Here is a 115,343-nt window from a genome sequence, read left to right as displayed (position 1 = left end):
AACCGCCTTCCGCTGGCAGCTGACCGGAACCGGGGCGGTTATTTACCGCCCAGCACTTTTTGCATCTGTTGTTCGTCGAGTTCACCGACCCGTTTGGCAACAAACAGGGTAGCAACACCGTTCCCGACCAGATTGGTCAGTGCCCGGGCTTCTGACATAAAGCGGTCGATACCGAGGATCAGTGCCAGACCGGTGACCGGCAGGGTACCGACTGCCGACAGGGTTGCGGCCAGCACAATAAAGCCACTGCCGGTGACGCCTGCGGCACCTTTGGAAGAGAGTAATAACACCACCAGCAGGGTGATTTGATGAACAATATCCATCTGGCTGTTAGTAGCCTGGGCAATAAATACGGCAGCCATCGTCAGATAGATAGAGGTACCGTCGAGGTTAAAAGAGTAGCCGGTCGGGATCACTAATCCGACCACGGATTTCTTACAGCCGGCTTCTTCCATTTTTTTCAGCATCCGTGGCAGAACAGATTCTGATGAGGAGGTACCGAGTACAATCAGTAATTCTTCTTTGATGTAGCCGATAAATTTAAAGATATTGAACCCGATATAGCGTGAAATCAGTCCCAGCACGATCACCACAAACAGAATGCAGGTCAGATAGAAACAGACAATCAGCTGGCCCAGCTGTAACAGGGAACCTACCCCGTACTTACCGATAGTAAATGCCATTGCGCCAAAAGCACCGATCGGGGCCAGACGCATGATCATATTAATAATGCCGAAAATAACCTGTGAAAAGTTATCAATCACATTAAAAATCAGGGTTCCGGTTTTACCCAGGCGATGCAGGGCGAAGCCAAACAGGATAGCGAACAGCAGAACCTGCAGGATATTTCCGCTGGCGAAGGCACCGATAACGCTGTTCGGGATAATATCCATAATAAACGACACAATACCCTGCTGCTTCGCCTGGTCGGCATAGGTGGTAATGGCAGACGCATCCAGGCTGGCCGGGTTAATATTCATTCCGGCACCAGGCTGAGCAATATTTACCACAATAAGGCCGATAATCAGTGCCAGGGTGCTGACAATCTCAAAGTACAGCAGAGCAATGGCACCGGTACGCCCCACCGCTTTCATGCTCTCCATTCCGGCGATCCCCGTCACCACGGTGCAGAAAATAACCGGCGCGATAATCATTTTTATCAGCTTAATAAAACCGTCCCCGAGCGGTTTCATCTGGGTGGCAATATCCGGATAAAAATGTCCCAGAAACACACCGATAGCGATGGCAATGAGTACCTGGATGTAGAGGCTGTGGAACAGCGTTTTTTTCATAATGATTCCAGTCAGATAAATATTACGATTATTTTTATAGTTTCAGTCAACTACCTGCTAAAAAGTAACAGCATGTTAATTAAAATCAAATAACATCACAGAGTTGAATGGGGAATTGACGTTTTTATGAACTGACTCGCTTCAGTGAGCCGATAATATTCAGTTATTTAGAGATTATCATTCTTCCGCTTAGCAGTATCAGGCTAAAAATAGCCGGAAATAACGGGTCACAGATGAATGAACACTGTGTGCCATGTTACTAAAAACGGGTTGAAGCGTGATAAACACCCTTTAAGCTGGCAGCCGTCACCCGGGGCGGTGATTTACCGGTTATCCTCCGGTATGTATTATTTTTATTTTATCAACGTTGATTTCTGTTTATCAGATCAGGAGAAACCATGAGCCAGTTCCAATCGAAAAAAATTATTTATCGTTCAGGCAGTACTGAACTGGAAGGCGTTCTGGTATTTGATGCCAGCCTTACCGCACCGGCAGCCGGTTTAGTGATGGCACCGAACTGGATGGGGGTGACTGAGGCATCGGTCAGTCTGGCAGAAAAAGCCGCAGCCCGTGGTTATGTGGTACTGATTGCTGATCTTTACGGTAAAGGAGTACGCCCTGGTTCGGCAGAAGAAGCCGGTACGGTCATGATGTCAGTAAAAAACACGGATGAAGAAGTCGGTCGTATGGCCGCGGCTATGCAGGCATTAACGTCTCAGACCGATGCGCCGGTGACTGCCGATAAAGTGGCCGTGTTTGGTTTTTGTTTTGGCGGACATTGTGCGCTGGAACTGGCCCGCAGTGGTGCGTCGCTAAAGGCCGCAATTTCTTTTCACGGCGGACTTGATACCTGTGGCAGCTATGATGCTAAAAACATTAAAGGTTCAGTTCTGGTGCTGGATGGTGCGGGGGATCCGCTGGTGCCACGGGAACAGTTACCGGCATTTGCTCAGGAAATGACCACCGCCAGCGTCGACTGGAAACTGCACAGCTATAAAGGTGCAGTGCATTCGTTTACTGATGTACAGGCTAACGTTAAAGGCGTTGCTGAATATAATGCAGATGTCAGTGCCCGTGCTTTTGCGGCAATGTTTGGTTTATTAGACGAAGTCTTCTGATACCCGGTGTATTACCGGTAACCCCCCTCTGGCATAACGATGCCAGAGGGGGGAAAGGTTACATTTTTATCGATGCCTGCATATAGAAGGTCCGTGGCTGACCGGCATACAGCCCTTTATTATTATCATCGTAAGAACGAATATAGTAAGGCTGATCAAACATATTCTTCACTCCCACGCCGACTTTCAGGTGTGAATACTGCGGACCAAAGTCGTAACCCACCCTTGCGCCCCACAACATATAACCGGCAATTCGGCCGGTACTGCCGTCAGCACTGGCCGCGACGGTATTGGCATTGTCTGCATACTGCCGTGACTGATATTCCCCGTTCAGAGTAAATGACCACTGGCCGGGTGTGTAATCAATACCGACCACGCCTTTATGTTTCGGTGAAAAAGGCACCTGATTACCGTAAGTACTGCCGTGCTCGAGGATCACGGCATTCACATAGGCATAGCTGGCATAAACAGCGATATCTTCCAGTCGCGGAGACAAGGCGGACAAATCATAACGGGCGCTGGTTTCCAGGCCGCTGTGGCGGGTTTTGCCACGGGCAGTGACCGAATCATCCGTCTGATTTGAGTCATACTGATTATTAAAGTTGATCAGGAAAATACCGGCTTCTGCATTAAGATATCCGTCATCGTAACGGGTTCCGGCCTCCCAGGTTCTGGCTTTTTCCGGCTCAATACTGCCGCTGCTGACAGCTTTACCGATTTGGCTGTACTGGACAGTACCAAACGACCCTTCTGTATTGGCATACAGATTCCAGCTGTCTGTCAGATGATAAAGCACGCTGAGCGCCGGCAGAGGAGCATTGTAGCTGATCTTCTGGCGGGTATTTTTTAGCGTATTATTCTGATAAGACTCAATATGCTCAAAACGGATACCCGGTGTAAAAGTCCAGTTGCCGATATCGATCCGGTTATCGGCATAGAATGCATGGGCTTCGGTCCCTGAGCGGGTATCCCTGTCATACGGGCTGGATGCAGAGGGCAGTATGCCCTGAGCAACCGGAGTGTAATAGCGCATTTCATGGCTGGACTCACTGATATAACGGTAGCCCACACTGACTTCCTGCGCCGAAGAACCCAGCAGGAAACTCTGGCTGTAACGGGGTTCTATGCCGCGAACCCAGTATTCCCGCGGGGAGAGTGTAATTTTGCTGCCCTGTTGCAGATAGCCGCTGCGCAGGGTGTGAGTGAAGAAGCCTTGCAGCGTAAATTTATGCTGCATATCGGGCTGGTATTGGTAGCCGACACCGGCCAGTTCTCTGCGTCCCCAGAACTGGTCATAAGGGCGGGTTGATTGCCAGCGATTGGCCTGATAATCCGCCTGGTTCAGGCCGCCGGGCATATCGGCACGGCCATCATAATATTGCAGCAGGCTGGTGAAGGTATTTACCCCGTCAGGCGCATAACGGCTTTTGAGCATAACATCGTCAATGCGGGTTGCACTATGTTCACGCCAGTCGCTGCCGCGGGTACCTGAATAGAGCAGGGCACTGCCAAATCCGTTATCTGCGGTGCCGCCCACCATCAGGTGATGAGTTTCTTTCGGGCTGTTCTGTGACGATGACGGGCTCAGCATCCCTTCGGTTCCCGCGTCAATACCAAAATCTTTCGGTATTGCACGGGTAACGTAGTTAACCACGCCGCCGACATTTTGTGGTCCGTAACGTACCGCACCACCATCGCGAACCACGTCAACCGCATCCATATTCCCCAGAGATACAGGGGCCAGTGACAGCTGTGGCTGCCCGTACGGGGCAAAAGGAACCGGGATCCCATCCATCAGAATGGTCGAGCGGGTTGCCAGCCGCGGGTTTAATCCGCGGATACCAAAATTCATCGCCAGGTCATCACTGCCGGTACCGTTATTTTCCGGTGCATTGACCCCGGGGATACGGTTCATTACTTCACGCAGTGTGGTGGCACCTGTTTTGGCAAAGTCTGCACGGCGGATAACATCCCTGGCCCCGGGGTGTTCAAAGACATCATTTTCACGGGCATCGCCCAGCCAGTCGCCGACCACTGTCATGGAGGTTTCTGCGGTGGTGGTGTCAGGGAGCGGAACCAGGGTCCAGCTGTCGGGCCCGAGGGCTTTTGCCTGTAACTGACTGTCGCGAAGTAATGCCTGTAAGGCATTGATTGCCGTATAATCTCCCTGCAGCCCCTGGCTTTGCTTACCGCGCGTCAGGCTGGCATCAATGGATAATGTGATTCCGCTTTGTGCGGCATACTGGTTCAGAACGTTATCCAGGGTTCCTGCCGGTAACTGATAGTGGCGGATGGCCGGGGGTGTCTCTGCATAACTGCCGGCGCTGAAAATACCTGTCCCTGTCAGCAGACAAATGCGCAGCCACAGAGCCAGAGAATGTGACTGCCTGGTACGGTTCCCGGAAGTGGTATCTGAAGTTTTCATGCTATCTCCGTCATTATTTTTATATCGTCACTGATGGAGTCGAATGAAAAACTAAAAAGGACAACAATAAATACGAATTTTTATGAGAATTATTCAGTTTATTGCACTTATAACGATAATGTATTTTGTAATATATTGAATTTTAACCGGAAGGGCAGAGGCGATGGCTTTAAGCGCGGCATCTGTATTAAACGCCGGAAAAGTACCGCTTAACCTCAGGTCTGCTGCTGATGCGGTACAATGTAATAATCCGGAATGATAGCCGGATAAGGCGGTGATAACACGACTCAGCGGCTGGTCACTGAAACTGATCATACCTTTGACCCAGTCATTGTCATGCGGGTCCGCAGGCCGGAGAGCAGAAAACCCGTCACGCTGAATCAGTAAACTTTCCCCCTGCTGAACCCGTTGCCGTTGGCGGGGATCTTTCTGTAATACGGCTTCTACGGCATGTTCACTGACGCTCAGCACAACGCCATTATCGCGCTGTTGTACCGAAAAGCGTGTGCCGAGTGCGGTCAGTAATGCTGGCCGGGTCAGTACCCGAAATGGCCGGCCAGCCGGGTCTTTACCGGTGCTGATGGCAATATCACCATATAACAATTCAACCAGCCGCTGCTGACGATCAAAGCGGACATTGGCGGCACTGTCGCTATTCAGAGCAAACAGGGTGCCGTCGGTCAGGGACTGCTGAAGCATCTGACCTTTAGCCGTGTGATAATCGGCCCGCATAGCTTCTGCCAGTTCAGAATGCCATAACGGCCAGCCGGCAGTGGCTGCACCGGCCAGCATGACAATCCCTTTCAGTACCGAACGCCGTGTTGCCGGGGGATCCTGCAGTAAGCAGCCGGCGGTATGGGCCGGAATGATGTTCAGTTGCTGGCGCAGGGATTCAACCTGTTGCCAGGCCCATTGATTATCCGCATGACCTGAATACCACTGTTGCCACTTTGCCGTTTGTTGTGCTGTGACCTGCGGATCATTTAATTGTGCGTACCAGTATGACGCTGAACGCAGGGCTGTTTTTCGGGCATCAGAAAGGGATGTCTGCATTACAGGCCATGCTCCAGTCTGAAGATCAGACAATGCTCTGTCGCTTTCGCGATATATTTTTTGACGGCGCTGACAGAAACCCCCAGCCGTAAGGCGATATCGCGATACTGTAATCCTTCCAGTTGTGATAACAGAAAAGCCCGGCGTGCTTTGTCACTCAGGGTATCCAGCATCTGATCCAGCAGTTGCAGGGTTTGCAACTGTATCTGCCGGCATTCCGCGGAAGGAAGCTGGTCATCGGGTAAGTTAGCCAGCATGTCGAGATAGTTTTTTTCCAGCGCCTGGCGACGGAACAGATCCACCATGACGCGTTTTGCAACGGTACACAGAAACGAACGCGGGTCACGAATAGTGTCGCGCTGCCGGGAACCCAGAATCCGGACAAAGGTATCCTGTGCAATATCTTCTGCGTCAAAAACCGAGTGCATTTTTCGGGTCAGCCATAACGTCAGCCAGCCATAATGTGTATGGTAGAGTGTATCAACGGTCAGGCCGGACGGTGGTATGGCAGAATCGGTCATCACAATAAACATCGCAGCTAAATATCAGACGGCATATTAATATGCGAATAGTTATCATTTCAATGATATTACCGAAGTTTCTTACTCCCGGACAAGCCTGGCCACGCGGGTACTGATGATCATAAAAGTGTCATCTCTGGTACCTACTATGTCTGCCATCTTTCACTGAGAGCGAATCCGAACCCGATGAAAAACCTGTTAAAAGCACTGCCGCTGATCGTATTACCGCTGGTCACTGTAACGTCTTATGCGGCAGAAGCACCTGCCCTGTATACCCCGAAAGCGTATGAAATGGCGCTGCGTTATCAGCAAAAATCGGCAGAGATAATGGCTCTGCAGTTACAAACCTATAAATTTGCCCGTCAGGATTTCCTGCAGAAAGCCGCGCACTTAGCGTCTCCGGAAAAAGCAGCGGTGGTGATGGATCTCGATGAAACTGTGCTGGATAATTCGCCGCTGCTGGTCAGAGATATGGAAAATTGTCATGACTATACCCGGTGGGATACCTGGGATGCGTGGGAGAAATCAGGGCACCCGGGCCTGATTCCGGGGGCGAAGGAATTTTTGCAGACAGTCAGCGATAAAAAAGTCCGTATTTTTTATGTCTCGGACCGCTCTCAGGCAAATAAAAATCAGACCCTCGCGACCCTGAGGGCCTTAGGTCTGCCTCAGGTCTCTGATGATAGTGTGCAGCTGGACACTGCCTCTAAACAGGTGCGCAGAGAGGCCATCCGTCAGCATTACCAGATCATTATGCTGTTCGGGGACAGTCTGCCGGACTTTTCTGCACAATTTAAAAATAAAAAAACCACCGAACAGCAACGTCAGCTAGTGCGTGATAATGAAGCACATTTCGCTGATGACTGGATCATACTGCCTAATGCGGCCTATGGTTCGTGGTCACAGGCTTCCCTGAATGCCTGGAAACAGTAAGCTGCATTATTTTTGTGCACTGTGGCGGGATATTGATCAAACCCGCCAGCGACGAGCACTGAAAACAGGCCCTCAGACACCTGGCGTAACTTTTGCATCATTCCTTACAGGCTTCTTTCTGTAAGGTAATTGATATCGTGTCTGAATCATCCGGTGAGTATGAACACGAGGCAGTCCCTGCGGCTGCCCGCAAAAGTCTGTTTTCTGTCGCAGTCGTGTGGGCCGGTTTCCCGATGGTGATGGTGGGTGCTTTTGTCGGAGCACAAATTGTCACCAGTCTCGGCTTTATCCGCGGTATGCAGGCGATCATCACCGGCAATATTATACTTGCAGTGTATGTTGCCTGCCTGAGTGCTCTGGCGGCAAAGCAGGGGAAAACCTTTGCCTTAAGTTGCCGGGAAATCTTCAGTCCTGTGGGGGCGAAACTGATTGCGGTATTTCTTTCCGGGCTGGTGGTCGGCTGGTTTGCAGTGCAGACCGGGCTGGCAGGCCACGGACTGAATAGTCTGCTCGGATGGCCTTCAGGCTGGTCAGTGGTGGCGGCAGGTGCAGTATTTACGCTGCTGTCAATGGCCGGTATGCAAATGCTGAAACCGGTCAGTATTATCTCTATCGTGCTGTTTATTATTACCGGTGCTGTGAGTGTGGGACTTAATTTCCGGCACCATAGCTGGCAGCAGGTGCTGGACTATACTCCGCCTTCCGGCCATAGCCTGGCTCTGGGTATTGGCGTTACGATGGCTATTTCGGTGTTTGTTGACTCGGGAACGCTGACCGCAGATTTTACCCGCTGGTCAAAAACACCTTTCCAGGCGGTTATTGCGTCTCTGGCAGCTTTTCCTGTGGCGAATATCCTGCCGATGTTACTGGGCGGGGTGGTTGCCGCCACCGGTGAGGCGACTGATGGTGATTTTGCCCATTTACTGGCCCGGTCCGGTTCCTTATTTGCGGTATTTGCCGCAGTATTCTTCGTGATTAACTGTGCTTCGGTCGCGACGCATGGCTTATATAATGCCGCCTCTGGCTGGAGTTCGGTGATCCCACTGAGTTTCCGCCAATTAGTTGTCCTTTTAGGGATCACGGGGACTGGCCTGGCACTGGCCGGGATCAGTAACTGGCTGGTGAACTGGTTAAGTTTACTGGGTATTGTGGTGCCGGGGATCGGTGGCGCGATCATTGGCTGGATGATTGCCGGACAGGGACGTTATGCGCCGGGTTGCTTGCTCAGTAGCTGGCTGTTTTCTGTTATCTGCAGTACGGTGTGTTATCTGAAAGCAGCGCAATATTCTGTCGCGATGGTTTCTATTCTGTCCGCCGTTCTGTTCTGCGTGTGTGCCTTAGGAGTTCACACCCGCACAGCCCGTCAGCGTAGTTTCTGAGGCCGACAGCACCGGTCCCGCTTTCCGGGAACGGTGCTGTCGGGAGATCAGCGAAGCTCGTAATCATTAAATATCATCGTGCTGTCGCCTCCATCGGTCATCCCGGTCTCTCCCGGATAAGTCAGAAACGCATCCCCCTTATGTACCCATAACTCTCTGTCATGATTAGGTTTTCCTGGTTCACTGATCAGAACACGTCCTTCGGTGAAGAACACCCGAACCCCCGGTCCGTGTTGCCGGTAAGGCGTGGTACTCTCTCCCGGCTGCAGGGTGACTTTCCAGCCCCTGACCGTTGGTTTATCCAGGACCTGGCTGAATTGCGGTAGAGCGGGGCGGCGTGCTTCAGCAAAATGCAACGGGCCGTGCTGGCGGATTTCAAACGCCACCTGCTGGTTGACTGTCTGACCGGTATTGGTGACTTTATCAATATCCTGTTTTCCCTGATGAGCACCAAACTTCACGTTACCACTTGCCATTACGCTGCTGACCGGCGGCTTATCGGGATAAGCAATCGTGACCGGACTGCCATCAATGTGGGTATTCACATAATCAAGGTGTTGCTGGTGGAAAAGGGTGGAGACCCCCGGCGGGATCATCACCCGCATCACCGTGAGATACTGATTTTCCAGGATCACATGGTGCAGAGGTTCGAGGTGAGTCGGGACGACTTTTTCTGCCGCCTGACTGATTAGCGGCATACTTAAGGTGGCAAGCAGCAGACCCGGCAGGCATCGCGTTTTTTTCGGCATCTTAACACCCTCATGAATAATCACTTTTAATACCGTTGGTTAACCTTCTACCACTGTGACCCAGTTGGCACCTTCAGCGGACGGATAACGCGAGAGCAGTGTCAGTTCACCGGAGTGCTGATCAATGTGGTACAGAGAAAAGTGGTCAGACTGCAGGCCGGTTTCAATCAGGAAACGGCCACTGTTATCAATGGCAAAACCGCGCGGGAGTTTTTCGGTATGAATACTGCGGATTAAATGCAGGCTTCCGTCCCGCGGGGAGACTGAGAACGCTGTCAGCAGGCTATTGGTGCGTTCAGTGGAGTAGAGGAACTTCCCGTCAGGAGTCATATGGATATCGGCCTGCCAGATGCGTGGTTTCGGGGTATCGGGCAGGTCAAAATCGCCGGTCAGTGGCCTGGCTTCGCCTTTCTGCATCGTGGCGGCGATTTCCGGTGCAATAGAAGGCGTGGCTTCCTGTGGTGTCACGGTACCATCCCTGTTCAGTTTCAGCTTCTGAATATTACCGGCCATCTCTGTGAGCAGATAAATATAATGGTTACCGTCGTCCGCCGGCCGGGGGGCAAAGATAAAGTGACGCGGACCGGTGGCAGCTTCATGCTGAATATTGACGGCGGGTGGTGTTGCCGGAGTGACTTTGCCGCTGTACGGATCAAAACGATATTGTAAGAACTGGTCAGCACCCAGCAGTGATACATATAAAAACTGGTTCGTCGGGTCAGTCTGAATACAGTGAGCGCGTTTACCCGTATGGACAATCTGTACCGGAGGTGCTTCGGGCTGTCCTTTGTCATTGATGCGATTTACCGTAAACAGGTCCCCGCCGTACGAAGCTGATAACAGGTAATGCCCGCTGCGATCCAGTGATATATAGGCCATGCTGTCCTGCAGAGGCGTTTCGCCGGCAGGTGTCAGTGTTCCGTTATCCGCAATGTGCCAGCTCATTACCCGATAAGGCTTGCTGCGGATAGCTGCGTACAGAGTTTTTTTATCGGGTGATACCACGGATGACATCACTTGTTTTGCCGCAGGATAGGTAGCGACAGGCTGCATCGTCTGACTGTGCTTATCCAGCGCCCAGGCAGAGATTGTCCCGCTTGCGGCATTGGAAATATAGACAAAGGTCTGTGGTGTTGCGGCGGCACTGGCAGCCACAGAACATAAGCCGACCAGGGCCGCAGTGAATAATATCTTTTTCATTCGGAACCTCATTGATGGGGTAAATGGCGTGATCCGCTGACAACAATATCAGTAAGTACTTCCCGGCCGGGCAACAGGCTGGGGGGACTGCGGGTCTCCGCCACCGAGATCCAGTGGCTCAACTTTGCCCATAATGAACATAAAAGTGATGGCACCAAACAGACAGATACCACCCGCCACCACCAGCGGAACCACAAAAGAACCATGGCTGATACTCAGCATCACCCCCGTAAAGGAGGCGGTCACAATCCCCGCGAGGTTACCGGCAAAGTTCTGGATCCCGCCCAGTGTGGCGACATAACCGGAGCCCGGAGCCACGTCAGCTGGCAGAGTCCAGATATTAGCGGCGGTAAAGGCCAGTCCGGCGTAGGTCAGGGAAAATAACGTCAGGATCAGGGTGATGCTTGAGGTGAATGCGGCAAAGGCGATCACCGAAGAGAGTAGCATACCGGCAATTAAACAGGTCTTACGGGCAGCCGTCAGGCTGAAGCCTTTATTATATAACCAGTCAGAAGTCAGCCCGCCCAGCAGACTGCCGGGGATCCCCATCAGCGCAGGGATAGCACCGAGGGTACCCAGTTCTTTCAGGGAGAAGCCCTGTGACATTGTCAGGTAAGTGGGAAACCAGGTGACGAAGAAATAGGTGGCAAAGTTCATACAAAAGAAGCCAATCATCATGCCCCACACGGTACGATGGCGGAACAGTGTCCTGAGTTTTATTTTTTCATCGGGGCTGGAAATGACCATCTTACGGTCTTCGAGCAAATTCTGGCGTTCTGTTTCATCCAGTCCCTGTTTTTCTTCGGGGTCACGATAAAACATCAGCCAGATAACGACCCAGACTAATCCCAGCGCCCCGGTAACCACAAAAGAGGTTTCCCAGTCCCGGGCACTGATCAGCCAGGCGACCAGAGGCAATGCCAGCGCACTGCCTGCCCGCGGACCGGCATCAAAGATACCACTGGCGGTGGCCCGCTCTTTTTTGGCAAACCAGCAGGCGACAACCTTAGCACAACCGGGATTACCGCCGGATTCACCGACCCCCAGTAACAACCGGGAAATAAAAAGTGAAGTAAAACCGCGGCCAAAGGCGGTGAATACGGTGAAAAGTGACCACCAGCCGACGGCGACCGCCAGGCCGATACGGGTACCCAGCCGGTCAATAATGCGCCCGGCAGGAATTTGCATCAGTGCGTAGGTCCAGAAAAAGGCACCGAGGATCAGCCCCATCGAGGTATCATCCAGCCCGAGATCTTTTTTGATATGCGGTGCCGCAATCGCCAGATTTATCCGGTCGATATAGTTGATTGCGATGGCAAAAAAGCAGAAAAGTATCATCATCCAGCGTATTTTTGGGTACTTGCGCATGAGATTTTCCTTTACAATTATCACCCGTCAGTTATGTCTGCTCTGGTGTGACTTGTTATATGCAGGGTAGGCAGAGAGATGATTTGGCATCATCAGTTTGTTAATGAATGGTAAATTTTGTATCTCTGTTATATTTAATTAACCCAACTCATTAACATTACGTAAAGTAAGCGATTACAAATACCAGTCAAGGTCAAAGTAAGCGCTTTCATTGCACTGGCCGGTTTCTGTATAAAATTTGTGGAGAGCATCACTTTTTAGGAGATGGATGATGGCTGATAAAATCACCCCGGCACGAGTTTCTCTGGAAGATGTCGCCCGGTTGTCCGGTGTATCAACGGCGACCGTCTCCCGGGTACTTAATGGCAGTGCTATTGTCCGGGAGTCAAGAAAAACAGCGGTCGAAAAGGCCTGTAAAGAGCTGGGCTATGTGATTAATCGCGCCGCCAGAACGCTGGCTTCACGTAAAAGTATGACCATCGGGGCGGTGGTCCCGACCCTGGCAATTGAAACCTTCTCCCGGCCGATTGATGCTTTCCAGAAAATTATTCATCAGCAGGGCTATACCCTGCTGCTGGCAAACTCAGATTTCGATATGGATACTGAGCTGAATGAAGTTAATAAATTGCTGGAATATGGTGTTGATGCACTGATGCTGGTGGGGCATACCCACCACCCGCAGCTATGGAAGCGCCTGCAACAGCACCCGATCCCCTGTATTCAGACCTTTTCTATCGATCCGCAGCGACCGGCAGTGGGTTATGACAGTATTCTGGCCTCACAGCAATTGCTGCAACACCTTCTGGCGCTGAAACACCGGCATTTTGCGGTGATATTCGGCAGTCCGCCGTCAAATGATCGCCTGTCAGAGCGGCTGGAAGGGATCCGTCAGGGGCTGCAGCATGCCGGTTTATCTCTGGCTGCAGAGAATTGTATCGAAAATGCTTTCACGATGAATGATGCCCGCCAGGCAATGTTCCGTCTGCTGGACGGACCACAGCCACCGACGGCGGTGATTTGCGGTAATGATTTACTGGCATTTGGCGCAATGCGTGCAGCAAAAGAACGGTATTTACGTATTCCGAATGATATCTCGATCACCGGATTTAATGATTACGAATTCGCTGAGCATCTGGAGCATCCGTTAACCACCATGCGGGTGGATTTGGCAGGTATAGGCCGTTTAGCTGCCAGTTACCTGCTGGCCACCCTGAACGGTCATCCTGCAGAGTCCCTGTCCTGTGTTACCCCGCAGCTGATTATTCGCGGCAGTACCGGTTCGGCTCCGCAATAGTCGGCTGGTCAGAAAACCGGCCTGCAGGCCGGTTACAGGTCCTTATCAAACCAGGGACCGCGACGCAGATAACTTTTATTCAGCGCCGCCGGGGTTGTTACGCCCACCAGCGCCATATCCCGGTCAATTTCATCTCTCAGGATATGCATGGCATGTTCGATGCCGGCTGTCGCTCCGACAACACTGGCATACAGAAACGGGCGTCCCAGAAATACGAAGTCAGCACCCAGCGCCATTGCTTTCAGTACATCCGTACCACGGCGGATCCCGCTGTCAATAATGACTTTCATTGTCCCTTTACCGGCAGCTATTTCCGGCAGGGTATGCAGCGGCGGCACCGTATAGTCCAGTTGCCGGCCGCCGTGATTAGACAGGATCACCGCATCGGCGCCACAGTCACGGGCGATAAAGGCATCGGCCGGGGTCATCAGGCCCTTAATTACCAGGTTACCTTTCCAGCGGCGGCGTATAGCTTCAACATGTGTCCAGTTCAGTTTGTCCCTGGCGTGGGTGTTACGTACTTTGTTCGACATCATCGGCGGGCCGCGCTCAGCATCTGTGTTTTCAAAATGCGGAGCCCCGTGACGCAAATAGGTTTTTGCCACTGTCCCCAGCAGCCAGCGGGGGCTGGTCGCACTCTGCCACATCACTTTGGGAGTGATCCGGATCGGCATACTGAAACCGCTGCGCGTATTGTGTTCACGGTTACCAAGCATAGGGGTATCTCCGGTAACCACCAGTGTCTGGTAACCCGCCTGTTCCACCCGCCCGATCAGCCGGTCAATCCGCGGCTGATCACCTGCCAGATAGGCCTGAAACCAGGCATCCGGATTTTCTGCAATCACATCTTCCAGCCGGATAAGGGATGATGCACTGAGGATCATCGGGACATCCATAAGTCTGGCGGCCCGCGCCAGATGCATATCTGCCCGGTAAGAAACAAAAGATGCCCCGCCCAGCGGGGCGATACCAAAGGGATGCCGCCAGTGCTTACCGAACAACCCGGTACTCTGGTCTCTTCCTGAAATATCACGGAACATCCGTGGAAGAAAAGCATATTGCTGATAGGCCTCAAAATTCCCGCTAATCCCGCGGCCGGTTTCGACACCGCCTGCGACATACTGATAAATCATCTCTGGCAGGCGTTTTCTGGCATGACGTTCAAAATCGTCGAGCGCCAGTAAATCGCGAAACTGATGCGCAACGGTGTTTGCCGGGCGGGACTGGCTCACAGGCGTTGCTGACGATTTTTCCCGGGGGGCGGGAGTAAGAGATACGGTCATGAAGTAGTCATCCTTAGGGCCGATAACAGACCGGCGCTGATGTTGAATGTAAGCGATTACAAAAATACCAGTAACACTCTGTGCTGCCGGAATGTAAATTAACATCCTGTTCATATTTTTTTGTGACACCCGTCACCATAATAACTTTTTTGTAAGCCATTACATTTGATATCTGCAGTAGAATCTCCAGTGAAATGAGCAGATTTTTTTCTGATTCACCCTGACCCGGAGGACCGGATGACACAACGGATAGCCTTACTGCATGCCACTCCTGTAGCAATGGCGCCTGTTCACCGTGCTTTTGAACAGCGATGGCCTGAGGCATTACTGGTTAATTTACTTGATGACAGCCTGACGACTGACCGTGCCAAAGAAAAAGCACTCTCTGCTTCATTATGTGATAGGTTTGTTAAATTCGGTCACTATGCATATGCTTCCGGTGCGTCGGCGATATTAGTCACCTGTTCGGCCTTTGGCCCGGCGATAGAACTGCTGGCCGAACAGCTGCCAGTTCCGGTACTTAAACCGAATGAAGCCATGTTTGCCGAAGCGTTAAATGCCGGAAAACGTATTGGTATGCTGGCAACCTTTGCCCCCGCAGTTGTCACTATGGAAGCAGAATTTGCGGACTATGCCAGACAACAAAACAGTGATGCCACCCTGAAAACCCTGGTGGTGGAGGATGCAATAGATCTGTTACGCCGCGGCAATGCGCACCAGCATAATCAGCTGGTGGCTGACAGGGCCCCGGAACTGGCCGACTGTGATGTCATTATGCTGGCGCATTTTTCCACCTCCGGGGCATTAACGGCGGTGCAGGAAAAAGTCAGCACTCCGGTGCTGACGGCTCCCCATGCTGCAGTACAGGCTTTAAAACAACGAATATCAGGCTGATTTTTCTCTGATTGTGTCGGACAGATCGATAACAGGGTGGAGGACAGTGATGGCGGGAAAACACCATGAATAGTTTACTTCCCTGCCTGTTGTTGCTGCTGATCGGAGCACTGGGCATGATTGGCCACAATATGGCGGTGGTTTATGCAGCAGTAATTCTGCTGGTCATCAGGATCACTCCGCTGGCCCGCTTTTTTCCGTTTATCGAAACTCAGGGTGTGAATATCGGCATTATTATTCTGACGGTGGGTGTAATAGCCCCGCTGGCTAATGGCGATATGACACTGCGGGCCCTGGTCCGTACCCTGGCTGACTGGAAATCTGTCGCTGCAATTGTGATTGGTATTTTCGTGTCCTGGCTTGGCGGGCGGGGGGTTTCTTTTCTGTCCCTGCAACCGGGCATTGTTGGCGGTTTACTGGTTGGCACAATTATCGGTGTGGCTTTTTTTAAAGGTGTTCCGGTTGGCCCGCTGATTGCGGCAGGGCTGGTCTCGTTACTGTTTTTTAAATAATAACTCAAAAATCCAGTTAATTTTATTAGATAACAATACCTTAAATTTTTTTAATTTTCTGTTTGTGGTGTCCGGCAGTGTGCGGAAACCCCGGGCAGGTGTGGTGATAAATAACTGAAGCAATGAGCAGGAGTATAAAAGTGAGACCAACCAGTCTGGCTTTAATTATCGGGCTCTCGGTGTTTTCGGGGGCAGGGGTGCAGGCCGCTGACCATCCTCCGGCATCGTCGATAATTGAGCAGGGAAAATATTTATCCGTGGCCGCTGATTGCGGAGCCTGCCATAACTCACCCCATGACGGAGCACCGATGGCCGGAGGCTATGCGATTGCCTCGCCGATGGGGAACATTATTGCCAGTAATATTACCCCTTCAGTAACCGACGGGATCGGCCATTATACGGAAGCCCAGTTTGCCAGGGCGGTGCGTCAGGGGATTAACGCCCGCGGTGACCACCTCTATCCGGCAATGCCCTATACCGCCTACAGTAAACTGACGAATAGTGATATTCATGCGCTGTATCAGTACTTTATGCATGATGTTCCTGCGGTGAATATTGCCGTACCGGCAACAAAACTGCCTTTCCCGTTTTCCATCCGCAGCAGTATGGCCATATGGAATATGCTGTTTGCCGGTGGCCAGCCTTTTACACCGGACAGCCGGCAATCAGCACAGCTGAATCGCGGTAATTATCTGGTCAACGGGCTGGCGCACTGTGATGCCTGCCATACACCACGTAACTTCCTGATGGGGCAGAAAAATGATCAGGCCTTATCCGGCGGACAGGTGGGCAGCTGGTATGCGCCGAATATCACCTCTGATAAGACCGCCGGTATCGGCAGCTGGACCGATGACGAACTGGTTCAGTATCTGAAAACCGGACATGTCGCGGGTAAAGCACAGGCCGCCGGGCCAATGGCGGAAGCTATTGAAAACAGCCTGCAGTATCTGAGTGATGAGGATTTACGGGCGATAGTTCTCTGGCTGCGTCAGGTGCCGCCTTCCACGGCAACTGCTCTCACGTCTCGCTTTACTCAGGGGGCAGCTTCTGACAGTGAAGCGGCACTGCGTGCTACTGAGCATCCGGATGCCGGGTGGCAGATATTCAGCAACAGCTGTGCTAACTGTCACCAGGCGAATGGTGAAGGCAGCCAGTTTTACCCGTCGTTATTTCATAACAGTGCGACCGGAGCGGCACAGCCGGACAACCTGGTTGCCACCATATTGTTCGGTGTCCGCCGTCATACGGGTGATCAGTATGTGGCAATGCCTGCCTTTGGCCCCGCCGCCTCTTTTGCCGACCGGCTGACTGATCAGCAGATCGCTGCGGTGGCCAATTACGTTCTGAAAAATTACGGTAACGCGGCACTGACAGTCACTGCTGACCAGGTGAAAACCCTGCGTGAAGGCGGCCCAACACCGGCGATTGCTTACCTGTCTCATCCGGCGATACTGACGGCGGGGGCCGTTATTCTGGTGCTGATTCTGCTGCTGATCGTGAGTGCATTACGCAGAAGGGGGAAACATGTCCGTAAATAATCATCCATCGGCTATCTCCCGCCGCCGCCTGCTACAGGGAATGGGGATTTTGTCGGTGGCGGGGTTGTGTGGTTCGTTATTTCCTGCGGTACGCGCTGCCGCGGCTGAGTTACATGACAGCGGATTTATTCCGCTGTCCGAATTTCTGGTTAACCGCCGGGTAAACCCGCTACTGGCTGCGCGTTATTACGATGCGCTACATCGCCATGATGATCAGTTTCCCCGGAAGCTGGCACTGTTGCAGCAGGATATCCGGCCGGGAAAATACCGGAATATTGACCCGTTTTTGCAGCATAATCCCGTCGGGTCGGATCTGCGGCAGGCGGCAGCGCAGATCATTTCTGCCTGGTATACCGGGGTGGTCGGAAGTAACGACAAACCGGAGCTTATCGCGTATGCAGAAGCGATGATGTATCTGCCTGCCCGCGGCATTCTTGTGGTGCCAACCTATGGCAGTGGCCCGCTTTCCTGGGCCGCTGTTGATAATAAACCCGCATACCAGGGGCCGGCCGTATGAGTCAGAATAAAAAAGATGCAGATGTCATTATTATTGGTTCCGGTGTGATGGGAGGGCTGCTGGCGACGCAGCTGTCTGGTGCCGGAAAATCGGTGATTATTGTTGAAGCCGGTCCGCGGGTGACCCGCCAGCAGATTGTCGACCGGTTCCGGAATTCGCCGTTTAAAATGTCTCTGACCAATATGAAGCTGCAGGGGGTCGGGTCGCCGTATCCCGATTTGCCTTATGTCCCATCGACTTACGGAGACTACTTACAGCAGATGGGGCCGGTAAAATACCCGACTAAATATCTGCGGGTGGTGGGCGGCACCACCTGGCATTTTGGCTCGGCATTATGGCGGATGATCCCGAACGATTTTAAATTACAGAGCCTGTATGGTCACGGCCGGGACTGGCCACTCGACTATGATGAACTGGAACCGTGGTATTGTGCAGCCGAATATGCACTGGGTGTTTCCGGGGTCGACGGGCAGGATGAAAGTGGCCATGGCGGGCATGCCTGGCCACCGCGTTCCAGGCCTTTCCCGATGCCAGGTCTGCCAACCAGTTATATGTTTGACCGGCTGAGTGAGCTATTAGGTAAGGGCGGCTATCACCCGGTACTGGAGCCTAATGGCCGGGCAACCCGGCCGTGGGGCAACCGCCCGGTATGTGCCGGGAACAACAACTGTAATCCGGTCTGTCCGATCGGGGCCAAATATGACGGGTCTATGCATATTGACCAGGCGGAACGGCTGGGGGCAACCCTGCTGGATAACTCGGTGGTCTATAAAATAGAGGCCGATGAGCAGGGCAGAATTACCCGTATCTGGTATAAAAAACCCGATGCTTCTGAGCATTCTCTGAGCGCAGACCTGTTTATTGTGGCAGCTTATGGCATTGAATCGCCTAAATTATTACTGATGTCGACCTCAGAAAAATACCCCAATGGTATTGCTAACTCTTCCGATCAGGTGGGGCGTAATCTGATGGGGCATACGGGTATCAGTATGAACTTTATGATGGCAGAGGATGTGTGGCCGGGTCAGGGGCCGACTGAGCTGCTGGTCTACCTGAACCATCGGGATGGCGAGTTCAGGAAAAAATTCCCGAGTTACAAAATCAAAGTCCGTAATACCGTACCGACGGCTGATTATGCCTCAGAGTTGCTCAGTAAAGGCGTACTGGGGAGTGAACTGGATGAACAGCTACGTACCCTGTCAGCCCGCTCGCTGAACTTTGCGATAGATTTTGAGACACTGCCACTGGCGCAAAACCGGGTGGTCCCGAGTAAGAGCAAAACGGATGCCATCGGTATCCCGTTACCTGAAATATCCTACAGTGTTACGGATTACTGGCAGGCGGGTAAGGAAGAAGGACTGAAAGACTTTGCCAATTTTGCACAGTTACTTGGCGGGAAGATACTGAAAATTGATACGGGTTATCAGGACCGTCAGCACATAATGGGCACCACTATTATGGGCGATGACCCGGCAACTTCGGTGGTTAATGCCGATTGCCGGACGCATGACCACCCGAATCTCTATATTGCCGGGACCAGTGTTATGCCTTCAGCATCCTGTATGAACCCGACCCTGACCGGGGCCGCGTTAACCTTACGGCTGGCTGATCATTTGCTGAAAACAGTGCTGGTGTAACCGCGGGCTTTCTGACTGCCGGCAATGATTCTTCCGGCAGTCAGAAGTAGTTACATCAGTTTGTTCAGGGCCGCATATTGCAGCAGCATAATTGTTTTAGCGTCATTAATTGACCCGCACTGCATTGCGGCTAATGCGTCGCTGAAAGACATTTCCAGCACTTCAAGGTCTTCGCCTTCCTCAGGCAGTCCGCCTCCGTCACTGACCTGATCTCCGGGATGATATTCCGCGATAAACAGGTGTAATTTTTCGGTGACCGATCCCGGGCTCATCCATGCTTCAAACACTTTTTCGATATTGTTGATCCGGTAGCCGGTTTCTTCTTCGGCTTCTTTACGGACCCGCTCTTCGGGATGTTCACCTTCCAGCAGTCCTGCCGCGACTTCAATTAACATACCATCGCTGCCGTTGATAAAGGCCGGAAGCCTGAACTGCCGGGTCAGGATCACGGATTTCCGCTGACGGTTATATAACAGCAGCGCTGCACCGTCACCGTGATCGTAAGCTTCGCGATGTAACCGCTGCCAGGAACCATCATGACGTTGAAAATCAAAAGTATATTTTTTCAGTAAGTACCAGTCATCAGATAGTGTCTGGGCATCCACTATCCGGACTCTGTGATTGGCTGAGTTCACTACCGGGCCTCCATCGGGTCATTCTGACGTCTGATCATCATGTTTATCGGTCAGCACAACGGCTCTGCCTGATACAACAGGATAGTTTATCGGAAAGTCAGTGTAATGGGGGACGGGAAAATATCATAAGGAAAGGCTGCGCAGGCAGCCTTTCGCGGGGCAGGATCAGAAGTTAATATTCGCGCTCAGACCGCCAACAAAGGCATTTTTCACCCGGCTGACGGCGCCGGGCGCGGTGACGAGCTGCAGATTCGGACGAACCTGTAACCAGCGGGTGGCCTGGACGTTGTAATAGACTTCATAGTCATATTCCGCACCGCTTTGTACCGGCAGATAGGTCGGGCTGTTATAGCTGTTTACACCATAAAAGTGGTTTTCATCGCGTAACATCCGGGTGTAGCTGGAGTTGACATGAATACGCGCCGCACCGACACCAATTTCATCTTCCGGACGGGCATCAAACGGCCCTTTCCAGGTTAACGCAATCGCCTGGTAATTATCTGTTTTAGACGTTTTATGGTCATTCATCACGGCCTGAACCGTCAGGGTAAGGCCACGGTTAACGCTGCCGTGCCAGCTGGTCAGTTGTTGTTGCGCCACCAGATAGCCGCCATAGGCATGTGCCGTATCATGGTAGCCTGCGTTACGCCATGAACCATAGACATTGTCATTGGCTGAAGAGTAGTAATAACCCAGACGGTAATTACCCGGCAGGTTATCTGCGCCCAGTTTCGGGGTCCAGCCGAGTTCCACCGGCACGAGATTACCCACCGTCGGGCTGAATTCCAGGCGGAAGCCATCTCCGCGATCATAGTTATACGGGTTCTGGTTGTAGAAACCGACCTGCATAAATACCTCAGGGGTGATATTCAGTTTAACGCGGCCACCCCACTGTGATACGGGCCAGTTATACCAGTGGTCACCGCGCCAGTTACCTGCCTGGCCATTGCCGAATGCCAGGTTCTGGAACTTACTGTCAATAGTGTCGAAGTCTTCAGCCACGGTCAGACGACCTGCTTTGACATCCAGCATATGATCAAAAAATCCTTTACGTAACCAGAACTGAGTAAGGCGCCACGTCTGTCCGCGGCCATAGACTTCCTGAACGGAAGACAACATACCAGTGCGCGGATCGCCTATCTGGTCTGACAGATTTTTACCGTCACGATTGGTGATGGTCATCTGGAATTCTGCATCATTCCAGTTAAGCAGTTTCTGCAGGTCGAGGTTAACGCCAAAACCCCATTGGTCACTGTAACGGGCAGTGGTTGCCGTGTGATAGCCACCTGCCAGATTAGATGCCGATTCCATGGTGTAGTTGACCTGGAAATCCACACCTTCCTGCTTCAGTTGCGAGCGGGTTCCGCCCCAGTCACCAAACATCCATGGTGATGCCGCACTGAAGGCATCAGCGGCAGAACTGATTGCCGGATAAGCCGATGCACCCAGAATAATCAGGCTTAATAGCATGTTTTTTTTCAGGGGGCTGCGCACTGCGTTATATTTGGTCATGATAGTTATTCTTATTAAATATCGGGAGTTTTACTGTATGAGTCAGGCCGTTAATTGTTTTGGAATATCGTGCTGAGAATAATTGAATTATTCAAATTTTAGATATGGTCCACAAAAAATCTGATGACAACAGCCTGCGGGCATAGAGCAGATAACCCCGTACTATAGGATTTTAATAATATTTTTCTGTTCCGGAGCCGCTGTGCAGAGACTGTTTCTGTGCCGGAAACGGGCTGCACTATACAGTAAAAATGACAGTAATAAACAATAAAGTTAATTTATTGTTACTTTTTTTACTGTTTAATGTTTATGAACCTCAGGTGTTTAATTCCCCGAGAAACCGAAAATTTACTCTGTACTGATAAATTTGTGGCTAACGGATTTTTTACCCGATCATTTGAAATAATTCGTTTTTTTTCATTGTGTTATAAATTTACCATTCACACTCATCTATAGATATTGAGTGCTGTCAGCGGGCAAAAAAAAGATAAAGTATTATTTTTTAAAGTTTTTTAATCTGAATTACCGGAAAGTATTGTTTTTATAACAGGCATGCATTAATTCTGAATAGTTACAAGTGTCTTAATGTTTTTTTGTGATTTACCTTGAAATAAAACACCGAAATCACCGAGAAAATGCTTTCTTGGTCTGAAAAAATCAGGTACATTTTCTGATGTAGGGTACAGAGGTAAGATGTTCTATCTTTCAGACCTTTTACTTCACGTAATCGGATTTGGCTGAATATTAGCCGTCCCGTTCACTCAGGTGAACGGGGCGTTTTTTATTGGAATAATTATTGCGGAAATATCCGGATAATACCGTCAGGGAAAGATTAACTTTCTTCAAAACCTTCGGCAGTAATAGAATACGTACTGAACCAGTTATCCAGTTTCTGAGTTAATTTATCGACGCCTAATTTCTTCAGCGAGGAGAATAACTCAATCTGTACATCCCCATCGAATTTCTGGCTCAGTTCGCGTACCAGGTTCAGTTGTTTTTTTCTGGCACCCGATGCCAGCTTATCGGCTTTGGTCAGTAACACCAGTACCGGAATATGGCTGGTGACCGCCCACTGTACCATTTGCTGATCGAGCTCTTTCATCGGATGACGAATATCCATTAAAACCACCAGCCCTTTCAGGGAATCACGTTTTTGCAGATACTCGGCTAAAGCGCGCTGCCATTTGAGTTTCATCTCTTCCGGAACTTCGGCGTAACCATAGCCGGGCAGGTCGACCAGCCGGATGCCGTCGGCAACTTCAAACAGGTTGATTAACTGGGTCCGGCCCGGTGTTTTACTGGTACGTGCCAGCGATTTCTGGTTAGTTAAGGTGTTTAATGCGCTTGATTTTCCGGCATTTGAACGTCCGGCAAAAGCCACTTCCACACCACTGTCGGTGGGTAAGTGGCGGATATCAGGGGCACTGGTAACAAAATGGGTAACGTGATAATTCCATCCAGACAAGGTCGAACTCCGCATCATTAATTCAGGATAATAACCGCAGTATACCTGTTATAGCAGGAAAGTGCCTGTACCCTGAACCGGGTACAGTCGGCAACAGATCGGCGGTTAGCTGTGTCAGTCATTACTGAAATCATCACAGGGATAGGTGAATTTATTTTAAAGATCATCAGGGAAATATGATCTGACAGACAGAATTATAGTTTGCTGATTGCAGAATTTCAGAGATCGACTACATTACTTCTCACTCAGGACGAGACTCAGGGACTTCATCGCTCAGGGAACGGATGACGGGCACAACCTGCCACGGAACAGGCAGCGGGACGAAATACCTCTGATGGATAAGATAAGTATCTTACCCGGACGTGAGATACACAGCTTTCTGTTATGCAGAAAGTCAGAAATGAGCGACAGCGATAGCTGTCGCTTTTTTCTTGTGCTGGTTTCTGCTAGATTTCGCCGCAATTCTATACTAAAGAAAAACAGTTGAGACTGAACACCATGAAACAACCCGCCAAATCCCCCCGGGGTAAGTCCGCCGATAAACGTAAAACACGTGCTGAACTGAATATGGAAGGCCGTGACCGCCAGCGTCAGAAAAAACGTAAAGGTCTGTCATCGGGTAACCGCAGCAACCCTGATGCGCAGCAGAGCGCAGGTAAACGCAGCGGTAAACAAGCCGCTGATCCGCGTCTGGGCAGTAAAACGCCGGTGCCGTTAGTGGCAGCAGGGCCGGTTGCTGCAAAGCCGGCACTCAAACCCCGTGAAGCTGCACCGGCACTGAGTGCCCGTGATGAGCTGGACGCTCTGGAAAATAACCCGCGCCTCGATGCGCTGCTCGACCGGCTGGAAAACGGTGAAAAGCTGGCGACAGACGATCAGGCATGGCTGGACAGTACTCTGGATCGCATCGAAGTATTGATGGAAAAACTGGGTATTGATCTGGACGATGGCAGCGCAGCAGAAGATCCGGAAGCGGAAGAAGATATGTACCGCTTACTTAAGGGCAACTAAGAGTGCTGACCGGACACAGGGCGTTACCTGTGTCCGAACCTGGAATATTTCATTATGTTTTGGCCGGGATCAATTTTTGCGCTGCTGTATGCGTGTTTTATCCTGTTGTTATTGGGTAAACTACGTCGCCTGTCCCGATTGAAATCGCGGTTAGGCCGCAGGCAACTTTCTCCGCTATCCGGCGCTACGCGAGCTTCTTTCAGACCCCGTCATCGAAAGGAGTGAATATGTCTTTACCACGCATTGAGTGGGATCAGTCACTCATCGAAAAATATAATTACTCCGGCCCTCGCTACACGTCTTATCCGACAGCACTGGAATTCGATCAGCACTTTACCGGACAACACTTTCTGCAGGCTGTTGAGCGTTATCCGCAACGCCCGCTGTCCTTGTATATCCATATTCCGTTCTGCCACCGGCTCTGTTATTTCTGTGGCTGTAATAAACAGGTAACCCGGCAGACGCATAAAGCTGACCAATACCTCGATAGTCTGGAAACAGAAATCCGCAGCAGGGCACCGTTGTTCAGAAACCGTCTTGTCACCCAGATGCACTGGGGCGGCGGAACACCGACATTTCTGACCCCCCGACAGATATCACGGCTGATGGCCGTGTTAAGGCAGCAGTTTACCTTTTCCCCTTCGGCTGAGATGTCGCTGGAACTGGACCCGCGGGAGATAGAGCTTGATGTCCTCGATCACCTTAAAGACGAAGGTTTTAACCGGCTGAGTATGGGGGTGCAGGATTTTAATAAACAGGTCCAGCGGCTGGTGAATCGTGAGCAGGATGAAGCCTTTATTTTTGCACTGATGGACCGGGCACGGGCTCTGGGGTTTGTGTCGGGAAATATTGACCTGATTTACGGGCTGCCTAAGCAAACCTCAGACAGTTTTGCGTTTACCTTACAGAAGGTACTGGAACTCCGTCCCGACCGCCTGAGCGTGTTTAATTACGCCCATATGCCGGAACTGTTTGCTGCTCAGCGTAAAATTCACCGTGCTGACCTGCCGGATGCAGCGCAGAAGCTGGCTATTCTGCAGGAAACTATCCACACCCTGACCACCGGCGGTTACCAGTTTATTGGTATGGACCATTTTGCATTACCGGAGGATGAACTGGCGGTAGCCCAGAGAAACGGGGTACTGCACCGGAATTTTCAGGGATACACCACCTGTGGTGATACAGATCTGCTGGGAATGGGGGTGTCTGCGATCAGTATGATCGGCGACAGTTATGCGCAGAACGAGAAAGTCCTGAACCAGTGGCACCAGCGTGTGGCCTCGCAGGGAAATGCCCTGTGGCGGGGTATCAGCCTCAGTAGCGATGATTGCCTGCGTCGTGACGTCATTAAGGCACTGATTTGCCAGTTCACCCTGAATTTCAGCCAGACAGAGCAGCAGTGGGGCATTGTATTTGAAGACTATTTCGCCGAAGACCTGCAATTACTGGCCCCGTTTATTGAGGACGGACTGGTTACTCTGTCGCAGCGCGAACTGCGGGTGACGGCCCGCGGACGTTTACTGATCCGCAATATTTGTATGTGTTTCGACCGTTATCTGCGCACCAGAGTCCGCCAGCAGCAATATTCGCGGGTGATTTAACCAAACAGCCTGCAGACAGTGCCTGCAGGCTCAGAGGGCGGACGCTATTCCATGCCCAGCTCTTTCAGTTTGCGGGTAAGGGTGTTCCTCCCCCAGCCCAGTAGTCTGGCTGCTTCCTGCTTATGTCCCTGGGTATAGCGCAGAGCTGTGGTCAGTAATGTCCGTTCCATTTCCGGCTGGGCTTCAGATAACAGGTTTTGATGACCGGAACGCAGCGCCCTGTCCGCCCACTGGGCCAGTAACGTTGCCCAACTGTCCGGAGAAGCCTGTAGCGGTGTATCCGGCGGGCTGGTTTCGAACAGCTCCGGCGGCAGGTCCTGTATCAGTACTTCCTGACCTGCGGCCATCACTGTCAGCCAGCGACAGGTATTCTCCAGCTGTCTGACGTTACCTGACCAGTGCAGCCGTGTCAGGGCTGCTTCCGTTTCCGGATGCAGGATTTTGGTTTCCACCCCGAGTTCCCGTGCTGCAACCTGCAGAAAGTAGTGTGCCAGCCGCGGAATATCTTCCCGGCGTTCACGGAGCGGGGGCAGGTGGATACGGATAACATTCAGACGGTGGAACAGGTCTTCACGGAATTTACCTTCCTGCACCCGCAGTTCCAGATTCTGGTGGGTTGCCGCAATAATCCGCACATCGACTTTTACCGGGGCGTAGCCACCGACACGGTAAAACTGTCCGTCGGCCAGCACCCGCAGTAAACGGGTCTGGACATCAAGGGGCATATCACCGATTTCATCTAAAAACAGAGTGCCGCCATCGGCCTGTTCGAAACGTCCCTGGCGCACGGCATTTGCCCCGGTAAAAGCGCCCTTTTCATGGCCGAACAGTTCAGATTCGATTAAGTCTTTGGGGATAGCGGCCATATTCAGCGCGATAAAGGGTGACTTTGCCCGCGGGCTGTGGCGGTGCAGGGCATGTGCCACCAGTTCTTTACCGGTCCCGGATTCTCCGTTAATCAGCACACTGATAGACGAACGGGACAGGCGGCCGATAATACGGAACACATCCTGCATTGCCGGTGCTTCACCGATAATATCCGTTGTCGGCCCGCTGACCGGCTGATTACGCGGCTGCTGCTGTTCCTGATAATGGCTGATGGCCCGTTCGACCAGAGCCACCGCTTCGTCGATATCAAAGGGTTTCGGCAGGTAATCGAAAGCCCCTTGCTGATAAGCGCTGACTGCCGCGTCCAGGTCCGAATGGGCGGTCATTATGATGACCGGCAGCATCGGATGGCGTTTTTTAATTTGTTTCAGTAACGCCAGCCCGTCCATACCCGGCATCCGGATATCGGACAGTAAGACATCCGGCGTTTTGGTGGCCAGCGCATCCAGTACTTCATCACCGTTTTCAAACGTTGTACAACTTAAACCGGCTCCAGTGAGCGCTCGTTCAAGCACCCAGCGGATGGAGCTATCGTCATCGACGATCCAGACTATCCCTCGTTGCATGGAAACCTCACTGGCGAATCGGCAGGAATATCGAAAATTCGGTATGTCCCGGCCAACTGTTAAATTCTATTTTTCCTGAGTGTTGATCTATCAGGCTGCGGGCAATGGATAATCCAAGACCGGTGCCTCCTTCACGTCCACTCACCATGGGGTAAAACAATGTGTCCTGCAGTTGCTGGGGGATCCCCGGCCCGTCATCTTCGATATCAATACGGGCTACCAGCCGGTAACGCACACCGTGCAGGGTCAGCTGAAACGCAGTACGGGTTCGCAGGGTAATAGTCCCGCCCTGTTCGCCTAAGGCCTGCAGGGCATTACGCACCACGTTCAGCAGCACCTGTTCAATCTGGTCCGGGTCATGGGCCAGCTCCGGTAAACTCGGATCATAGTCCCTGACCAGCGAAACGTTATCCGGTAACTCCATGGAGACCAGGTTAACAATACGCTCAGCAACCTGGTGTATGCTCTGGGTGACATGCATTCCCGGTTGCTGCGGGCCGAGCAGCCGGTCGACCAGATTACGTAACCGGTCGGCCTGTTCAATAATAACTTTGGTGTATTCGTTTAACGACGGGTCCGGCAGCGCCCGCGAGAGTAGCTGAGCGGCACCGCGCAATCCGCCAAGCGGATTTTTAATTTCATGGGCCAGTCCGCGCACCAGGTCACGGGCAGCAACCTGTTGTGCATGCTGTATTTGCTCTTGGCTAAGACGGCGCTGGTTATCCATCGGTGCCATTTCCAGCAGAATTTTCTCGCCCGGATACTGCTGGGCGGTCAGAGACATGATATGTGCCCGGCCATCAACCACAATCGTGACTTCGCTGTCCGTAAAACCGAGGCCTTGTTTCAGGCTGTCGAGCATCACCTCAATATTTAAGGAGAAGTAGCCGGTCAGGTCCGGCAGCGGAGTGCCGAACAGTTTACGGGAACTCTGCGCCAGCAACTGCTGGGCTGCCGGGTTCGCGTAATGGATCACCAGATGGCTATCGACCACTAACACACTGTTGATGAGAGAGTTGAGTATCTGCACGGCATCGGGCGGTGTGTTGGTTATCATGTGTTCTTCTCCGTATTCAGCCGCTAAAACCCTTTATTTTATCGTATTCTGACCTATAGTCTGGCGGGTATTAATGATTATTTCCGGACAATAAAAAGTGACTACAGCGGCGGTCACTGCCGCGGAGAGTGCGTTTACTGCTGAATTGGCGGAGAAAAAAGCCCATCCGGAGATGGGCTAATATTTTCCACGGCAACAACACTACAAGAGAGATTAAACGCTGTAGTAAAGTTCGAATTCTACCGGATGCGGCGTCATGCGTACGCGGTCATCATCTTCTTTGCGCAGTGCAATGTAAGCATCGATAGTGTCATCAGTGAAAACACCACCACGGGTCAGGAAGCTGCGGTCTTCGTTCAGTGCATTCAGTGCTTCTTCCAGAGAGCCGGCAACCTTTGGAATTTCAGCTTCTTCTTCCGGAGGCAGATCATACAGGTTCTTATCCATCGCATCGCCAGGATGGATTTTGTTGATGATTCCGTCCAGGCCGGCCATCAGCAGTGCGGAGAAGGCCAGGTATGGGTTTGCTGCCGGATCCGGGAAACGGGCTTCGATACGACGTGCTTTCGGGCTGGCAACCACAGGAATACGAATTGATGCAGAACGGTTACGGGCAGAGTATGCCAGCATGACCGGTGCTTCATAACCCGGAACCAGACGTTTGTACGAGTTGGTGGTCGGGTTGGTCAGGGCGTTAATTGCTTTCGCATGCTTGATGATACCGCCGATATAGAACAGGGCAGTTTCAGACAGGCCGCCGTATTTGTCGCCGGAGAACAGGTTGTTACCGTCTTTAGACAGTGACATATGGCAGTGCATACCTGAACCGTTATCACCAAACATTGGTTTTGGCATAAAGGTGGCAGTCTTGCCGTAAGCGTGCGCTACGTTATGTACCACATACTTATAAATCTGAATTTCGTCAGCTTTTTTCACCATGGTGTTGAAGCGGGTTGCCACTTCATTCTGGCCTGCGGTAGCCACTTCATGGTGATGAGCTTCGACAACCAGACCCATTTGTTCCATGGTCAGACACATGGCTGAACGGATATCCTGGGCTGAATCGACCGGAGGTACCGGGAAGTAGCCGCCTTTAACGCCCGGACGGTGACCTTTGTTACCGCCTTCGTAGGCTTTGCCGGTGTTCCATGCGGCTTCGATATCATCGATAGCCACGTGAGAACCGGACATGGTGGCACCGAAACGTACGTCATCAAACAGGAAAAACTCTGGCTCAGGTCCGAACAGTACGGTGTCGGCAATACCGGAAGAACGCAGGAAGTCTTCGGCGCGTTTAGCAATAGAGCGCGGGTCGCGATCGTAGCCTTGCAGAGTGCCGGGTTCCAGGATATCACAACGAATGATCAGGGTCGGATCTTCGAAGAACGGGTCCAGGACAGCGGTAGTCGCATCCGGCATCAGCACCATGTCTGATTCGTTAATCCCTTTCCAGCCGCCGATGGATGAACCATCGAACATTTTGCCTTCTTCAAAGAAGTCTTCGTTAACCTGATGAGCAGGGATGGTGACATGCTGCTCTTTGCCTTTACTGTCAGTAAAACGCAGATCAACAAACTTAACTTCGTGTTCGTTCATCAATGAGAGAACGTGTTCAACGGACATACTCAACTCTCCTGCAATATTCATTGTTGTCGTGGTAGAGAACCTGTCCCGGGAAGAGATCACGAGGCGCCGCGCTTTTCCTGAACAATGTTCCAGACAGTCGTTCCAGCTATTTTGAAATCGTTGTCTTTTGCCTGCGAAATACAAAGCGAAAACTGTGCCAACTTTATATTTTTTCGTAAAACGGTGTACTGGCGGGTTTCCTGTCCGGTTTCTGGGATGCACCGCGATGGCTCACTGCACCATTATGATCCATTGCCGGCCGCCAGTGCGCACTATTATAGTGCAATCTATAAAACACGGGCGACATTTGCACTAAAAATGAACGTTGTCCGCTTCGATAATCACCTATAACAAAAAGTCACTGAGAAAGTTTCAACGAATACTGTGAACATATTCAGTCTTTCGACTAATCCGTGTACAATAGCGCGCTATTTCTAATGCCTGAGGCAAAGCTGTGATCGAAAATTTGCGTAATATCGCCATCATCGCGCACGTTGACCATGGAAAAACGACCCTGGTTGACAAGCTGTTACAACAGTCTGGTACTTTTGATGCCCGTACTGAAGCAACTGAACGTGTGATGGACTCCAACGATTTGGAGAAAGAGCGTGGGATTACCATCCTCGCGAAAAACACTGCAATTAAGTGGAATGACTATCGGATCAACATCGTTGATACGCCGGGACACGCCGACTTCGGTGGAGAAGTTGAGCGCGTCATGTCGATGGTAGACTCTGTTCTGCTGGTAGTGGATGCGATTGATGGCCCGATGCCACAGACGCGCTTCGTGACCAAGAAAGCATTTGCTCACGGTCTGAAGCCCATTGTGGTTATTAACAAAATTGACCGTCCGGGCGCGCGTCCTGACTGGGTTGTTGACCAGGTCTTTGACCTGTTCGTTAACCTGGATGCGACCGACGAACAACTGGATTTCCCGATCATTTATGCATCGGCTATCCAGGGAATTGCTGGCGATGACCATGCAGAGATGGCTGAAGATATGACGCCACTGTATGAAGCTATCGTTAAGCATGTCCCTGCGCCAAACGTTGACCTGAATGGTTCGTTACAGATGCAGGTTTCTCAGCTGGATTATAACAATTACCTGGGTGTTATCGGGATTGGCCGTATCAAACGCGGTAAAGTCAAACCGAACCAGCAGGTGACGGTGATTGATGCTGAAGGTAAAACCCGTAACGGTAAAGTCGGTAAAGTTCTGGGCCACCTGGGTCTTGAGCGTATCGAAAGCACCGAAGCAGAAGCCGGTGACATTATTGCGATTACCGGTCTGGGCGAACTGAACATCTCCGACACTATCTGTGATCCACAGAATGTCGAAGCTCTGCCAGCACTGACTGTCGATGAACCTACCGTCAGCATGTTCTTCTGCGTAAATACCTCACCATTCTGTGGTAAAGAAGGTAAATACGTGACTTCACGTCAGATCCTTGATCGTCTGAAGAAAGAACTGGTTCACAACGTTGCGCTGCGCGTTGAAGAAACTGAAGATGCCGATGCTTTCCGTGTTTCCGGTCGTGGTGAACTGCACCTGTCAGTACTGATCGAAAACATGCGTCGTGAAGGTTTCGAACTGGCGGTATCTCGTCCGAAAGTTATCTTCCGTGAAATCGACGGACGTAAACAGGAACCTTACGAGAACGTGACCCTGGATATCGAAGAAACCCATCAGGGTTCGGTAATGCAGGCGATGGGTGAGCGTAAAGGCGACCTGAAAAACATGGACCCGGATGGTAAAGGTCGTGTGCGTCTGGACTATGAAATCCCAAGCCGTGGTCTGATTGGTTTCCGTAACGAATTCATGACCATGACTTCAGGTACCGGTCTGCTGTACTCAACGTTCAGCCACTACGGTGATCTGCGTCAGGGTGAAGTAGGTCAGCGCCAGAACGGTGTACTGATCTCTAACGGTCAGGGTAAAGCGGTTGCGTTCGCACTGTACAGCCTGCAGGACCGCGGTAAGCTGTTCCTGGGTCACGGTGCTGAAGTTTATGAAGGCCAGATCATCGGTATTCACTCACGTTCAAACGACCTGACCGTGAACTGCCTGACCGGTAAAAAACTGACCAACATGCGTGCTTCCGGTACTGATGAAGCCACTACCCTGGTACCGGCGATCAAAATGTCGCTGGAGCAGGCGCTGGAATTCATCGATGATGACGAACTGGTTGAAGTTACTCCGACTTCAGTACGTATCCGTAAACGTCATCTGACTGAGAACGATCGTAAACGTGCATCACGTGGCGGTAAAGAGTCTTAACCGGCCTGTGTCACAGTGATCCGTCTTACGGATAAAAGAGGCTGCAACCTGGTGTTGCAGCCTCTTTTTTTATGGGAGCCAAAAGAGTTATCAGCACCGCCGGCTGGCGGTTAGTGCCGGCGGGGCACTTTTTCCCTGCTGACTGCCCTGTTAACCCGGACGATTTGCCGCTACAGTGAATACACCACTCACGACCAGGGAGGCGACTATGCTCTATATCTTTGATTTGGGAAATGTCATCGTTGATATTGATTTTAATCGTGTTCTGGGCGTCTGGAGCCACTTAAGTGGCGTGCCATTAGCTCAGTTGCAACAGCGTTTTACCTTTGATCAGGCTTTTGAACAGCATGAGCGCGGTGAGATATCCGACCAGCAGTTTGCCGACGCGTTGTGCAAGACTCTGGGAGTCAATCTCAGCTATGCCCAGTTTACGGAAGGCTGGCAGGCGATTTTTGCCGGTGTCCGCGACGATACGCTGGCACAGATGCATGCCCTGCGGGCTGCCGGACACCGGGTGGTTATTTTATCCAATACCAATAACCTGCACTATACGTTCTGGCCGCAACAGTATCCGCAAATTGAGCAGGCTGCCGATGCAGTTTATCTTTCTCAGCAGCTAAAAATGCGTAAGCCGGAGGCGGCTATTTATCAGACGGTGCTGGAAAAAGAAGGTTTCGCGGCCATGGATGCAGTGTTCTTTGATGATAACCAGGCCAATATTGATGCGGCACGTCAGGCGGGGATCCACAGTGTACTGGTCAGCGGACCGGAGAGTATCCGCCAGTGGTTTGCTGCTCCTGGGGTGTAATGCTGAATGACCGCCACCGGCTGCTGTAGCGGTGTTGTGCAGGGAGCTGAAAACGATGAAACGATTTTTAAAATCAGCCATAAGCTGGCTGGCGGTGCTCTGGCGCAGAATCGATGAAGACAATATGACGGTACATGCCGGTAACCTGACATTTGTCTCACTGCTGGCGCTGGTCCCTTTAGCCACGGTAGTGTTTGCTTTATTTGCCGCCTTTCCGGTATTTTCAGAGATCAGCGTGCAGCTGAAACACTTTATTTTCAATAATTTTGTCCCGGCAGCGGGGACGGTTGTCGAAGACTATCTCGAACGCTTCGTTTCCAATGTCAACCGGATGACGGCAGTCGGCGCTATCGGGTTGATCGTAACGGCATTACTGTTAATACACTCGATTGACAGTGCACTGAATACTATCTGGCGCAGCCCGAAACAACGTCCGCTGGTCTTTTCTTTTGCAGTTTACTGGATGGTACTGACTCTGGGGCCGTTACTGGCCGGGGCCAGTCTGGCGATCAGTTCCCTGCTGTTTTCTGCCCGATGGCTGAATGACAGCGGTGTCACCCATTTTCTGGAACCGGCATTAAGGTTGTTCCCGTTATTACTGTCGGTGCTGGCTTTCTGGCTGCTGTACAGTATCGTTCCCACCCGACAGGTGGCATCACGGGATGCGCTGGCGGGGGCGGCGGTCGCCGGCATGTTATTTGAAGCCGGAAAAAAAGCGTTTTCGCTGTATGTCACCATGTTCCCGTCATATCAGATGATTTACGGGGTCCTGGCGGTGATACCTATCTTATTTCTCTGGGTCTACTGGACCTGGTGCATTGTATTGCTGGGCGCTGAGATTACTGTATCCATTGAACATTACCGGCAGCTTAAACATGCTCCGCAACAAGAGTCAGAGGTTTCATGATTGCGTTAATTCAGCGGGTTACCCGCGCCAGTGTCACCGTCGACGGTGAAATTACCGGACAAATAGCCGCAGGATTACTGGTCTTACTGGCCGTGGAGAAAGATGATGACCAGGCAAAAGCCCGGCGTTTAGCTGAACGGGTGCTGGGGTATCGGGTATTCAGTGATCCACAGGGAAAAATGAATCTTAACCTGCAACAGGCCGGCGGTAGTCTGCTGGTGGTATCGCAATTTACCCTGGCCGCAGATACCCGGAAAGGGATGCGGCCGTCATTCTCCGGAGGGGCGGCGCCGGATCAGGCCCGTGAGTTATATCATTATTTTAGTGACCACTGTCGCCAGCAGGGGGTGAATACTGAAAACGGCCGCTTTGCGGCAGATATGCAGGTCAGTCTGGTTAACGACGGGCCGGTGACATTCTGGCTACAGGTATAGGTGAGTTGCTGGCGACGGCAGCCTCGCTATCGTCGTCAGGCCACAGGGAGGATCGGTTGATGTATCATTTGCGTGTACCCCGGACAGCACTGGAACTGGAACGTTATTTCCGGTTTCGCTGGGAAATGCTGCGTAAGCCCCTGCAACAACCCGAAGGCTCAGAAAGAGAAGCCTGGGATGCTACTGCCCATCATCAGATGGTGGTGGATGAACAGAATAATCCGGTGGCCGTCGGACGGCTGTATATCAACGGGGATTATGAAGCATCAATACGCTTTATTGCGGTAGACCCGGCCCTCAGGGGAAAAGGACTCGGTACCTTGCTGATTATGACGCTGGAATCTGTCGCCCGCCAGGAGGGCGTAAAACGAGTGACCTGCAGTGCGCGGGAAGATGCCATCGAGTTTTTTGCCAAACTGGGGTATATCAATCAGGGCGAAATTATGGCGGCCCGCACCACACCGGTACGCCACTTTCTGATGATTAAACCGATGGTCTCCATGGATGATATTTTGCACCGGGCGGACTGGTGCGGACAGTTACAGCAGGCATGGTATGACCATATTCCCCTGAGCGACAAAATGGGGGTCAGGATCCAGCAGTATACAGGGCAGCGGTTTATGACCACGATGCCGGAAGCCGGCAACCAGAATCCCCACCATACCCTGTTTGCCGGTAGTCTGTTCTCGCTGGCGACTTTAACCGGCTGGGGGCTGATCTGGCTATTGCTGCGCGAGCGTCACCTGGGGGGAAATATTATTCTGGCAGATGCCCATATCCGCTATAAAAAACCGATTACCGGCCGTCCGGCGGCGGTGGCTGATTTAGGGTCGTTATGTGGCGATTTAGACCGGCTGGCCCGTGGCAGAAAAGCCAGGGTCAGGCTGGATGTCTTGTTACAGGGCGATGATGTTACCGGGGCGGTGTTTGAGGGAGTCTATATTGTATTACCGGCAGATCCGTTACTGACACTGGAGCAGGGTGGCTCAGGAAGTGAGTAACGCCCTCAGCCCGGTCACCGCAGGGCGGTAAGCGGGCTGAGGGAGGGGTTACTGATTTTTTCCTGCAGACATATCGTACTGCTGACTGCCGGTTGCGGTGGTTACCCGCAGTGAGCCGCTGACGGACGGACGCAACGGAAGATCAGCCTGTAAGCTGCCGCGGGCATTGAACGTAATATCACCTTTCCCCGGCTCGCCGGTTACCGGCCATCCCCAGTCAGTAAACATACTCACCGGTACCGCCTGACCCCGCAGGCTGAGGCTGAAATCACGTGAAGGCAGCTGAGAAATTTCAGCATTGCCGATCACCGGCCCCTTATCGGCCAGCATTTTGATATCGCTGACACTGATTTTCTGCCCGTCCGCATGCAGCTTCATCCAGGGGGCGCGGAGATCCCGGCGGTTAAAGGTCGCTTCTGCGGCCTGCCATTCACTGTCCCCTGACCAGATCCCCCACTGATGCTGACGCGCCAGCAGTAACTGATTTCCCGTGGCATGTAATGCCGTCATCTGAAACGGGAAAGCCGGATTGATATCAATGATCAGCGAGTTATCGATAGTCAGCTTATGCAGCATGACAGAGTCGAGCCATTCCGGCAGGGGAGACAACCAGAACTGACGCCAGTCCTGAGGCAGGGTGTATTCCAGCCCGTTAAATGACAGGTTATTCAGTGCCAGTTGCCGGGTATCCTTCAGCCATTCACCGTCAGCGGTCACTGTTCCGTTTACCCAATGGGTACTGAATTTATTGATCTTCAGCCCCTGCGGGGTCGCTTCCAGCTCAGCCTGTGGACGGGTCAGCGCGTAGTCCCGCCAGACGAACTCGTTTGCCTGCAGGGAGAGTGTGCCGTTTTCTGTCAGCAGATTATTTTGCGGTATCACCGGATTACTGAGTTGCAGAGTGAAATCGGTCACTGCCCAGTCAGGGCCGACAATAGTGGCGTGGTTCACCGAAATCTGCCGCGGGCGGATATTATGTTGTACCAGTGGTGCCAGAAAGTCAGGCAGTGTCTGCTGTGTCTGAAAGCGGGTATTCTCCAGGGACAGCTGCCGGATTTGCCAGTGGCCCTCTTCGCGGGTCATTGAACCGGAAAAGGTTCCGCGTTCTGCGCTGCCGCTTATCGTCTGCAGGTTAATTTGCTGCGGGGTAACGCTTCCCGTCGCATCAATGGCAGTCAGCTGCTGCTGCCCCAGTGTCAGCCGGCCGATACCTGCGCGAAAACGGTAATCACTGCCCAGCATATGGGCCGGGTCAGGTTTCCACGGCGTAATATCTGCAGAGGTCTGGCTGGCCTGAAAACCAGGGGTATCATCAGGCTGCACAATACTGATATTGTTCAGGGATAAGCGGTTGGCCTGCAACGGGAATGCTGTGCCGGGACGGATATTGGCCAGATCAATTTCACCGTCAGTCAGGGTCAGACTGTCAAAATGTGACGGATCGCTGAACTGCAGTAAAGAAAGGCCGAGCGTCACTTTCCCGGCGACCACCATGGCTGGCTGACCATCGTTCCCGAAGGTAAAATCGTCGAGGGTAACGACCAGTGGTGAACTGAGAGAGTGCCGTATTCTGCCGATAGACAGGTGATAAGCAGTATCGTCACTGATCCAGCGGCTCAGCGTACCTGCTCCCCAGGTACTTTTCAGGGCGAACCAGGCAGCAATCACTAACAGCAAAAGGATAAGCAGCAGTATCAGGAAAAATTTTCCAATAAATTTCATTATGTCAGTCCTGAGTCCTGAAAATAAGCTACTGCCTGTTATGCCTGAATTTCGCTCAGACCTCAATGTTGAAGATGCCGGTTACTGTCAAAAAAGCCGATAAATCGCCGGATAAGCGTTAAAAGAAATGAGCATTAAAAGAAAGCAGCCTGCCTCCCGGTGAGGGGGCAGGCCGGAAACTATGCATCCCGTCCGGTTTCCGGAAAAATCAGGTTAAGGATAATAGCGGTCAGGCCACCGGCGGCAATTCCGGAAGAAAGTAATGTTTTTAACCATTCCGGAGCAAATTGCAGAATTAACGGTTGCTGAGAGACACCGAGCCCGACGGCCAGGGAAATAGCAATGATCATAATCGCGCGACGGTCGATAGCCTGTCTTGCCACAATACGTACCCCGGAAGCGGCAATGGTGCCAAACATCACCAGAGTTGCTCCGCCGAGTACCGGTTCAGGAATATGTTGTACGATTCCGCTGACGGCCGGAAATAACCCCAGCAGGATCAGCAGCAGAGCGACTAAAAACCCGACATAGCGGCTGGCAACTCCGGTCAGCTGAATAACCCCGTTATTTTGTCCGAAACAGGAGTTCGGGAAGGTATTAAACAGGGCAGAGACACAGGAGTTCAGTCCGTTGGCCAGTACACCACCTTTCAGACGTTTCATATAGACCGGGCCGCTGACCGGCTGTTCTGAGACATCGGAAGTTGCTGTGATATCACCGATGGTTTCCAGCGAGGTCACCATAAAGACCAGCATTAAAGGCAGTAGCAGGTTCCAGTCAATGCCCAGCCCGTAATAGAAAGGTGTCGGCACCATAAGTAACGGCGCGTCGGCCTGCGGTGCGCTTGCCGGTAACATATTCAGGCACCAGGCCAGCAGATACCCTACTGCCATCGCGATCACCAGTGAGGCAATGCGCAGGTACGGGTTTTTCTGGCGGTTGAGCAAAATGATTGTCAGCAGGACTGCCCCGGCCAGTAACAGATTTTTCGGTGCCCCGAAGGTATGGTTATTCAGAGCGCTGAAACCACCTCCGATAGAGGTCAGCCCGACCTGAATCAGTGACAGCCCGATGATCATGACCACAATGCCCGAAACCAGCGGGGTGATCACCCGCCGGGCATAAGGCAGGATACGGGATAACAGCATTTCGGTGCAGGATGCCAGCATCAGGGTACCAAATAAGGCTGCCATCATACTGCTAATGTCTGCCCCGCCCTGTTTCAGGGCCAGCCCGCCCATGATCAACGGAGAAACAAAATTAAAGCTGGTGCCCTGAATAGATAACAGGCCTGAGCCTACCGGACCCCAGGTCTTGATCTGTAAGACAGAAGCAACGCCGGAAGCGAATAACGACATACTGATAATATGCCGGGTATCCTCAGGGGGCAGCCCCAGCGCCTGGCAAATTAATAATGCCGGGGTAATCACGGCGACAAACATCGCCAGCAGATGCTGGAGTGCCGCGAACAGTGCCTGAGGCAGAGGGGGGCGGTCATCAAGGCGATAAACCAGTTCACTGCGTGAAGATACGCTGGATTGACGGTAATGCGGAGCGTCGGCGGACATGAAACCTTTCCCGGTGGCAGAAAAAACAGCGATTTTAATTATCTGCCGCCTAAAAGCAAACGTTTGCCGGACGAAGGCAGAAAAAATCAGGCATGGCTAAAACGTTCGGTGGCCGGCAGCCAGCGTTCAATTAATGCGGCCGACTGTTGCGGATATTTCTGGTGAAGGTGACGGGCGATACGTTGTATCGCCGGAATCATCGCCTGATCACGCAGTAAATCGGCAACTTTAAACCCGGCATTACCGGTCTGGCGGGTACCCAGCAACTCACCGGGGCCGCGTATTTCCAGGTCATGCTGGGCAATCACGAAGCCGTCATTACTGTCACGTAATACCTGTAACCGTTTGCGGGCGGTTTTACTGAGGGGCGCTTTATACAACAGAACACAGTGTGATGCGACGGCACCACGGCCGACACGACCTCTTAGCTGGTGGAGCTGTGCCAGGCCCAGTCGTTCCGGGTTTTCGATAATCATCAGGCTGGCATTAGGTACATCGACACCCACCTCAATAACGGTGGTGGCAACCAGTAGCTGTAGCTGATTTTCTTTGAACTGCTGCATGACAGCCTGTTTTTCGGCAGGTTTCATTCGGCCGTGTACCAGGCCGATTTTCATCTCAGGCAGTGCCAGTTGCAGCTCCTGACAGGTTGCTTCGGCGGCCTGAGCTTCCAGTTGATCAGATTCTTCAATCAGCGTACATACCCAGTAGGCCTGACGTCCCTGCTGACATGCCTGTTCGACACGACGGATAATCTCTTCGCGGCGGGTATCCGGAATAGCCACTGTCGAGACCGGGGTACGGCCCGGAGGCAACTCATCAATGGTGGAGGTATCCAGGTCGGCATAGGCGGTCATTGCCAGGGTCCGCGGAATCGGGGTAGCGGTCATAATCAGCTGATGTGGGTGAAACCCCTGCTGTTCGCCTTTTTCGCGCAGTGCCAGCCGCTGATGAACGCCGAAGCGATGCTGTTCGTCAATAATAACCAGTGCCAGAGAACTGAAAATAACCTGTTCCTGAAACAGGGCATGGGTACCGACAATCATCGATACCTCGCCACGGGCGATGGCTTCCTGTTGTGCCTGACGGGCTTTGCCTTTTTGCTTTCCGGCCAGCCAGCCGACGTTAATCCCCAGCGGGGCCAGCCACTGGCGAAAGTTGGTGGCATGTTGTTCTGCCAGCAGCTCTGTCGGCGCCATCAGTGCAACCTGATGGCCACTGGCGATAACCTGCAGTGCCGCCAGTGCCGCAACCAGGGTTTTCCCTGATCCGACATCACCCTGTACCAGACGCAGCATGGGGTAATCCCGCGCCAGGTCCTGTTCAATTTCCTTGCTCACCCGCTGCTGGGCTGCCGTCGGGGTAAAGGGCAAGCTGGCGAGGAACTGGCGGGTTACAGGCTGACTGGCGGGAACCGGTAATGCATGATAGCGCTGAGCACCTGCCCGTACTGCCAGCATGCTCAGGTTATGGGCCAGCAGTTCTTCGGTGATCAGCCGTTGCTGAGCCGGGTGTTTGCCTTGTTCCAGCTCGGAGAGCTGCATCTCTGGCGGCGGACGGTGTAATACTTTTAATGCTGCGGGCAGAGACATCATGCCGCGGCTCAGTTCTGCGGGCAGTAATTCATTGATCGGGCAGCTGTCCAGCAGTTGCAAAGCCTGATCCGTCAGTTTACGCAGTGTTGCCTGGCGTATCCCTTCGGTGGCCGGGTATACCGGCGTCAGGGTTTCCTGTAATTCGGTGTGATGTTGTTGTCCGGTGATACGGTATTCCGGATGGATAATTTCCGCACCACGCTGCCCGCGCTTAATTTCTCCATAGGCCACTACATGGCTACCGCTGGCCAGATTATTTTTCATTCCGGCATTAAAATTGAAGAAACGCAGGGTCAGAATACCGCTGCCATCACTGATTTGGCAGACCAGCATACGACGGCGACCGAAGGAGACTTCGCTGGAAAGTACCTCGCCTTCGACGGTGGCATAAAGACCTGGCAGCAGGTCATTAATCCGGTAGAGACGGGTACGATCTTCATAGCGTACCGGCAGGTGGAGCAACAGATCCTGCAGATTATGCAAGCCGAGTTTTGCCAGCTTAGCAGCCTGGCTGGCACCGACGCCGGTCAGGGTATTCAGCGGGATAGCGTCGAGCAGACGGCCTTTCATCTTTTCATCTTTCGGCTGCGTTCGGTTTCCTGCATAGCAGACCACCAGTCATCATCAGCCTCAATCTGCCCTTGCGGGTTGATATGCGGGCAGGGCAGGCCTTTCTGTTTCGCCACCCGCGCCAGTACCGGATAACCGCCTTCAAACAGCAGCCGTTGTTGTTCCTGGTTATCGAGCAGGCAATGACTGCGCTGATACATCCCGGCGATTTGCCGTTGCCGCTGGGCCTCATAGAGGATCAATGCCGAGGCCACGGAAACATTCAGCGACTGAACCATGCCCAGCATAGGAATAATAATGTCCTGATCGGCCAGCGCCAGAGCTTCGCGGGTAATGCCGGTTTTTTCCTGACCCATCAGAATACACACAGGACGCGTATAATCGATATCGCGAAAATCGACAGCCGTGTCTGACAGGTGAGTGGCCAGTACCTGCATCCCCTGCGCCTTTACCGCGCCGACGGCCTCGCCGATAGTGCGATGAGTGATAACTTTCACCCAGCTGTTGCTGCCGGCAGACGCAGAAACCATGGTGCGCATCCGGTCTCCGGGCCAGACGGCATGGACGTGAGGGATCCCTACCGCATCTGCGGTACGGATCACCGCAGAGACATTGTGGGGTTTGTGTACCTGCTCCATGCAGACCGTCAGGTCATGCTGGCGGCGGGCCAGCATTTCCGAGATCCGGGCAAAACGTTGGCTATTCATGCAAACTAATTTCGGTTCCGGTGTACTTTTATAACATCCGGCATGACACGGATTTTCCGCATAATATCTGCCAGGTGAATACGGTCATGGACCGTGAGGCGCATATACGCACTGTAAACTCTGCCATCCCGTTCTTCCGTATTCAGGCTCTGAATATTTGACTGGCTGGCATTGATCGCTGCTGTCAGGTTGGCAAGCGCGCCCTGATGATTCAGCATATCGACTTTTATTTCTGTGACAAAGTCCTGACCTGCTCCGCTGTCGTCCCACTCCACCGGCATAAATTTCTCGGCTTCTTTCTGGTAACCACGGATATTCCTGCAGGAATCATGGTGAATAACCAGCCCTTTACCGGGGCTGACATGCGCCACAATCGGGTCTCCCGGGATTGGACGGCAGCATTTGGCGAAGGTAATCAGCACACCGTCTGCCCCTTTGATCGGCAGCTTATGTCTTTTCGCCGATGCCTGAGGCAGGGTATCGGTAGTTTCCCCCGGCAGCAGATTTTTAGCCACCACCACACTCATCGCATTGCCGAGCCCGATTTCTGCCAGCAGGTCATCGAGACTGGCCAGTTTCATCCGTTCCAGTTCCTGTCGGATATTTTCCTGCGGTACGTCAGCCAGTTTTTTACTGCCTCCCAGCGCATGGCTGAGCAGGCGACGACCGAGGCTTACGGACTCTTCCCGTTTCAGGTTTTTCAGTAACTGACGAATTTTCGCCCTGGCTTTGGAACTGACGACGAAATTCAGCCATGCGGCATTCGGTCGTGCGCCCGGAGCTGTGATAATTTCGATGGTCTGGCCGCTGCTCAGTGGCTGTGACAGGGGATAGGGCTGACGGTCGACCCTGGCACCAACACAGGCATTGCCGATATCTGTATGTACGGCATAAGCGAAATCGACGGGTGTGGCTCCGGCAGGCAATTCAACAATCCGGCCTTCCGGGGTAAAGACGTAAATTTCATCGGGAAACAGGTCCGATTTTACACTTTCGATAAATTCAAACGAGTTACCGGCACTTTGCTGCAATTCGAGCAGGCTTTGCAACCAGCGCTGGGCCCGCACCTGCGCAGTGGTGGTGCCGCTTTCCCCTTGCTGTTTATAAGCCCAGTGTGCCGCGACCCCCATTTCTGCCATCTGATCCATATCTTCGGTGCGGATCTGGACTTCTACCGGTACGCCGTGCGGGCCTATCATCGAGGTATGAAGCGACTGATATCCGTTGGCTTTGGGAATGGCAATATAGTCTTTAACACGGCCCGGACGGGGTTTGTACAGACTGTGCATTTGTCCGAGTACGCGATAGCAGGTATCCACATCTTTTACGATAACGCGGAAGGCGTAGATATCCATGATGGAATGAAAACGCTGCTCTTTGAGATGCATTTTCTGATAAATCGAGTAGAGATGTTTTTCCCGGCCACTGACGCGACACAGGATTCCGGCTTCCTGTAATCTGCCGTCTATTTCGGCGAGGATTTTCTGGATCATCTCTTTACGGTTACCGCGCGCCGCTTTTACCACTTCTTTGATAACGCGGAAACGGTTCGGGTACAGGGCTTCAAAGCCCAGCTCTTCCAGCTCGGTTTTCAGATGATGAATACCCAGCCGGTGAGCTAGCGGACTGTAAATCTCAAGTGTTTCTAAGGCGATACGCCGCCGTTTGTCCGGCCGCAGCGAACCAAGGGTTCGCATATTGTGGGTCCGGTCTGCCAGCTTGATTAATATGACCCGGATATCCTGCACCATGGCCATAATCATCTTGCGGAAGTTTTCTGCCTGGGCCTCTTTCTTATCGCGGAATTTCAGCTTATCCAGTTTGGATACGCCCTCGACTAATTCGGCGACACTGGAGCCAAACAGCTGTTCCATATCCTGGAAAGTTGCCGGGGTATCTTCAATGACATCATGTAACAACGCGGCCATCAGTGTTTCATGGTCGAGTTTCATTTCTGCCAGGATACAGGCAACCGCCACCGGATGGGTAATATAAGGTTCACCGCTGGAACGCGTCTGACCCTCATGAGCATCACGAGCGACAAGGTAAGCCTGCCTGAGTCGTTTAATCTGATCTTCAGGCAGATATTTTTCAATCAGTTGATTGAGGCTTTCAAACAGATACAAGGGCGGCCTGCAACAGTCAGATTAACGGTGACCTTCAGCAATCGCGGTGACAGCCTGAAGTTCGGCGGCTTCCTGCTCATGCTGTTCCTGACGATCACGGACATCCAGAATCTGGTTTGTGATCAGACCTTCTTCGATTTCGCGTAAAGCGATAACCGTTGGTTTGTCGTTTTCTTCCGGAACCAGGGCATCTTTACCGCCGGTCTGCATCTGACGCGCACGACGTGCAGCGACCAGTACCAGGTCAAAACGGTTTCCAACTTTTTCTACTGCGTCCTGAACGGTTACGCGTGCCATAAAAGTGCTACTCCACAGATGAGGAAATGACTGGGCATAATACTGAAAGCTGCTTCAGTGTGCCAATAGTTTGCTGATTAATGCATCATGCCGGGCCTGCTGACGGCCCATACGCAGACGTTCTGCGCGGATAATCGTTTTCAGGTCAGACAGGGCCAGATCAAAATCATCGTTTACGATCAGATAATCGTACTCTGCGTAATGACTCATTTCATCGACCGCTTTTTCCATCCGTTTTTCGATGACCGCTTCGCTGTCCTGACCACGGCCTCTCAGACGACGATCTAACTCATCCTTCGATGGCGGAAGCACGAAAATGGTTCGTGCCGCAGGCATCTGCCGGCGTATTTGCTGTGCCCCCTGCCAGTCGATATCCAGAAAGACATCGACGCCGGTAGCCAGCACTTGTTCAATCGCCTGGCGTGAGGTGCCGTAATAATTACCAAAGACTTCGGCGTACTCAAGAAATGCCCCGTCAGTAATCATTGCGCGGAACTCATCTTTCGTCACAAAGAAATAGTGGTCGCCCTGAACTTCACCGGGGCGCATATCCCGGGTGGTATGGGAAACAGAAACCTGAGTGTCATAAAGGGGCTGTGTTTTTAACAGCGCCTGAATCAGGCTGGACTTACCCGCACCACTGGGCGCGGAAACAATAAACAGTGTACCTTGAGCCATGATTATCTTGAATTGAGTAAAGAGCGGGGACAATATCCTGCCTATTATACACAGCCTCCGGCCCCGGCGCAGCGTTTGCATGCATTTAGCCGCAGATTTCTTTCTGTCAGTCGCCTGAACCGGCCGCTTCCCCGGCAGCAGTCTGTGGATGAACTCAGGAAATAATGGTGAAAACAACCGGCTGGATGAATATACCGGCCAAAAAGACGCTGACCGGTAATGATATTACGGGAATAATAATAACGGTCTTATTCTGCGTTCTCTCTGTAATAGCCAGAGTTTAAAATAATATGGCTGAAATGTTTATTTTTTTTAATGTTTTGTTTTATTTAATAATTGAAAATTTATTACTTATCAGTAAGTAAAAATATCCTCCTCCCGTTCGCACGAAAAAAACCATAATTTCCGGAAAAGAGACTATCTTTAAAGAGCGTTTTGTTCTGCATTGCATCAGCAGGTAGCTCCTTCTGTCTCTGTGGCTACCAGACCGCTGAAATAAGTGTTTTTCTGCCTGCAGATTCAGAAGGCACGGTGCCGCCTGTTATCCGGTGTTTCCTGACCTGTATATCAGACGACAAACTCCTCTTCAGAGAAATCATGAGGTTTACATGAGCAGCACGACCAAAGATTCCATCCGTGATCAGAACGATGATGTTTATGCTTCCGTTGATTTAGCCGCATCGTTACCTAAGTCCGAATTCCCTGAGCCAGAACGCAATCCGCGTAATGTTTTTAATGCGATCCGTGATGAGTTAATGCTGGATGGTAACTCTCGTCAGAACCTGGCAACCTTTTGTCAGACATGGGTTGATGATGAAATTCGCGAATTGATGGATCTGTCTATCGATAAGAACATGATCGATAAGGATGAGTATCCGCAGACGGCAGAGATTGAAGCCCGTTGTGTCAGAATGCTGGCAGACCTGTGGCACTCACCTTCTCCGGAGACGACCCTGGGATGTTCGACCATTGGTTCTTCTGAGGCTGCGATGCTGGGCGGCCTGGCCCTGAAATGGCAATGGCGTAAAAAAAGAGCGGCACAAGGTCTGCCTGCCGATAAGCCAAACCTGGTCTGTGGCCCGGTACAGATCTGCTGGCATAAATTTGCCCGTTATTTTGATGTCGAATTACGTGAGATCCCGATGGAAGGTGATCGCTTAATTATGTCGGCAGAAGAGGTCGTTAAACGGGTGGATGAAAATACCATCGGTGTTGTTCCGACCCTGGGGGTAACCTTTACCTGTCAGTATGAGCCGGTGAAGGAAGTGAGTGATGCGCTTGACCGTGTGCAAAAAGAGACCGGATTAGATATTCCTATTCATGTCGATGGTGCCAGTGGTGGTTTCCTGGCACCGTTCTGTGCGCCTGATTTGGCGTGGGATTTCAGTCTGCCACGGGTGAAATCGGTGAATGCCTCGGGGCATAAGTTTGGTCTGGCGCCACTGGGTGCCGGCTGGGTAGTGTGGCGTGAAGCCAGTGATCTGCCGGAAGAACTTATTTTTAATGTGAACTATCTCGGCGGTAATATGCCGACCTTTGCACTGAATTTTTCCCGTCCCGGCGGACAGATTGTGGCTCAGTATTATAACTTTCTGCGCTTAGGCAAGGAGGGTTACGCCAAAATCCACAATGCCTGCTACGCCACCGCACAATATCTGGCGGAAGAGATTGGTCGTCTGGGGCCGTTTGAAATTCTGTTTGACGGTGACAGCAGCAAAGGGATCCCTGCGCTGGCCTGGAAAGTCAAAGAGGGTCAGAATACCGGCGGTTATACACTGTATGACCTGGCGGATAAACTGCGCTCCCGTGGCTGGCAGGTACCTGCCTACTCGTTACCCGCCCACCGTGAAGACCTGGTGATCCAGCGCATTCTGGTACGTCACGGGGTTAGCTATGACTTAGCGACTCTGTTAATTGATGATATTAAACGTGCCTTAGAACACTTCAAACAGCATCCGATTGTTGCACCGCTTTCAGAACAAGAAGCCAGTGGCTTTAATCACGGCTGATTACCCTGTTATCTGAACCGGGGGGGGATAACCCCCCGGTAATTTCATCTGCATTATTATCGGACAGAATAATCAGCTGTCGGGAGAACCTTATGACTACGACTACGACTAACGCAAATATCAGCCCCAGAAAGTTAACGCTGTTAGGTTTTTTCGCTATCACTGCATCGATGGTCATGGCCGTTTATGAATATCCGACCTTTGCCACCTCAGGATTCTCGTTAATATTTTTCTTATTACTCGGAGGATTTCTGTGGTTTATCCCGGTGGGTCTGTGTGCGGCAGAAATGGCGACTGTCGAAGGATGGCAGGAGGGGGGGGTCTTTACCTGGGTTTCTAATACCCTGGGTAAAAAATGGGGCTTTGCGGCGATTTCATTTGGGTACTTACAGATAGCGGTTGGCTTTATTCCTATGCTGTATTTTGTGCTCGGGGCCCTTTCCTATATTTTGAAATGGCCGGAGCTGAATACCAATCCGTTACTGAAAACCGTCGCGGCACTGGTCATTTTATGGGGACTGGCGCTGACTCAGCTGGGAGGGACGAAAAATACGGCCAGGATTGCGAAAGCCGGTTTCTTTGCCGGCATCCTGTTACCGGCGCTGATTCTGGTCGTGCTGGCTATCTGTTATCTGGCATCGGGCGCACCGGTAGCCATCGAGATGAGCCGTAATACTTTCTTCCCTGATTTCACCCAAATAGGCACCTTAGTGGTGTTTGTGGCGTTTATCCTCAGTTATATGGGCGTTGAAGCTTCTGCCACCCATGTTAACGAAATGAGCAACCCCGGCCGCGATTATCCGCTGGCGATCCTGTTGCTGATGGTGGTGGCGATTATCCTGAGTTCGGTCGGCGGTATTTCGATTGCCTCTGTTATCCCGAAAGACCAGATCAACTTATCCGCCGGTGTTATGCAGACTTTCAGTATTCTGATTGGTCATTTTGGCCAGGGTCTGGAATGGATCGTCAGAGTTATTTCGGCACTGTTGCTGTTAGGCGTGCTGGCTGAGATAGCAGCGTGGATTGTCGGACCTTCGCGCGGTATGCTGGTTACCGCCCAGCAGGGTATTCTGCCGGCACGCTTCGCGAAAATGAACAAAAACGGTGTTCCTGTGGCTCTGGTGATTTCTCAGTTGCTGATCACATCGGTTGCGTTAATTATTCTGACCAATACCGGTGGCGGGAATAATATGTCATTTTTAATTGCCCTGGCTTTAACGGTGGTGATTTACCTGTGCAGCTATTTCATGCTGTTTGCCGGGTATCTGGTGCTGGTGTGTAAGAAAGGTGACCTTAAACGTTCTTTTAATATTCCCGGAGGCCGGGGCGTGAAAATGGTGGTTGCCATTATCGGCTTCTGTACGTCTGCGATTGCGTTTATTGTCTCGTTCTTTCCGCCGTCTGGTCTGCCGGACAGCCACGACAATAGTATTTATGTAACCCTGCTGGTGGTCTGTTTTCTGGTTGTGCTGGCGTTGCCGTTCATTGTTTATGCGATGGGTAAAAAAGGTGCTCCCGGTTCGAATGTCAGGCTGGAGCCGGTTAAAGCGCATACGGCAGATAAAGGCCATTTCTTTATCCACCCGCGTGCCCGTTCACCTCATCATATTTTTGTCGATGATAAGAAGTTACATTAATCCGACCCCGGGTGATCAGGGTCTGTGACTGGTGCTGCGGCGGGGAAACGTGCTCCCCGCCGTACGGTATAACATCCGGCAGATGCAAAAAAGGCAGCCTTGCGGCTGCCTCTCCCGGCAATTCCTTTTGCAACCATTCGGCTGGAGTATTTACAATATCGCGAATAAAATACCTGATAGTTCATATCGTTATCGCTGTACTGACAGGAATGTTAACAACCGTGACCCCGGGTAAAGTGGCAAAAAATGCGGTTGTTGATCTGCGTGGAGGTGGTCTGCTGGCATTGTGAGCGGTGGTTTTATTACCGGTTTTTATCCGCGGGTCGGCCGGACAGGTCTGTGGCTGTCATAAAACTGTCATATTTCTTACATATTAATGTCACCAAACTGTCCTATTTTCCCTCGTGCAGCATGACAAACTCATTTAAAAATGGCACTGAGCCTGAGATTAACTCCCCCGGAGGGAATATGACACTGATGCGTAATACGGTAGCCCGCGTACTGGCAGCGACACTGTCTGTTGGTGCTGTTTCTGCTTTTGCAGCGACAAACTTAACCGGAGCTGGCGGCACCTTTCCTGCGCCGGTCTATGCCCGTTGGGCAGCAGATTACCAGAAGGTCGATGGCAGCCAGGTGAACTACCAGGGTATTGGTTCTTCCGGTGGCGTAAAACAGATCATTGCCAAAACCGTTGACTTTGGTGCGTCAGATGCGCCCCTGAGTGATGCAGATCTGCAGAAAAACGGTCTGTTCCAGTTTCCGACGGTGATTGGCGGCGTGGTACTGGCAGTGAACCTGCCTGGCGTCAAATCCGGTGAGCTGACGCTGGACGGTAAAACTGTCGGGGATATCTACCTCGGTAACATTAAAAAGTGGAATGACCCGGCTATCGAGAAACTGAACCCGGGCGTTAAGTTGCCGTCGACGGCGATTAATGTCGTACGCCGTGCTGATGGTTCAGGCACATCATTCGTATTTACCAGCTACCTGTCAAAGGTGAATGATGAGTGGAAGGAGAAAATTGGTAAAGGGAATACGGTCAACTGGCCAACCGGTCTGGGCGGGAAAGGTAACGATGGTGTTGCTGCCTTTGTTCAGCGTCTGCCGGGATCTATCGGCTATGTTGAGTATGCTTATGCCAAACAGAATAATCTGACCTATACCAAACTGGTCGATGCCAGCGGTAAAGCGATTCTGCCGTCCGAAAAAAGCTTCAGTAACTCTGCGAAAGGTGCCGACTGGCAGCAAACCTTTGCTCAGGACCTGACCTACCAGAAAGGGGATGATGCGTGGCCGATTTCATCCACCACTTTTATCCTGGTGTATAAAAAACAGGCGGATGCAGAAAAAGGTGCGGCAGTGCTGAAATTCTTCGACTGGGCGTATAACAACGGCGGAAAAACCGCAGAAAGTCTGGATTATGCTGCTCTGCCGGAATCGGTAGTGACACAAATTCGCAGTGCCTGGAAAGCGAATATCACAGACAATAACGGCAAAGCACTGTATCAATAGGGTTATACTCCGTTACATCATGTGAACCCCATGGGCGGCTGATGCCGCCCTGTTAATAGTGAAGACTGAGACTCTTATGGCGGAAAGAAAGCCGACATTTAAAGCACCCGGAAAGCAGGGTGATATCATTTTCAGCGCATTGGTTAAACTCTCTGCGCTGGTGGTGCTATTACTGCTCGGTGGTATTATCGTTTCCCTGATTATTTCTTCCTGGCCCAGTATTCATAAATTCGGCTTTGCTTTCCTCTGGGATAAGACCTGGGACGCGCCGAATCAACAATTTGGCGCTTTAGTGCCGATTTACGGGACAGTTGTTACCTCAATCATTGCTCTGTTAATTGCGGTCCCTGTGAGCTTTGGTATTGCCCTGTTTCTGACCGAGCTGTCACCCGGCTGGCTGCGCCGCCCGCTTGGCACGGCTATTGAACTACTGGCGGCTATTCCCAGTATCGTTTACGGCATGTGGGGGCTGTTTATCTTTGCCCCGTTATTTGCCGAATATTTTCAGACGCCGGTCGGTGACCTGCTGTCATCGGTACCCTTTATAGGCCGGCTATTCTCGGGCCCTGCCTTTGGTATTGGTATTCTGGCGGCGGGTCTGATCCTCGCGATTATGATTATTCCCTATATTGCTTCGGTGATGCGTGATGTCTTCGAGCAGACACCGGTTATGATGAAAGAATCAGCTTACGGGCTGGGTTGCACCACCTGGGAAGTTATCTGGCATATTGTGCTACCGTTTACCCGTAACGGCGTTATTGGCGGAATCATGCTGGGCTTAGGCCGGGCACTGGGTGAAACCATGGCGGTGACCTTTATTATCGGGAATACCTACCAGCTGGATAGTGTCTCTCTGTATATGCCGGGCAATACCATTACCTCGGCGCTGGCGAATGAATTTGCTGAAGCCGAATCGGGACTGCATGTCTCTGCACTGATGGAGCTGGGGCTGATCCTGTTCTTTATCACTTTTGTGGTACTGGCTATCTCCAAACTGATGATCCTGCGTTTGGCGAAAAGTGAAGGAGCGCGCTCATGATTCCGGTGGATATAGAAAACCGTGCAGCGCTGGAAGCATCACGGCGCAAGATGCAGGCATGGCGTGGTTTTAAAAATAAAATCGCCTTATTACTCTCAATACTGACCATGGCGTTCGGTCTGTTCTGGCTGGTATGGATCCTCTGGACCACGGTATCTCGCGGGATTGGTGGCTTATCAGTTGATCTGTTTACCCAGATGACCCCGCCGCCAAATACGGATGGTGGCGGCCTGGCAAATGCCCTGGCAGGCAGCGGTTTACTGATCCTCTGGTCGACCCTGGCAGGCACACCTCTGGGCATTATGGCCGGTGTTTACCTGGCGGAATATGGCCGTAAATCTGTGCTGGCAGAAGTGATTCGTTTTATTAATGACATTTTACTGTCCGCCCCGTCGATCGTGATTGGCCTATTCGTTTACACCCTGGTGGTGGCGTATATGCATCACTTCTCTGGCTGGGCTGGTGCGCTGGCACTGGCACTGTTGCAGATCCCGATTGTTATCCGGACCACCGAAAATATGCTGAAGCTGGTCCCGGATACGATGCGTGAAGCTGCTTATGCCCTGGGAACGCCGAAATGGAAAATGATTCTGGTTATTACGCTGAAAGCCTCCGTCTCGGGCATCATTACCGGGGTACTGCTGGCGATTGCCCGCATTGCCGGTGAGACGGCACCATTACTGTTCACTGCGTTATCGAATCAGTTCTGGAGCACCGATATGATGCAGCCGCTGGCTAACCTGCCGGTGACGATTTATAAGTTTGCTATGAGTCCGTTTTCACAATGGCAAAACCTGGCCTGGGCAGGGGTGCTGATTATTACCCTCTGTGTGTTAGTGCTGAATATCGTGGCACGGATGATTTTTAGCAAACGTAAAAACTAATTTTTGCGGCGCGGCGAGAAGCGGTGCCGGAATAAGAGAGACGAACAATGAGTATGGCAAACATTAACCCGGCGTCGGCAAAAATCCAGGTACGTGATCTGAATTTCTTTTATAACCAGTTCCACGCACTGAAAAATATCAATCTGGATATTGCCCGTAATCAGGTGACTGCTTTTATCGGCCCGTCAGGGTGCGGTAAATCGACGCTGCTGCGTACCTTTAACCGGATGTTTCAGCTGTACCCTGAACAACGCGCAGAAGGACAGATTTTACTCGATGGCGATAATATCCTGGATAACGGACAGGATATTGCGTTACTGCGAGCCAGAGTCGGGATGGTGTTTCAGAAACCGACCCCGTTCCCGATGTCTATTTATGACAATATCGCTTTCGGCGTACGGTTATTCGAAAAATTATCCCGTGCCGAGATGGACGAACGTGTGCAGTGGGCGCTGACTAAAGCGGCGTTATGGACCGAAACCAAAGACAAGCTGAACCAGAGCGGTTACAGCCTGTCGGGTGGTCAGCAACAACGTCTGTGTATTGCCCGCGGGATTGCGATTCGTCCGGAAGTTCTGCTGCTTGATGAGCCCTGCTCTGCGCTGGATCCGATTTCTACCGGACGTATCGAAGAGCTGATCAGCGAATTAAAACAGGATTATACGGTGGTGATTGTGACCCACAATATGCAGCAGGCGGCGCGTTGCTCTGACCATACGGCCTTTATGTACCTCGGTGAACTGATTGAATTCAGTGATACGGATACCCTGTTTACTAAGCCGTCATGCAAGCAAACTGAAGACTATATTACCGGCCGTTATGGCTGATGCTCAGCCGGTATTCTGTAACGCTTAATTTTCGCCACCATTTTTCGCTGCCATACGGGTGCGACACTGGAGAACATGATGGACAGTCTTAATTTAAATAAACATATCTCCGGTCAGTTTAATGCTGAGCTGGAGCACATTCGTACCCAGGTAATGATTATGGGCGGACTGGTTGAGCAACAGCTGACGGATGCCATTAATGCGATGCAGAATATGGACCCGGAACTGGCCCAGCGGGTGATTGATGACGACCATAAAGTGAATATGATGGAAGTCGCGATTGACGAAGATTGCGTGCGTATTATTGCCAAACGGCAACCGGCAGCCAGTGATTTACGGATGGTGATGGCGATCATTAAAACCATCTCTGAACTGGAACGGATCGGTGACGTAGCGGAGAAAATCAGCCGGACGGCGCTGGAGAAATTTGGTCATAAACATCAGCCTTTACTGGTCAGCCTGGAGTCCCTTGGACGTCATGCGGTACAAATGCTGCATGAAGTGCTGGACGCCTTTACCCGTATGGATCTCGAGGCAGCAATACAGATTTACCGGGAAGATAAAAAAGTCGATAAAGAATATGAAGGTATTGTCCGCCAGTTAATGACTTATATGATGGAAGATCCGCGGACAATTCCCAGTGTGCTGACGGCATTATTCTGTGCCAGAGCTATCGAACGTATCGGCGACCGCTGCCAGAATATCTGCGAAATTATCTTCTACTTCGTCAAAGGTCATGATTTCCGGCATATGGGCGGTGATCAACTCGATCAGTGGCTGGCCGGAGATGACACCCCGGAATAACCCGGTGTTCCGCAGTCTGCCCGCCGCGTGGCAGGCTGCCCCTTTCTGTTTTTTTCCTTTCTTCCTGATATTGGTAGCGTGTTGGTATCCCTGTTTTTATACTTTGCAGGTTTATTTTTCCGACCAGTCAAGGAACCCGAGCGTGCAAAAAAAGAAAACTGTAACCCCGGCAAAAGCCATGCTGGCTGCTGTCAGCGGCTATGCTATGGATGGATTCGATCTGTTAATCCTCGGATTTATGTTACCGGCTATCAGTGTCTCCTTATCACTGGACCACTCACAGGCGGGCTCACTGGTTACCTGGACGCTGATTGGCGCCGTAGCCGGCGGAATTATTTTCGGTCACCTGAGTGACCGGTTTGGCCGGGTCAGGGTATTAACCCTGACAATTTTAATGTTCTCGGTATTTACCGGACTCTGTGCGACGGCCCGCGGCTACCATGACCTGCTGATTTACCGGACCCTGGCCGGGGTCGGTCTGGGGGGAGAGTTTGGTATAGGGATGGCGCTGATTGCCGAAGTCTGGCCGGCCAGCAAGCGTAACAGGGCCTCTGCCTGGGTAGGTATTGGCTGGCAGGCCGGGGTGCTGCTGGCGGCAGTAATTACGCCACTGTTGCTGACAGTGATTGGCTGGCGTGGCATGTTTCTGGTGGGGCTGGTCCCGGCGCTGTTTTCGTTTGCCATCCGTCACGGGCTGAGCGAACCGGAATCGTTTATTCGTCAGCCAAAGAAAGAACAACAGCGTTCATTTATGTCCCGCCTCAGATTGCTGGTAAAAGATCGTGCCACGGCAAAAGCCAGCCTGGGGATTTTTATTTTATGCTCGGTACAGAATTTCGGTTATTACGGACTGATGATTTGGATGCCCAGCTATTTGTCTTCATCGTTCGGTTTCAGCCTGACCAAATCGGGGTTATGGACCGCCGTGACGGTGGCAGGTATGACCCTGGGGATTGGGCTGTTCGGTATGCTGGCTGACCGTTTTTCCCGCTGGAAAATCTTTATTCTTTACCAGCTGGGTGCGGTGGTGATGGTGATTGTCTATGCCCGGCTGACCGACCCGTCCCTGATGCTGGTGGCCGGCGCGGTTATGGGGTTGTTTGTGAATGGTATGATAGGCGGTTACGGTGCATTAATTTCCGATACTTTTCCGGTCGCCTCGCGGGCCACTGCCCAGAATGTTCTGTTTAACCTTGGACGGGGCGTCGGCGGGTTTGGCCCGCTGGTAACAGGGATGCTGGCTTCAGAGTGGTCATTCAGTGCTGCGATTACGCTGCTGGCATTGATTTATGTGCTGGATATTGTGGCAACCCTGTTTCTGCTACCGCGCCACCAGGGCCAGGATGATGCGCTGGGTGCTATCGGCTAACCCCGCCAGCGGACAGACCGGCAATCAGGGTCTGTCCGCAGCGCAACTAATACAATTAAAAGAAATTTATTAATGAAACTTTCTGATAATCAGGTTTTATATTTTTACTGATCACGGTTATTTTCCCGGTTTCCGGAAATTACCGGCAACCCTGTTTTTTCTTTCTGCCTGTTTCAGATGAGTTTTTTTATTTAAAGTAAATTACCTGGCTATTTATTGTTAATTACCGGAAGGCATTGGCTGACCGGCGGATAAATGTATGATATTGAAAACAGGGAGGGCAGTGTATATTTTGTTCCGGTAGCAATAACCGGGATATCAGGCTGATGACTGGATTATTGCTACTTACAACACCGGGAATATTAAAAAAAGGAAATTTTTATGAAAGAATTAACACAAACTGAAGTACAGACTGTTTCTGGCGCCGGGACTCTTGCCAGTTCACTGGGCTCGCTGGGTTCTATGGTCGGCGGCGCAATGAAACTGATCGGTATGAAAAACTCTGTCGCGAATGCTGCTGCTATCGGTAACAATATCGGCATGATATTTGAATCGGTATATGGTGCGTTTTCATCGACAGTGAAATTTTTCTTTGATAAAAAATAATTCTCTCTGAATAAAAGGTGTCGCCTTGCGCGACACCTTTTCATATTTCCAAAGGGTGAATAACGGATGTTTATCCTGGTGGTTAATTATACATAGCAATTTACATGGTTATCTGTCATGGAAGGTAAATCTATTTTCAGAAAGGAAGCGCTGGATAATATTAAAAATCAATGGCTGGGGAAGGCATTGTTAATTTCGTCCTGTCCCTCATGGCTGGTCGCTATTTTATCCGGGTTGTTCTTTTTAATAATTATGGCCGGTATTATCTTCGGACAATATACCCGGCGAATTAACGTTGACGGGGAAATTATTTCCCTGCAACAGGCAATCACTATATATGCGCCGCAGCAGGGCGTGGTGACCAGGACATTTCTGCAGACCGGGCAACGGGTTAACAAAGGTGAGCCTCTGTATGAGATTGATGTCAGCCGTACCACCAGTAGCGGTAATGTCAGTGCTCGCGGGGCAGAAGCCATTAATTATCAGCTGACTCTGATAGAACAGATCATTGAAAAAACAGAACAAAATAAACAATCGTCATTAAACAGCCTGCAACAGCAACTGGCCCAATACCGGCAGGCCTATAAAAAGTCACAGGAATTGATCAGCAGTGCCGGACGCGGGCTACAGGATATGCAGAAAAGCATGGGTAATTATGACGATTACTTACGTAAAGGTCTGATTAATAAAGAGCAGTTTAATAATCAGCGTTATCTGTTTTATCAGCAGCAATCCTCGTGGCAAAGCCTGAATACTCAGCTGATCCAGGAAGGGCTGCAGGTTATCAGTCTGGAGACTGAGATTGCTACCCAGTCAGCCGACTTTGATAATAAAGCAGCAGAATATGCGTTAAAACGCAGTGAGTTACAGCGGGAGCTGGCTGAGGTGAATGCCAGTGGTACGCTGATTATTACCGCGCCTGAAGAGGGTAATATCGAAAATATGGTGTATACGGCCGGGCAGATGGTGGCCGCCGGCGATAGCCTGGCACAACTGATGCCGGGAGGGCGTCCACAGTTTTTGCTGGTGTTGTGGCTGCCGGACAGCAGTGTGCCTTATGTGTCCCCGGGAGATGCGGTTAACCTGCGCTATGACGCTTATCCTTTCCAGAAATTTGGTCAGTTTCCTGGCAGGATTAAATCTGTATCACGGATCCCCGCCAGTGCGAAAGAGCTGATGATGTACAGCAGCATTGCACCTGCGGTGAATAATGGTGCAGGCCAGGCTTACTATAAAACGATTATTGAACTGGCGGCCGACAGCTTCAGGTTCCGTGGAGAATCAATGAACTGGTCAAATGGTATGAAGGCTCAGGCCACCCTGTTTCTGGAACGCCGGCCCTTATACCAATGGATCCTGTCGCCTTATTACGATATCCGGCGTAGCCTCGGAGGGCCGGTCTGATGAATGCCTCTTTTTTTGAACAGATAAGCCGTCGGGTTAACTTTAGCCTGTGGCGGCGGGTGCCCGCCATCTTACAGACCGAAGCCGCGGAATGCGGGCTGGCCTGCCTGACGATGGTATGCCGTTATTTCGGGATGGATATTGACCTGCTAAACCTGCGTCGCCGTTTCGGTGTTTCATCTCATGGGGCGACACTGACCACCCTGATTCATATCGCCGGGCAACTGGCGATGAAGACACGCCCTTTGTCCCTGGATCTGGATGAAATAAATCAGCTGAAAAGGCCCTGTCTGCTGCACTGGGATATGAACCATTTTGTGGTACTGGTCGCAGTCCGGCGTTCACGGTTTATTATCCATGATCCGGCCCTTGGTCGCCGGATTATTGGGATGCGTGAAATGTCACAACACTTCTCGGGTATTGCCCTCGAAATCTGGCCGGATAACGAGTTTATCCCGCTGAAAGCCCGCTCCCGCCTCAGCCTGTGGTCAATGATGCGGAATATATCAGGCCTGCCGGGCTTTCTGATTAAAATCTTTTGTCTGTCGCTGGTCGTTGAGGCGGTTAACATTCTTATTCCGGTCGGTACCCAGCTGGTTATGGACCATGTGCTGATTGCCCGTGACCATGATCTGCTGAGCCTGATTTGTCTGGGACTGCTGACCTTTATTCTGTTCCGCACTTTTATCAGTATGCTGCGTTCCTGGACATCACTGGTGATGCAGTCACTGATTGATATTCAGTGGAAAACCGGCCTGATGGATCATCTGCTCCGCCTGCCGCTGGTCTATTTTGAAAAACGCAAAGCCGGTGATATTCAGTCCCGTTTTGCGTCACTGGATACTATCCGCGGTACCCTGACCAGCAGCCTGGTGAACGGCATTATTGATATTATTGTTTCTGTCAGCGTGCTGGTGATGATGTATCTGTATGGTGGCTGGCTGATTTTTGTCGTGCTGGGGTTCACCCTGTTGTATATGCTGCTGCGCTTAACGACTTACCAGCGCTACCGCCAGGCGCAGGAAGAGCATATTGTGAAAGGAGCCCGTGCCAGTTCTCATTTTATGGAAACCTTGTACGGTATCAGCACCCTGAAGGTGCTGGGCCTGTCAGGCACCCGTTCCCAGTACTGGCTTAACCTGAATATTGATACCACCAATGCCGGGATCCGTATGAGCCGGCTGGATATGTTGTTTGGCGGGGTTAACTCGCTGATCTCGACGGTCGATCAGGTCGTCATTCTGTGGCTGGGAGCTTCAATGGTGATTGACGGCAATATGACAGTCGGCATGTTCGTAGCTTTTAATGCTTACCGTGGTCAGTTCTCAGAACGGGCGTCATCGCTGATCGATATGCTATTACAACTGCGTATGCTGGCACTGCATAACGACAGGATTGCCGATATTGTATTGCATGAGCCGGAAGCATTTCAGCCCGCCAGAAGTCTCTGTCAGCCGGATAAAGCAGCCGGTTTACAGGTTCGCGACCTGAGTTATCAGTATGACAAACTCAGCCGGCCAATCTTTTCGGACATAAATATACGGGTCGATGCGGGGGAAAGTGTGGCCATTACCGGGCCTTCAGGGGCCGGGAAAACCACCTTAATGAAGGTGATGAGTGGCCTGTTAGCCCCGGACAGTGGTTCGATCCTGTGTAACGGCATTGATATTGCCGGGGCAGGAATTAATAACTACCGGCAGGGGATTGCCTGTGTGTTGCAGGAAGATAAATTGTTTGCCGGGTCGATCGCCGAAAATATTTCCGGATTCAGTGAACAAAAAGATATGCAGTGGGTGACTGACTGCGCCAGAAACAGTCATATTCATGACGAGATTATGCAGATGCCGATGGGTTACGAAACACTGGTTTCTGAACTGGGCGGCAGTTTATCCGGAGGGCAAAAACAGCGGCTGCTGATTGCCCGCGCGCTCTATCGTCGTCCCGCGATTCTGTTCCTGGATGAAGCCACCAGTCATCTGGATCTGGATAATGAAGCCAGGGTTAATGCCGCCATCAGCCAGCTTAAAATTACCCGAATTTTTATTGCCCACCGCCCTTCAACTATTGCCTCTGCCGACCGGGTCATCGAATTACGCTGACCGGCCGGTACACCTGACACTGTCGTCTCTGACGACAGTGTCTTTCCCTCAGCCCCGGAGACTGGCTATCCCGTACTGCTGGCGGGTGTTTTAATTTTTCATAATATGCTATTGGTTCTGTATTCTGTCTGAATTTCAGCCACAATGATGGCTGCCGGTAACATGATGAGTATTTCAGGGGAAATTAACCGGCAGTACTGATCGGACAAAGGAGCACCGATGGAAATTAGCGGAGTGTTTTGGTTCTGGATCGCGATTGCTGCTATTTTTGCGCTGGTTGAGATATTTACCACCACCTTTTTCGGCCTGTGGATGGCTATTGCTGCCCTGATTCCGGCCATGCTGGTCCTTTTTCTGCCGGACTTCCCGGTGGCAGGGCAGTTGCTGGTCTGGATAGTGGCGTCGGTTCTCTGTGCCTGGGTATGGGTGCGCTGGATACGCAGTAAACCTGAGCCCTGGCTCGCTGAACCACTGACCGGTCAGCAAGGTATACTGGCCTGCGCGCTGACCCCGGGACAGCAGGGTATTTTGTTGCTGAGTAAACCGGTACAGGGACGTCAGGAGTGGCCTTGTATCAGCGACAGGGCGTTACCCAGGCAGACACGGGTAAAAGTGATTGCGATGGCGGGTGACGGTGTAGTGAAAGTTGACCTTGTATAATTGTTCTGTTCACCTTTAAGGAGGAGACCTTATGTCACCGGGACTGATGGCGTTAGGCTTAGTAATTGTGTTACTGGCAGTGACGTTTTTTAAATGTGTGCGTATTGTTCCGCAGGCTGACCAGTGGATTGTCGAGCGACTGGGGAAATATCACAGTACCCTCAATCCGGGACTGAATATTTTAATCCCGTTTATTGATGTGGTGGCTTATAAAATGTCGGCCAAAGACCAGATGTTTGAGGTGAAAGGTATTGAAGGGATCACCAAAGACAATGCTACTGTCGGGGTCAATGCGATTTGCTTTGTCCGGATAGCCGATCCTAACAAGGCGGCTTACGGCGTGGATAGCTATAGTGCGGCGGTACAGAATCTGGTGATGACCACTATTCGTAATGCTGTCGGGGGGATGAACCTGGATGATACCCTGTCTAACCGTGACCAGTTGGCGATTACCCTGCGGGCCAACATGGAAGAGCAGATGAATGACTGGGGGCTGATCCTGAGAACGGTGGATATTCAGGATATCACGCCCTCTGATTCTATGCGTAAATCGATGGAGCAACAGGCAGCAGCAGAACGGGAACGTAAAGCGACTGAAACCCGTGCTGAGGGGAACAAGAATGCGGCGATCCGTGAAGCTGAAGGGAAAAAACAGGCGATGATCCTGGATGCGGAAGCCAGACTGGAGGCCTCCCGGCGTGAAGCGGAAGCGATAGAAACCCTCGCCAGCGGTCAGAAGAAAGCCACCGACCAGCTAGCGGCTGCACTGAATGCCAGCGGCGGACATCAGGCGATGTCATTTCAGCTGGCTAATAACTATGTACAGACCCTGAGTGAGTTATCAAAAAGTGATAATGCTAAAGTTATCGCCATGCCAGCCGATCTTGCTCAGGCCGTTGGCGGGCTGCTGAATGCAGGTGCACTGATGTCGGTGGGTGCGGAAGCCGGTGCGTCGGTTAAATCACCACGCACTCAGGGGTAATCTGTTTTCCCGGCCGCTAAGCAACGAGTAAGGTGGCTGAGCTACTTGCCGGTCAGGATTTACGGCGGGCCACTCCCAGCTGACTGGCGACCTGCAGATGACGATATAACAGGGCCGAAGCCTGTTGATTATCACCCTCTGCCAGGGCATCCAGTATTGCTAAATGCTCCTGACAGGACACTTTGACCCGCCGGAGATTATTAATAGTATGTGTCTCTGTCAGACGCCGCAGACGGTTTTGCTGCTGAATGCTATGCAGGATAAAACGGTTGCCTGACCAGGCGGCCAGTAATTCATGGAACCGTGCATTACTTTCAATAAAATGTTGACTGTCCGGTACGCCATTGAGCAGTGCCAGCTGATTATCACGGCATTGCCGGAGCTGCTCTGGAACCACACAAAATCCGGGTTCCATCAGGGCTGCCGGTTCCAGTAGCATACGAAACCGGTAACTTTCCAGCCGCTGCTCTGCGCTTGCCAGCGTCGGCATCATCACCCAGCCATGACCATGTTTTCGCTGTATAATTCCTTCTTCTGTCAGGCGCTGCAGGCAGCGCCGCAGGATACTCTTGCTGCACTGATAACGGCGCAGCAGGTCACTCTCATTTATTTGCCCGGGCAGTGTCTGATTCAGATGGTCGTCAATAATAAGACGGTAGAGATCGTCTTCTGCAACCCGCAGTCCGGCCAGCGTGTTCTGCAAAGCCTCACTACAGGCCGTTGCTACAGTAAAGCCACAGTGTTTCTCTGCCGTCAGGATCTGTTGACCGGCCAGATAAAACAGAGCCCCGCGGATCGGTGATCGGGACACACCGAAATGCTGCGCCAGTTCGATCTCTTTTATGTGGCTGCCTGGCGGGAAATCTCCGCAGGCGATCGACTCAAGGATCTGTCCGGCGACTTTTGTTTGCAGAGGGGTCAGCTTACTCATTTACGGAATACTCATGTCACGTTCTCTCCGGACCGTCCGGACCGTCCGGAGGGGCACAGATAAACACTTATACTACGGGTTTACCCGTCGTATGTCAGGTTATGGTCAGAGCAGGCTGGTTCTGTCGGGGCAGAGGCCCCTTTAATCGGTATACCGGACACCGGGGGGAACCCCCCCGGGAGATATTTGCGATGCAGGCAGGGCGGAAGCGCAGTCAGAACTGTGATATCACAGGTGTGTTCTGAACCGATGCGTTTTGCTGTTTTATTTGCCGATACAGAAGCTGGAGAAAATACGTCCCAGCAGATCATCGGCGGTGAACTCTCCGGTAATTTCGCTGAGTGACTGCTGCGCAAGACGTAATTCTTCTGCCAGCAGTTCGCCGGCCCGGGCACCGAGTAACTGGTACTGGCCCTGAAGCAGGTGACTGCTGGCAGCTTCCAGTGCTTCCAGGTGGCGGCGTCTGGCGATAAACCCGCCTTCAATATTTCCGGAAAAGCCCATACTCTGTTTCAGATGTTCGCGCAGCAGATCAATACCTGCGCCGGTGCGCGCCGACAGGCGGATCACGGTATTATCCCCTTGTTGTTCTGCCCCGAGAGCCTCACTGGTCACATCAGCCTTATTACGGATAACGGTTACCGGCAGGGCGGGTGGCAGCCGCGCGATAAAGTCCGGCCAGATTTGCTGCGGGTCTGTGGCGCGGGTGGTGGTGCCATCGACCATAAACAATACATGGTCGGCGGCGGAGATTTCCTGCCATGCGCGCTCAATCCCTATCCGCTCCACTTCGTCACTGGATTCACGTAACCCGGCAGTATCAATGATATGCAACGGCATGCCATCAATATGAATATGTTCGCGCAGGACATCACGGGTAGTACCGGCGATATCCGTGACGATAGCGGCTTCTCTTCCCGCCAGTGCATTGAGCAGACTGGATTTTCCGGCATTTGGCCGCCCGGCAATCACCACCTTCATTCCTTCGCGCAATAAGCTGCCTTGCCGCGCTTCGGTACGGACGTTTTCCAGATCCTGCATAACCTGATTAAGCTGCGCCTCAATTTTTCCGTCCGACAGGAAATCAATCTCTTCGTCAGGGAAGTCGATGGCAGCCTCGACGTAAATACGCAGATGAGTCAGGGCCTCCACCAGATGGCTGACCCGCTGAGAGAAAACACCCTGCAATGAGTTAACGGCAGAACGTGCGGCCTGCTCTGAACTGGCATCAATTAAATCGGCAATCGCTTCGGCCTGGGCAAGGTCCAGTTTATCATTGAGAAATGCGCGTTCCGAAAATTCGCCCGGCCTCGCAATCCGCAGTCCCGGTAAGGCAATAACCCGTTTCAGTAACAGGTCGAGGATCACCGGGCCGCCATGCCCCTGTAACTCGAGTACATCTTCTCCGGTAAAAGAGTTCGGGCCGGGGAACCACAGAGCAATCCCCTGATCCAGTACAGTGCCATTGGCGTCCATAAAGGGCAGGTAGTCGGCATAACGTGCTTTGGGCAGTTTGCCTAAAATCTGTTGTGCAACTTCTGCGGCTTTCGGCCCCGAAATACGTAATATACCGACTCCGCCGCGGCCAGGAGGCGTTGCCTGGGCGACGATAGTATCGCTGTGGCTCATAGCTGTTCTCTCTTTTACCAATAAAAAAAGGCGGTCAGAAGACCGCCTTATCATATCCTGAGTGCCGTTAATGATCACGCCGCCGGTGGCTGGCGTGACAGGTTATCAGGCTTTTTTCTTACGGCTGTGTAATCCGCGTTTTTCCAGGCCGCGATAAATCAGCTGCTGCTGAATAATCGTGACCAGGTTACTGACGATATAGTACAGCACCAGACCTGACGGGAACCACAGGAAGAAGACGGTAAAGATGACCGGCATAAAGGTCATAATCTTCTGCTGCATTGGGTCGGTCACCGTGGTCGGAGACATCTTCTGAATGAAGAACATGGTTACACCCATCAGTACCGGCAGGATGTAGTACGGGTCCTGTACTGACAGGTCGTGGATCCACAGGATAAACGGAGCCTGACGCAATTCAACCGAGCCCATCAGCATGTAGTACAGGGCCAGGAAGATTGGCATCTGGATAACCAGAGGCAGACAGCCGCCGAGCGGGTTCACTTTTTCTTCTTTATACAGCGCCATCATTTCCTGACTCATACGCTGCTTATCTTCACCCAGACGCTCACGCATTGCCTGGATTTTTGGTTGCAGCATGCGCATTTTCGCCATTGAGGTGTATTGCGCACGAGTCAGCGGGTACATGATACCGCGGACAATAAAGGTGATAACGATAATTGAGAAGCCCCAGTTACCGATAAAGCTGTGGATAAATTTCAGCAGCTTAAACAGTGGCTGAGAGATAAACCACAACCAGCCATAATCCACGGTTAAGTCGAGGTGCGGGGAAACGGCAGCCATCTGATCCTGAATTTCCGGGCCAACCCACAGGGTCGCATTCAGGTCCTGTTGTGCACCGGCGGCAATAGTGACCGGCGATGATTTGTAACCGATAGCCGCCAGACCGTTACCCAGATTACTGGTATACAGGGTGTTGCTGCCAGATGTCCGCGGAACCCATGCGGTAGCGAAATACTGCTGCAGCATAGCCACCCAGCCATTATCGGTACTGGTATTCAGGTTCTCATTATCAGCAATAGTATCAAATTTATATTTTTCATACTTTTCATTGCTGGTGGAGTAGGCCGCACCACGGAAAGTATGTAGTGCAAAGTTATTGCTGCCGGTATCGCGGGCTTTAGGCAGGGTGATTGTCTGCTTCAGCTGGCCAAACATTGAAACTTCCAGCGGCTGTGCCGAGCTGTTATCAATATGGTAGTCAACATCAACCGCATAACCACCCCGTTTGAAGACAAACGTCTTGGTGTATACCACACCGTTCTCACCGGTCCAGGTCAGGGGAACACGAAGTTCGGTCTGACCGTCAGCCATCTGGTAGCTGTCCTGAGTGGTGGTATACAGCGGGCGGGCACCATTGGCAGGGTTATCCGGACCGTTACGGCCGGTTAAACCACTTTGCGCCTGGTACATAAAGTCAGGTGAGGTTTCCAGCAGCTGGAAAGGCTGGGTTGACCCGAGCGTTTTCGGGTAAGTGAGTAACTGGGCCTGCTCTACATCACCGCCACGGGTATTAATTTCAACAGACAAGACGTCTGTTTTAACAGTAATCGTTTTGCCCTGACCACTGGCCGGAACGCCCTGGTTTGCGGCATCGCTTGCGGTATTGTTCGTATTCTGAGTGGTCCGGGTTTGCTGTGGCTGTGGATTGTGGTCCGTCTGCCAGGCTTGCCAGATCATAAAAGACACGAACAGAAAAGCGATGAAAAAAAGATTGCGTTGCGAATCCATCGTTAGTTTTCTCTGGTATCAGTGTTTTTTGGCGGCACAGGATCGTCACCACCCGCGTGTAACGGATGGCATTTTAATACGCGTTTCACCGTCAACCAACACCCTTTTATCACCCCGAAACGACGTAAGGCTTCGATCCCGTAATGGGAACAGGTTGGATTGAAACGGCAATGAGGCCCCAGCAGGGGACTTATTGCCCGTTGGTAAACGCGGATCAGAACAATCAGGAGCCGCGTGCCAGGCGACAATGACGACGCCATAGTTTCTCCAACACTTCCGTCAAAGTATGGTTATCCAGGTCGGCAATCCCTTTTTTTGCAACGATGACAAAATCCATCGCCGGAAGCTCGTGCTGGCGCAAACGAAAACTTTCCCGGGTTAAACGTTTAATCCGGTTACGTTCATGGGCGCGTTTTACGTGTTTCTTAGCGACAGTAAGACCGATGCGGGGATGCCCCAGCGAATTCTGGCGGCCGAGAATAGTCAATTGCGGCGTGCCAGCTCGTTGTGGCTGCTGGAAGACGAAAGTGAAATGATTGGGAGTTAACAAACGTAACTCCCTGGGAAATGCGAGCTTACCCACCAGGGTTCGCTTTATTACTTAGAAACGGTCAGACGAGCACGGCCTTTAGCACGACGACGTGCCAGAACCTGACGACCATTTTTAGTAGCCATACGAGCACGGAAGCCGTGAGAACGGTTGCGCTTCAGTACAGACGGTTGAAAAGTGCGTTTCATGGCGATTTCTACCTAAACTTGAGAATGTTCACTTGGTGACGCGTAGCAGAGTCAGTAAACCGACCGACGCCTCAGTGTATTTTAATTAAAGAGGCGGGATTGTAATAACTGTACAGTCCTGAGTCAATTTACTTCGGCTAATAATGCCACCTTTATACCGGGTAACGGCCTGTTTGCCTGGTCACAATCCCCGGAGTCCGGAGACTGGCGGACAAACAGGCTGAGAATTATACGGGCTTCCTTATAAAGAGCAAGGATCCTTCCGGATCATCTGGTGATCGGCAGAAAAAAAGTGGCGGTAAGGAAGTCACGCCAGTGAAAAGATGAGATCTGTAATAGATTTCCGGCACCCGGGAGTACAGAGCGTGACCTCATCGCTGTCATTCTGAAATCCTGTGGATAAAATGGGTAAAATCAGTGTAGAAAAGGAGGATCTCTTGTCCGCTTTGCGCTATGATCCGTCGTTCCGCTGATGATCCTTCAGGGTCTTCCGGCGAGAATGATTTGCAGATCGTTGCAGCAGGCGATTTCTCCGTCTGTATCAATAATTAGTGTTTTCAAAAGATTAGCACCGTTTCTTGTCTTATTTTTGTACCAGTGGAGTCCGCCGTGTCACTTACGCTTTGGCAACAGTGCCTTACCCGTTTGCAGGATGAATTACCTGCCACTGAATTCAGTATGTGGATCCGCCCGCTGCAGGCTGAATTAAACGACAATACTCTGGCTCTGTACGCACCAAACCGCTTTGTACTCGACTGGGTGCGTGATAAATACATCAATAGTATTAATGCCTTGCTGAATGAGTTTTGTGGTGCTGACATTCCACAGCTACGTTTTGAAGTGGGTGCCAGACCTGCGGCGGCACCTGCGGCAGCACCTGCAGTGAGTACTGTTGCACCGCCGCATATTTCACAGCCTGTTCCGCCAGCTCGTCCGCCCGTTAGTCCGAATAACGGTCGTCCGAGCTGGGACAATGTGCCCGCGCCGGTAGAAGTGGCTTATCGTTCGAATGTTAACAGCCGGCATAATTTTGATAATTTTGTCGAAGGTAAATCGAACCAGCTTGCCCGTGCTGCCGCGCGTCAGGTCGCAGATAATCCGGGCGGTGCTTATAACCCGCTATTTTTATATGGCGGGACGGGATTAGGTAAAACGCACCTGTTGCATGCGGTGGGGAACGGCATTATTGCCCGGAAACCGAATGCAAAAATTGTGTATATGCATTCTGAACGCTTTGTTCAGGATATGGTAAAAGCATTGCAGAACAATGCGATAGAAGAGTTTAAACGCTATTATCGCTCGGTTGATGCACTGTTAATTGATGATATCCAGTTTTTTGCAAATAAAGAGCGTTCCCAGGAAGAGTTTTTCCATACCTTTAATGCACTTCTGGAAGGTAACCAGCAGATTATCCTGACATCAGATCGTTACCCGAAAGAAATTAACGGGGTTGAAGATCGTCTGAAATCACGGTTTGGCTGGGGCCTGACAGTGGCGATAGAGCCGCCTGAACTGGAAACCAGGGTCGCCATCCTGATGAAAAAAGCGGACGAGAATAAAATCCGTCTGCCGGGGGAAGTGGCTTTCTTTATTGCCAAACGCTTACGGTCAAACGTCCGTGAGCTGGAAGGGGCATTAAACCGTGTGATTGCGAATGCCAATTTTACCGGCCGGGCAATCACCATCGACTTTGTCCGGGAAGCGCTGCGCGATTTACTGGCTTTACAGGAAAAACTGGTCACTATCGATAATATTCAGAAAACAGTCGCAGAATACTATAAAATTAAAGTCGCTGATCTGTTGTCTAAACGACGTTCACGCTCGGTGGCCAGACCCCGGCAGATGGCAATGGCGATGGCAAAAGAACTGACCAACCATAGTCTGCCCGAAATCGGTGATGCTTTCGGCGGCCGCGACCATACGACAGTGTTGCATGCCTGCCGTAAGATTGAGCAGTTGCGTGAAGAAAGTCACGATATAAAAGAAGATTTCTCCAATTTAATCAGAACATTATCTTCCTGACGCTATGAAATTTATTGTAGAAAGAGAGCAGTTGCTCAAACCATTACAACAAGTGAGCGGCCCCCTGGGGGGACGTCCGACATTACCTATTCTCGGCAACCTGTTGTTGCAGGTTACCGATGGCGCGTTGTCTCTGACCGGTACCGATCTCGAAATGGAGATGGTAGCCCGTGTTGCTCTTAGCCAGCCTCATGAGGCTGGTGAAACGACTGTGCCGGCACGTAAGTTTCTGGACATCTGTCGCGGCCTGCCGGAAGGTGCTGAAATCCACGTTATTCTGGAAAACGACAGAATGCTGGTACGTTCAGGACGCAGCCGTTTCTCATTATCGACCTTGCCGGCGACGGATTTTCCAAATCTCGATGACTGGCAAAGTGAGGTGGAATTTACTCTGCCACAGGCGACACTGAAACGACTGATTGAAGCCACCCAGTTTTCGATGGCGCACCAGGATGTACGCTATTATCTGAACGGTATGCTGTTTGAAACTGCCGGAGAGGAATTGCGTACTGTCTCTACCGATGGCCACCGCCTTGCGGTGTGTGCCATGCCGGTGGGCCAGTCTTTGCCCGATCACTCGGTGATTGTACCGCGTAAAGGGGTGGTTGAACTGGTCCGATTGCTGGATGGCGGCGACACGCCGTTACAGTTGCAAATTGGCAGCAGTAACATCCGAGCCCATGTCGGTGACTTTATTTTTACCTCCAAACTGGTGGACGGACGCTTCCCGGATTACCGCCGTGTGCTGCCAAAAAATCCGGATAAAACACTGGAAGCCGGTTGTGATCTGCTGCGGCAGGCATTTGCCCGTGCGGCTATCCTGTCGAATGAGAAATTCAGAGGTGTCCGGCTGTTTATTACGGAAAATCAGCTGCGTATTACGGCAAATAACCCGGAACAGGAAGAAGCCGAAGAGATCCTGGATGTCAGTTACCAGGGCAGTGAGCTGGAAATTGGTTTTAATGTCAGCTATGTGCTGGATGTACTCAATGCCCTGAAATGTGAAAATGTCAGGCTGCTGCTGACTGACTCGGTTTCCAGTGTGCAAATTGAAGATGTCGCCAGCCAGCATGCCGCTTATGTGGTTATGCCGATGCGTCTGTAGCCTGCCATTCTGATCTTTTGTTTTCCCTGCCGCCATCTGCTGCAGGGAAACGGCTTTCCTGAATACGTTTTTCTCGCCCCCGGACGAATTTATGGCTCTTACCCGCCTGATAATTAAAGATTTCCGCAATATCGCTCAGGCTGATCTCTGCCTCTCTGAAGGGGTTAACTTCCTGATCGGCCCTAATGGCAGCGGAAAAACCAGTGTACTGGAAGCTATCTATACTCTGGGCCATGGACGGGCATTTCGTAGTATTCAGACCGGACGTGTGATCCGCCATGACCAGCCTTCGTTTGTACTGCATGGGCGGATTGACGATGCAAATCATCAGCACAGTATCGGGCTCAGTAAAGACCGCGCCGGAGAGAGTAAAGTCCGGGTCGATGGCAGCGACGGACACAAGGTGGCTGAACTGGCCCAGTTATTGCCAATGCAGTTAATTACCCCGGAGGGTTTTACCCTGTTAACCGGTGGCCCTAAGTTTCGGCGGGCCTATATTGACTGGGGCTGTTTTCATAACTACCCGGGGTTTTACAGCGCATGGAGTGATCTGCGGCGGCTGATAAAACAGCGTAATGCAGCACTGCGTCAGGTGACCAGCTATCGCCAGCTACGGCCGTGGGATCAGGAACTGGCCCCGGTGACACAGCAAATCAGTGAGTGGCGACAGGCTTATAGCGATGAAATTACCCGTGAGATTAAAGCCACCTGTCAGCAATTTTTGCCGGAATATGAGCTGAGTTTTTCCTATCAGCGTGGCTGGGACAAAGAGACGGATTATGCAGAATTACTGGAACGTAATTTTGAACGTGACCGGGCCCTGACCTATACGGCCAGCGGCCCGCATAAAGCGGATTTTCGTATCCGTGCTGCGGGCACACCGGTGGAAGACTTGCTGTCCCGCGGCCAGCTGAAATTATTAATGTGTGCCCTGCGCCTGGCGCAGGGAGAGTACCTGACACGTCAAAGCGGACGACGTTGTATTTACCTGATCGATGATTTTGCTTCGGAGCTTGATGACCAGCGTCGTCATCTGCTGGCAAGTCGCCTGAAATCGACAAAAGCGCAGGTTTTTGTCAGCGCCATTAGTGTTGACCACGTAATCGACATGAATGATGAAAAGGGCAAGATGTTCAGCGTAGAAAAAGGTAAAATAGCAGTTCAACCTGAAGATTAAAATGAGCGAGAAACGTTGATGTCGAATTCTTATGACTCCTCAAGTATCAAAGTCCTGAAAGGGCTTGATGCGGTACGCAAACGCCCCGGTATGTACATCGGTGATACGGATGACGGCACCGGTTTGCATCACATGGTATTCGAGGTTGTGGACAACGCCATCGACGAAGCACTCGCGGGCCATTGTAAAGAAATTATAGTTACTATTCATGCAGATAACTCGGTTTCTGTTCAGGATGACGGGCGCGGTATTCCGACCGGTATTCACCCTGAAGAAGGGGTATCGGCTGCCGAAGTCATTATGACGGTACTGCATGCCGGGGGGAAATTTGACGATAACTCCTATAAAGTCTCCGGCGGTTTGCATGGTGTCGGCGTTTCTGTGGTTAACGCCTTATCGGAAAAACTGGAACTGACCATTCGTCGTGATGGTAAAGTTCATCAGCAAACCTATCTGCACGGTGTCCCGGGCGCACCTCTGGCCGTTATCGGCGAAACGGACAGCACCGGGACGTCGGTTCGTTTCTGGGCAAGCCACCAGACTTTCACCAATGTCACCGACTTTGAATACGACATCCTGGCCAAACGTCTGCGTGAGTTATCGTTCCTTAACTCCGGAGTTTCTATCCGGCTGATCGATAAACGTTCTGACAAGAGCGATCATTATCACTACGAAGGTGGTATTAAAGCCTTTGTGGAATATCTGAATAAAAATAAAACACCTATCCACCCGAATGTTTTTTACTTCAGTACCGAAAAAGACGGTATTGGTGTGGAAGTCGCATTACAGTGGAATGATGGTTTCCAGGAAAATATTTACTGTTTTACCAATAACATTCCCCAGCGGGATGGCGGTACGCACCTGGCTGGTTTCCGTGCCTCCATGACCCGTACCCTGAATGCCTACATGGATAAAGAAGGTTACAGTAAAAAGGCGAAAGTCAGTGCCACGGGTGACGATGCCCGTGAAGGTCTGATAGCTGTGGTTTCTGTTAAGGTTCCGGATCCTAAGTTCTCGTCACAGACCAAAGACAAGCTGGTCTCTTCGGAAGTTAAATCGGCGGTTGAGTCGCAGATGAATGAGTTACTGGCAGAATATCTGCTGGAAAACCCGTCAGATGCGAAAATTGTCGTCGGTAAAATTATTGATGCGGCCCGTGCCCGTGAAGCAGCACGCCGTGCCCGTGAAATGACACGCCGTAAGGGTGCTCTGGACCTGGCTGGCTTGCCCGGCAAACTGGCTGATTGTCAGGAACGTGACCCTGCGTTCTCCGAAGTCTACCTGGTGGAAGGGGACTCGGCGGGCGGTTCTGCGAAGCAGGGACGTAACCGTAAGAACCAGGCGATTTTGCCATTGAAAGGTAAAATCCTGAATGTGGAGAAAGCGCGTTTTGACAAAATGCTTTCTTCTCAGGAAGTTGCGACCCTGATCACCGCCCTCGGCTGTGGTATTGGCCGCGATGAATATAATCCGGATAAATTACGTTATCACAGCATCATTATCATGACGGATGCGGATGTTGATGGTTCACATATCCGTACCCTGTTGCTGACATTCTTCTACCGTCAGATGCCTGAGATCATTGAACGCGGTCATGTGTTTATTGCACAACCGCCGTTATATAAGGTGAAGAAAGGTAAGCAGGAACAGTACATCAAAGATGATGATGCGATGGACCAGTATCAGATAGCCATTGCGCTGGATGGTGCGACCCTGCATACCAATGCCAGTGCTCCTGCGCTGAGTGGTGCTTCCCTGGAAGAGCTGGTTGCGATGTTTAACAGTACCGGGAAAATGATCAAACGTATGTCCCGCCGTTATCCGGTCGCGCTGTTACAGCGTCTGATTTATCGTCCTGAGTTAAAAGATTTAACTGATCAGGCAGAGGTTCAGCAATGGCTGGACGGGCTGGTGAGTGACCTGACTGAGCGTGAGGTTCATGGCAGCAGCTATTGCGGATTGATCCGTGAAAATCGTGAGCATCAGCGTTTTGAGCCGGTGTTACGTATCCGGACACATGGTGTCGATACGGATTATGCGCTGGATGCTGAGTTTATTGATGGCCCTGAGTATCAGAAGATCAATGCGCTGGGTGAGAAATTACGCGGACTGATCGAAGAAGATGCCTTTATTGAACGTGGTGAACGTCGTCAGCCAGTGGCGAGTTTTGAGCAGGCTGTTGAATGGCTTGTAAAAGAATCGCGTCGTGGTTTGTCGGTACAGCGCTATAAAGGGCTGGGTGAAATGAACCCGGAACAGCTGTGGGAAACCACTATGGATCCGGACAGCCGCCGTATGTTGCGGGTGACCATAAAAGATGCCATTGCTGCAGATCAGCTGTTTACCACCCTGATGGGGGATGCTGTTGAGCCACGCAGAGCCTTTATTGAAGAAAACGCACTGAAGGCTGCGAATATCGATATCTGATCCCGACGGGATTGCTCAATAACCCTCTTTGGTAACAAAGGGGGTTTTTTTTGGTCAGTAGTGCCGGGCAATGATGACTATTGCTGAACTAAAACTGCGGAAATACAGCGGCGTCCTGTGATCCCTGTGGAGTACTGGCAGGTTAATACTGTCAGGCTCAGGCTAAACAAGATAGCATCAGACGATATTTGGCAACTGATGAGGATATTATGGCAATAAAACTGATAGCACTCGATATGGACGGCACACTGCTGGATCCGGAGCATAAAATTACCCCTGCGGTGAAATCAGCAATCGCACGAGCACAGCAGCAGGGGATTATTGTTGTCCTGGCATCCGGCCGGCCGCATATCGGCATGCAACGCTATATTACTGAGCTGGGCCTGGATAAACCCGGCCAGTTTTGTATCAGTTATAACGGTGCATTAGTACAACGTGCTGAAGATGGCAGTTGCGTTGCTGAAGTTACCCTGGGTCATGCGGACTATCTGAAATTTGAACAACTGGCACGGGAGTTTGGGGTACATTTCCAGGCGCTGGATAAAACCCATCTGTACACCCCGAACCAGGATATCAGTAAATACACTATCCATGAGGTATCTCTGACCGGAATACCACTGCGTTATCGCGCTGCAGCGGATATGGATCCGTCATTACGTTTTCCGAAACTGATGATGATCGATGAGCCTGAATTACTGGACGCTGCCATCTGCCGGTTACCTCCGGAAGTGAGGAAAGAGTATACCATTCTGAAAAGTGCACCATTCTACCTGGAGATCCTCAACAATCAGGTAAATAAAGGTGCAGCGGTACGCAAACTTGCTGAGCTGTCAGGTTTTTCTGCAGATGAAGTGATGGCGATTGGTGATCATGAAAATGATCTGGCGATGATTGCTTACGCCGGCTGCGGGGTAGCGATGGGCAATGCTATTGATTCAGTAAAACAGCAGGCCCGTTATCAGACGTCGTCGAATGCTGAAGATGGTGTTGCCCGTGCGATTGAACAGTGGGCATTATCTGACTGAACCCTGTACACAGGCCGTATCTGCGGCCTGTCATCGGTTCTTTTTCCCCCCTGGTTTAGAAACACTCAGCCGGTAAATCTTCCCCGCCATTTTTCCCGACCAGTATTACCCATAAGTTAAATAGTCTTTAGCAGAAGACGGCGGTACCTGTTAATGAAACGGTATTTACCGCATCATTTGTTAACAAGCTAATAATAACTATTGTTATCATTATCCCGTCAAAACAAATGACATTTTTTAAACATTTATCAGGTATCCGTTATGAAAACCATTACTACGCTTGTTGCTGCCGTAGCATTATCTGCCCTGTCGTTCGGGGCTTTTGCTATTCCTGTATCAGCCAGTGGCAGTACTCTGGACAGTACTGAAGCGAATATTGCTGCGCAGGCGAAAGCGGCAGGAGCCTCTTCTTACATCATTACCAGTGCCCGTCAGGCGAATGGTGTCTATATGACGGCGGAACTGAATAAATAAGCGGTATCTTACCGATGCCGATTGGCCGGTCACTGAAAGTAATCGCAAAAATAACCGATTAAATGTGATGTAGATCGCACTTTCAGTTAATAGGCTAATAATAACAATGGTTACTATATGCACTATCAGAACGACAGCTGTTCTGCGTAACAACCATAAAGAAGGATTTTGACCATGAAAACTATGACTGCATTATTTACTGCTGCGATGTTATCTGCCCTGTCATTTGGTGCGTTTGCTGAATCAGTGTCTGCCACCGGCAGTACCCTGGACAGTGCTGAAGCCCATATTGCAGCGCAGGCAAAAGCCGCGGGAGCCTCGTCTTACTCTATCACCAGCGCCCGTGATGATAATGGCGTCTACATGACTGCTGAACTGAATAAATAACCGTCCTGTCTTGCTGGCGCTGTATTTCCTGACCGGTAACCTCCTCAGAAAATAAAACAGATCTGCCGCGATAAGACGCGCGCCACGGGTTAACCCGGGACAATGTGTACCCTGCGTAACAAACCATAAACAAGGATTTTGACCATGAAAACGATGACTGCATTAGTTGCTGCTGCGATATTATCTGCCCTGTCATTTGGTGCGTTTGCCGAATCAGTGTCTGCCTCGGGCAGTACCCTGGACAGTGCTGAAGCCCATATTGCAGCGCAGGCAAAAGCTGCGGGTGCCTCCTCTTACTCTATCACCAGCGCCCGTGATGATAATGGCGTCTATATGACAGCCGAGTTAAATAAATAACCGCATTTGTTATTGAGTTCATTACCGGAAAGCTGCCTCAGGGCAGCTTTTGTTGTTTATCTGTCCCGCTTATGCTGGCACTGTCGGGCAGAATATTGCATATTCCCTTACCCCCAAGACTCATGCGGAACAGGCCATGCCGGACAGACAACTGACTTTTGAATCCCGTCATCATCAACTGACAAATGCTCAGATATGGACACCCGACAGCCAGTGGCTGGTGTTTGATGTGCGCCCGCCGGATGCAACCTTTAACAGCCAGACGGTGGAACGTGTAAATATAACGACCGGGGTCAGGGAAGTGATCTATCGGGCCTCACAAGGTGCCTGTGTCGGGGTAGTCAGTTGCAGCCCGCAATTACCTGAACGTTATGTCTGTATTCACGGGCCGGAAAATCCTGATCAGAGCTGGTATTACGATTTTCACCACCGTCGCGGGGTGATTATTAGTGATGGTCAGGCCGTGACCCTTGATGGCTGTGATATTACACCGCCTTATACGGCGGGTGCGTTACGTGGTGGCAGTCACGTGCATATGTTTGATGCAGACGGTGAGTTTCTCAGCTTTACCTATAATGACCATGTGATGCATCAACGTTCCACGGCTGAAGATTTACGGAATGTCGGAGTCGCGGTTCCCCTGCATCCGGTGATCGTCAGCAGGCAGCACCCGCGCGGACACGATGGCAGCCACTTTTGCGTCATTGTCAGCCAGACCACCCCGTTTCCTGATCCCGGCAGTGATCAGATTAATCGCGCCTATGAAGAAGGCTGGGTCGGGCATAAGGGCTACCGGAAAGCCAGCGGTGAATGGCAGCGCAGAGCGCTGGTCTTTATCGGGGATACACTGTCGACTGAAGGAAAGAAGGTCCCGGAGATTTTTATTGTCGATTTACCTGACGACCCGGCCGATTTTGCGGTGGCCGGTGAATACCCGTTACAGGGGACCGGGAGCCGGTTACCCGCCCCTCCTGCCGGCGTTACGCAACGCAGGCTGACCTATAGCCGGGGAATTGCACTACAGCCGCGCCACTGGCTGCGAACCTCGCCTGACGGCAGTATGGTGACATTTCTGATGGCAGACACCCGGGGTATCATTCAGTTATGGGGTGTCTCTCCTGCGGGTGGCAGCCCGCAACAGATTACGGATTTACCCCACAGTATCAGCTCGGTGGTTAACTGGCATCCGCAGGTCCGGCGGGTCGCTTTTATCTGCGATAACAGTGTGATGATTTGTGATCCTGACTCCGGAGATTGCCGGCGGGTGACTCAACGTACCACAACAGCACCCTGTGGCGATGCTGTGGTTTGGTCTCCGGATGGTGAAAAAATCGCCTTTATGCGGGATATTAACGGTTGGCGGCAGCTGTTTATTGTGGACGGTTTTGTATTGTAGCAGTGCTGCTGGCGGGCAGTGATTCACGGGTTTTCGCCAGACGTTCACTTTCTGCCACCCTGGCCCGCAGTGATGTACCGCTTTTACCTGTGTCTTCGCGAAAGTAATCCCACGGCAGTAACAGGGTATCCATTACGGCTGAAAAGGGGTAATCAACGACTGCCAGCGTTTTAATTGGCCAGCGGGTATTATCATCTTTAAGGATTTCGGTATTTGCCCGGGTCCCCGGATAATATCCCTGGTCAGCCCCGGTATGTGACATCACACTGGAACAGCCAGTGGACGAAAACGCACACCAGACAATTACGCCTGCTGCCGGAATCCTGTTTCTGGTTTTCATCATCATCATCCCTTTTCATTCCCGCAGCCTGATATTTCAGACAGAGTTAATCGTTGCAGATAAGCGCGCATATTGCGGTCAAGGTTCCCTGAGTGTAAGTCAATTCGTGGTCACTGGCTCAAAAAAACATCTTTTTGCTTGAAAAAAATGCGATCGACCCCACTATATGAGTAAGGCTCCGGATTTCGCCATCAGGGTTATCCGGAGGTTATCAGCCTGTCCCTCAGGGAAGGTGAACAATACTTGCTGACATTCAGGAGTCTGTTATGCGTAATTTTGACTTATCCCCGTTATATCGTTCTGCTATTGGTTTTGACCGTTTATTTAATCTGCTGGAATCTAATCCGAACCAGTCTAATGGCGGATATCCTCCGTACAATGTCGAACTGGTAGATGATACCCACTACCGGATCACTATTGCCGTTGCCGGCTTTTCGCAGAAAGAACTGGATATTACGTTTCACGATAATATGCTGATGGTCCGTGGCTCTCACCCCACAGAACAGAGTGAGAAAAAATACCTGTATCAGGGGATCGCTGAGCGTAACTTCGAGCGTAAGTTCCAGCTGGCTGATCATATCCTGGTGCGTGATGCACGGCTGGAGAATGGTTTACTGAGCATCGACCTGGAACGTATTACTCCGGAAGAAGCCAAACCCCGCCGCATCGAAATCAGTCACTCAGCGGTTTAATGGTTGCTGAGTATGCTCTGATTAAGCGCCGCAGAAATGCGGCGTTTTTTTATCTGTTATTCGTTAGGTTCCCGGTGAGTCGTTGCTGTAGCTTTCCGGCAAAGGTATTGACCAGCAGCCCGGCGATAATCACCATAATGCCGGAGATCTGTGCAGGACTCATAGATTCGTGTAACAGTAAGGCTGCACTGAATATCCCTGCGACCGGGACCAGTAAAGCCATGGGGGCCACCCGTGAGGTTTCATAACGGGCCAGTAAGCTGCCCCATAATCCATAGCCTATAATCGTCGACAGTAGTGACAGATAGATGACCGCGAATACACCCGTAAAAGAAAAATGTGTCAGGCTGTACTGGATGGTGTCGATACCGTCGAACCACCAGCTACAGAGCATAAACGGCAGTAACGGAATAAACGCACTCCATACCACCAGTGACATGGCGGGCACCGGATAATGGCGCATAATGACTTTGTTGGTGATATTTCCCAGTCCCCAGCAGACCGCTGCCGCCAGAGTGAACAGCAATGCGATGAGTGGCATACCGACAGTGCCTGTTCCTGTCAGACTGTGCTCTGCCAGAAAAATCATTCCGCAGACAGCAATCAGTAAGCCCGCAATGTTATACCAGCGCAGTGATTCCCTGAGAAACAGGGCCCCGAATAACAGCGTAAAGAATACCTGCGCCTGAAGGATCAGCGACGCGAGCCCGGCGGGCATCCCGAGCTTAATCGACAGAAACAGAAAAGCGAACTGACCGAAACTGATGGTCAGTCCATAGGCCAGCAGCCATTTGAAAGGCACTGCCGGCCGGCGAATAAACAGGCAGGCAGGAAAGGCCACCAGCGCAAAGCGCAGGCTGGCGAGCAGAAAGGGCGGAATATCGTCCAGGCCGACTTTGATAACAACGAAATTCACACCCCAGATAATCACCACGCAGAGTGCCAGGATAAAATCTTTAGAACGCATAAGTAAACCTGTGGAATCAGAAGGTTAACTAACCTGCTAATGAATATAATTTATCCAGCTCTTCAGCAAGAATAATGACTGCCCGTTCGATTTCTGCATTATCAGGCACATAATTCATTCGCATGCACTGATGGGTATGGGCCCATTCGTCCTGCAATCCGGGGAAAAAGAAATGCCCCGGCACCATCAGTACACCGCGCGCTTTCAGGCGATGGTAGAGTGTTTCGGTGGTGACCGGCAGCTCATGGAACCACAGCCAGAGGAAAATAGCGCCTTCCGGTTTATGGATCAGACAGCGTTCTTCCGGAATGTGGCGGCGGATCAGTGCGATAGTTTCTGCGACCTTATGACGGTAATAGGGTTTGATCACCTGCTCTGATAATTCCAGTAAATCATTACGACAGATCATCTGGTGGGCAATCGCAGGTCCGACACTGCCCGGGGCCAGGCTGATAATACCGTTCATATTCCCCAGAGCCGTGATTGTCTGCTGGCTGGCGATAATGATCCCGCACCTTGCGCCGGGCAGCCCCAGTTTTGACAGGCTCATACACAGGATAATGTTCTGATTCCACACGGCATTGACGTCGGTAAAAATGATACCCGGAAAAGGCAGCCCATAGGCATTATCGATCAATAGCGGAATATTATGCTGTTGTGCCAGCTTATCCAGTTCCAGCACCTCTGCATCGGTAATCACATTACCTGTCGGGTTGGTGGGTCGTGAGACACAGATCAGACCAATATTGTCATCGACAGTAAGGTTGTCCATATCGATATGATATTTGAACTGCCCTTCCGGTAGATGGCGGATGGCCGGCCTGGCGGCGATAAACAGATCTTCTTCCAGACCCGCATCGGCATAGCCCAGGTATTCCGGGGTCAGAGGGAACAGGACTTTACGTGTTGTTCCGTCAGCCTGTTTACCGGCAAACAGATTGAACAGATAAAAAAAAGCGCTCTGACTGCCATTAGTCAGTGCAATATTTTTGGCAGAAATATCCCAGCCCTGACGTTGCCTGAGTGTTGCTGCCAGACTTTCCAGTAACTTGTCTTTGCCGCGCGGGCCATCATAGTTACACAGCGCTTCTGTCAGTGTGCCACTCTGGTGCATCTCTTCCAGTAATTGCTGAAAATATTCATCCATCTGCGGAATTTTTGCAGGGTTACCGCCGCCGAGCATCACGGTACCCGGGGTACGTAAACCCGCCCCCATATCTTCCATTAAACGGGAAATACCGGTCTGACGGGTAAATTTGTTACCGAACTGAGAAAAGTGCATAGAGGACAATAGTTGGTTAATCGGTGGTAATCTCACCATAGCGCCCGCCATTGGCGGGCGCAATGATTATATTGATGTTTTCTCCGTATTCCGCGGAAAACTAGGCCGGATTAACCGCCTGAGGATTTACACAGTTTTTTTCCAGCTTACCGTCCAGCGCCGCAATCAGATTTTCCACGGCATCACGTTTCATCCCGTAACGTGTTTCATGGGTCGCCGAACCGACATGTGGCAGCGTAACCACATTCGGTAAACTCAGCAGTTCTGCATTTGCCGGAACAGGTTCCTGTTCAAAGACATCCAGCCCTGCGGCATAGAGGGTGTGGTTTTTCAGTGCCCGGGTGAGGGCCTGCTCATCAACGACAGGCCCCCGGCCGGCATTGATCAATATCGCGCTGGGTTTCATACGGGACAGTTGTTCTTCGCCGATTAAATGCCGGGTTTGTTCAGTCAGCGGCAGAATAACACACACAAAATCACTCTGTTCAAGCAGCTGATTAATATCACAATATTTTGCAGAAAACCGTGATTCTGCCTGCGGGTGGTGTTTACGTGCGTTATACAGGATATTCATACCAAAGCCGTAATGAGCACGTTGTGCGACGGCCATCCCGATACGGCCCATGCCAACAATACCCAGAGTTTTATGGTGCACATCAATACTAAAGTGTTCAGGGCCAATACTTTTTTTCCATTCGCCGGCTTTGACCCAGCTATCCAACTCGGTCACCCGGCGTGCACTGGCGAGGATCAGTGCGAACACCGTGTCAGCGACGGTTTCGGTCAATACGGTAGGGGTATGCATTAATGCAATCCGGCGCGCATCCAGTGCATCAAGATCAAACAGATCGTAACCGACAGAAATTGTTGAACAGGCGCGCAATGCCGGCATCTGCTCCAGTAAGGCCTGATCGACTTTACTGCCGGAACCCAGCAGGCCCACAGCCTCAGAAAATGCAGCTGCATGACTGGCAATGGTGTGGCTGTCCAGATTGCTGACTTCGGTGACCTGGTAACGGGCTTCCAGCTGACTGCGCAAATCAGCGGGTAATGGTTCATAAAGTATTACGGAAGGTTTCATTCAGTCTCTCTTTATCATTACTGGTTGAGTTATACCGCGGGTCCCGTACCGACATTATCGGTGGTTCCGGAAAACAGAGGAGTAATCAGCCGGGAATATTCAGCGGACTGTGCACCGATCAGTCTTGCCGGAGCAAACTGACATAGCGACGGGTGACCGCAGTTAAGTCGCCGCCTGATAATGGAAATTCGATGCCCCGCGGTACGCGGGCGGGCAGGGCAGCCAGTAACTCGCGCCACTGGCTGTCATGCTCATCGGGCGGAACGGCCTGAAAGCCCGAAGGGTGCGGAATGGCGACTTTGACATGAATATAACTGACATAGGGGGCTAACCGGCTGGCGGCTTGTTCGGGAGATTCCCCGATCCATCGCCAGTTGCCTGTGTCGAATGTCATGCCCTGCAGTTTTTCAATACCATTGAAAGCGAAGAAAAAATCTTCCATCGGTGCGATTTTTCCGCCAGCCGTCTGATCATTCTCAATAACAATCGGGACCGGACAGGCTTCAATTGCCGCTGTCAGTTGTTGTCGGGTGACATCTCCGGCAGGGTACCCGAGGGATAATTTCAGTACCCCGGCATTGAGTATTGCGGCTTCCTCAAAGTAGGTCTGCAGGCCGGGGTTGATTACTCCGGGTGCGGTGAACAATGTATCCGGTACTGAATAGAAGGCGGTTAGCCGGTGACGGGCGATATCGGCCGCCAGAGCAGGCAGCCTGCTGAGTTCATCGTCAGAAAATAGCTCACGGCGGATTTCGACACCGTCAGCTCCGGCTTGCTCAATAACCGGAAGAAAAGCCCGCTGGCCTCCGGCAGCCAGTACTTCCTGTTTACCGTATGCTCCGGTAACGACAATAATCTCAGCTCCCATGTTCTGCCCCTTATGCTTTATCAGTCATGCATTAAGAATTTCTCACTTATACGCTATTTCTATCCGAATGGTATCGGTTCCACCAGGCGGAAAACAAAATATTAGATGTATATCTCAAAACTGACTGATTATTACTGCAGCAGTGTATTTCAGAGTGGCTGACTGGAGCCGCGTACCACCAGTTCACCACTAAAAAATTGTTCTGTTTTTTCAGCGTCCGGATGTTTAATCCGGTGAATGACGCTTTGCAGTGCCCTGTAACCAATCTGGTGGGTTGGCTGTTTCAGGGTGGTAATACCGCTCCCGACCAGTGAAGACCAGTTCATTTCATCGAACCCGACCAGCCCGGCATCGGTACCGGTGACAACCGCTTGCGCCTGCAACGCTTTCACCACCTGTAATGTCAGCGGCCCGTTAGCGGAGATAATGGCACAGCGCTGATGGCGGTGACGGTGCAGGAAATCTTTCAGACAAAGACTCAGCTCCGATGTCTGATGCAGGGCAATCTCCGCATTTTCACCCTCGACATCGGGACAGGCAGCGATTGTCTGCCGGAAAGTCTCAAGTCTTTCACGGCGGGTATTGACGCTGCCAATGGGTTCACTGATAAACAACAGAGCCGTGTATCCATTATCAGCCAGATGACGGGTCACTTTTTCTGACGCTTCATGGTTATCGAGGCCGATAACATCACAATCGAAATCAGCAATTTTCCGATCAATCAGGGTCATCGGCAGGCGCGATTGTTGTAACCTGCCGAGTTCTTCTTCCCGCATGCCGACAGCATTAACGATAATTCCTTCCACCTGATAGCTGCTCAGCAACTGGATATAGTATTGCTCCAGGGCAAGTTCGTTATTGGTATTACACATCAGCAGGGTAAAGCCATAGTCTCTGCAGGCGGCTTCAATGCCGCACATTATCTCAACTGAATAGGCATTGGTGATATCCGCAATAATCAGACCAATCAGTCGTGTCCGGCCGCGTTTCAGGCTGCGAGCCATCTGGCTTGGCCGGTAATCGAGGGCGGCAATTGCCTGCGCGATGCGTTCTTTTAACGCGGGAGATAATATATCCAGCTCACCATTAAGGTAGCGGGAAACACTGGTTTTACCTGTGCCCGCGGCTCTGGCGACGTCGCTGATTGTGGCTCTTGCTGGCCTGCTGGTCATTCCGTCTGTCTCCTGTTAAACCCGCAGGAAAGCGGATCCTTTGGGTTAATTATGCCTGTCTGTAAGGAGAGATTCGACCCTGCAGTACGTTCATCGGGTTATTTACCGGCATTCACTGACCGGAGGGGAGGTTATCCTGGTGGCAAAAACAGTCCGTCTGGTGATCGATAATCATACCTGTCGCCTGCATAAATGCATGGCAGATGGTCGGTCCGATAAAGGTAAACCCCCGCTTTTTCAGGGCCGCGGACAGGCGGGTTGCCTGAGGGCTGGTGGTCGGTGCGTCACGATAGCAGGCATAGCGGCTCACCTGTGGCTGATGATTGACGAATCCCCATAAAAAATCACTGAATGGCTCACCGGCCGACTCCATCGCCAGCATCGCCCTGGCATTGGTAAGCAGTGACGTTATTTTCCCCCGGTGACGAATTATTGAGGGATCGCGCAAGCGTTGTTCAATATCGTCATCAGTCATGCCGGCTATTTTACGGGCCGAAAACTGGTGGAATAATCGCCGGTAGGCCTCGCGCTTACGCAGTACGGTTATCCACGACAGACCGGCCTGCTGACCTTCGAGGCACAGCATTTCAAATAAGCGCTGCGGATCTTTAACGGGGACGCCCCATTCATGGTCATGGTAGGCAATATAAAGCGGGTCATCACTGACCCAGCCACAACGTGTAATCACCATTCTTCTCTCCTGCCAGTGAGTGCCGAGCCTGCCCGTTACCGCCAGACAGTGTCTTTCTGGCCGTCATATTGATCTCATGTTTTTGCGATCCGCGACGACAAACTTGATACACTATCTGCCGGTGGTTCGGTGGTGTCATTCATACCCTGAACAGAAAATTCTATAACATCAGGTTCTGCTATGCCGGTTAAAATTTTAGCCTCATCAATCATCGGGCTGGATGAATTCAGCCAGGATCCCGTTTCTGCACTGCAAAGCGCCGGGCAGGGAACGCTTGCGGTATTTAACCAGAATGCCCCGGTGATGTATGCGCTGACCGCTGAGCGGCTGGCAGAACTGTTAGCTGCGGAAACTGCGCTGCAACGACCGGCGGATATCGTGCTGGATGAACAGTTCTTTGACCCGCAAGCGGCATCGCCCGCCGCCTTACGTATTCCGGCCGGTAAGTTTCCGATGTTTGCCGGCTGGCAGCCTGATAAAGATTTTCAGCGTCAGGCAGCACTGTGGGGAATAGCCCTGAGTGAACCAGTTACCGATGAAGAGCTGGCCTCATTTGTCGCTTACTGGCAGGCTGAAGGACGGGTGTTTCATCATGTCCAGTGGCAGCAGAAACTGGCCCGCTCTCTGCAGACAGGCAGAGTGACTAAATACAGCCAGGGACGCCGTGACCTGACCGGGGTAGCAGAACCGGACCGTCAGACACCTAATGGCTTCAGGGGGGAATAATGAAAACACCGGAAAATCTTTTCAGTCGTTTACAAAGATTAATGCCTGCCGGGATCCAGCCTAAATTTACCAGTGGCGAGGAGTTACTGGCGTGGAATAAGCAGCAAGGCTTGCTGCGCTCGCAGGCAATTGTGCGTGAAAATCGTGCGATGAAAATGCAGCGTATTATGGGGCGTTCCGGGATCAGAGAGCTGCATATTAACTGCTCATTTGATAATTATCGTGTGGAATGTGAAGCACAGGGTAAGGCCCTGGCCATGGCGAGACAGTACGCCGCTGAATTTGAACACAGTATTGCCAGTTTTGTGTTTTCCGGTCGTCCCGGTACCGGCAAAAATCACCTGGCAGCGGCAATAGGTAACGATCTTATTTTACGGGGTAAGAGTGTACTGATTGTGACAGTCGCTGATCTTATGTCCAATATGAAAGGCACCTTTAGCGGCGACAGCGACCTGACCGAAGAAGGGCTGATCCATGATCTGAGTAGTGTGGATTTGCTGGTGATTGATGAAATCGGTATGCAGACAGAATCGCGCTATGAAAAGGTTATTATTAACCAGATAGTTGATCGTCGTTCTTCTTCTAAACGGCCGACCGGTATGCTTTCTAACCTCAATCACGATGGGATGAACGCATTACTGGGTGAACGTGTGATGGATCGTATGCGGCTGGGGAACAGTATGTGGGTGCGTTTTGACTGGGATAGCTACCGTGATCGGGTGCGGGGTGATGAGTACTAAGCCGTGGCCGGGAGTCAGTGCTCCGTCACCGACTGATGTAAACATTGCAGGGTTGTCAGGGTAAAATCGGAGAAATTTTTGCAGTGTCGCAGTAATAATGCAGATTTCCGGCACATCAGAGCGACAAACAGTTCATAGAGCGCCATGATTTCTGCATATTCGGTTTTACTGATCGCCAGCAAAAAAATGACATAGGCCCGTTCTTCTCCCCAGGGCACACCGTCTGGTGCCAGCAAAGTATAAACCACGGTTTTTTTGGCTTGCAGCCCGATGGCGTGAGGCAGGGCAATACCTTCACCCAGCAGCGTACTGACAATTTGCTCACGTTCGCTCACCGAAGCATAAAAGTGTTCATCAACAATATCTTCCTGCTGTAACTGATCACATACTCTGCGGAACAGTTCTGCACGGGTCAGCGGCTGGCTGAGGATCATAAAATGACGGGCATCAAAAAAACGTTCCAGCATCCGTGGCCAGGTACGATCTGTAAATACCTGACGACCAATCATCTCCCACTGATATTCACTCGGGAAGGGTGACATTACGACGACCGGTTTATTTTTGGTACTGAGACGTACGGTGGAGATAACAAAGTCTTCTTCAATGACAGACTGCTGTTGATACTCTCGCAGGGTAACCGTCTTTTTGATCATAATCTGCGGGTAGCGACGCAGCAGCAGAGCTTCGATGACCCTGATAGTTGATTGACCGGTATTACAGACCACCAGGACTTGCGGCTGATATTGTTTACCCGACGGAGACAGTCTTTCCAGACCGACCCCGATATGCAGAACCAGAAATCCGATTTCATTTTCACTGATCGGGTAATGCATTTTCCCGGCACATTCAGAGACCGCAGCCAGGGTCATATCATAGGCCATCGGGTAATACTGTTTGATATTGCTGAGTAAGGGATTCGGGATGGTAATTTGGTAACGTACGCGGGTCAGCATAGTGCGGATATGGGCGAGAAGATCACTGCATAACTGTGTATCGTGACACAGGTCAAAATTATAATGCCGGCCGATATAACTCAGAATAGCATTCATCAGCCGGAGGCTTTCATCAGGAAACCAGAGGCTGACTGTGTCTTCTCCGTGACGACGGGCGGCAATGTTGATACCGAGACAGGTCTCCTCGGCTTCCGGGACCTCTGACCCGCCGGGCAGTAGCTGGCGTATAATCTGCCGTGCGGCATGGCGTACCTCGGGGGCCATATCATCGGCGGTAAAATCATCAAGCCGATATCCCGCTTTCAGGCGTTGCAGCGAAATACTACAATATAACTGCAGATAAAGGACATTATTATCGCTCATACGGATGTTATAGCGGCTGAAACTCTGGTGGAGAATATCGGGTAGTGCCGGGTTTATCTCCGGGCTGAACAGGGTGATGGCATTATCAGGCTGGATCTGCTGACAGTAAAAGTCAGTCAGACAATGACGGAGCGCCCGTTCACTACCGAACAATTTCATGCCATACCTTGGCCTGTTTTCTATGGTCAGCCGGTAACGGTGGAATGTCTGGCGTACTTCTGCCATTTCACTTTGCAGGGTCGCGCGGCTGATAAAACATTCATCGGCCAGCTCTTCCAGCTTTACCGCCCCGCTGGCCGTGAGAAAGCGGTGCAGTAAATAATGTACCCGGGCAGCAGGAGAACGCGGGACATTATCCGGCCGGGTGCTCTGCGGCAACTGACTGAAGCGGGTTTTATCCGTAATCTGCAACTGGTAGCCCGCTCCGCGGATAAGACGGCAGCGGGCACCGTAGTCAGCCAGTGACTGGTTCAGACAGGTGATGTCCGTACGCAGTGTACGTGTGGAAACCGTGAGCCGCCTCGCCAGTTCATCCGGCGGCAGTACTTCGTTTTGCAACTGTTCAAAGAGCAGCGCAATGCGCTGACTAGGGAATTTCACGGTTTCCTTTCTCCGGAGGTTATCAGCCTAATTGCTGCATTGTCATCTCAAGCAGCTTACCCACATCCTGCGGGCGCGAGTTACCTGTCTGCGGATCAATAATCGAACTGTAAATATGCGGAATAATTTTTTCGACCCCTGCATCCAGCGCTATTTTCAGGATTGCCGGATAATTTTGCAGGGTGATACCCCCTGTCGGTTCGAGCCAGAACCCCTGATCAGCACAGGCTTCGGCAACCGCTTTGTACTCATCAATCGCCTGCAGGCCGCCCATCGGGAAATATTTTACCGAACTTCCCCCCATGTCTCTGAGCAATGCAATGGCACTGGCCACGGGCACAATTGCATCCGCCGCCCGTGAACTCAGGGGACCGGTAGATATTTTTACCTGGCCCGGAATACCGGCAGGGGAGATCAGCCCATTGACAATGGTCTGCGTCTGCCCCAGTAAAGCCCTGCAGGTCGCAACACCGGTAAAAACCTGATTTACATGCTGCGGCTGAAGCCGGGCAGCAATCGCACTGACCATCGCTGATTGTTGCGGGTCTCCGCCCCCTAAACCCACTGACAGGGCATTTTCGGTGACGGCTGCATACTCGCGCATATCTGCCACAGCACTGTCGACCGACGTATACTTTTTAGATAAGACCCCAATCAGTACATAACCTTTTGCCGCCAGCCAGAGTTGCCTGGCATTTTCTTTCGAACCGGCCAGTACATTCAGACAGACCCGATTCTGATAAAAATGAGTGGTCAGGGACATAGGATTTTTTCTCCGTTGAGGATGGTAGTAATCCGCTGGAAAATAAAAGTCAGCTGTGTGGTACTGATACTGCGTACATCCACTTCTATACTGCCTTCGCTGGCGTTATAACCGCGGCAATAGATAGCAATATCGCCTTCCTGTAATTGCTGAAGGATCTGTCCGGCCGTCTGGCCGGTCACTGTTTTATCAAACTGAATCCGCGTCCGGGCAATCTGGCGGCCTGCGGTGTCATACACCACACTGGCATCAACACCGCTAAGCGTATTAAGCTGGCGGATAAAAGGCGCCATTTTTGCTTCCATATCGGCCATGGCGGGCCTGCTGCGTTGCAGGTAACGCTCTATCGCCTTGCTGAGGCCAAGAATACTTTCCTTGCCGACCTTCATGGCACGTCCGATGCCGGATGATTGTTGCCTCACCCATCTGACGGGCTGCTGCCGGCCAGCCACCAACCCGCTGGCTGGTCCTTCAATGGCTTTCGCACCACTGTAAATCACCAGGTCAGCACCACAGTGAGAGTAATACTGCAGGTCTTCCTCGGCGGCGGCATCGACGATCAGCGGGACATGGTGTTGTCTGGCGACTGTGACCGCCTGTTCAATACTAAGATGGCTCTTCTGCACACAATGGTGGGATTTGATATATAAAATAGCCGCCGTTCGCGGAGTAATGGCCATCGCCAGCTGTGCGGGCGTGCACTGGTTAGCGTAACCGGCTTCTTTGAGTTGTCCGCCGCCCAGTGCCACCAGGGTACCTACGGGAGCGCCAAAATTCACGTTGTGCCCTTTGGCTATCACTATTTCATGGGGAACCTGTAATGGTGCCGTGTGCAGGTTTTCCAGTAACCAGGGATCATCTTTGACGATGACTCCGGCGATGGCCTGAGTGATACCGGCCGCAGCACAGGATACGACCACGGCATCTTCGGTCCCGAGTAAACCGGCAATATATCGCCCGCTATTCTCTGCCAGTGCCTGCATTTCGAAATAGTGGCTCAGACCGTCACTGACCGCCCGGATAACATCATCATCCGGGGTTGAAACACCGAGGATAGTCATACGGCCAGAGGCATTAATCACCTCTTTCAGTCCGTATTTTTCATACACTGAAGACATGGTTTTTTTTTCCTTCATCAGTTATACACCAGTGCCCGCCGGTAATGGCTGCCAGCGGCCGTAGCAGATACTCGCCATCCAGGATATTGCCCTCCGCATCAGTAAACTGTTGCCGGTCCCTGCTGAGATCAAAAATAGTCAGGTCAGCATCCGCGCCTGGCGCCAGGCGGCCTTTTCCCTGTAAATTCAGCGCAAGGGCCGGATGGCAAGTTACACGGTCAAGGACTTGCGAGAGGGTCATCCCGAGATGAAGAAATGCGGACATTACCCGCGCAAGACTCCGGACCGGGCCCTGTCGCCGGTTCTGGCAGTAAATATCGGAGCTGATGGTATCGGGCAAAATCCCCCGGCCAATCGCTGTACGCGCCACCTCAAAAACGAAACTGGCACTGCCATGCCCGACATCCAGCAGGACGCCGCGCTGCAATGCATGGCTGACAGAGGTTTTCAATCCCCCGTCGGGGGTAAGTATCTGATTGGGTTTGCCGTTAAAACAATGGGTAATAATATCGCCCTGTCGCAACTGCCGGGTAATCTCATCAAGCCCGGGCGGCGCATTTCCCAGATGAACCATCAGGGGCAAGCCGGGATTTTCCTGCTGCATCTGGCGGGCGATTAATAAGGGCGTTATGCCATTATCTCCGACGACACTGCTGCTCATCCGGGCTTTCAGGCCCACAATAAACGCCGGATAATCCTGTATTGCCCGCCGGACGGCAGTATTATCAATCAGTGACAGTGCGGAGAGTTCATCCTGTCGGGCAATACCGCAGCGGGCAATATTCAGCAGGGCATAGACACAGGTACGGACCGTTCGGGTTAACTGATAGAAATCGCCGATGTTATCGGCACCGGTACTGCCGGCATCAATAATGGTGGTGACCCCTTGTTCCACACCGACCTTATCCGGTTCATCATGATAAACCGGTGATGGCGGGTAACAATGCACATGGCAATCTATCCAGCCGGCACTGACCAGGTAACGGCCATTCAGCGGGTATTCCCTGAGAGCATTACCGGGAAACTGCCCGAGTGCCGCAATCCTGCCCTCTTGTACCGCGATATCTGCCAGTTTCCCGTCACCGAGACGCGCACCGCGAATGATAAAATCAAACATCAGAACTCCTTATCCGTCAGACAATCATTCTGCCTCCGTCATGATCATCCGTCGGGAAGCAGAGCCGCCGCACTCACAGAGAGACAGGGAAAAGGGTACCCAGTAACATTGCACCGAGAATAGCACCGCCGGTAATCGGCTTATCCCACAGATAAAACAGCAGTGCACCGGCCAGTGACCCGAGGCCAATCGGTATGGACGTTGCCATGGCTGACAGAATAATCAGTGGCCCGAGAAAACGGCCTGATGCGTTACCGGCCCCCATCATGACGTCAGCACCGTAGGTTGAATGGCTGTTATTAATCGTGAATTTCCTTGCCAGGATAATAATGTAGCCAATCGCCAGCCCGAGCAGAAAACCGGTGACCAGAGATAACAGAAAGCTGGTCACCGGTAAGGTGATCCCTGCGGCCAGCAGCAGAGCCGGTACCCCCAGGCCGATACCGGTCTGGATTGCGCCACCGATATCCAGGATACCGACCAGTGAACCTTCGATTATCCTGGCGAACAGGAAACTGGCACCGAATGCGGCGACAGCGCCATAGACACCGGTTTCTATCCCGGAACGCAGCATTGAAACAAAGGCCACCTCATTAAATGCCCCGATACCATAGACGTAGTACATATGGGTTCCGGCGAAGACACCGGCAGAGAGCAGGCCGACAAACAGAGGAAACGCGCGGTCGGCGTACCAGAAGTTGTCTTGTGACGATTCCATGGTGATAAGTCTCCTATTTACCGTTCAGCAGGTTATGCAGAGCTCCCAGCCAGCCAGGAACATCCAGCCGGAAGGATTGCAACATCTGGATATCGAATCCGCGGAAGAAAGCGCTCATGGCAAACAGGACGATAACGGCGGCCATCATAATATTAGTGATCCTGTTCCAGCCACTTTCCTCCACACCCTTACCAATCAGGATCCCCAGTACGACACCGGGAACAGCATTCCCCATGATCAGCTGGGATAACCCGCCAAAAACCGTGGCCCAGAGGCCAGACTTTTTACCGGCATCGATCGCTGCCAGCCAGAAGATCACCGGCATAACCGTGTTAACCAGCAGGTTGGCCGCCGGGACCAGTACTTTCACCGCCGTAACCTGCAGCGCCGCCGGCACCGCCGAAGCCGTCGAATTGAGAAATGTCACCACCAGCATCCCGATCAGGGTGCAGGCAAGGGTCATTTTTTTCGGATCGTGCAGGGTTTTCGCGACATTACGGTTGCTGATTAGCAGAACGGCAGCTCCCCAGTTGGGGATAATACGATGGTCAACATCCTGGGTGAATGCACCCGCAGCGACCGAGGATGCCCAGGCATTAAAGAAAAACCCCAGTCCGAAGGAGAAATGAGAAGCAGGATCACCGGCACAGGAATTAAGCTCACCTAACGTTCTGAATGCTCCCATACCTTGTGTCGCCGGCGCATGAAACATACGCGCTGCCCCGGCACCGACCCCCGCGCCCACCAGACCGCCAATAATCAGTGATTTAAATAAAATGAGTAAAAACATAGTGCTTTCCTCGTCGCAGAGCTACTGCAGGGTGAAATTGATACTTTCCGTATCAACGGCAGAAACACTGGCGGTAATTTCCAGCTCAATACTGTAGCGGTAACGTTTTCTCGCCAGGAAAAAGAACAAAAATCGCTCACGCTTACACTGATAATTGGCCTGAATCACTTTCACTTCCCGGGGTTCAATGCGCAGTAACACTTTACGTGTCGATAACAATACCGTCCTCTGTACCTGGCCGAGGGCATCAGTAAAGGCACTGACTTTGCTGATACCGTTTCCCCTGACCCTGACGGTGGTGACAAATTGTTCCTTCATCGGCTATCCACCGTATTTTTTTATCCAGGCCTGCACCAGCCGCTCTCCGAGTACTTCCTGATCCATAAAACCGAAGCCCAGCACTTTGTTTCCCTCGTTAATCGCCGTGACACCCTCGTCAACCGAACGCATGCCATACTTTGCCGGATACCCATATGTTGTCCGGGCGGTAATCGCTCCTGCGCCGCCGCTGCCGCAAAAGGAGAGGCCGAATGATGCACCCTGCGCATGCATGGTTTCGCCCAGCTTCATATCTGCCGCAACGCCGGCAATCACGATGGCGGTACCTCCCGCTTTTTCTACCCCGGCCGCGACTTTCTGACCTTTGCCCAGACGGTCTCCAATCACTACGATCACCTTTGACATATTTTCTTCCTTATTGAGGGGGGGGATAACGCGCCTGTACTGTTTTTCAGGCGTGGCTGCAGGCGACAAAACCTCAGGGGGATTCTCTGGCCACTTCGAAATGAACCGATAATAGCCATGCTTCTTCCTGCGGCAGATTACCGAACAGGCTGACGATGCTGGTGGCCAGTGCCATTGACGCCGGGGAGATTTCATCAAATAGCTCCCTGTCGACCACTGGCAAGGCTTCGCCGGTTCGTGAGCGCAGAGCCATGGCCTGAACGTGTGATTGCAACATCTGTTGCTGTACCGCGGTGGGATGGATACCTGAGGCGGTAAACAGGCAGTGAATCTGTGACATTATCTGGTCGGCAAGTCCCTGAATGGCGAGTTGCTGATCTGTCATTGCTGCTGCCTGCTCCATAGTGACTCCTTTTGCCTGCTGTTTCGCGAAGAACACTGAATCCCTGTTTACGGAATCAATACAGTAGCCTGTGGCAGCGGGGCTGTGTAGCCGGCAGTTTTTCCTGCTGGCTGTGGAAAAAGTCGCGGTGAAGATGATCAGTCGCACAAAAAAACAGCGCATACACCAACGGATTATCTAATTCTGTTATGGCGGCAGAATGCTCCTGACGCAGCAGCCACGTGTGTATAACGGATGTGGACTTTCCTGTGACAGATTCTGATGTCATTATCGGAACCGTCGCCTTATACAGCGTATTATCTATTCAGACAGGAGCCGGTTATGCCGCATATTGAAATACAGTCTTTTCCACGTGAGTTAACTGATGAGCAAAAAACAGCCCTGGCCGGGGCCATGACCGCAGTGTTACAGGAACATCTGAACAGCAGTGATTCAGCGGTCAGTATTGCACTGAAATATGTGCCGCAGGAAAACTGGAAATCCACGGTCTGGGATACGCAAATTGCGCCACAGATGGATCAACTGATAAAGAAACCCGGCTATCAGCTATAAAATAACCGCATAACAGCCATCCGCGTAGCCGGCGGTACGGATTATTCATATCCGGCAATAGCTTTGCCGGATATATTATTTTTCCTTAACCGGTAATTCTGTCATGCTGTGGACACATTTTCTGCTGAAAACAACACACTGATAAGGGGACAGTCATGCGGGTAGTGACTTTAGCCGGAAGTCCGCGTTTTCCTTCGCGCTCTGCGGCATTACTGACACGTAGCCAGAAAATACTTGAATCCCGGGGGGTCGAAGTCCTGCCGTGGAATATTCAGCATTTTGAGCCCGCGGATTTAATTCAGGCCCGGTTTGATGCACCTGCAATCTCTCTGTTTAAAGAAGACCTTGCCAGTGCGCAGGGACTGATTATTGCAACGCCGGTATATAAAGCGTCTTACTCCGGAGCATTAAAAACCGTACTGGATCTGTTACCTGAACGGGCACTGGAAAATAAAGTAGTATTACCGGTGGCGACTGCCGGCAGTCATGCGCATATGCTGGCAATCGATTATGCACTTAAACCGGTGCTGGGTGCCCTGAAAGCCAGGGATATTCTGCATGGGGTTTTTGCCAACGATTCGCAAATCATCCCTGGAGAAAGGGATGTACAGATTGATGATGTGATCCTCACACGGCTCAATGATGAACTGGACGCGTTTCTCAATGCGCTGAACCGTTTGCACAGGGTGTCTGCTGAGCTTGTTGCCTGACCGATACGCGACGGTCGTTTCGGCCGTCCGTGTCTGTCACCCGTCTCATTGTGCGGTAGTTGTACTCTGCTGAACGGCGCGGTTCCGCGAAAAAATGGCGTTTTTGCTATTCCGTACTGGCGTATTGAATAAAATCCTATAACAATATGCTGTATACTTTACATCCGGGCACTGACCCTGATGACGCTTTTTCGCTGTTGCTACGTTTTGGAAATCTGAGTATGTCTGACGCTATCGAAAGAAAACCACTTCCTCTGCCAGGTGGTCATAATAAAGTATTACTGCATTCCTGCTGTGCCCCTTGCTCCGGGGAAGTGATGGAAGCCATGCTGGCATCGGGGATTGAATACACCATTTTCTTCTATAATCCGAATATCCATCCGCTGAAAGAATACGAATTACGTAAAGAAGAAAACATTCGGTTTGCCGAGAAATTTGGTGTGCCTTTTGTGGATGCGGACTATGACCGTGACAACTGGTTTGAGCGGGCTAAAGGAATGGAGTGGTCTCCGGAACGCGGAGAACGCTGTACGATGTGTTTCGATATGCGTTTCGAGCGTACTGCATTATATGCCCACGAGCATGGTTTCCCGGTGATCACTTCGTCGCTGGGGATTTCCCGCTGGAAGGATATGAAGCAAATCAATGGTTGCGGTGTCCGTGCGGCGGAAAAATATCCGGACATGATGTACTGGGAGTTTAACTGGCGTAAAGGCGGTGGCTCCGCCCGGATGATCGATATCAGTAAGCGGGAACGTTTTTATCAGCAGGAATATTGTGGCTGTATCTACTCGTTGCGTGACACTAACCGTCACCGTGTAGCGACGGGCCGTGAACGTATTACCATCGGGGTACAGTATTACGAACCGGAGAATAAAAAATAATTTTTCCGGTCAGTGAAAAGGCGTCCCCGCGGACGCCTTTTTTTGTGCTGCTCTGTCTGCCGGCGATTAGCGGGTCAGAATTTTCTGCTCAGCTAATTCCAGAGCAAAATAACTCATAATAATATCGGCACCGGCGCGTTTTATAGCGCCCAGGCTTTCCAGAACAACGTTCTGCTCATCGATAGCACCGGCCTGAGCAGCGAATTTAATCATCGCATACTCACCACTGACCTGATACGCCGCCAGCGGTAAATCAGTACGTTCGCGAATATCACGCAATATATCCAGATAGGCACCGGCCGGTTTCACCATCAGCGCATCGGCCCCTTCAGCCTCATCAATCAGTGACTCACGGATAGCCTCGCGGCGGTTCATCGGGTTCATCTGATAGGTTTTACGATCCCCTTTCAGTGCTGTGCCGGCGGCTTCGCGGAACGGGCCGTAAAAGGCAGACGCAAATTTGGTGGAATAGGACATAATGGCCGTATCAGTAAATCCGGCAGCATCCAGCGCCTGACGGATCGCTTTTACCTGGCCATCCATCGCTGCGGAAGGGGCGATAAAATCAGCACCGGCAGAGGCTGCGGCAACCGCCTGTTTACCCAGGTTAACCAGCGTCTGATCATTATGTACCGCACCGTTGCACAGGACCCCGCAGTGCCCATGAGAGGTATATTCGCAGAAGCAGGTATCTGACATAACCACCATGTCCGGCACCGTGTCTTTGCAGATACGTGACATTCTTGAGACCAGGCCATTCTCTGCCCAGCTGTCGCTGCCGGTGTCATCCAGATGGTGAGAGATGCCAAAGGTCATCACTGAACGGATCCCTGCCCGGGCAATACGCTCTATTTCATAGGCCAGCCGCTTTTCAGGAATTCGTACCACGCCAGGCATGGCCGTGATTGGCTGATAATCATCCAGCCCTTCTTCGACAAAGATTGGCAATACCAGATCATTCAGGCTCAGAGAGGTTTCTTTGAAGAGTTCACGGACAGATGAGTTTTTACGCAGCCTTCTTGGACGCTGCACAAGAGAGAAATCGGACATACTATACCCGGCACTGATTAAAATGTGATTCCAGTCTACTCCTTTTAACCAGCAGAGACGATGTAAGCCGCAATAATTGTTACATAATATCCCTCAGCGGGGGCCCGCTGAGGGAGAGGGGATTACTCGTTAATGTCCGGATGCTGTTGTACCAGGGTTTTCCGTTTAGCTTCCAGGCGGGCAATTTCCTCGTCAATATCTTCAATTTTGTGTTCGATATTGTCGTGGTGTTCCTGCAGAATCTCTCTGGCTTCTGCCAGATCAGAAGCTGCCGGTGTTGCACCGCTTAAAGGTTTGTTGGCGGTTTCTTTCATAAAGATACCGGTCAGTAAGCCAATCACCGCGATAACCATCAGATAATAAGCCGGCATAAACAGGTTATTGGTCGCCTCCACCAGCCAGGCGGCGAGTGTCGGGGTCAGACCGGCAACCAGAATCGAAATATTAAAGGCACAGGCCAGCGCACTATAACGGATATGGGTCGGAAACATTGCCGGCAGGGTAGAAGCCATGACGCCGGTAAAGGCATTGAGGATCACTGCCAGAATCAGCAGCCCTGCAAAGATCAGTCCGAGTACATTACTGGTGATCAGCATAAACGCCGGAGTCGCAAAAATCAGCAGGGCAATACTGCCGATAATTACAAACGGACGACGCCCGAAACGGTCACTGAGCATACCCATTACCGGCTGAACGAACAGCATACCAATCATTATTGCAATGATGATCAGTACCCCGTGATCTTCTGAATAATGCAGATTATGGGTCAGATAGCTGGGCATATAGGTCAGTAACATGTAATAGGTCACATTGGTCGAAATCACCAGACCGACACAGGACAACAGGCTTTTCCAGTGTTTGGTGGCAATTTCTCTGAATGAGACTTTCGGACCATCCTGTAACCCTTCACGGTCGCCTTGCTCAAGTTTATCCACATGCTGCTGAAACGCAGGCGTTTCTTCCAGGGCGTGGCGTAAATAGAGCCCGACCACCCCTAACGGTAATGCCAGGAAGAACGGCAAACGCCAGCCCCATTCCATGAATTTTTCGTCACCGACGATGGTAGAGATAAGCACCACAATCCCTGCACCGAGGACAAAGCCGATAATGGAACCAAAGTCGAGCCAGCTACCCATAAAACCGCGTTTACGGTCAGGGGAGTATTCGGCAACAAAAATAGATGCTCCGGTATATTCTCCGCCGACGGAGAACCCCTGCGCCATTTTAGCAATTAACAGCAGGATCGGTGCCCAGATACCGATGGAGGCATATGAGGGGATAAGTCCTATACAGAAAGTACTGATCGACATAATGACGATAGTGATGGACAGGATTTTCTGTCGGCCGTATTTATCGCCGAGCATACCGAAGAACAGCCCACCCAACGGGCGGATCAGGAACGGAACAGAGAAGGTGGCGAGAGCCGCAATCATCTGGATACCGGGAGATGCTGAAGGGAAAAATACTTTACCTAATGCAAAGGCAACAAATCCATAAACCCCGAAATCAAACCATTCCATGGCGTTGCCTAGCGATGCAGCAGTAATCGCCTTCCGCAACCTGGCGTCATCGATAATGGTGACGTCATCAATCCCAATGGGTTTTATACGCTTCCTACGCAATTTCATATGAATACCTGTATTTTGTTCATAAGTTATCAGCATGATCCCCGGTAATCGATGTGTAAAAATATTACCGGCGATAGTAAGCATAGATGCAAATTGTCGTTTCGGACCACCCTGATCGTACAATAAATTAACGGACTTATTATTGTAATGAACGGTTAAGTATAGCCTTTTTGTATACTAAAAGATATTTTGGGTATTTTTTGGTCGTTATGGAGAAGTCAGGGGGAAATGGCAGGTATGTGTCTCACTGACAGAACAGGATTATCACGCCCTGACGAGGCGTGATAATCGTCACTGAAAATTATTTCAGTGTAATTGTTTTCACAATATTTTCGGCGGTAGTTTGTGACTGGGCCTGATTATCGGCAGGTAATGAGATTTGCAGAGTAATCAGTTTTCCGTCAACTTTGGTCATCACCACCGTTGACCAGTTTGTCTGGTTTTTGGCAGAAATAACGCTGTCCAGCTGCTGCGCCGGGTGACCACTCAGGGTAATTTCTTTATCAGAGACGACCTGCAACTGCGGGTCACGGTTGCGCTGCTGTTGTTCCAGCCGCTGACTGAGTACATCCAGTGCTTCACTGGTGTTATCACCGGTAATCACGATAATCGCCTGTTGCCCATTATTGTTTGCATAAACATGCATGTTATTGCCGGTGGTGCCGAGTTTCCCGGTCTGATCTGTCATTCCTGATGGCAGGGTGAAACTCAGTTTTCCCCCAGCCAGGGTCACGGTTTGTGGATCCTGCTGGCTGGCGGCGGCATGCTGCCCGGCAGTATCCTCTTTCTTCTGGTCACATGCAGCCAGACCGATGACCAGTAATCCGACACTGAGGTATTTAAGTAACTTGCTCATCTGAATTCCTTTTTATATTTCACATCGGGTGATCACAACGAAAATGAACGGGAAAAGCAATCCGTTGATTGTCACCAAATCTTAGCTGTTGTCACAGACCCGGTCATTCAGTGTTAACCTGAACTGACCGCGGGTTGTTGCGTCCTGCCGGACATCTTTTTCAGGATAGCATTCAGCAGCACACCATAGGCAGGCAGGAAAAAGACCAGGCAAATAAATATCTTATAACTGTAGTCCGCCAGGGCGATTTCGAACCAGTGCTGAGCCATAAACGCATCACTGCTGTGATAAAATGCGATAAAGAAAAATGCCAGTGTATCGCTGATATTTCCCAGAAACATTGCCGCAGCCGGAGCCAGCCACCAGCGGGACAGGCGGCGCAGCCGGTCGAATACGTAAATATCCAGTATTTGTCCCAGAACATAAGCCATAAAGCTGGCCAGCGCTATTCTGGCGACGACGACATTGATGTGCTGCAGTGAATCCCAGCCCTGCCAGCTGCCCTGATAAAAAAAACAGGACACAACGTAAGAAACCCCCAGAGCAGGGAGCATCACCAGCAAAATAATGCGTCTGGCCAGCGGTGCACCAAAAATGCGTACCGTCAGGTCAGTGGCGAGGAAGATAAACGGAAAACTGAATGCACCCCAGGTGGTATGAAACCCGAAAATATCGACGGGCAACTGCACCAGGTAATTACTTGAGGTAATAATCAGTAAATGAAATACAGACAAAACGACACCGGCAAACCATTGCTGGCGGGGAGTAAAGGTGATCATAGCTGGCCTTTTTAGGTTGGGGTGAGGGAACCCATATATCGGCCGGAGGGCTGCGTGAACGCAGGCAGTCTTCCGGCATTACAGTGTACAATAAACCGCTCGCATGTTACCTGCCTGGCGAGACAATGCAAGGAAAGTCTCTGTTGATCACCGCACCTCAGGCGTTTGTCTGGCTGCCGGGCGCGGGGTAGAATAACCATCCTTTATGTTTATCAGAGTACGTCATGAGTGATCTCTTCAGTAGCGCCGATCATACCCTCGATGCGCTGGGTCTGCGTTGTCCCGAACCGGTAATGATGGTGCGTAAAACCATTCGTTATATGCAGGAAGGTGAGACTTTATTAATTATTGCCGATGATCCGGCAACCACACGCGATATTCCGGGGTTTTGTCGTTTTATGGAACATACCTTGCTGGAACAGGACACCGCGCAGTTGCCTTTTCATTATCTGGTAAAAAAAGGTCTCTGAGACAACAGCACCGCAGACAAAAATTACGGTGTCTGCCTGCGGGTCTGTATCAGGAAAGCCACAGGGAACGAATAATCATAAAGTGGCCGAGGATAAATAAGGCTTCATAAATTGCTCTGTCGGCCGGGAAACGATGACGGAAAAAACTGATTAACCAGCAAAAATTCGCCAGTAACAGTAAAATGGCCCCGGCCATTAAAGACAGCGTCTGATCGGTTTGCAGGCTGACATATTGCAGGATCGCCAGCCAGCACATCACTAATACCATGGTCAGCATGGTGCATACCGGCCAGCAGAGCTCGTCCAGTTGCTTACGAATGGTCATCAGTACCAGCAGACCGGCGACCAGCAGGGCTACCGGGACAGGCCAGTAAATCGTCAGGGTTATCCCGCGGGTCAGACTGAGCGTATACAGTAAATACGACAGGAACATGGTACCGAAGGCGTAGACCAGTTGCGGACGTGACAACAGACTCAGGACCCCGCCAGCCATAGCGGCAACCAGTCCGCCAATCAGTAAATAATCCGTGACCGAGCGGACAGGGGCCTGCCATGCCCATGCCAGCATTAGCAGAAAAGTTACGGGTTTAAACAACCAGCGCTGCCAGCGCGGGCCACGGTAAGAGGCGTCAATATACAGCCATCCGGAAAACAGTACTGCAAGAAATGACCAAAGCATATGCTCTTCCTTAATCCTTTTCGAATCTGGCCGGTAACGGGCAAGAGCGGTGCTATCCGCGATACCCTTTGACTTTCGGCCACTGCCAGCGATTATTACTGTGAATGATGAAAAATACAGGAAAAATAATACAGATTTTATTTCTTCCTGCGCACTGCCCCGGAGGCCTGATGAGTAAACCACCGCTTATTTTTATTATCGTCATCGTTGCTATTATTCTGCTGGCCGGCCGGCAGTTTTTCAGACAACGCAGTGAAAATGCCCTGAATGATGCGTCACCGGTGGTTACACAACAGGCGCTGGTGGTCAGTAAACGCGACTTTACGGCTGATAACCGGCGTTCACGACAACGAGAAGTGATTGCCGGTGAAATAGTGCGTTATGAAGTGACGTTCCGCCGCGAACCGGTGGGTGATGACTTCAGCGTACAGATGTCAGAGGAGCAGTATAATCAGTGCAGGGTCGGGACAACGGGCGCCTTACGTATGCAGGGCACCCGTTTTATCGGTTTTACCGCCGGCGGCCACTGATCAGGGAGTGGCGTTCCGTTGACGGAGTCGCTCAGTGTTTAGGATAATTTTTCTTCTGCCAAGCCAGCAGTTCAAAAACGCCAAAAAAAAATATTTTCAACTGAGTCAGACCGCCGAGTGCCGGCCCGTCTTTGGGCTGGGTGGCACGCAGTAAAACCAGCTGCAGGCCGTGCATCACCACCATAAAAAACAGTGCCACATCAATAAAGTATTTCAATGGTTTCGGGGCCGGATGCACTATATTCATCAGTAAAAAAGCCCAGACAAACAGCATCAGGATACGTCCGCCGATAAGTAACATAATTATTCTCCCTGAGAGTCCGGTGCAGAGTGATGATAGAGGCGATAAGCGACCTGACCTGCCACTTTCTCACGGTGCAGTTGCCAGCTGGCAGGTACCTGCGGAGCGCCTTGTTCCACTTCACATTCAATATAGATCAAGGCATTGCTGGCCAGCCAGCCGCCGGTATCCAGTAAGGTGATTGTCTGTGCCAGCAGTCCTTTACGGAAAGGGGGATCGATAAACACAATATCGTACGGCTGACCGGGAGTCCCTAACCAGCGCAGGGTGTCTGCCTGTATTACCTGTCCGGCGCTACTGTTAAGGGTACGCAGATTCTCTGTCAGCTGACGCGCCACCTGAGGTTCCAGCTCAACTAAGGTGACATGTCCCGCATAACGTGACAATGCCTCGATACCCAGAGCACCACTTCCGGCAAAACAGTCCAGGCAACGGGCCTGTGGCAGGTCTGCCGCCAGCCAGTTGAACAGGGTTTCCCGTACCCGGTCAGTGGTTGGCCGCAGCCCGGCACTTTCCGGGACCGGAAGTTTCCGGCCTCGCCATTGTCCGCCAATAATTCGTATTTGTCCGGCACCTGCCGGTGCCCGGGAATGTTTCTTCATTTCAATCACAACTCTTCATAATTTGTTGCTTAGTTTAACGGGCAGCGGCGTGATAAGAAACGGTAAAAAAGGGTGCTGTAATGCAATGCCAGGAAAATGATAGACTATCTGACTATGCTTTCACGATCTCTGCGGGTGCCTGATCGCGGCAGGGATTTGATAAATTAACATCTATGTTCCGAATTTTTTCTGGCAGAACCTGACGCGGTTCTCTGATTCGGGCCTAAAGGAGTGTCGTTAGATAATGGCAAAAGAAAAAAAACGGGGCTTTTTCTCCTGGCTGGGTTTTGGTCGCGATGAAGATACCGCAGAACCGGAAAAACAACCCGCAGAACAAAAAGAAACCCCGGACGCTGGCCCTGCGCAGGATCCCGCATCTGATACGGAAACCCCTGCGGCCGGCAGTACAGATGTTCCTGTAGTGACAGAAGAAACCTCAGAGCTACCTGCGGCGGCAGATATGGCTGCTGAGATTACAGAGGCTGAGTCGCAACGGCCACCGGCAGTCCCTGACCAGCCGGTTGACGTTGCTTCACCGGAGACAGAACAGCCGGTGACGGCTGACGTGCCTGAACCTGTGACCCTGATACAGGAACCCGGGGTGATGTCCGGCGTTACGGCACCTGACACGGATACGGAGCAGCTACTGGCGGCGAAAGTGGCTGAACAGCAGATGCCTGTTGCGGCTCCGGTCCCGGAGCACGCCGCTCAGGACAGTAACAGCCTGTCTGAATCCTCAGCGGCTGTCGTCGAAAGCCGTCAGGAGATACCGGCAACGATCGCGACGCAAAGCGAAAACGTTCCCTCCGTGTCTCAGAATAGTCCGGAAGCGCAGGTTGTTGATGCCCCTGAATCAGCGAGAGTTACCGAGCAGGAACGTCCGACACGGGAAGGTTTTTTTGCCCGTTTAAAACGCAGCCTGGTGAAAACACGACAGAATCTTGGCTCCGGTTTTATCGGTTTATTTCGCGGTAAAAAAATCGATGATGATCTGTTTGAAGAGCTTGAAGAACAACTACTTATCGCCGATGTCGGGGTTGAAACGACCCGTAAGATTATTGGCAGTCTGACAGAACATGCCAGCCGGAAACAGTTACGGGATGCGGAGGCGCTTTATGGTCTGTTAAAAGACGAAATGTCCTCCATTCTGGATAAAGTTGAACAACCGCTGGATATTGAAGGAAAAACACCTTTTGTTATCCTGATGGTCGGTGTGAATGGTGTGGGTAAAACCACGACCATCGGTAAGCTGGCACGCCAGTTTCAGTCTCAGGGGAAATCGGTCATGCTGGCCGCCGGAGATACCTTCCGTGCCGCTGCGGTGGAACAGCTGGAAGTCTGGGGCAAACGCAACAATATTCCGGTGGTTGCCCAGCACACGGGCGCGGATTCAGCATCGGTGATTTTCGATGCAATTCAGGCGGCTAAATCCCGCGGGATTGATGTGCTGATCGCCGATACCGCAGGGCGTCTGCAGAATAAATCTCACCTGATGGAAGAACTGAAGAAAATCACCCGTGTGATGAGCAAACTGGATGACAGCGCTCCCCATGAGGTGATGCTGACCCTGGACGCCAGCACCGGGCAGAATGCGATCAGTCAGGCGAAATTATTCAATGAAGCCGTTGGCCTGAGCGGTATTACACTGACTAAACTGGATGGTACAGCTAAAGGCGGGGTGATTTTCTCCGTGGCTGACCAGTTCAATATTCCTATCCGGTACATTGGTGTCGGTGAAGGCATTGATGATTTACGGCCATTTAAGGCCGGCGATTTTATAGAGGCATTGTTTGCCCGAGAGGACTAATTTGGATGATTCGCTTTGAAGAGGTCAGTAAAGCTTATCTGGGGGGACGCCAGGCGCTTCAGGGTGTGGATTTTCATCTGCGTCAGGGAGAAATGGCGTTTCTGACAGGTCATTCGGGAGCAGGTAAAAGTACATTGCTCAAATTGATCTGCGGAATTGAACGTCCCAGTGCCGGACAAATCTGGTTTAGCGGCCATAATATAACGCGTTTGCGTAATAGCGAGATCCCGTTCCTGCGCCGGCAAATCGGGATGATCTTTCAGGATCATCATTTGCTGATGGACAGAACGGTCTACGATAATATCGCCATCCCGTTAATTATTTCCGGCGCCAGTGGCGAAGATATCCGCCGCCGGGTGTCTGCCGCACTGGATAAGGTCGGCCTTCTCGATAAAGCGAAAAGTTTTCCGATACAACTTTCCGGGGGTGAGCAGCAACGTGTTGGTATCGCCAGAGCAGTGGTGAATAAACCGGCATTATTACTGGCGGACGAACCGACCGGTAATCTTGATCACGCCTTATCTGAAGATATCCTGCGTTTATTTGAAGAATTTAACCGCGTTGGTGTCACTGTATTGATGGCAACTCATGATATGTCTCTTATTTCCCGTAGAAATTATCGTGTGATGACCCTCAGTCAGGGACGTTTACATGGGGGAGTGGCATGAAGTTCGGTAAGGGAAATCAGGTTAACCGGCGGGTTAAAAAGTCGCCTGCGGCAGCGGCCAGACCAAGGTCTAAGCCAAAGCCAAAACGGGTATCTAAAGAGAAAGCACTGCGCGGCGGGTGGCAGGAGCAATGGCATTATGCCTGGCGCGGAATGCTTGCCGATATGCTGCGTCAGCCGTTAGCGACCTTACTGACGGTAACCGTTATCGCTATTTCACTGACACTGCCCAGTGTCTGTTATATCGTCTGGAAAAACGTCGATCAGGCTGCGACCGAATGGTATCCGGCACCTCAGCTGACGGTCTATCTGTCGAAAACACTGGATGATGACGCAGCACAGAATGTGATTAACCAGCTGAAACAGACAGACGGCGTGCAGCATGTGGATTATCTCAGCCGAGAAGAAGCACTGAATGAATTCCGTAACTGGTCCGGATTTGGCGGTGCGATGGATATGCTTGAGCAGAATCCTCTGCCAGCGGTGGCGATTATCACGCCGGCACTGAATTTCCAGAATTCAGAGACCATGAATACCCTGCGTGATCGGGTAGCAAAAGTGAGTGGTATTGATGAGGTCCGGATGGATGACAGCTGGTTTGCCCGGCTTTCAGCTCTGACCGGACTTGTCGGTCAGGTGGCTTTAATGATCGGGCTGCTGATGGTGGTGGCCGTCTTCCTGGTGATTGGTAACAGTGTCCGGCTGAGTATTTTTGCCCGCCGCGATACGATTAATGTACAGAAACTGATCGGTGCAACGGATGGCTTTATTCTGCGCCCCTTTGTTTACGGCGGTGCGATGCTTGGATTATCCGGCGCTTTTGTCTCGCTGATTTTATCAGAGGTTCTGGTCTTCCGGCTGGAGTCGGTGGTCTCCCATGTCGCCAGTGTGTTCAGTACTTCTTTTACACTTACGGGTTTCTCATGGGATGAAGCGTTACTGCTATTACTGGTTTCGGCGATGGTGGGCTGGATAGCCGCCTGGCTGGCGACGGCACAACATTTACGCCGTTTTACACCGCAGTAATCAGGGGAAATATTTTTTTGCTATACTTTTCCTCTGTTGCCAAAGGTCGGGGAGCAGAGGAGCTTTCCCCGCAGTACTCCGGGCCTTGTCAAAATATTCACAGGTAAAAATGAACCTGTGGATAACTTTTGTGTCTTAATGATTAATAGCACGCATTGCTTTCGATCTTTTGACACGGCTGACATAATAGAGGTGCTGGTTGTAAGGATCAGGCAATATTTTTTATGAATTCTGAGAGGGTTTGAATGACCAAAGAAATGCAAGCTCTGGCTATTGCTCCTCTGGGTAATCTTGATGCATATATCCGGGCGGCTAATGGCTGCCCGATGCTGACAGCCGATGAGGAAAAAATGCTGGCTGAACGGCTGCATTACCAAGGCGATCTGGATGCAGCCAAAAAGCTGATCCTGTCACATTTGCGCTTTGTGGTTCATATCGCTCGTAATTATGCAGGTTATGGTTTACCTCAGGCTGACCTTGTTCAGGAAGGTAATATCGGTCTGATGAAGGCGGTACGCCGTTTTAACCCCGAAGTGGGTGTGCGTCTGGTCTCGTTCGCGGTGCACTGGATCAAAGCTGAAATTCACGAATATGTACTGCGTAACTGGCGGATCGTGAAAGTAGCAACCACCAAAGCACAGCGGAAGTTATTCTTTAATCTGCGTAAAACCAAACAGCGGCTTGGCTGGTTTAACCAGGATGAAGTTGAAATGGTGGCGCGCGAGCTGGGTGTCAGCAGTAAAGACGTACGTGAGATGGAATCGCGGATGGCGGCTCAGGATATGACTTTCGATCCGACTCCGGACGATGAAAATGCCGAGGGTAAGTCTGCAGCACCGGTGTTTTATCTGCAGGACAAAACGTCTGATTTTGCTGATGGTATCGAAGAAGATAACTGGGAATCACACGCAGCCGACAAACTCAGTGATGCTATGCAGGGGCTCGACGAACGCAGCCAGCATATTATTCGCGCCCGCTGGCTGGATGATGACAACAAAACCACATTGCAGGAGCTGGCCGATAAGTACGGTGTTTCCGCTGAGCGTGTTCGTCAGCTGGAAAAAAATGCGATGAAAAAACTGCGTGTTGCTATCGAAGCATGATAAGACGACAGTGCAGTCACAGCAGGGTGGCCCATGGCCACCCTTTTTTATGCCTGTTATTCAACGGGTTTTAGACCAGCACTGCGGGTGCTGTGGCTGAAAACCACAGTATTGTAAAAAAAGGCAGGCCGCGTCAGAAAACGGGAACCCTGCCGTGCTGATTTCCCAGTGGCTGATCGCCGGATTCATCCGCAGGGTTTCTTCCAGCAAAAAATATCCGACACCGCGTCTGCGGGTGGCTTCCCTTACCATGAACTGCCGGATATTCCCGGTCTGGTGTTGCACCTGTAATTCAAGCCCTGCCAGCAGCCGCTGATTAAAACGGGCAACATACCATTCCGGGTGATCCGTGCTGTTCAGGTACTGTTCTGCCGGGGTCTCCGGCCATATTTTCTTCAGGTCAGCCAGGTCCTGTGCTGAGGGATCGGACAGTCGTTCTATGGTCAGTCTCATGGTGATATCCGGTTCTGTTGGCAGGCCGGGGAAAGGCATCCGGGCGAAGATACTATGATCTTTTCCTGATATCTGTCATTACCCGGTCATATCTCTGTCATCTTATATTAATTTTTCTGTCATTTTTCCGTGTCATTTTACCTCGCGAACTTCCCATAGCGCACGATCATGCCACAGGATAAAACTATGTCAGTTCTTAAATTTCGTCGTCATGCCGCATGTGTAATGCTGGCATTAGGGTTGAGCGGAAATGCTTTCGCTGTGACCGAAATACCTTTCTGGCATTCCATGGAAGGCGGGCTGGGTACCGAAGTTGATTCGCTGGCCCAGCGTTTTAACCAGACACACCCGGAATATAAAATTGTACCGGTGTACAAAGGTAACTACGAACAGAGCCTTGCGGCCGGTATTGCTGCTGTTCGCAGCGGTGATGCACCTGCAATATTACAGGTGTATGAAGTGGGTACGGCTACCATGATGGCATCGCATGCGATTAAACCGGTCTATCAGGTCTTTAAAGATGCCGGTGTGCCTTTTGATGAGCAGCAGTTTGTACCGACGATCGTTGGTTATTACAGTGACGCAAAAACCGGTCATATGCTGTCTGAGCCTTTTAACAGCTCGACACCGGTACTGTATTACAACAAGGATGCGTTCAAAAAAGCCGGCCTGAATCCTGATCAGCCACCAAAAACCTGGCAGGAACTTGAAGCGGATGCTGCTGCACTGCGTAAGTCAGGGATGAGCTGCGGTTATGCCAGTGGCTGGCAAGGCTGGATTCAGCTCGAAGAATTCAGTGCATGGCATGGTCTGCCGTTTGCTTCTGAGAATAACGGGTTTGATGGCACAGACGCCAAACTGGTGTTTAATGGCCCTGAGCAGATTCGCCATATTGAGATGCTGGAACGCATGAACAAGGCAGGTACCTTTACCTACTTTGGGCGGAAAGATGAGTCGACTGCTAAGTTCTACAGTGGTGACTGCGGAATGACAACCGCCTCGTCCGCCTCTCTGGCAGATATCCGGCAGTATGCCAAATTTAATTTTGGTGTCGGGATGATGCCATACGATGAAACAGTGAAGAACGCACCGCAGAATGCCATGATTGGCGGAGCCAGTCTGTGGGTGATGCGTGGTCAGAATGATGCAACTTATAAAGGGGTCGCTGAGTTTCTGAAATACCTTGCACAGCCGGAAATTGCTGCCGAATGGCATCAGAAAACCGGTTACCTGCCGGCAACAACGGCAGCCTATGATCTTAGTCGCCAGCAGGGCTTCTACCAGAAGAACCCCGGTGCTGATATCGCCATGAAACAAATGCTGAACAAGCCGCCGCTCGCCTTTACTAAAGGTCTGCGTCTGGGCAATATGCCACAGATCCGTACCGTGGTGGATGAAGAACTGGAAAGTGTCTGGACCGGGAAAGAAACCCCGAAAGCAGCACTGGATAATGCCGTTACACGTGGTAATCAGTTACTTCGTCGCTTCCAGCAGCAGGTTAATTAGTCAAATTACCTGCGGAAAAAGCCGCGTCTGTCAGAGATTACTCCAGTATAACTGACAGTCGCGGCCCGGAGGTCTACCGCCTGAGGTCAGGGTTTTATGTCATCTTCTCGTCCCGTTTTTCGTCACCGTACACTGCCTTATCTGCTGCTGCTGCCCCAGATTGTGATTACGGTTATTTTCTTTATCTGGCCTGCCGCCGAAGCCTTGTGGTATTCGGTACTAAACCTCGACCCGTTTGGTTTTTCGGCACATTTTGTCGGGCTGGAGAATTTTACTCAGCTATTCCGGGATCCTTACTATCTGGACTCCTTTAAAACCACCCTGGTTTTCAGCTTTCTGGTGGCGGGTATCGGGTTGTTGATTTCGTTATTTCTGGCGGCACTGGTCGACCATGTACTGCGGCTGAAAAAGTTCTATCAGACCCTGTTGCTGCTTCCTTATGCGGTTGCTCCGGCGATTGCCGCGGTACTCTGGATGTTCCTGTTTAACCCGGGGATGGGTGTTATCAGCCATTTTTTGCAAAGTATTGGCTATAACTGGAACTATGCGCAAAACAGTGGCCAGGCGATGTTCCTGGTGGTACTGGCCTCCATATGGCAGCAGATCAGTTACAACTTCCTGTTCTTTTTTGCCGGATTACAGTCGATACCCCGGTCACTGGTCGAAGCGGCTGCGCTGGATGGTGCCGGGCCGGTCAGGCGTTTTATACATCTTTCGTTACCACTGATCGCTCCCGTCAGTTTCTTTTTGCTGGTAGTCAATCTGGTGTATGCCTTCTTTGATACCTTCCCGGTGATAGATGCCGCCACCCAGGGCGGGCCGGTACAGTCAACCACCACGCTGATTTATAAAATTTATCGTGAAGGTTTTACTGGTCTTGATCTCAGCTCATCAGCCGCACAGTCGGTCGTTCTGATGGTCATTGTGATTTTGCTGACGGTTGTGCAGTTCCGTTTTATTGAACGTAAGGTTCGTTATCAATGATAGAAAATCGCCGTGGATTAGATATCTTCAGTCACGTCATGTTATGGCTGGGGATCCTTACTATTCTGTTTCCGCTGTATGTCGCTTTTGTTGCGGCCACAATGGATAACCATCAGGTGTTCCAGTCCCCGATATCCCTGTTGCCGGGCGGCCATTTCTGGCAAAACATCGATACGATTTGGACCCGGGGTGTCAGCCCGAACAGCCCGCCCATCGGTCAGATGCTGTTGAATAGCATCATCATGGCACTGGGGATTACGGTCGGTAAAATTGCTATTTCGATCATTTCTGCGTTTGCGCTGGTGTGGTTCCGTTTCCCGTTACGGCAGTTTTTTTTCTGGATGATTTTTATCACTCTGATGTTACCGGTGGAAGTGCGTATTTTCCCCACCGTGGAAGTGATTTCAAAATTACATATGCTGAACAGCTACAACGGATTGATCCTGCCGATGATGGCTTCTGCCACCGCGACATTCCTGTTTCGTCAGTTCTTTATGTCGATGCCCAACGAGTTGATAGAAGCAGCGCGGATCGATGGTGCCAGCCCGATGCGTTTTTTCTTCGATATCGTCTTACCCTTATCGAAAACTAACCTGGCGGCACTGTTCGTTATTACATTTATATACGGCTGGAACCAGTATCTCTGGCCTCTGTTAATTACCAGTGATTCACGGATGAGTACCGCGGTCGCCGGGATCCGCAGCATGATTTCTCTGGGAGAAGGGGTGACCCAGTGGAATCTGGTGATGGCGGCGATGTTACTGACTCTGATCCCGCCATTAGTCGTGGTCCTTATTATGCAGCGTGCCTTTGTGAAAGGCCTGGTAGAGAGTGAGAAATAGTTATGGCAAGTGTGCATTTTCAGGCAGTCACCAAATCTTACGACGGTAAAAACCGCATCCTCCAGCCTCTGGATATCACCATTAATGAAGGTGAATTTATGGTAATGGTCGGCCCTTCAGGGTGCGGTAAATCGACGTTACTGCGGATGGTTGCCGGACTGGAAACCGTCAGTTCCGGTGATATCTATATTGATCAGCGGTGTGTTACCCGGCTGGAGCCAAAAGAGCGTGGCATTGCGATGGTATTCCAGAACTACGCGCTGTACCCGCATATGACGGTTGAGCAGAATATGGGTTATGGACTAAAGATCCGTGGTATGGGTAAAGAGCAGATCCGTCAGCGGGTACTGAATGCAGCCCGTAGCCTGGAACTGGATGCATTACTGACCCGCCACCCGCGTGAACTGTCAGGCGGACAACGTCAGCGGGTCGCCATGGGCAGGGCGATCGTCCGTGAGCCTTCAGTGTTCCTGTTTGATGAACCGTTATCTAACCTTGATGCCCGGCTAAGATCACAGATGCGGCTGGAATTACAGCAATTACATCAGCGGTTAAACACCACCAGTCTCTATGTTACCCATGATCAGGTAGAAGCGATGACGCTTGCCCAGCGGGTGATGGTGATGAATAAAGGCGTGGTGGAACAGGTGGGAACTCCGTCACAAGTTTATGAGAAACCTGCTACCACTTTTGTGGCCGGTTTTATCGGTTCACCGGCGATGAATCTGCTGCCGGGCAAAGTCAGTGCCGATGGCCGTGAGCTGGTGATAGATCCGCAATGCCGGATACTCCTGGCAGAACAACAGCCGGCACTGGCGAATCAGCTGGTGACTCTGGGGATCCGTCCTGAGCATATTCAGACGGTGGCTCAGTCTGCCAGCGCGATAGCCATGCAGGTGGAAACGCTGGAAATCCTGGGTGCAGATAATTTAGTGCATGGTAAAATCGGTGGTCAGCGGCTGGTGGTTCGGTTACCTCATGAACAGCGGCCTGCAGCCGGTACATTACTCTGGCTGGACTTTCCGTATCATGGACGGCATTTATTTAATACCACCACAGGATTACGTCTGGAATGATATATCAGCACTGGCCCTATCCGCATATCGTCGCCCACCGTGGCGGCGGAAAATATGCACCTGAAAATACCCTCGCGGCAATCGATACCGGGCATCGTTACGGTCATACCATGATCGAATTTGATGCCAAACTGTCTGCCGACGGGCAGGTTTTCTTACTGCATGATGATTCACTGGAACGTACGACCAACGGCCACGGGATTGCCGGGCTGCAGACATGGCAAAGCTTATCCGGTCTGGATGCCGGCAGCTGGTTTTCTGAGCAGTTCAGTGCAGAGCCTCTGGCGACGCTGCCGCAGGTTGCAGAACGTTGCCGCCAGTACAGGATGCTGGCAAACATCGAAATTAAGCCGACCCGCGGTGAAGATACGATGACAGGCCGTGCTGTCGCACTGGCAGCAGAAAAACTCTGGCAGGGTCAGACGGCGCCGTTATTGTCTTCTTTTTCTCTGCAGGCACTGGCGGCTGCACAGCAGGCAGTGCCGGGGCTTCCGCGCGGACTGTTACTGGACCAATGGCGCGACGACTGGCAGCAACTGACGACCCGGCTGGGATGTGTGGCCATTCACCTTAATCACCGGTTACTGGATGCTGAACGTGTCCGGTTACTGAAAGAGGCGGGGCTGCGTATTCTGGCTTATACGGTTAATCAGCCAGAGCGGGCCCGGCAGTTGCTCGGGCTGGGGGTCGATATGATTTGTACGGATAATATTGAGTATATCGGTCCTGATTTTCGCTGAGTTGACGGGCGGGTTCTTTCCCCGCCCGTGATATATCAGGGTTGTGCATGAGTAATACGCTGCTGTGCGCGGTTTTGTTGCTGTTGTATTTTTTGCTGTAATGCCTGTGACTCCATCTGCTGATCATTACGCAGTTGCATTTGCTGCTGTTGCTGCTGCATTTGCATCTGATTCAGCATGCGTTGTTGTGACGGGTTATACATCCTGTCCGGCGGGCGAACTCCTGAAGGATCATTATTGAGCGCTGCAGCGGCCAGCAGAGGACAGGCAGCAATAAGCACTGTCAGTAGCATTTTTTTCATTGTGACCTCCGGTCTGAATCTCATCTGACAACAGAGTTTCTGCAGCGGCCTGCGGATAACGGGCCTTTGTCGTGCAGAAAACGTATCTTCTCAAAGGCGGTCACAGTTTTTTTCCCGGCTAGTGCGGTTTTCCGCTGAAACATCAGCTACGCGGCGTAGTGATAAAAAAGCAAAATTTATCTTTACAAGTGATAATGATAATGATTATTATTCAGTTGTCTTCACGAGACATCTCACTCAGATAGCTGGTGAAGACACGACATTGCTCACATTGCTTCCAGTATTTTTTGCCAGCCGTCAGGCTGGCTTTTTTTTGCCCACAGCCTGCCAGCAGCAACCTTCATTTTTTTTGAACAGACCCATGAACTTTTTCCGCTATTTTTTCAGGCAGTTCGGGGTCAGACTATAAAAAACGGAGGATTAGCGAATGATTTATTTACGTAAAGCGCAGGACCGTGGTTATGCACAGCATGGCTGGCTGGAAAGCTGGCATACTTTTTCCTTTGCCGGCTATCATGACCCGGATTTTATGGGATTTTCGGCACTCAGGGTAATCAACGAAGATATTATTGCTCCGGGGCAGGGATTCGGAACCCATCCCCATAAAGATATGGAAATTCTGACCTATGTTCTGTCCGGAACGGTGGAACATCAGGACAGTATGGGCAATAAAGAACAGATTCCGGCGGGGGAATTTCAGATAATGAGTGCCGGGACCGGTGTCCGTCACTCAGAATATAATCCCAGTGGCACAGAGCCGTTACATCTGTACCAGATCTGGATTATTCCGCAGACTACCGGCATCACTCCCCGCTATGGACAACGGCGATTTGCTGACCAGCAGGGACGGCAGTGGGTATTGACACCCGATGGCCGGGAAGACTCGCTCACCGTCTGGCAGGATATGACATTATCCCGCTGGGCATTAGTGACCGGGGAGCAGGGGATATTATCACCGCAAGCGGGGCGTAATATCTGGGTTCAGGTGGTAAAAGGCCGTCTGACCATCAATGGGCAACAGGTGAATACCAGCGATGCTCTGGCTATCCGCGATGAAGCCGAATTACAGATCACTGCTGACAGTGACGCCGAAATTCTTATCTTTGATTTACCCCCGGTCTGAAAATAATCTCCAACACCAGGGCCCTGCCGGAATGATCGCCGGCGGGGCATTTTGTCTGCGGAATTGATGCTAAACTCTGCCTAATTTCTCTGGTGTGAGTTGCGATAACAATGAAGAAAAAAAGACCCGTGCTTCAGGATGTTGCCGACCAGCTGGGTGTCACAAAAATGACAGTCAGCCGCTATTTACGTAACCCCGGCCAGGTCTCTGCCGCATTGGGGGAGAAAATAGGGAGAGTACTGGATGAGCTCGGGTATATCCCTAACCGTGTACCGGATATGCTGTCCAGCGCGACCAGCCGCGCCATCGGTGTTTTGTTACCCTCACTGACCAACCATGTGTTTGCCGATGTGCTGCAGGGCATTGAAGCCGTGACGGATAATGCGGGGTACCAGACGCTGGTGGCTCACTTTGGTTATCAGCCAGAAAAAGAGGAACGACAGCTGCGTTCATTACTGGGATGGAATGTCGACGGGGTGATCCTCACCGAGCGAACCCATACCCCGGCAACCTTACGGATGCTGGAAACAGCCGGTATCCCGGTGGTTGAAATTATGGACTCAGTCTCTCCCTGCCTCGATATGGCTGTCGGGTTTGATAATGTAGACGCTGCCCGGCAAATGACCCGGATGCTGATCAGTCACGGTTACCGGTCAGTGGTTTATCTGGGGGCCCGCCTTGATGAACGTACCCTGCAAAAACAGCAGGGTTACGTGCTGGCGATGCGTGAAGCCGGCCTTGAACCACAGAGTGTGATGGACGAAATGCCCTCTTCATTTACCACGGGGGCAGTGTTGTTGCGCCATGCCCTGCAGCGCTTTCCCCGTATGGACAGCCTGTGTTGTACGAACGATGACCTGGCCGTCGGGGCGATGTTTGAATGTCAGCGGCAGGGGATTGCCGTTCCGCAACAGATAGCCATTATGGGGTTCCATGGGCACGATATTACCCGGGTGGTCTCACCGGCACTGGCCACGGTGATAACTCCCCGTAAACAAATCGGAGAAACGGCGGCCGCCATGCTGTTGCAACGTCTGCGAGGTGAAACGGTGACAGACAAAGTCCGTAACCTGGGTTTCAGTCTGTATCGTGGCGGCAGTGTTTAGCTGATTTTATGATTCAGTTCACAGTTTGATGTTTTATTTGCCAAAGCTGTTGCCAGTAATTGTCCGGGTCATGACAATGTTTTAATCAATTGTTATCGGTAACATTACTGTATCTACAGTCGGAGCAAAAAATGACTACACCCTCTTCAAATCATTATGTGTTTATTCTGATGGGCGTTTCCGGCAGTGGGAAATCGGTGGTTGCAAGCCGTGTCGCCCACCAGCTGCAAACCGCATTTCTCGATGGTGATTTTCTGCATCCGAGAGCCAATATCTTAAAAATGGCCGACGGGCACCCCCTGAATGACCAGGATCGTCAGCCCTGGCTACAGGCAATTAATGATGCGGCTTTTGCGATGCAGCGTACTCAGGCTGTATCGTTAATTGTGTGCTCGTCCCTGAAGAAAAGTTACCGTGATATCCTGCGGCAAGGGAATCACAATCTTAACTTTATCTATCTGAAAGGTGATTTTGACACCATAGAATCACGCCTTAAAGCACGGAAAGGGCATTTCTTTAAACCGGCAATGCTGGTGACTCAGTTCGCCACCCTGCAGGAACCTGCTGAGAATGAACACGATGTGATTACGGTAGATATCCGTCAGTCTGTTGATCAGGTTGTTGCGGATACCGTTGCAGCGATAAAACACGCGATTCAGTAAGGGCAGATAATGATGAGTACCGCTACACTGGTATTAACGGCAGCGGGATCTGTGCTGCTGTTACTATTGTTAGTAATGAAAGCACGGATGCATGCTTTTGTGGCCCTGATGTTAGTGTCGGTCGGTGCTGGGATTATGTCCGGAATGCCGCTGGAAAAAATTACCGAAGCAATGCAGGCAGGCATGGGCGGAACCCTGGGTTTTCTGGCGATTGTCGTCGGACTGGGGGCCATGTTCGGGAAAATTTTACATGAAACAGGGGCGGTGGATCAGATAGCGATCCGTATGCTGAAAACTTTTGGTGAAAAGCGTGCCCATTATGCGATGGGGATCGCCGGATTTATCTGTGCGCTGCCACTGTTTTTCGAAGTGGCGATTGTATTACTGATCAGTATTGCCTTCGCCGTTGCCAGACGTACCGGCGGTAACCTGGTACGGCTGGTTATCCCGTTATTCGCCGGGGTAGCCGCTGCAGCGGCTTTCGTACTGCCGGGGCCTGCGCCGATGCTGGTGGCTGCCCAGATGCATGCTGATTTTGGCTGGATGATCCTGTTAGGACTGTGCGCCGCCATTCCCGGTATGCTGATTGCCGGGCCATTATTTGGCAGTTTTATTTCCCGGCATGTGCATTTTTCATTGCCGGAAGATGATGTGCCGCCGCCAGCCGGAACCCATCAGTTACCTTCCTTTGGTTTCAGTATCTCACTGATATTATTTCCGTTAGTGCTGGTCGGGTTAAAAACCATCGGGGCACATTTTGTAACTCAGGGCTCGTCGCTGGATCACCTGCTGGAGTTTATCGGCCATCCGTTTATTGCCATTT

Annotated in this window: 111 protein-coding genes (1 of these 111 cut by a window edge); 59 read left to right on the top strand and 52 right to left on the bottom strand. The window is 51.5% G+C overall.

Going from position 1 to position 115,343, the window contains the following annotated elements; all coding sequences use genetic code 11:
* Positions 1–38: 38 nt before the first annotated feature.
* Entirely contained in the window at positions 39–1,292 is a 1,254-nt protein-coding gene (locus JK216_RS04765) for a dicarboxylate/amino acid:cation symporter (RefSeq protein ID WP_212709207.1), read from the bottom strand.
* Positions 1,293–1,690: 398 nt separating this feature from the next.
* On the opposite strand from JK216_RS04765, the gene JK216_RS04760 reads away from it, so the two are divergent.
* A complete protein-coding gene (locus JK216_RS04760; RefSeq protein WP_212709208.1) occupies positions 1,691–2,410 on the top strand; it encodes a dienelactone hydrolase family protein in 720 nt (239 codons plus the stop codon).
* 58 nt (positions 2,411–2,468) lie between these two features.
* Here JK216_RS04760 and fecA read toward each other — a convergent pair whose 3' ends face one another.
* The 3 genes from fecA to fecI form a co-directional block, all read right to left on the bottom strand.
* Entirely contained in the window at positions 2,469–4,835 is a 2,367-nt protein-coding gene (gene fecA / locus JK216_RS04755; protein WP_212709209.1) for a TonB-dependent Fe(3+) dicitrate receptor FecA, read from the bottom strand.
* 93 nt (positions 4,836–4,928) lie between these two features.
* Positions 4,929–5,888, bottom strand: coding sequence for a ferric citrate uptake sigma factor regulator FecR (gene fecR, locus JK216_RS04750; protein ID WP_212711402.1), 960 nt, complete (start codon positions 5,886–5,888; stop codon positions 4,929–4,931).
* On the bottom strand, positions 5,888–6,409 hold the full coding sequence (gene fecI / locus JK216_RS04745) for a ferric citrate uptake sigma factor FecI (RefSeq protein WP_212709222.1): 522 nt from the start codon (positions 6,407–6,409) through the stop codon (positions 5,888–5,890). The genes fecR and fecI overlap by 1 nt, the downstream gene beginning before the upstream one ends.
* 186 nt (positions 6,410–6,595) lie before the next feature.
* Between fecI and JK216_RS04740 the strand changes: the two genes are divergently transcribed.
* Both JK216_RS04740 and JK216_RS04735 read left to right on the top strand, forming a co-directional pair.
* Entirely contained in the window at positions 6,596–7,342 is a 747-nt protein-coding gene (locus JK216_RS04740) for a 5'-nucleotidase, lipoprotein e(P4) family (protein WP_212711401.1), read from the top strand.
* Positions 7,343–7,479: 137 nt separating this feature from the next.
* Positions 7,480–8,721: a cytosine permease gene (locus tag JK216_RS04735; RefSeq protein ID WP_212711400.1), complete on the top strand. Its 1,242-nt coding sequence runs from the start codon at positions 7,480–7,482 to the stop codon at positions 8,719–8,721.
* 47 nt (positions 8,722–8,768) lie between these two features.
* Here the strand turns inward: JK216_RS04735 and JK216_RS04730 are convergent, their stop codons facing one another.
* Genes JK216_RS04730 through JK216_RS04720 form a run of 3 tightly spaced genes read right to left on the bottom strand, consistent with a single transcriptional unit; the run spans position 8,769 to position 12,038 of the window.
* The gene (locus JK216_RS04730) at positions 8,769–9,470 is read right to left on the bottom strand and encodes a hypothetical protein (RefSeq protein ID WP_212711399.1); all 702 of its coding nucleotides are present in this window, start codon (positions 9,468–9,470) and stop codon (positions 8,769–8,771) included.
* Between the two features lie 39 nt (positions 9,471–9,509).
* Entirely contained in the window at positions 9,510–10,670 is a 1,161-nt protein-coding gene (locus JK216_RS04725) for a beta-propeller fold lactonase family protein (RefSeq protein ID WP_212709214.1), read from the bottom strand.
* A 48-nt stretch (positions 10,671–10,718) separates the two neighbouring features.
* Positions 10,719–12,038 (bottom strand): MFS transporter, encoded by a 1,320-nt coding sequence (locus JK216_RS04720; protein WP_212711398.1) that lies wholly within the window; start codon positions 12,036–12,038, stop codon positions 10,719–10,721.
* A 268-nt stretch (positions 12,039–12,306) separates the two neighbouring features.
* On the opposite strand from JK216_RS04720, the gene JK216_RS04715 reads away from it, so the two are divergent.
* On the top strand, positions 12,307–13,332 hold the full coding sequence (locus tag JK216_RS04715) for a LacI family DNA-binding transcriptional regulator (protein ID WP_343877266.1): 1,026 nt from the start codon (positions 12,307–12,309) through the stop codon (positions 13,330–13,332).
* A 32-nt stretch (positions 13,333–13,364) separates the two neighbouring features.
* Here the strand turns inward: JK216_RS04715 and JK216_RS04710 are convergent, their stop codons facing one another.
* Positions 13,365–14,615 carry an alpha-hydroxy acid oxidase gene (locus JK216_RS04710; RefSeq protein WP_212711397.1) on the bottom strand — a complete coding sequence of 417 codons (1,251 nt, stop codon included), beginning with the start codon at positions 14,613–14,615 and terminating at the stop codon, positions 13,365–13,367.
* 237 nt (positions 14,616–14,852) lie between these two features.
* On the opposite strand from JK216_RS04710, the gene JK216_RS04705 reads away from it, so the two are divergent.
* The 5 genes from JK216_RS04705 to JK216_RS04685 all read left to right on the top strand — a co-directional run bounded on the left by JK216_RS04705 (position 14,853) and on the right by JK216_RS04685 (position 19,713).
* Complete coding sequence (locus JK216_RS04705; RefSeq protein WP_212709217.1) at positions 14,853–15,509, top strand: aspartate/glutamate racemase family protein; 657 nt, start codon at positions 14,853–14,855, stop codon at positions 15,507–15,509.
* A gap of 65 nt (positions 15,510–15,574) precedes the next feature.
* Positions 15,575–16,021 carry a DUF441 domain-containing protein gene (locus JK216_RS04700; RefSeq protein WP_212710970.1) on the top strand — a complete coding sequence of 149 codons (447 nt, stop codon included), beginning with the start codon at positions 15,575–15,577 and terminating at the stop codon, positions 16,019–16,021.
* 140 nt (positions 16,022–16,161) lie between these two features.
* The gene (locus JK216_RS04695) at positions 16,162–17,559 is read left to right on the top strand and encodes a c-type cytochrome (RefSeq protein WP_343877260.1); all 1,398 of its coding nucleotides are present in this window, start codon (positions 16,162–16,164) and stop codon (positions 17,557–17,559) included.
* Entirely contained in the window at positions 17,546–18,076 is a 531-nt protein-coding gene (locus JK216_RS04690; RefSeq protein WP_212710972.1) for a sugar dehydrogenase complex small subunit, read from the top strand. The genes JK216_RS04695 and JK216_RS04690 overlap by 14 nt, the downstream gene beginning before the upstream one ends.
* Positions 18,073–19,713, top strand: coding sequence for a GMC family oxidoreductase (locus JK216_RS04685; protein ID WP_212707285.1), 1,641 nt, complete (start codon positions 18,073–18,075; stop codon positions 19,711–19,713). The genes JK216_RS04690 and JK216_RS04685 overlap by 4 nt, the downstream gene beginning before the upstream one ends.
* A 50-nt stretch (positions 19,714–19,763) precedes the next feature.
* Here JK216_RS04685 and JK216_RS04680 read toward each other — a convergent pair whose 3' ends face one another.
* The 3 genes from JK216_RS04680 to yihA form a co-directional block, all read right to left on the bottom strand.
* Positions 19,764–20,348 carry an NUDIX domain-containing protein gene (locus tag JK216_RS04680; RefSeq protein ID WP_212707286.1) on the bottom strand — a complete coding sequence of 195 codons (585 nt, stop codon included), beginning with the start codon at positions 20,346–20,348 and terminating at the stop codon, positions 19,764–19,766.
* A 165-nt stretch (positions 20,349–20,513) separates the two neighbouring features.
* Positions 20,514–21,818 (bottom strand): carbohydrate porin, encoded by a 1,305-nt coding sequence (locus JK216_RS04675; protein ID WP_249212998.1) that lies wholly within the window; start codon positions 21,816–21,818, stop codon positions 20,514–20,516.
* Between the two features lie 874 nt (positions 21,819–22,692).
* Entirely contained in the window at positions 22,693–23,325 is a 633-nt protein-coding gene (gene yihA, locus JK216_RS04670) for a ribosome biogenesis GTP-binding protein YihA/YsxC (RefSeq protein WP_212707288.1), read from the bottom strand.
* 498 nt (positions 23,326–23,823) lie between these two features.
* Between yihA and yihI the strand changes: the two genes are divergently transcribed.
* Both yihI and hemN read left to right on the top strand, forming a co-directional pair.
* Positions 23,824–24,336 carry a Der GTPase-activating protein YihI gene (yihI, locus tag JK216_RS04665; RefSeq protein ID WP_212707420.1) on the top strand — a complete coding sequence of 171 codons (513 nt, stop codon included), beginning with the start codon at positions 23,824–23,826 and terminating at the stop codon, positions 24,334–24,336.
* A gap of 227 nt (positions 24,337–24,563) precedes the next feature.
* On the top strand, positions 24,564–25,937 hold the full coding sequence (gene hemN / locus JK216_RS04660; protein ID WP_212707289.1) for an oxygen-independent coproporphyrinogen III oxidase: 1,374 nt from the start codon (positions 24,564–24,566) through the stop codon (positions 25,935–25,937).
* Between the two features lie 44 nt (positions 25,938–25,981).
* On the opposite strand, the gene glnG is transcribed toward hemN, so the two are convergent.
* From glnG to glnA, 3 genes are all read right to left on the bottom strand, one after another.
* Positions 25,982–27,391, bottom strand: coding sequence for a nitrogen regulation protein NR(I) (gene glnG, locus JK216_RS04655; protein ID WP_212707290.1), 1,410 nt, complete (start codon positions 27,389–27,391; stop codon positions 25,982–25,984).
* Positions 27,392–27,398: 7 nt separating this feature from the next.
* Positions 27,399–28,448 (bottom strand): nitrogen regulation protein NR(II), encoded by a 1,050-nt coding sequence (glnL, locus tag JK216_RS04650; RefSeq protein WP_212707291.1) that lies wholly within the window; start codon positions 28,446–28,448, stop codon positions 27,399–27,401.
* 213 nt (positions 28,449–28,661) lie between these two features.
* On the bottom strand, positions 28,662–30,071 hold the full coding sequence (gene glnA, locus JK216_RS04645; RefSeq protein WP_212707292.1) for a glutamate--ammonia ligase: 1,410 nt from the start codon (positions 30,069–30,071) through the stop codon (positions 28,662–28,664).
* A gap of 457 nt (positions 30,072–30,528) precedes the next feature.
* Between glnA and typA the strand changes: the two genes are divergently transcribed.
* The 5 genes from typA to fabY all read left to right on the top strand — a co-directional run bounded on the left by typA (position 30,529) and on the right by fabY (position 35,502).
* Positions 30,529–32,352, top strand: coding sequence for a ribosome-dependent GTPase TypA (typA, locus tag JK216_RS04640; RefSeq protein ID WP_212707293.1), 1,824 nt, complete (start codon positions 30,529–30,531; stop codon positions 32,350–32,352).
* A gap of 208 nt (positions 32,353–32,560) precedes the next feature.
* Complete coding sequence (yihX, locus tag JK216_RS04635) at positions 32,561–33,160, top strand: glucose-1-phosphatase (RefSeq protein WP_212711395.1); 600 nt, start codon at positions 32,561–32,563, stop codon at positions 33,158–33,160.
* 55 nt (positions 33,161–33,215) lie between these two features.
* Complete coding sequence (locus JK216_RS04630; protein WP_212710298.1) at positions 33,216–34,067, top strand: virulence factor BrkB family protein; 852 nt, start codon at positions 33,216–33,218, stop codon at positions 34,065–34,067.
* Positions 34,064–34,501 carry a D-aminoacyl-tRNA deacylase gene (gene dtd, locus JK216_RS04625; RefSeq protein ID WP_212707296.1) on the top strand — a complete coding sequence of 146 codons (438 nt, stop codon included), beginning with the start codon at positions 34,064–34,066 and terminating at the stop codon, positions 34,499–34,501. The genes JK216_RS04630 and dtd overlap by 4 nt, the downstream gene beginning before the upstream one ends.
* Before the next feature lie 59 nt (positions 34,502–34,560).
* Positions 34,561–35,502: a bifunctional GNAT family N-acetyltransferase/hotdog fold thioesterase gene (fabY, locus tag JK216_RS04620; protein ID WP_212707297.1), complete on the top strand. Its 942-nt coding sequence runs from the start codon at positions 34,561–34,563 to the stop codon at positions 35,500–35,502.
* A gap of 48 nt (positions 35,503–35,550) precedes the next feature.
* On the opposite strand, the gene JK216_RS04615 is transcribed toward fabY, so the two are convergent.
* The 7 genes from JK216_RS04615 to gmk form a co-directional block, all read right to left on the bottom strand.
* Positions 35,551–37,224, bottom strand: coding sequence for an AsmA family protein (locus JK216_RS04615; protein WP_212711394.1), 1,674 nt, complete (start codon positions 37,222–37,224; stop codon positions 35,551–35,553).
* Positions 37,225–37,403: 179 nt separating this feature from the next.
* On the bottom strand, positions 37,404–38,792 hold the full coding sequence (locus tag JK216_RS04610) for a uracil-xanthine permease family protein (RefSeq protein ID WP_212707299.1): 1,389 nt from the start codon (positions 38,790–38,792) through the stop codon (positions 37,404–37,406).
* Positions 38,793–38,878: 86 nt separating this feature from the next.
* Complete coding sequence (gene recG, locus JK216_RS04605) at positions 38,879–40,957, bottom strand: ATP-dependent DNA helicase RecG (protein ID WP_212711393.1); 2,079 nt, start codon at positions 40,955–40,957, stop codon at positions 38,879–38,881.
* A complete protein-coding gene (gene trmH / locus JK216_RS04600; protein WP_212707301.1) occupies positions 40,954–41,664 on the bottom strand; it encodes a tRNA (guanosine(18)-2'-O)-methyltransferase TrmH in 711 nt (236 codons plus the stop codon). Before trmH ends, recG begins: the two co-directional genes overlap by 4 nt.
* Before the next feature lie 5 nt (positions 41,665–41,669).
* Positions 41,670–43,790 (bottom strand): bifunctional GTP diphosphokinase/guanosine-3',5'-bis pyrophosphate 3'-pyrophosphohydrolase, encoded by a 2,121-nt coding sequence (gene spoT, locus JK216_RS04595; protein WP_212707302.1) that lies wholly within the window; start codon positions 43,788–43,790, stop codon positions 41,670–41,672.
* A 21-nt stretch (positions 43,791–43,811) separates the two neighbouring features.
* Positions 43,812–44,087, bottom strand: coding sequence for a DNA-directed RNA polymerase subunit omega (gene rpoZ / locus JK216_RS04590; RefSeq protein ID WP_212707303.1), 276 nt, complete (start codon positions 44,085–44,087; stop codon positions 43,812–43,814).
* A 54-nt stretch (positions 44,088–44,141) separates the two neighbouring features.
* On the bottom strand, positions 44,142–44,765 hold the full coding sequence (gene gmk / locus JK216_RS04585) for a guanylate kinase (protein ID WP_212707304.1): 624 nt from the start codon (positions 44,763–44,765) through the stop codon (positions 44,142–44,144).
* A gap of 608 nt (positions 44,766–45,373) precedes the next feature.
* On the opposite strand from gmk, the gene JK216_RS04580 reads away from it, so the two are divergent.
* From JK216_RS04580 to JK216_RS04520, 13 genes are all read left to right on the top strand, one after another.
* Positions 45,374–46,774: a glutamate decarboxylase gene (locus tag JK216_RS04580; protein ID WP_212711392.1), complete on the top strand. Its 1,401-nt coding sequence runs from the start codon at positions 45,374–45,376 to the stop codon at positions 46,772–46,774.
* A gap of 92 nt (positions 46,775–46,866) precedes the next feature.
* Entirely contained in the window at positions 46,867–48,411 is a 1,545-nt protein-coding gene (gene gadC, locus JK216_RS04575) for a glutamate:gamma-aminobutyrate antiporter (RefSeq protein ID WP_212707306.1), read from the top strand.
* Between the two features lie 468 nt (positions 48,412–48,879).
* Positions 48,880–49,923, top strand: coding sequence for a phosphate ABC transporter substrate-binding protein PstS (gene pstS, locus JK216_RS04570; protein ID WP_212710299.1), 1,044 nt, complete (start codon positions 48,880–48,882; stop codon positions 49,921–49,923).
* Between the two features lie 76 nt (positions 49,924–49,999).
* Positions 50,000–50,962 carry a phosphate ABC transporter permease PstC gene (gene pstC, locus JK216_RS04565; RefSeq protein ID WP_212707308.1) on the top strand — a complete coding sequence of 321 codons (963 nt, stop codon included), beginning with the start codon at positions 50,000–50,002 and terminating at the stop codon, positions 50,960–50,962.
* The gene (gene pstA / locus JK216_RS04560) at positions 50,959–51,846 is read left to right on the top strand and encodes a phosphate ABC transporter permease PstA (RefSeq protein WP_212707309.1); all 888 of its coding nucleotides are present in this window, start codon (positions 50,959–50,961) and stop codon (positions 51,844–51,846) included. The genes pstC and pstA overlap by 4 nt, the downstream gene beginning before the upstream one ends.
* A 53-nt stretch (positions 51,847–51,899) precedes the next feature.
* Positions 51,900–52,673 (top strand): phosphate ABC transporter ATP-binding protein PstB, encoded by a 774-nt coding sequence (gene pstB, locus JK216_RS04555; RefSeq protein ID WP_212707421.1) that lies wholly within the window; start codon positions 51,900–51,902, stop codon positions 52,671–52,673.
* Positions 52,674–52,751: 78 nt separating this feature from the next.
* On the top strand, positions 52,752–53,477 hold the full coding sequence (gene phoU / locus JK216_RS04550) for a phosphate signaling complex protein PhoU (RefSeq protein ID WP_212707422.1): 726 nt from the start codon (positions 52,752–52,754) through the stop codon (positions 53,475–53,477).
* 178 nt (positions 53,478–53,655) lie between these two features.
* Positions 53,656–54,846, top strand: coding sequence for an MFS transporter (locus tag JK216_RS04545; protein WP_212711411.1), 1,191 nt, complete (start codon positions 53,656–53,658; stop codon positions 54,844–54,846).
* Positions 54,847–55,227: 381 nt separating this feature from the next.
* On the top strand, positions 55,228–55,452 hold the full coding sequence (locus tag JK216_RS04540) for a hypothetical protein (protein ID WP_212707310.1): 225 nt from the start codon (positions 55,228–55,230) through the stop codon (positions 55,450–55,452).
* 117 nt (positions 55,453–55,569) lie between these two features.
* On the top strand, positions 55,570–56,856 hold the full coding sequence (locus tag JK216_RS04535) for an HlyD family secretion protein (protein ID WP_212707311.1): 1,287 nt from the start codon (positions 55,570–55,572) through the stop codon (positions 56,854–56,856).
* A complete protein-coding gene (locus JK216_RS04530; RefSeq protein ID WP_212711391.1) occupies positions 56,856–58,955 on the top strand; it encodes a peptidase domain-containing ABC transporter in 2,100 nt (699 codons plus the stop codon). The genes JK216_RS04535 and JK216_RS04530 overlap by 1 nt, the downstream gene beginning before the upstream one ends.
* Positions 58,956–59,174: 219 nt before the next feature.
* A complete protein-coding gene (locus tag JK216_RS04525) occupies positions 59,175–59,615 on the top strand; it encodes an NfeD family protein (protein WP_212707313.1) in 441 nt (146 codons plus the stop codon).
* A gap of 31 nt (positions 59,616–59,646) precedes the next feature.
* On the top strand, positions 59,647–60,597 hold the full coding sequence (locus tag JK216_RS04520) for an SPFH domain-containing protein (RefSeq protein WP_212707314.1): 951 nt from the start codon (positions 59,647–59,649) through the stop codon (positions 60,595–60,597).
* Between the two features lie 52 nt (positions 60,598–60,649).
* On the opposite strand, the gene JK216_RS04515 is transcribed toward JK216_RS04520, so the two are convergent.
* The 6 genes from JK216_RS04515 to rpmH all read right to left on the bottom strand — a co-directional run bounded on the left by JK216_RS04515 (position 60,650) and on the right by rpmH (position 65,644).
* The gene (locus JK216_RS04515) at positions 60,650–61,528 is read right to left on the bottom strand and encodes a GntR family transcriptional regulator (RefSeq protein WP_212711390.1); all 879 of its coding nucleotides are present in this window, start codon (positions 61,526–61,528) and stop codon (positions 60,650–60,652) included.
* A gap of 264 nt (positions 61,529–61,792) precedes the next feature.
* Positions 61,793–63,157: a tRNA uridine-5-carboxymethylaminomethyl(34) synthesis GTPase MnmE gene (gene mnmE, locus JK216_RS04510; RefSeq protein WP_212707316.1), complete on the bottom strand. Its 1,365-nt coding sequence runs from the start codon at positions 63,155–63,157 to the stop codon at positions 61,793–61,795.
* Between the two features lie 105 nt (positions 63,158–63,262).
* Entirely contained in the window at positions 63,263–64,906 is a 1,644-nt protein-coding gene (yidC, locus tag JK216_RS04505) for a membrane protein insertase YidC (protein ID WP_212711389.1), read from the bottom strand.
* Between the two features lie 2 nt (positions 64,907–64,908).
* Positions 64,909–65,166 (bottom strand): membrane protein insertion efficiency factor YidD, encoded by a 258-nt coding sequence (gene yidD / locus JK216_RS04500; protein ID WP_212707318.1) that lies wholly within the window; start codon positions 65,164–65,166, stop codon positions 64,909–64,911.
* Positions 65,130–65,489 carry a ribonuclease P protein component gene (gene rnpA / locus JK216_RS04495; protein ID WP_212707319.1) on the bottom strand — a complete coding sequence of 120 codons (360 nt, stop codon included), beginning with the start codon at positions 65,487–65,489 and terminating at the stop codon, positions 65,130–65,132. Before rnpA ends, yidD begins: the two co-directional genes overlap by 37 nt.
* Positions 65,490–65,503: 14 nt before the next feature.
* Positions 65,504–65,644, bottom strand: a complete 141-nt coding sequence (rpmH, locus tag JK216_RS04490) for a 50S ribosomal protein L34 (RefSeq protein WP_000831330.1) — start codon at positions 65,642–65,644, stop codon at positions 65,504–65,506.
* A 609-nt stretch (positions 65,645–66,253) separates the two neighbouring features.
* On the opposite strand from rpmH, the gene dnaA reads away from it, so the two are divergent.
* The 9 genes from dnaA to JK216_RS04445 all read left to right on the top strand — a co-directional run bounded on the left by dnaA (position 66,254) and on the right by JK216_RS04445 (position 76,014).
* Complete coding sequence (dnaA, locus tag JK216_RS04485; protein WP_212707320.1) at positions 66,254–67,666, top strand: chromosomal replication initiator protein DnaA; 1,413 nt, start codon at positions 66,254–66,256, stop codon at positions 67,664–67,666.
* A 4-nt stretch (positions 67,667–67,670) separates the two neighbouring features.
* Positions 67,671–68,771 (top strand): DNA polymerase III subunit beta, encoded by a 1,101-nt coding sequence (gene dnaN / locus JK216_RS04480; protein ID WP_212707321.1) that lies wholly within the window; start codon positions 67,671–67,673, stop codon positions 68,769–68,771.
* Between the two features lie 91 nt (positions 68,772–68,862).
* A complete protein-coding gene (recF, locus tag JK216_RS04475; RefSeq protein WP_212711388.1) occupies positions 68,863–69,948 on the top strand; it encodes a DNA replication/repair protein RecF in 1,086 nt (361 codons plus the stop codon).
* A gap of 18 nt (positions 69,949–69,966) precedes the next feature.
* A complete protein-coding gene (gene gyrB, locus JK216_RS04470; RefSeq protein ID WP_212707323.1) occupies positions 69,967–72,375 on the top strand; it encodes a DNA topoisomerase (ATP-hydrolyzing) subunit B in 2,409 nt (802 codons plus the stop codon).
* A gap of 209 nt (positions 72,376–72,584) precedes the next feature.
* Entirely contained in the window at positions 72,585–73,400 is an 816-nt protein-coding gene (gene yidA, locus JK216_RS04465; RefSeq protein ID WP_212707324.1) for a sugar-phosphatase, read from the top strand.
* 261 nt (positions 73,401–73,661) lie between these two features.
* The gene (locus JK216_RS04460) at positions 73,662–73,874 is read left to right on the top strand and encodes a YdgH/BhsA/McbA-like domain containing protein (protein ID WP_212711387.1); all 213 of its coding nucleotides are present in this window, start codon (positions 73,662–73,664) and stop codon (positions 73,872–73,874) included.
* Positions 73,875–74,048: 174 nt separating this feature from the next.
* Positions 74,049–74,261, top strand: a complete 213-nt coding sequence (locus JK216_RS04455; RefSeq protein WP_212711386.1) for a YdgH/BhsA/McbA-like domain containing protein — start codon at positions 74,049–74,051, stop codon at positions 74,259–74,261.
* A 144-nt stretch (positions 74,262–74,405) separates the two neighbouring features.
* Complete coding sequence (locus JK216_RS04450; RefSeq protein ID WP_212707327.1) at positions 74,406–74,618, top strand: YdgH/BhsA/McbA-like domain containing protein; 213 nt, start codon at positions 74,406–74,408, stop codon at positions 74,616–74,618.
* A gap of 136 nt (positions 74,619–74,754) precedes the next feature.
* Positions 74,755–76,014, top strand: a complete 1,260-nt coding sequence (locus JK216_RS04445) for a DUF3748 domain-containing protein (protein WP_212707328.1) — start codon at positions 74,755–74,757, stop codon at positions 76,012–76,014.
* Here JK216_RS04445 and JK216_RS04440 read toward each other — a convergent pair.
* Positions 75,989–76,354 carry a YceK/YidQ family lipoprotein gene (locus tag JK216_RS04440; RefSeq protein WP_212707424.1) on the bottom strand — a complete coding sequence of 122 codons (366 nt, stop codon included), beginning with the start codon at positions 76,352–76,354 and terminating at the stop codon, positions 75,989–75,991. The genes JK216_RS04445 and JK216_RS04440 overlap by 26 nt on opposite strands.
* Positions 76,355–76,620: 266 nt before the next feature.
* Here JK216_RS04440 and ibpA point away from each other — a divergent pair, with 266 nt between their 5' ends.
* Entirely contained in the window at positions 76,621–77,046 is a 426-nt protein-coding gene (gene ibpA, locus JK216_RS04435; protein ID WP_212707329.1) for a small heat shock chaperone IbpA, read from the top strand.
* A gap of 49 nt (positions 77,047–77,095) precedes the next feature.
* Here ibpA and JK216_RS04430 read toward each other — a convergent pair whose 3' ends face one another.
* The 6 genes from JK216_RS04430 to JK216_RS04405 all read right to left on the bottom strand — a co-directional run bounded on the left by JK216_RS04430 (position 77,096) and on the right by JK216_RS04405 (position 83,101).
* On the bottom strand, positions 77,096–78,013 hold the full coding sequence (locus JK216_RS04430) for an EamA family transporter (protein WP_212707330.1): 918 nt from the start codon (positions 78,011–78,013) through the stop codon (positions 77,096–77,098).
* A 28-nt stretch (positions 78,014–78,041) separates the two neighbouring features.
* A complete protein-coding gene (locus JK216_RS04425) occupies positions 78,042–79,295 on the bottom strand; it encodes a valine--pyruvate transaminase (RefSeq protein ID WP_212710328.1) in 1,254 nt (417 codons plus the stop codon).
* Positions 79,296–79,395: 100 nt separating this feature from the next.
* On the bottom strand, positions 79,396–80,376 hold the full coding sequence (gene ghrB / locus JK216_RS04420) for a glyoxylate/hydroxypyruvate reductase GhrB (protein WP_212707331.1): 981 nt from the start codon (positions 80,374–80,376) through the stop codon (positions 79,396–79,398).
* Between the two features lie 118 nt (positions 80,377–80,494).
* On the bottom strand, positions 80,495–81,244 hold the full coding sequence (locus JK216_RS04415) for a sugar phosphate isomerase/epimerase (protein ID WP_212710303.1): 750 nt from the start codon (positions 81,242–81,244) through the stop codon (positions 80,495–80,497).
* Between the two features lie 149 nt (positions 81,245–81,393).
* Complete coding sequence (locus tag JK216_RS04410) at positions 81,394–82,416, bottom strand: LacI family DNA-binding transcriptional regulator (protein WP_212710304.1); 1,023 nt, start codon at positions 82,414–82,416, stop codon at positions 81,394–81,396.
* Positions 82,417–82,528: 112 nt separating this feature from the next.
* Positions 82,529–83,101, bottom strand: coding sequence for a DNA-3-methyladenine glycosylase I (locus tag JK216_RS04405; RefSeq protein WP_212707426.1), 573 nt, complete (start codon positions 83,099–83,101; stop codon positions 82,529–82,531).
* A 186-nt stretch (positions 83,102–83,287) separates the two neighbouring features.
* Between JK216_RS04405 and dnaT the strand changes: the two genes are divergently transcribed.
* Positions 83,288–83,833 (top strand): primosomal protein DnaT, encoded by a 546-nt coding sequence (gene dnaT, locus JK216_RS04400; protein ID WP_212707335.1) that lies wholly within the window; start codon positions 83,288–83,290, stop codon positions 83,831–83,833.
* Entirely contained in the window at positions 83,833–84,573 is a 741-nt protein-coding gene (dnaC, locus tag JK216_RS04395) for a DNA replication protein DnaC (RefSeq protein WP_212707336.1), read from the top strand. The genes dnaT and dnaC overlap by 1 nt, the downstream gene beginning before the upstream one ends.
* Positions 84,574–84,587: 14 nt before the next feature.
* Here dnaC and JK216_RS04390 read toward each other — a convergent pair whose 3' ends face one another.
* From JK216_RS04390 to JK216_RS04350, 9 genes are all read right to left on the bottom strand, one after another.
* Entirely contained in the window at positions 84,588–86,489 is a 1,902-nt protein-coding gene (locus JK216_RS04390; RefSeq protein WP_212711385.1) for a PRD domain-containing protein, read from the bottom strand.
* A 22-nt stretch (positions 86,490–86,511) separates the two neighbouring features.
* Positions 86,512–87,252 carry a KDGP aldolase family protein gene (locus JK216_RS04385; protein ID WP_212710306.1) on the bottom strand — a complete coding sequence of 247 codons (741 nt, stop codon included), beginning with the start codon at positions 87,250–87,252 and terminating at the stop codon, positions 86,512–86,514.
* Positions 87,243–88,370, bottom strand: coding sequence for a DgaE family pyridoxal phosphate-dependent ammonia lyase (locus JK216_RS04380; protein WP_212711410.1), 1,128 nt, complete (start codon positions 88,368–88,370; stop codon positions 87,243–87,245). Before JK216_RS04380 ends, JK216_RS04385 begins: the two co-directional genes overlap by 10 nt.
* The gene (locus tag JK216_RS04375; protein WP_212711384.1) at positions 88,354–89,487 is read right to left on the bottom strand and encodes an amidohydrolase/deacetylase family metallohydrolase; all 1,134 of its coding nucleotides are present in this window, start codon (positions 89,485–89,487) and stop codon (positions 88,354–88,356) included. Before JK216_RS04375 ends, JK216_RS04380 begins: the two co-directional genes overlap by 17 nt.
* A gap of 73 nt (positions 89,488–89,560) precedes the next feature.
* Positions 89,561–90,205: a DUF4310 family protein gene (locus JK216_RS04370; protein WP_212707340.1), complete on the bottom strand. Its 645-nt coding sequence runs from the start codon at positions 90,203–90,205 to the stop codon at positions 89,561–89,563.
* A 13-nt stretch (positions 90,206–90,218) separates the two neighbouring features.
* Entirely contained in the window at positions 90,219–90,995 is a 777-nt protein-coding gene (locus tag JK216_RS04365; protein WP_212707341.1) for a DUF4311 domain-containing protein, read from the bottom strand.
* A 21-nt stretch (positions 90,996–91,016) separates the two neighbouring features.
* Entirely contained in the window at positions 91,017–91,313 is a 297-nt protein-coding gene (locus tag JK216_RS04360) for a DUF4312 family protein (protein WP_212711383.1), read from the bottom strand.
* A gap of 3 nt (positions 91,314–91,316) precedes the next feature.
* Complete coding sequence (locus JK216_RS04355) at positions 91,317–91,679, bottom strand: SFCGS family glycine-rich protein (RefSeq protein ID WP_212707343.1); 363 nt, start codon at positions 91,677–91,679, stop codon at positions 91,317–91,319.
* Positions 91,680–91,752: 73 nt separating this feature from the next.
* Positions 91,753–92,082: a glycine dehydrogenase gene (locus JK216_RS04350; protein WP_212707428.1), complete on the bottom strand. Its 330-nt coding sequence runs from the start codon at positions 92,080–92,082 to the stop codon at positions 91,753–91,755.
* 321 nt (positions 92,083–92,403) lie between these two features.
* Here JK216_RS04350 and pptA point away from each other — a divergent pair, with 321 nt between their 5' ends.
* The 3 genes from pptA to JK216_RS04335 all read left to right on the top strand — a co-directional run bounded on the left by pptA (position 92,404) and on the right by JK216_RS04335 (position 94,228).
* Complete coding sequence (gene pptA / locus JK216_RS04345; protein WP_212707344.1) at positions 92,404–92,634, top strand: tautomerase PptA; 231 nt, start codon at positions 92,404–92,406, stop codon at positions 92,632–92,634.
* Between the two features lie 155 nt (positions 92,635–92,789).
* Positions 92,790–93,344 carry an NADPH-dependent FMN reductase gene (gene ssuE, locus JK216_RS04340; RefSeq protein WP_212707345.1) on the top strand — a complete coding sequence of 185 codons (555 nt, stop codon included), beginning with the start codon at positions 92,790–92,792 and terminating at the stop codon, positions 93,342–93,344.
* Between the two features lie 221 nt (positions 93,345–93,565).
* Positions 93,566–94,228, top strand: coding sequence for an epoxyqueuosine reductase QueH (locus JK216_RS04335; RefSeq protein WP_212707429.1), 663 nt, complete (start codon positions 93,566–93,568; stop codon positions 94,226–94,228).
* 66 nt (positions 94,229–94,294) lie between these two features.
* Here JK216_RS04335 and hemB read toward each other — a convergent pair whose 3' ends face one another.
* The 4 genes from hemB to JK216_RS04315 all read right to left on the bottom strand — a co-directional run bounded on the left by hemB (position 94,295) and on the right by JK216_RS04315 (position 98,541).
* Positions 94,295–95,278 carry a porphobilinogen synthase gene (gene hemB / locus JK216_RS04330; RefSeq protein ID WP_212707346.1) on the bottom strand — a complete coding sequence of 328 codons (984 nt, stop codon included), beginning with the start codon at positions 95,276–95,278 and terminating at the stop codon, positions 94,295–94,297.
* A 122-nt stretch (positions 95,279–95,400) separates the two neighbouring features.
* Positions 95,401–96,906, bottom strand: coding sequence for a glycine betaine/L-proline transporter ProP (gene proP / locus JK216_RS04325; RefSeq protein ID WP_212711382.1), 1,506 nt, complete (start codon positions 96,904–96,906; stop codon positions 95,401–95,403).
* 301 nt (positions 96,907–97,207) lie between these two features.
* Positions 97,208–97,762, bottom strand: a complete 555-nt coding sequence (locus tag JK216_RS04320; RefSeq protein WP_212711381.1) for a DcrB family lipoprotein — start codon at positions 97,760–97,762, stop codon at positions 97,208–97,210.
* Positions 97,763–97,875: 113 nt separating this feature from the next.
* A complete protein-coding gene (locus JK216_RS04315) occupies positions 97,876–98,541 on the bottom strand; it encodes a 7-cyano-7-deazaguanine/7-aminomethyl-7-deazaguanine transporter (RefSeq protein WP_212707349.1) in 666 nt (221 codons plus the stop codon).
* A gap of 224 nt (positions 98,542–98,765) precedes the next feature.
* Here JK216_RS04315 and tusA point away from each other — a divergent pair, with 224 nt between their 5' ends.
* On the top strand, positions 98,766–99,011 hold the full coding sequence (gene tusA / locus JK216_RS04310; RefSeq protein ID WP_212707350.1) for a sulfurtransferase TusA: 246 nt from the start codon (positions 98,766–98,768) through the stop codon (positions 99,009–99,011).
* Between the two features lie 49 nt (positions 99,012–99,060).
* Here the strand turns inward: tusA and JK216_RS04305 are convergent, their stop codons facing one another.
* Positions 99,061–99,690, bottom strand: coding sequence for a lysoplasmalogenase family protein (locus JK216_RS04305; protein ID WP_212707351.1), 630 nt, complete (start codon positions 99,688–99,690; stop codon positions 99,061–99,063).
* Between the two features lie 170 nt (positions 99,691–99,860).
* Between JK216_RS04305 and JK216_RS04300 the strand changes: the two genes are divergently transcribed.
* Positions 99,861–100,220 carry a DUF2500 domain-containing protein gene (locus JK216_RS04300; RefSeq protein ID WP_212707352.1) on the top strand — a complete coding sequence of 120 codons (360 nt, stop codon included), beginning with the start codon at positions 99,861–99,863 and terminating at the stop codon, positions 100,218–100,220.
* A gap of 31 nt (positions 100,221–100,251) precedes the next feature.
* Here the strand turns inward: JK216_RS04300 and JK216_RS04295 are convergent, their stop codons facing one another.
* Together JK216_RS04295 and rsmD are read right to left on the bottom strand one after the other, a co-directional pair.
* Positions 100,252–100,521 carry a DUF1145 family protein gene (locus JK216_RS04295; protein WP_212707353.1) on the bottom strand — a complete coding sequence of 90 codons (270 nt, stop codon included), beginning with the start codon at positions 100,519–100,521 and terminating at the stop codon, positions 100,252–100,254.
* A 2-nt stretch (positions 100,522–100,523) separates the two neighbouring features.
* A complete protein-coding gene (gene rsmD, locus JK216_RS04290) occupies positions 100,524–101,123 on the bottom strand; it encodes a 16S rRNA (guanine(966)-N(2))-methyltransferase (protein WP_212711380.1) in 600 nt (199 codons plus the stop codon).
* A gap of 244 nt (positions 101,124–101,367) precedes the next feature.
* Between rsmD and ftsY the strand changes: the two genes are divergently transcribed.
* The 4 genes from ftsY (at position 101,368) to rpoH (ending at position 105,726) form a co-directional block, all read left to right on the top strand.
* On the top strand, positions 101,368–102,930 hold the full coding sequence (gene ftsY, locus JK216_RS04285; RefSeq protein WP_212707355.1) for a signal recognition particle-docking protein FtsY: 1,563 nt from the start codon (positions 101,368–101,370) through the stop codon (positions 102,928–102,930).
* Between the two features lie 5 nt (positions 102,931–102,935).
* Positions 102,936–103,598: a cell division ATP-binding protein FtsE gene (gene ftsE / locus JK216_RS04280; RefSeq protein WP_029685343.1), complete on the top strand. Its 663-nt coding sequence runs from the start codon at positions 102,936–102,938 to the stop codon at positions 103,596–103,598.
* Entirely contained in the window at positions 103,595–104,623 is a 1,029-nt protein-coding gene (gene ftsX, locus JK216_RS04275; protein ID WP_212707356.1) for a permease-like cell division protein FtsX, read from the top strand. The genes ftsE and ftsX overlap by 4 nt, the downstream gene beginning before the upstream one ends.
* A 245-nt stretch (positions 104,624–104,868) precedes the next feature.
* Entirely contained in the window at positions 104,869–105,726 is an 858-nt protein-coding gene (gene rpoH / locus JK216_RS04270) for an RNA polymerase sigma factor RpoH (protein WP_212707357.1), read from the top strand.
* Positions 105,727–105,786: 60 nt separating this feature from the next.
* On the opposite strand, the gene panM is transcribed toward rpoH, so the two are convergent.
* Positions 105,787–106,179 (bottom strand): aspartate 1-decarboxylase autocleavage activator PanM, encoded by a 393-nt coding sequence (panM, locus tag JK216_RS04265; protein WP_212711379.1) that lies wholly within the window; start codon positions 106,177–106,179, stop codon positions 105,787–105,789.
* Between the two features lie 186 nt (positions 106,180–106,365).
* Between panM and ugpB the strand changes: the two genes are divergently transcribed.
* The 5 genes from ugpB to ugpQ all read left to right on the top strand — a co-directional run bounded on the left by ugpB (position 106,366) and on the right by ugpQ (position 111,327).
* Positions 106,366–107,685, top strand: coding sequence for a sn-glycerol-3-phosphate ABC transporter substrate-binding protein UgpB (gene ugpB / locus JK216_RS04260; protein ID WP_212707359.1), 1,320 nt, complete (start codon positions 106,366–106,368; stop codon positions 107,683–107,685).
* Positions 107,686–107,781: 96 nt separating this feature from the next.
* Entirely contained in the window at positions 107,782–108,669 is an 888-nt protein-coding gene (gene ugpA / locus JK216_RS04255; protein WP_212707360.1) for a sn-glycerol-3-phosphate ABC transporter permease UgpA, read from the top strand.
* Positions 108,666–109,511 carry a sn-glycerol-3-phosphate ABC transporter permease UgpE gene (ugpE, locus tag JK216_RS04250; protein ID WP_212707361.1) on the top strand — a complete coding sequence of 282 codons (846 nt, stop codon included), beginning with the start codon at positions 108,666–108,668 and terminating at the stop codon, positions 109,509–109,511. The genes ugpA and ugpE overlap by 4 nt, the downstream gene beginning before the upstream one ends.
* A gap of 2 nt (positions 109,512–109,513) precedes the next feature.
* Positions 109,514–110,587, top strand: coding sequence for a sn-glycerol-3-phosphate import ATP-binding protein UgpC (locus JK216_RS04245; RefSeq protein ID WP_212711378.1), 1,074 nt, complete (start codon positions 109,514–109,516; stop codon positions 110,585–110,587).
* Positions 110,584–111,327 carry a glycerophosphodiester phosphodiesterase gene (gene ugpQ, locus JK216_RS04240; protein WP_212711377.1) on the top strand — a complete coding sequence of 248 codons (744 nt, stop codon included), beginning with the start codon at positions 110,584–110,586 and terminating at the stop codon, positions 111,325–111,327. The genes JK216_RS04245 and ugpQ overlap by 4 nt, the downstream gene beginning before the upstream one ends.
* A 35-nt stretch (positions 111,328–111,362) precedes the next feature.
* Here ugpQ and JK216_RS04235 read toward each other — a convergent pair whose 3' ends face one another.
* Positions 111,363–111,629, bottom strand: coding sequence for a DUF2756 domain-containing protein (locus JK216_RS04235; RefSeq protein ID WP_212707364.1), 267 nt, complete (start codon positions 111,627–111,629; stop codon positions 111,363–111,365).
* Between the two features lie 427 nt (positions 111,630–112,056).
* On the opposite strand from JK216_RS04235, the gene JK216_RS04230 reads away from it, so the two are divergent.
* From JK216_RS04230 to gntU, 4 genes are all read left to right on the top strand, one after another.
* Entirely contained in the window at positions 112,057–112,752 is a 696-nt protein-coding gene (locus tag JK216_RS04230; RefSeq protein ID WP_212711376.1) for a pirin family protein, read from the top strand.
* 110 nt (positions 112,753–112,862) lie between these two features.
* Positions 112,863–113,858: a gluconate operon transcriptional repressor GntR gene (gntR, locus tag JK216_RS04225; protein WP_212707366.1), complete on the top strand. Its 996-nt coding sequence runs from the start codon at positions 112,863–112,865 to the stop codon at positions 113,856–113,858.
* A gap of 131 nt (positions 113,859–113,989) precedes the next feature.
* Positions 113,990–114,520: a gluconokinase gene (gene gntK, locus JK216_RS04220; RefSeq protein WP_212707367.1), complete on the top strand. Its 531-nt coding sequence runs from the start codon at positions 113,990–113,992 to the stop codon at positions 114,518–114,520.
* Between the two features lie 12 nt (positions 114,521–114,532).
* Positions 114,533–115,343, top strand: partial view of a gluconate transporter gene (gntU, locus tag JK216_RS04215; RefSeq protein ID WP_212707430.1) — the 5' portion only. It continues 530 nt past the right edge of the window; 811 of the gene's 1,341 nt are visible here — the first part of the coding sequence; it begins with the start codon at positions 114,533–114,535; its stop codon lies beyond the right edge, outside the window.

It is taken from the genome of Tatumella sp. JGM94, assembly GCF_018257595.1.
Taxonomy (GTDB): domain Bacteria; phylum Pseudomonadota; class Gammaproteobacteria; order Enterobacterales; family Enterobacteriaceae; genus Tatumella; species Tatumella punctata.
Note: the sequence above shows the minus strand (reverse complement) of the source record. Positions and strands in the feature narration are given on the sequence as shown.

Bases quoted from the DNA above. Each gene is read 5' to 3' on its own strand.
- gadC (WP_212707306.1), top strand. From the start codon at position 46,867: ATGACTACGACTACGACTAACGCAAATATCAGCCCCAGAAAGTTAACG.
- fabY (WP_212707297.1), top strand. From the start codon at position 34,561: ATGTATCATTTGCGTGTACCCCGGACAGCACTGGAACTGGAACGTTAT.
- glnA (WP_212707292.1), bottom strand. From the start codon at position 30,071: ATGTCCGTTGAACACGTTCTCTCATTGATGAACGAACACGAAGTTAAG.
- JK216_RS04305 (WP_212707351.1), bottom strand. From the start codon at position 99,690: ATGCTTTGGTCATTTCTTGCAGTACTGTTTTCCGGATGGCTGTATATT.
- JK216_RS04705 (WP_212709217.1), top strand. From the start codon at position 14,853: ATGACACAACGGATAGCCTTACTGCATGCCACTCCTGTAGCAATGGCG.
- fecR (WP_212711402.1), bottom strand. From the start codon at position 5,888: ATGCAGACATCCCTTTCTGATGCCCGAAAAACAGCCCTGCGTTCAGCG.
- gyrB (WP_212707323.1), top strand. From the start codon at position 69,967: ATGTCGAATTCTTATGACTCCTCAAGTATCAAAGTCCTGAAAGGGCTT.
- gntK (WP_212707367.1), top strand. From the start codon at position 113,990: ATGACTACACCCTCTTCAAATCATTATGTGTTTATTCTGATGGGCGTT.
- JK216_RS04370 (WP_212707340.1), bottom strand. From the start codon at position 90,205: ATGGAATCGTCACAAGACAACTTCTGGTACGCCGACCGCGCGTTTCCT.
- ugpQ (WP_212711377.1), top strand. From the start codon at position 110,584: ATGATATATCAGCACTGGCCCTATCCGCATATCGTCGCCCACCGTGGC.
- JK216_RS04410 (WP_212710304.1), bottom strand. From the start codon at position 82,416: ATGACCAGCAGGCCAGCAAGAGCCACAATCAGCGACGTCGCCAGAGCC.
- gntR (WP_212707366.1), top strand. From the start codon at position 112,863: ATGAAGAAAAAAAGACCCGTGCTTCAGGATGTTGCCGACCAGCTGGGT.
- phoU (WP_212707422.1), top strand. From the start codon at position 52,752: ATGGACAGTCTTAATTTAAATAAACATATCTCCGGTCAGTTTAATGCT.
- trmH (WP_212707301.1), bottom strand. From the start codon at position 41,664: ATGAATAGCCAACGTTTTGCCCGGATCTCGGAAATGCTGGCCCGCCGC.
- rpoZ (WP_212707303.1), bottom strand. From the start codon at position 44,087: ATGGCACGCGTAACCGTTCAGGACGCAGTAGAAAAAGTTGGAAACCGT.
- ftsE (WP_029685343.1), top strand. From the start codon at position 102,936: ATGATTCGCTTTGAAGAGGTCAGTAAAGCTTATCTGGGGGGACGCCAG.
- JK216_RS04725 (WP_212709214.1), bottom strand. From the start codon at position 10,670: ATGAAAAAGATATTATTCACTGCGGCCCTGGTCGGCTTATGTTCTGTG.
- JK216_RS04515 (WP_212711390.1), bottom strand. From the start codon at position 61,528: ATGAGTAAGCTGACCCCTCTGCAAACAAAAGTCGCCGGACAGATCCTT.
- dtd (WP_212707296.1), top strand. From the start codon at position 34,064: ATGATTGCGTTAATTCAGCGGGTTACCCGCGCCAGTGTCACCGTCGAC.
- ftsY (WP_212707355.1), top strand. From the start codon at position 101,368: ATGGCAAAAGAAAAAAAACGGGGCTTTTTCTCCTGGCTGGGTTTTGGT.
- pstS (WP_212710299.1), top strand. From the start codon at position 48,880: ATGACACTGATGCGTAATACGGTAGCCCGCGTACTGGCAGCGACACTG.
- JK216_RS04235 (WP_212707364.1), bottom strand. From the start codon at position 111,629: ATGAAAAAAATGCTACTGACAGTGCTTATTGCTGCCTGTCCTCTGCTG.
- JK216_RS04530 (WP_212711391.1), top strand. From the start codon at position 56,856: ATGAATGCCTCTTTTTTTGAACAGATAAGCCGTCGGGTTAACTTTAGC.
- recG (WP_212711393.1), bottom strand. From the start codon at position 40,957: ATGAAAGGCCGTCTGCTCGACGCTATCCCGCTGAATACCCTGACCGGC.
- JK216_RS04425 (WP_212710328.1), bottom strand. From the start codon at position 79,295: ATGCACTTTTCTCAGTTCGGTAACAAATTTACCCGTCAGACCGGTATT.
- JK216_RS04540 (WP_212707310.1), top strand. From the start codon at position 55,228: ATGAAAGAATTAACACAAACTGAAGTACAGACTGTTTCTGGCGCCGGG.
- fecA (WP_212709209.1), bottom strand. From the start codon at position 4,835: ATGAAAACTTCAGATACCACTTCCGGGAACCGTACCAGGCAGTCACAT.
- dnaN (WP_212707321.1), top strand. From the start codon at position 67,671: ATGAAATTTATTGTAGAAAGAGAGCAGTTGCTCAAACCATTACAACAA.
- ftsX (WP_212707356.1), top strand. From the start codon at position 103,595: ATGAAGTTCGGTAAGGGAAATCAGGTTAACCGGCGGGTTAAAAAGTCG.
- JK216_RS04460 (WP_212711387.1), top strand. From the start codon at position 73,662: ATGAAAACCATTACTACGCTTGTTGCTGCCGTAGCATTATCTGCCCTG.
- JK216_RS04685 (WP_212707285.1), top strand. From the start codon at position 18,073: ATGAGTCAGAATAAAAAAGATGCAGATGTCATTATTATTGGTTCCGGT.
- JK216_RS04675 (WP_249212998.1), bottom strand. From the start codon at position 21,818: ATGCTATTAAGCCTGATTATTCTGGGTGCATCGGCTTATCCGGCAATC.
- JK216_RS04335 (WP_212707429.1), top strand. From the start codon at position 93,566: ATGTCTGACGCTATCGAAAGAAAACCACTTCCTCTGCCAGGTGGTCAT.
- JK216_RS04320 (WP_212711381.1), bottom strand. From the start codon at position 97,762: ATGAGCAAGTTACTTAAATACCTCAGTGTCGGATTACTGGTCATCGGT.
- JK216_RS04300 (WP_212707352.1), top strand. From the start codon at position 99,861: ATGAGTAAACCACCGCTTATTTTTATTATCGTCATCGTTGCTATTATT.
- yihI (WP_212707420.1), top strand. From the start codon at position 23,824: ATGAAACAACCCGCCAAATCCCCCCGGGGTAAGTCCGCCGATAAACGT.
- recF (WP_212711388.1), top strand. From the start codon at position 68,863: ATGGCTCTTACCCGCCTGATAATTAAAGATTTCCGCAATATCGCTCAG.
- JK216_RS04245 (WP_212711378.1), top strand. From the start codon at position 109,514: ATGGCAAGTGTGCATTTTCAGGCAGTCACCAAATCTTACGACGGTAAA.
- mnmE (WP_212707316.1), bottom strand. From the start codon at position 63,157: ATGAGCCACAGCGATACTATCGTCGCCCAGGCAACGCCTCCTGGCCGC.
- JK216_RS04720 (WP_212711398.1), bottom strand. From the start codon at position 12,038: ATGCGCAAGTACCCAAAAATACGCTGGATGATGATACTTTTCTGCTTT.
- JK216_RS04690 (WP_212710972.1), top strand. From the start codon at position 17,546: ATGTCCGTAAATAATCATCCATCGGCTATCTCCCGCCGCCGCCTGCTA.
- dnaT (WP_212707335.1), top strand. From the start codon at position 83,288: ATGCCGGTTAAAATTTTAGCCTCATCAATCATCGGGCTGGATGAATTC.
- pstB (WP_212707421.1), top strand. From the start codon at position 51,900: ATGGCAAACATTAACCCGGCGTCGGCAAAAATCCAGGTACGTGATCTG.
- JK216_RS04350 (WP_212707428.1), bottom strand. From the start codon at position 92,082: ATGGAGCAGGCAGCAGCAATGACAGATCAGCAACTCGCCATTCAGGGA.
- JK216_RS04525 (WP_212707313.1), top strand. From the start codon at position 59,175: ATGGAAATTAGCGGAGTGTTTTGGTTCTGGATCGCGATTGCTGCTATT.
- JK216_RS04315 (WP_212707349.1), bottom strand. From the start codon at position 98,541: ATGATCACCTTTACTCCCCGCCAGCAATGGTTTGCCGGTGTCGTTTTG.
- JK216_RS04295 (WP_212707353.1), bottom strand. From the start codon at position 100,521: ATGTTACTTATCGGCGGACGTATCCTGATGCTGTTTGTCTGGGCTTTT.
- ibpA (WP_212707329.1), top strand. From the start codon at position 76,621: ATGCGTAATTTTGACTTATCCCCGTTATATCGTTCTGCTATTGGTTTT.
- JK216_RS04230 (WP_212711376.1), top strand. From the start codon at position 112,057: ATGATTTATTTACGTAAAGCGCAGGACCGTGGTTATGCACAGCATGGC.
- JK216_RS04700 (WP_212710970.1), top strand. From the start codon at position 15,575: ATGAATAGTTTACTTCCCTGCCTGTTGTTGCTGCTGATCGGAGCACTG.
- JK216_RS04365 (WP_212707341.1), bottom strand. From the start codon at position 90,995: ATGTTTTTACTCATTTTATTTAAATCACTGATTATTGGCGGTCTGGTG.
- JK216_RS04520 (WP_212707314.1), top strand. From the start codon at position 59,647: ATGTCACCGGGACTGATGGCGTTAGGCTTAGTAATTGTGTTACTGGCA.
- ssuE (WP_212707345.1), top strand. From the start codon at position 92,790: ATGCGGGTAGTGACTTTAGCCGGAAGTCCGCGTTTTCCTTCGCGCTCT.
- JK216_RS04740 (WP_212711401.1), top strand. From the start codon at position 6,596: ATGAAAAACCTGTTAAAAGCACTGCCGCTGATCGTATTACCGCTGGTC.
- fecI (WP_212709222.1), bottom strand. From the start codon at position 6,409: ATGACCGATTCTGCCATACCACCGTCCGGCCTGACCGTTGATACACTC.
- ugpA (WP_212707360.1), top strand. From the start codon at position 107,782: ATGTCATCTTCTCGTCCCGTTTTTCGTCACCGTACACTGCCTTATCTG.
- gmk (WP_212707304.1), bottom strand. From the start codon at position 44,765: ATGGCTCAAGGTACACTGTTTATTGTTTCCGCGCCCAGTGGTGCGGGT.
- ugpE (WP_212707361.1), top strand. From the start codon at position 108,666: ATGATAGAAAATCGCCGTGGATTAGATATCTTCAGTCACGTCATGTTA.
- hemN (WP_212707289.1), top strand. From the start codon at position 24,564: ATGTCTTTACCACGCATTGAGTGGGATCAGTCACTCATCGAAAAATAT.
- JK216_RS04630 (WP_212710298.1), top strand. From the start codon at position 33,216: ATGAAACGATTTTTAAAATCAGCCATAAGCTGGCTGGCGGTGCTCTGG.
- JK216_RS04415 (WP_212710303.1), bottom strand. From the start codon at position 81,244: ATGGGAGCTGAGATTATTGTCGTTACCGGAGCATACGGTAAACAGGAA.
- proP (WP_212711382.1), bottom strand. From the start codon at position 96,906: ATGAAATTGCGTAGGAAGCGTATAAAACCCATTGGGATTGATGACGTC.
- glnG (WP_212707290.1), bottom strand. From the start codon at position 27,391: ATGCAACGAGGGATAGTCTGGATCGTCGATGACGATAGCTCCATCCGC.
- yihX (WP_212711395.1), top strand. From the start codon at position 32,561: ATGCTCTATATCTTTGATTTGGGAAATGTCATCGTTGATATTGATTTT.
- JK216_RS04455 (WP_212711386.1), top strand. From the start codon at position 74,049: ATGAAAACTATGACTGCATTATTTACTGCTGCGATGTTATCTGCCCTG.
- yidD (WP_212707318.1), bottom strand. From the start codon at position 65,166: ATGGCGTCGTCATTGTCGCCTGGCACGCGGCTCCTGATTGTTCTGATC.
- panM (WP_212711379.1), bottom strand. From the start codon at position 106,179: ATGAGACTGACCATAGAACGACTGTCCGATCCCTCAGCACAGGACCTG.
- JK216_RS04610 (WP_212707299.1), bottom strand. From the start codon at position 38,792: ATGTCCGCCGACGCTCCGCATTACCGTCAATCCAGCGTATCTTCACGC.
- JK216_RS04440 (WP_212707424.1), bottom strand. From the start codon at position 76,354: ATGAAAACCAGAAACAGGATTCCGGCAGCAGGCGTAATTGTCTGGTGT.
- dnaC (WP_212707336.1), top strand. From the start codon at position 83,833: ATGAAAACACCGGAAAATCTTTTCAGTCGTTTACAAAGATTAATGCCT.
- JK216_RS04355 (WP_212707343.1), bottom strand. From the start codon at position 91,679: ATGTCAAAGGTGATCGTAGTGATTGGAGACCGTCTGGGCAAAGGTCAG.
- yidA (WP_212707324.1), top strand. From the start codon at position 72,585: ATGGCAATAAAACTGATAGCACTCGATATGGACGGCACACTGCTGGAT.
- rpmH (WP_000831330.1), bottom strand. From the start codon at position 65,644: ATGAAACGCACTTTTCAACCGTCTGTACTGAAGCGCAACCGTTCTCAC.
- rsmD (WP_212711380.1), bottom strand. From the start codon at position 101,123: ATGAAGAAACATTCCCGGGCACCGGCAGGTGCCGGACAAATACGAATT.
- pstA (WP_212707309.1), top strand. From the start codon at position 50,959: ATGATTCCGGTGGATATAGAAAACCGTGCAGCGCTGGAAGCATCACGG.
- pstC (WP_212707308.1), top strand. From the start codon at position 50,000: ATGGCGGAAAGAAAGCCGACATTTAAAGCACCCGGAAAGCAGGGTGAT.
- JK216_RS04360 (WP_212711383.1), bottom strand. From the start codon at position 91,313: ATGAAGGAACAATTTGTCACCACCGTCAGGGTCAGGGGAAACGGTATC.
- JK216_RS04765 (WP_212709207.1), bottom strand. From the start codon at position 1,292: ATGAAAAAAACGCTGTTCCACAGCCTCTACATCCAGGTACTCATTGCC.
- JK216_RS04760 (WP_212709208.1), top strand. From the start codon at position 1,691: ATGAGCCAGTTCCAATCGAAAAAAATTATTTATCGTTCAGGCAGTACT.
- yidC (WP_212711389.1), bottom strand. From the start codon at position 64,906: ATGGATTCGCAACGCAATCTTTTTTTCATCGCTTTTCTGTTCGTGTCT.
- JK216_RS04375 (WP_212711384.1), bottom strand. From the start codon at position 89,487: ATGTTTGATTTTATCATTCGCGGTGCGCGTCTCGGTGACGGGAAACTG.
- JK216_RS04430 (WP_212707330.1), bottom strand. From the start codon at position 78,013: ATGCGTTCTAAAGATTTTATCCTGGCACTCTGCGTGGTGATTATCTGG.
- glnL (WP_212707291.1), bottom strand. From the start codon at position 28,448: ATGATAACCAACACACCGCCCGATGCCGTGCAGATACTCAACTCTCTC.
- pptA (WP_212707344.1), top strand. From the start codon at position 92,404: ATGCCGCATATTGAAATACAGTCTTTTCCACGTGAGTTAACTGATGAG.
- rpoH (WP_212707357.1), top strand. From the start codon at position 104,869: ATGACCAAAGAAATGCAAGCTCTGGCTATTGCTCCTCTGGGTAATCTT.
- JK216_RS04545 (WP_212711411.1), top strand. From the start codon at position 53,656: ATGCTGGCTGCTGTCAGCGGCTATGCTATGGATGGATTCGATCTGTTA.
- ghrB (WP_212707331.1), bottom strand. From the start codon at position 80,376: ATGAAACCTTCCGTAATACTTTATGAACCATTACCCGCTGATTTGCGC.
- JK216_RS04380 (WP_212711410.1), bottom strand. From the start codon at position 88,370: ATGTCTTCAGTGTATGAAAAATACGGACTGAAAGAGGTGATTAATGCC.
- JK216_RS04730 (WP_212711399.1), bottom strand. From the start codon at position 9,470: ATGCCGAAAAAAACGCGATGCCTGCCGGGTCTGCTGCTTGCCACCTTA.
- JK216_RS04715 (WP_343877266.1), top strand. From the start codon at position 12,307: ATGATGGCTGATAAAATCACCCCGGCACGAGTTTCTCTGGAAGATGTC.
- JK216_RS04710 (WP_212711397.1), bottom strand. From the start codon at position 14,615: ATGACCGTATCTCTTACTCCCGCCCCCCGGGAAAAATCGTCAGCAACG.
- JK216_RS04580 (WP_212711392.1), top strand. From the start codon at position 45,374: ATGAGCAGCACGACCAAAGATTCCATCCGTGATCAGAACGATGATGTT.
- tusA (WP_212707350.1), top strand. From the start codon at position 98,766: ATGAGTGATCTCTTCAGTAGCGCCGATCATACCCTCGATGCGCTGGGT.
- JK216_RS04445 (WP_212707328.1), top strand. From the start codon at position 74,755: ATGCCGGACAGACAACTGACTTTTGAATCCCGTCATCATCAACTGACA.
- JK216_RS04450 (WP_212707327.1), top strand. From the start codon at position 74,406: ATGAAAACGATGACTGCATTAGTTGCTGCTGCGATATTATCTGCCCTG.
- JK216_RS04615 (WP_212711394.1), bottom strand. From the start codon at position 37,224: ATGAAATTTATTGGAAAATTTTTCCTGATACTGCTGCTTATCCTTTTG.
- ugpB (WP_212707359.1), top strand. From the start codon at position 106,366: ATGTCAGTTCTTAAATTTCGTCGTCATGCCGCATGTGTAATGCTGGCA.
- JK216_RS04535 (WP_212707311.1), top strand. From the start codon at position 55,570: ATGGAAGGTAAATCTATTTTCAGAAAGGAAGCGCTGGATAATATTAAA.
- hemB (WP_212707346.1), bottom strand. From the start codon at position 95,278: ATGTCCGATTTCTCTCTTGTGCAGCGTCCAAGAAGGCTGCGTAAAAAC.
- JK216_RS04385 (WP_212710306.1), bottom strand. From the start codon at position 87,252: ATGTCCCTGACCACTCATTTTTATCAGAATCGGGTCTGTCTGAATGTA.